This is a genomic window from Carboxylicivirga longa (genome assembly GCF_050589825.1).
Lineage (GTDB): Bacteria > Bacteroidota > Bacteroidia > Bacteroidales > Marinilabiliaceae > Carboxylicivirga > Carboxylicivirga longa.
In genome coordinates this window covers 57,672-173,014 of record NZ_JBNGOZ010000006.1, presented here as the reverse complement: position 1 = coordinate 173,014, position 115,343 = coordinate 57,672, and the positions used below count along the sequence as shown (strand labels likewise).

At 45.2% G+C, this 115,343-nt stretch carries 78 protein-coding genes and 4 tRNA genes (2 of these 82 cut by a window edge); 38 read left to right on the top strand and 44 right to left on the bottom strand.

Annotated elements, in window-relative coordinates; translation table 11 throughout:
* The 3 genes from ACRD7A_RS07300 to ACRD7A_RS07290 all read left to right on the top strand — a co-directional run.
* Positions 1–2,713 carry the 3' portion of an efflux RND transporter permease subunit gene (locus ACRD7A_RS07300; RefSeq protein WP_430810477.1) on the top strand. The gene continues 539 nt to the left of window position 1, outside the view, so the window shows 2,713 of its 3,252 coding nt (coding positions 540–3,252); its start codon lies off the left edge, out of view; the stop codon is at positions 2,711–2,713.
* 82 nt (positions 2,714–2,795) lie between these two features.
* Complete coding sequence (locus ACRD7A_RS07295) at positions 2,796–3,098, top strand: hypothetical protein (protein WP_430810476.1); 303 nt, start codon at positions 2,796–2,798, stop codon at positions 3,096–3,098.
* A 113-nt stretch (positions 3,099–3,211) separates the two neighbouring features.
* Positions 3,212–3,397 carry a YgaP family membrane protein gene (locus ACRD7A_RS07290; protein ID WP_430810475.1) on the top strand — a complete coding sequence of 62 codons (186 nt, stop codon included), beginning with the start codon at positions 3,212–3,214 and terminating at the stop codon, positions 3,395–3,397.
* A gap of 124 nt (positions 3,398–3,521) precedes the next feature.
* Here the strand turns inward: ACRD7A_RS07290 and ACRD7A_RS07285 are convergent, their stop codons facing one another.
* A complete protein-coding gene (locus ACRD7A_RS07285; RefSeq protein WP_430810474.1) occupies positions 3,522–3,650 on the bottom strand; it encodes a hypothetical protein in 129 nt (42 codons plus the stop codon).
* A 190-nt stretch (positions 3,651–3,840) separates the two neighbouring features.
* Here ACRD7A_RS07285 and ACRD7A_RS07280 point away from each other — a divergent pair, with 190 nt between their 5' ends.
* Positions 3,841–4,440, top strand: coding sequence for a MarC family protein (locus ACRD7A_RS07280; protein WP_430810473.1), 600 nt, complete (start codon positions 3,841–3,843; stop codon positions 4,438–4,440).
* A 4-nt stretch (positions 4,441–4,444) separates the two neighbouring features.
* Entirely contained in the window at positions 4,445–5,575 is a 1,131-nt protein-coding gene (locus ACRD7A_RS07275) for a M14 family metallopeptidase (protein WP_430810472.1), read from the top strand.
* A 143-nt stretch (positions 5,576–5,718) separates the two neighbouring features.
* Here ACRD7A_RS07275 and ACRD7A_RS07270 read toward each other — a convergent pair whose 3' ends face one another.
* The 3 genes from ACRD7A_RS07270 to ACRD7A_RS07260 form a co-directional block, all read right to left on the bottom strand.
* The gene (locus tag ACRD7A_RS07270) at positions 5,719–7,002 is read right to left on the bottom strand and encodes an L-cysteine desulfidase family protein (protein WP_430810471.1); all 1,284 of its coding nucleotides are present in this window, start codon (positions 7,000–7,002) and stop codon (positions 5,719–5,721) included.
* Between the two features lie 190 nt (positions 7,003–7,192).
* Positions 7,193–8,020, bottom strand: coding sequence for a nitroreductase family protein (locus ACRD7A_RS07265; protein ID WP_430810470.1), 828 nt, complete (start codon positions 8,018–8,020; stop codon positions 7,193–7,195).
* 53 nt (positions 8,021–8,073) lie between these two features.
* The gene (locus tag ACRD7A_RS07260) at positions 8,074–9,024 is read right to left on the bottom strand and encodes an aldo/keto reductase (RefSeq protein WP_430810469.1); all 951 of its coding nucleotides are present in this window, start codon (positions 9,022–9,024) and stop codon (positions 8,074–8,076) included.
* Positions 9,025–9,156: 132 nt separating this feature from the next.
* Between ACRD7A_RS07260 and ACRD7A_RS07255 the strand changes: the two genes are divergently transcribed.
* Entirely contained in the window at positions 9,157–10,302 is a 1,146-nt protein-coding gene (locus ACRD7A_RS07255) for a universal stress protein (RefSeq protein ID WP_430810468.1), read from the top strand.
* Between the two features lie 152 nt (positions 10,303–10,454).
* On the opposite strand, the gene ACRD7A_RS07250 is transcribed toward ACRD7A_RS07255, so the two are convergent.
* From ACRD7A_RS07250 to ACRD7A_RS07230, 5 genes are all read right to left on the bottom strand, one after another.
* Complete coding sequence (locus ACRD7A_RS07250; protein WP_430810467.1) at positions 10,455–14,783, bottom strand: C25 family cysteine peptidase; 4,329 nt, start codon at positions 14,781–14,783, stop codon at positions 10,455–10,457.
* Positions 14,784–14,938: 155 nt separating this feature from the next.
* Complete coding sequence (locus tag ACRD7A_RS07245; protein WP_430810466.1) at positions 14,939–16,450, bottom strand: RagB/SusD family nutrient uptake outer membrane protein; 1,512 nt, start codon at positions 16,448–16,450, stop codon at positions 14,939–14,941.
* An 11-nt stretch (positions 16,451–16,461) separates the two neighbouring features.
* Entirely contained in the window at positions 16,462–19,941 is a 3,480-nt protein-coding gene (locus ACRD7A_RS07240; protein WP_430817938.1) for a SusC/RagA family TonB-linked outer membrane protein, read from the bottom strand.
* A 102-nt stretch (positions 19,942–20,043) separates the two neighbouring features.
* Positions 20,044–21,021 (bottom strand): FecR family protein, encoded by a 978-nt coding sequence (locus ACRD7A_RS07235; RefSeq protein WP_430810464.1) that lies wholly within the window; start codon positions 21,019–21,021, stop codon positions 20,044–20,046.
* Positions 21,022–21,079: 58 nt separating this feature from the next.
* Positions 21,080–21,679 carry an RNA polymerase sigma-70 factor gene (locus ACRD7A_RS07230; protein ID WP_430810463.1) on the bottom strand — a complete coding sequence of 200 codons (600 nt, stop codon included), beginning with the start codon at positions 21,677–21,679 and terminating at the stop codon, positions 21,080–21,082.
* Between the two features lie 323 nt (positions 21,680–22,002).
* Between ACRD7A_RS07230 and ACRD7A_RS07225 the strand changes: the two genes are divergently transcribed.
* On the top strand, positions 22,003–22,467 hold the full coding sequence (locus tag ACRD7A_RS07225) for a UPF0158 family protein (protein WP_430810462.1): 465 nt from the start codon (positions 22,003–22,005) through the stop codon (positions 22,465–22,467).
* 9 nt (positions 22,468–22,476) lie between these two features.
* Here ACRD7A_RS07225 and ACRD7A_RS07220 read toward each other — a convergent pair whose 3' ends face one another.
* Entirely contained in the window at positions 22,477–23,325 is an 849-nt protein-coding gene (locus ACRD7A_RS07220; protein ID WP_430810461.1) for a fructosamine kinase family protein, read from the bottom strand.
* The gene (locus ACRD7A_RS07215; protein WP_430810460.1) at positions 23,306–23,797 is read right to left on the bottom strand and encodes a low molecular weight protein-tyrosine-phosphatase; all 492 of its coding nucleotides are present in this window, start codon (positions 23,795–23,797) and stop codon (positions 23,306–23,308) included. Before ACRD7A_RS07215 ends, ACRD7A_RS07220 begins: the two co-directional genes overlap by 20 nt.
* A 166-nt stretch (positions 23,798–23,963) precedes the next feature.
* On the opposite strand from ACRD7A_RS07215, the gene ACRD7A_RS07210 reads away from it, so the two are divergent.
* Entirely contained in the window at positions 23,964–25,136 is a 1,173-nt protein-coding gene (locus tag ACRD7A_RS07210) for an alkaline phosphatase (protein WP_430810459.1), read from the top strand.
* Between the two features lie 103 nt (positions 25,137–25,239).
* A complete protein-coding gene (locus ACRD7A_RS07205; RefSeq protein ID WP_430810458.1) occupies positions 25,240–25,635 on the top strand; it encodes an acyl-CoA thioesterase in 396 nt (131 codons plus the stop codon).
* 203 nt (positions 25,636–25,838) lie between these two features.
* Here ACRD7A_RS07205 and ACRD7A_RS07200 read toward each other — a convergent pair whose 3' ends face one another.
* The 8 genes from ACRD7A_RS07200 to ACRD7A_RS07165 all read right to left on the bottom strand — a co-directional run bounded on the left by ACRD7A_RS07200 (position 25,839) and on the right by ACRD7A_RS07165 (position 34,099).
* Positions 25,839–26,600 (bottom strand): exodeoxyribonuclease III, encoded by a 762-nt coding sequence (locus tag ACRD7A_RS07200; protein WP_430810457.1) that lies wholly within the window; start codon positions 26,598–26,600, stop codon positions 25,839–25,841.
* Positions 26,575–26,706 (bottom strand): hypothetical protein, encoded by a 132-nt coding sequence (locus ACRD7A_RS07195; RefSeq protein WP_430810456.1) that lies wholly within the window; start codon positions 26,704–26,706, stop codon positions 26,575–26,577. Before ACRD7A_RS07195 ends, ACRD7A_RS07200 begins: the two co-directional genes overlap by 26 nt.
* A gap of 10 nt (positions 26,707–26,716) precedes the next feature.
* Complete coding sequence (trhO, locus tag ACRD7A_RS07190; RefSeq protein WP_430810455.1) at positions 26,717–27,757, bottom strand: oxygen-dependent tRNA uridine(34) hydroxylase TrhO; 1,041 nt, start codon at positions 27,755–27,757, stop codon at positions 26,717–26,719.
* Between the two features lie 146 nt (positions 27,758–27,903).
* A complete protein-coding gene (locus ACRD7A_RS07185) occupies positions 27,904–29,223 on the bottom strand; it encodes a TldD/PmbA family protein (protein ID WP_430810454.1) in 1,320 nt (439 codons plus the stop codon).
* 27 nt (positions 29,224–29,250) lie between these two features.
* On the bottom strand, positions 29,251–30,843 hold the full coding sequence (locus tag ACRD7A_RS07180) for a metallopeptidase TldD-related protein (protein WP_430810453.1): 1,593 nt from the start codon (positions 30,841–30,843) through the stop codon (positions 29,251–29,253).
* A 157-nt stretch (positions 30,844–31,000) separates the two neighbouring features.
* On the bottom strand, positions 31,001–31,879 hold the full coding sequence (locus ACRD7A_RS07175) for an alpha/beta hydrolase (protein WP_430810452.1): 879 nt from the start codon (positions 31,877–31,879) through the stop codon (positions 31,001–31,003).
* Positions 31,880–32,149: 270 nt separating this feature from the next.
* On the bottom strand, positions 32,150–33,046 hold the full coding sequence (locus ACRD7A_RS07170) for a nucleotidyltransferase family protein (RefSeq protein ID WP_430810451.1): 897 nt from the start codon (positions 33,044–33,046) through the stop codon (positions 32,150–32,152).
* A gap of 57 nt (positions 33,047–33,103) precedes the next feature.
* Positions 33,104–34,099: an N-acetylmuramoyl-L-alanine amidase family protein gene (locus ACRD7A_RS07165; RefSeq protein WP_430810450.1), complete on the bottom strand. Its 996-nt coding sequence runs from the start codon at positions 34,097–34,099 to the stop codon at positions 33,104–33,106.
* A gap of 159 nt (positions 34,100–34,258) precedes the next feature.
* On the opposite strand from ACRD7A_RS07165, the gene ACRD7A_RS07160 reads away from it, so the two are divergent.
* The 3 genes from ACRD7A_RS07160 to ACRD7A_RS07150 all read left to right on the top strand — a co-directional run bounded on the left by ACRD7A_RS07160 (position 34,259) and on the right by ACRD7A_RS07150 (position 38,054).
* Complete coding sequence (locus ACRD7A_RS07160) at positions 34,259–34,894, top strand: class II aldolase/adducin family protein (RefSeq protein ID WP_430810449.1); 636 nt, start codon at positions 34,259–34,261, stop codon at positions 34,892–34,894.
* A 113-nt stretch (positions 34,895–35,007) separates the two neighbouring features.
* Positions 35,008–35,379, top strand: a complete 372-nt coding sequence (locus ACRD7A_RS07155) for a BlaI/MecI/CopY family transcriptional regulator (RefSeq protein ID WP_430810448.1) — start codon at positions 35,008–35,010, stop codon at positions 35,377–35,379.
* On the top strand, positions 35,379–38,054 hold the full coding sequence (locus tag ACRD7A_RS07150) for a TonB family protein (RefSeq protein ID WP_430810447.1): 2,676 nt from the start codon (positions 35,379–35,381) through the stop codon (positions 38,052–38,054). Before ACRD7A_RS07155 ends, ACRD7A_RS07150 begins: the two co-directional genes overlap by 1 nt.
* A 210-nt stretch (positions 38,055–38,264) precedes the next feature.
* Here the strand turns inward: ACRD7A_RS07150 and ACRD7A_RS07145 are convergent, their stop codons facing one another.
* The gene (locus ACRD7A_RS07145; protein ID WP_430810446.1) at positions 38,265–38,678 is read right to left on the bottom strand and encodes a threonyl-tRNA synthetase editing domain-containing protein; all 414 of its coding nucleotides are present in this window, start codon (positions 38,676–38,678) and stop codon (positions 38,265–38,267) included.
* Positions 38,679–38,848: 170 nt separating this feature from the next.
* On the opposite strand from ACRD7A_RS07145, the gene ACRD7A_RS07140 reads away from it, so the two are divergent.
* The 14 genes from ACRD7A_RS07140 to ACRD7A_RS07075 all read left to right on the top strand — a co-directional run bounded on the left by ACRD7A_RS07140 (position 38,849) and on the right by ACRD7A_RS07075 (position 65,456).
* Positions 38,849–39,988, top strand: coding sequence for an efflux RND transporter periplasmic adaptor subunit (locus tag ACRD7A_RS07140; RefSeq protein ID WP_430810445.1), 1,140 nt, complete (start codon positions 38,849–38,851; stop codon positions 39,986–39,988).
* A 4-nt stretch (positions 39,989–39,992) separates the two neighbouring features.
* Entirely contained in the window at positions 39,993–43,103 is a 3,111-nt protein-coding gene (locus ACRD7A_RS07135; RefSeq protein ID WP_430810444.1) for an efflux RND transporter permease subunit, read from the top strand.
* A complete protein-coding gene (locus tag ACRD7A_RS07130) occupies positions 43,103–44,512 on the top strand; it encodes an efflux transporter outer membrane subunit (protein WP_430810443.1) in 1,410 nt (469 codons plus the stop codon). Before ACRD7A_RS07135 ends, ACRD7A_RS07130 begins: the two co-directional genes overlap by 1 nt.
* A gap of 154 nt (positions 44,513–44,666) precedes the next feature.
* The gene (locus ACRD7A_RS07125) at positions 44,667–45,821 is read left to right on the top strand and encodes a BamA/TamA family outer membrane protein (RefSeq protein ID WP_430810442.1); all 1,155 of its coding nucleotides are present in this window, start codon (positions 44,667–44,669) and stop codon (positions 45,819–45,821) included.
* A gap of 223 nt (positions 45,822–46,044) precedes the next feature.
* Positions 46,045–48,945 carry a helix-turn-helix and ligand-binding sensor domain-containing protein gene (locus tag ACRD7A_RS07120; RefSeq protein ID WP_430810441.1) on the top strand — a complete coding sequence of 967 codons (2,901 nt, stop codon included), beginning with the start codon at positions 46,045–46,047 and terminating at the stop codon, positions 48,943–48,945.
* 287 nt (positions 48,946–49,232) lie between these two features.
* Positions 49,233–52,367, top strand: a complete 3,135-nt coding sequence (locus ACRD7A_RS07115) for a SusC/RagA family TonB-linked outer membrane protein (RefSeq protein ID WP_430810440.1) — start codon at positions 49,233–49,235, stop codon at positions 52,365–52,367.
* 19 nt (positions 52,368–52,386) lie between these two features.
* Positions 52,387–53,901 carry a RagB/SusD family nutrient uptake outer membrane protein gene (locus tag ACRD7A_RS07110; RefSeq protein ID WP_430810439.1) on the top strand — a complete coding sequence of 505 codons (1,515 nt, stop codon included), beginning with the start codon at positions 52,387–52,389 and terminating at the stop codon, positions 53,899–53,901.
* A gap of 26 nt (positions 53,902–53,927) precedes the next feature.
* Positions 53,928–55,394: a PKD domain-containing protein gene (locus tag ACRD7A_RS07105; protein WP_430817937.1), complete on the top strand. Its 1,467-nt coding sequence runs from the start codon at positions 53,928–53,930 to the stop codon at positions 55,392–55,394.
* A gap of 78 nt (positions 55,395–55,472) precedes the next feature.
* Complete coding sequence (locus tag ACRD7A_RS07100; RefSeq protein ID WP_430810437.1) at positions 55,473–56,561, top strand: family 16 glycosylhydrolase; 1,089 nt, start codon at positions 55,473–55,475, stop codon at positions 56,559–56,561.
* 10 nt (positions 56,562–56,571) lie between these two features.
* Complete coding sequence (bglX, locus tag ACRD7A_RS07095; protein ID WP_430810436.1) at positions 56,572–58,836, top strand: beta-glucosidase BglX; 2,265 nt, start codon at positions 56,572–56,574, stop codon at positions 58,834–58,836.
* 168 nt (positions 58,837–59,004) lie between these two features.
* Positions 59,005–61,440 carry a glycoside hydrolase family 2 TIM barrel-domain containing protein gene (locus ACRD7A_RS07090; protein ID WP_430810435.1) on the top strand — a complete coding sequence of 812 codons (2,436 nt, stop codon included), beginning with the start codon at positions 59,005–59,007 and terminating at the stop codon, positions 61,438–61,440.
* Between the two features lie 195 nt (positions 61,441–61,635).
* Positions 61,636–63,198 (top strand): cellulase family glycosylhydrolase, encoded by a 1,563-nt coding sequence (locus tag ACRD7A_RS07085; protein WP_430810434.1) that lies wholly within the window; start codon positions 61,636–61,638, stop codon positions 63,196–63,198.
* A gap of 377 nt (positions 63,199–63,575) precedes the next feature.
* On the top strand, positions 63,576–64,559 hold the full coding sequence (gene pfkA, locus ACRD7A_RS07080; RefSeq protein ID WP_430810433.1) for a 6-phosphofructokinase: 984 nt from the start codon (positions 63,576–63,578) through the stop codon (positions 64,557–64,559).
* Positions 64,560–64,610: 51 nt separating this feature from the next.
* Entirely contained in the window at positions 64,611–65,456 is an 846-nt protein-coding gene (locus ACRD7A_RS07075; RefSeq protein WP_430810432.1) for a LytR/AlgR family response regulator transcription factor, read from the top strand.
* A 1,153-nt stretch (positions 65,457–66,609) separates the two neighbouring features.
* On the opposite strand, the gene ACRD7A_RS07070 is transcribed toward ACRD7A_RS07075, so the two are convergent.
* From ACRD7A_RS07070 to ACRD7A_RS07055, 4 genes are all read right to left on the bottom strand, one after another.
* Positions 66,610–66,682 (bottom strand) — tRNA-Lys (locus ACRD7A_RS07070).
* Between the two features lie 56 nt (positions 66,683–66,738).
* Positions 66,739–66,814: transfer RNA gene (locus ACRD7A_RS07065), tRNA-Lys, on the bottom strand.
* Between the two features lie 56 nt (positions 66,815–66,870).
* Positions 66,871–66,946 (bottom strand) — tRNA-Lys (locus ACRD7A_RS07060).
* Positions 66,947–67,006: 60 nt separating this feature from the next.
* A tRNA-Lys gene (locus ACRD7A_RS07055) sits at positions 67,007–67,079 on the bottom strand.
* Positions 67,080–67,301: 222 nt separating this feature from the next.
* Here ACRD7A_RS07055 and amrB point away from each other — a divergent pair.
* Entirely contained in the window at positions 67,302–68,690 is a 1,389-nt protein-coding gene (gene amrB, locus ACRD7A_RS07050) for an AmmeMemoRadiSam system protein B (protein ID WP_430810431.1), read from the top strand.
* Positions 68,691–68,706: 16 nt separating this feature from the next.
* Positions 68,707–69,687 (top strand): AmmeMemoRadiSam system radical SAM enzyme, encoded by a 981-nt coding sequence (amrS, locus tag ACRD7A_RS07045; RefSeq protein ID WP_430810430.1) that lies wholly within the window; start codon positions 68,707–68,709, stop codon positions 69,685–69,687.
* A gap of 13 nt (positions 69,688–69,700) precedes the next feature.
* Here amrS and ACRD7A_RS07040 read toward each other — a convergent pair whose 3' ends face one another.
* A complete protein-coding gene (locus ACRD7A_RS07040; protein ID WP_430810429.1) occupies positions 69,701–70,546 on the bottom strand; it encodes an SDR family NAD(P)-dependent oxidoreductase in 846 nt (281 codons plus the stop codon).
* A 425-nt stretch (positions 70,547–70,971) separates the two neighbouring features.
* On the opposite strand from ACRD7A_RS07040, the gene ACRD7A_RS07035 reads away from it, so the two are divergent.
* Both ACRD7A_RS07035 and ACRD7A_RS07030 read left to right on the top strand, forming a co-directional pair.
* Positions 70,972–72,066, top strand: a complete 1,095-nt coding sequence (locus ACRD7A_RS07035; protein ID WP_430810428.1) for an FAS1-like dehydratase domain-containing protein — start codon at positions 70,972–70,974, stop codon at positions 72,064–72,066.
* Positions 72,067–73,762: 1,696 nt separating this feature from the next.
* Positions 73,763–82,042, top strand: a complete 8,280-nt coding sequence (locus tag ACRD7A_RS07030; RefSeq protein WP_430810427.1) for a DUF8693 domain-containing protein — start codon at positions 73,763–73,765, stop codon at positions 82,040–82,042.
* A 246-nt stretch (positions 82,043–82,288) separates the two neighbouring features.
* Here the strand turns inward: ACRD7A_RS07030 and ACRD7A_RS07025 are convergent, their stop codons facing one another.
* Together ACRD7A_RS07025 and ACRD7A_RS07020 are read right to left on the bottom strand one after the other, a co-directional pair.
* Positions 82,289–82,645 carry a response regulator gene (locus ACRD7A_RS07025; RefSeq protein ID WP_430810426.1) on the bottom strand — a complete coding sequence of 119 codons (357 nt, stop codon included), beginning with the start codon at positions 82,643–82,645 and terminating at the stop codon, positions 82,289–82,291.
* Between the two features lie 193 nt (positions 82,646–82,838).
* The gene (locus ACRD7A_RS07020) at positions 82,839–83,285 is read right to left on the bottom strand and encodes a nucleoside deaminase (RefSeq protein ID WP_430810425.1); all 447 of its coding nucleotides are present in this window, start codon (positions 83,283–83,285) and stop codon (positions 82,839–82,841) included.
* A gap of 189 nt (positions 83,286–83,474) precedes the next feature.
* On the opposite strand from ACRD7A_RS07020, the gene aspS reads away from it, so the two are divergent.
* Positions 83,475–85,238 carry an aspartate--tRNA ligase gene (gene aspS / locus ACRD7A_RS07015; protein ID WP_430810424.1) on the top strand — a complete coding sequence of 588 codons (1,764 nt, stop codon included), beginning with the start codon at positions 83,475–83,477 and terminating at the stop codon, positions 85,236–85,238.
* A 183-nt stretch (positions 85,239–85,421) separates the two neighbouring features.
* Here the strand turns inward: aspS and ACRD7A_RS07010 are convergent, their stop codons facing one another.
* Positions 85,422–87,020 carry a hypothetical protein gene (locus ACRD7A_RS07010; protein ID WP_430810423.1) on the bottom strand — a complete coding sequence of 533 codons (1,599 nt, stop codon included), beginning with the start codon at positions 87,018–87,020 and terminating at the stop codon, positions 85,422–85,424.
* Between the two features lie 576 nt (positions 87,021–87,596).
* On the opposite strand from ACRD7A_RS07010, the gene ACRD7A_RS07005 reads away from it, so the two are divergent.
* Genes ACRD7A_RS07005 through ACRD7A_RS06995 form a run of 3 tightly spaced genes read left to right on the top strand, consistent with a single transcriptional unit; the run spans position 87,597 to position 91,562 of the window.
* Positions 87,597–90,578, top strand: a complete 2,982-nt coding sequence (locus ACRD7A_RS07005) for an AsmA family protein (RefSeq protein ID WP_430810422.1) — start codon at positions 87,597–87,599, stop codon at positions 90,576–90,578.
* A 3-nt stretch (positions 90,579–90,581) separates the two neighbouring features.
* Complete coding sequence (locus ACRD7A_RS07000) at positions 90,582–91,208, top strand: thioredoxin domain-containing protein (RefSeq protein WP_430810421.1); 627 nt, start codon at positions 90,582–90,584, stop codon at positions 91,206–91,208.
* 27 nt (positions 91,209–91,235) lie between these two features.
* On the top strand, positions 91,236–91,562 hold the full coding sequence (locus ACRD7A_RS06995) for a hypothetical protein (RefSeq protein ID WP_430810420.1): 327 nt from the start codon (positions 91,236–91,238) through the stop codon (positions 91,560–91,562).
* Positions 91,563–91,659: 97 nt separating this feature from the next.
* Here the strand turns inward: ACRD7A_RS06995 and ACRD7A_RS06990 are convergent, their stop codons facing one another.
* The 9 genes from ACRD7A_RS06990 to ACRD7A_RS06950 form a co-directional block, all read right to left on the bottom strand.
* Complete coding sequence (locus ACRD7A_RS06990; protein ID WP_430810419.1) at positions 91,660–92,190, bottom strand: peroxiredoxin family protein; 531 nt, start codon at positions 92,188–92,190, stop codon at positions 91,660–91,662.
* Between the two features lie 253 nt (positions 92,191–92,443).
* Positions 92,444–93,490 carry a tRNA 2-thiouridine(34) synthase MnmA gene (gene mnmA / locus ACRD7A_RS06985; protein WP_430810418.1) on the bottom strand — a complete coding sequence of 349 codons (1,047 nt, stop codon included), beginning with the start codon at positions 93,488–93,490 and terminating at the stop codon, positions 92,444–92,446.
* A 101-nt stretch (positions 93,491–93,591) separates the two neighbouring features.
* Positions 93,592–94,368, bottom strand: coding sequence for a prephenate dehydrogenase/arogenate dehydrogenase family protein (locus ACRD7A_RS06980; RefSeq protein WP_430810417.1), 777 nt, complete (start codon positions 94,366–94,368; stop codon positions 93,592–93,594).
* An 83-nt stretch (positions 94,369–94,451) separates the two neighbouring features.
* Positions 94,452–95,549 carry a chorismate mutase gene (locus ACRD7A_RS06975; protein ID WP_430810416.1) on the bottom strand — a complete coding sequence of 366 codons (1,098 nt, stop codon included), beginning with the start codon at positions 95,547–95,549 and terminating at the stop codon, positions 94,452–94,454.
* Between the two features lie 2 nt (positions 95,550–95,551).
* Positions 95,552–96,730, bottom strand: a complete 1,179-nt coding sequence (locus ACRD7A_RS06970; RefSeq protein ID WP_430810415.1) for a pyridoxal phosphate-dependent aminotransferase — start codon at positions 96,728–96,730, stop codon at positions 95,552–95,554.
* 2 nt (positions 96,731–96,732) lie between these two features.
* Entirely contained in the window at positions 96,733–97,632 is a 900-nt protein-coding gene (locus ACRD7A_RS06965; RefSeq protein WP_430810414.1) for a prephenate dehydratase, read from the bottom strand.
* A gap of 307 nt (positions 97,633–97,939) precedes the next feature.
* Positions 97,940–100,012, bottom strand: a complete 2,073-nt coding sequence (locus ACRD7A_RS06960; protein ID WP_430810413.1) for an ATP-binding protein — start codon at positions 100,010–100,012, stop codon at positions 97,940–97,942.
* Positions 100,013–100,110: 98 nt separating this feature from the next.
* Positions 100,111–101,979: an ABC-F family ATP-binding cassette domain-containing protein gene (locus ACRD7A_RS06955; protein WP_430810412.1), complete on the bottom strand. Its 1,869-nt coding sequence runs from the start codon at positions 101,977–101,979 to the stop codon at positions 100,111–100,113.
* A 146-nt stretch (positions 101,980–102,125) separates the two neighbouring features.
* On the bottom strand, positions 102,126–103,268 hold the full coding sequence (locus tag ACRD7A_RS06950) for a 1-acyl-sn-glycerol-3-phosphate acyltransferase (protein ID WP_430810411.1): 1,143 nt from the start codon (positions 103,266–103,268) through the stop codon (positions 102,126–102,128).
* 223 nt (positions 103,269–103,491) lie between these two features.
* Between ACRD7A_RS06950 and ACRD7A_RS06945 the strand changes: the two genes are divergently transcribed.
* Positions 103,492–103,836, top strand: coding sequence for an STAS domain-containing protein (locus ACRD7A_RS06945; protein WP_430817936.1), 345 nt, complete (start codon positions 103,492–103,494; stop codon positions 103,834–103,836).
* A gap of 22 nt (positions 103,837–103,858) precedes the next feature.
* Here the strand turns inward: ACRD7A_RS06945 and ACRD7A_RS06940 are convergent, their stop codons facing one another.
* Positions 103,859–104,206: a carboxymuconolactone decarboxylase family protein gene (locus ACRD7A_RS06940; protein ID WP_430810409.1), complete on the bottom strand. Its 348-nt coding sequence runs from the start codon at positions 104,204–104,206 to the stop codon at positions 103,859–103,861.
* A 54-nt stretch (positions 104,207–104,260) separates the two neighbouring features.
* A complete protein-coding gene (miaB, locus tag ACRD7A_RS06935) occupies positions 104,261–105,625 on the bottom strand; it encodes a tRNA (N6-isopentenyl adenosine(37)-C2)-methylthiotransferase MiaB (RefSeq protein WP_430810408.1) in 1,365 nt (454 codons plus the stop codon).
* Positions 105,626–105,841: 216 nt separating this feature from the next.
* Between miaB and ACRD7A_RS06930 the strand changes: the two genes are divergently transcribed.
* The 3 genes from ACRD7A_RS06930 to ACRD7A_RS06920 all read left to right on the top strand — a co-directional run bounded on the left by ACRD7A_RS06930 (position 105,842) and on the right by ACRD7A_RS06920 (position 109,233).
* Positions 105,842–106,684 carry a universal stress protein gene (locus ACRD7A_RS06930; protein WP_430810407.1) on the top strand — a complete coding sequence of 281 codons (843 nt, stop codon included), beginning with the start codon at positions 105,842–105,844 and terminating at the stop codon, positions 106,682–106,684.
* 85 nt (positions 106,685–106,769) lie between these two features.
* Positions 106,770–107,213: an SPOR domain-containing protein gene (locus ACRD7A_RS06925; protein WP_430810406.1), complete on the top strand. Its 444-nt coding sequence runs from the start codon at positions 106,770–106,772 to the stop codon at positions 107,211–107,213.
* A gap of 118 nt (positions 107,214–107,331) precedes the next feature.
* Positions 107,332–109,233 carry an amidophosphoribosyltransferase gene (locus ACRD7A_RS06920; RefSeq protein ID WP_430810405.1) on the top strand — a complete coding sequence of 634 codons (1,902 nt, stop codon included), beginning with the start codon at positions 107,332–107,334 and terminating at the stop codon, positions 109,231–109,233.
* A gap of 362 nt (positions 109,234–109,595) precedes the next feature.
* On the opposite strand, the gene ACRD7A_RS06915 is transcribed toward ACRD7A_RS06920, so the two are convergent.
* From ACRD7A_RS06915 to ACRD7A_RS06895, 5 genes are all read right to left on the bottom strand, one after another.
* Entirely contained in the window at positions 109,596–110,780 is a 1,185-nt protein-coding gene (locus ACRD7A_RS06915) for an acetyl-CoA C-acetyltransferase (protein WP_430810404.1), read from the bottom strand.
* Positions 110,781–110,846: 66 nt separating this feature from the next.
* A complete protein-coding gene (kamE, locus tag ACRD7A_RS06910) occupies positions 110,847–111,614 on the bottom strand; it encodes a lysine 5,6-aminomutase subunit beta (protein WP_430810403.1) in 768 nt (255 codons plus the stop codon).
* A complete protein-coding gene (kamD, locus tag ACRD7A_RS06905; protein WP_430810402.1) occupies positions 111,611–113,179 on the bottom strand; it encodes a lysine 5,6-aminomutase subunit alpha in 1,569 nt (522 codons plus the stop codon). The genes kamE and kamD overlap by 4 nt, the downstream gene beginning before the upstream one ends.
* Positions 113,180–113,188: 9 nt before the next feature.
* Positions 113,189–114,772, bottom strand: coding sequence for a lysine 5,6-aminomutase reactivase ATPase KamC (kamC, locus tag ACRD7A_RS06900; RefSeq protein WP_430810401.1), 1,584 nt, complete (start codon positions 114,770–114,772; stop codon positions 113,189–113,191).
* A protein-coding gene (locus ACRD7A_RS06895) for a hypothetical protein (protein ID WP_430810400.1) crosses the window boundary here: on the bottom strand, positions 114,759–115,343 show its 3' portion. It continues 279 nt past the right edge of the window; only the last 585 of its 864 coding nucleotides appear in the window; its start codon lies off the right edge, out of view; it ends in the stop codon at positions 114,759–114,761. The genes kamC and ACRD7A_RS06895 overlap by 14 nt, the downstream gene beginning before the upstream one ends.

Here is a 115,343-nt window from a genome sequence, read left to right as displayed (position 1 = left end):
AATAGGGGGTCGTAATCGAGAAATAAAAGTAGCGCTTGATCGTGATAAGATGGCGGCTTTTGCCCTCGATCCCTTGCTGATTACGCAGCAGTTGCAGGCCGCTAACCAGCAGGTATCAGCGGGTAGTTTCAGTAGCAATAACGAGGAGTATGCTGTGCGAACCGGTTCGTTTTTTCAGTCGGCTCCCGAAGTGGAAAATCTGGTGGTGGGCGTCTATCAGCAGTCACCCGTTTACCTGCATCAGGTAGCCGCCGTGCAAGATGGTCCGGCCTTACCCAGCGCTTATGTGGCTTTTGGATACGGACAAGCCAGCGAGCAGCAGCAAGTTAATGCCGGCGAATACCCGGCGGTAACGATTTCCATTGCCAAGCGACGGGGGGCTGATGCCATGCGTTTGGCCGAGCAGATTAATAAGAAAGTGGAGGTGCTGCGCGAAGAGCTTTTGCCTGCCGATATTAATGTGGAGGTAACCCGTAACTATGGCGAGACAGCCTCGGATAAGGTAGGAGAGTTACTGATGCACCTACTGGGTGCCATTGTGGCTGTTACCTTTGTGGTGATGCTGGCCATGGGATGGCGCGGTGGTCTGGTGGTTTTTATCTCTGTGCCCATCACCTTTGCCCTTACCATGTTTAGCTATTATTTCCTGGATTATACCCTGAACCGTATTACCCTATTTGCCCTGGTATTTGTAACGGGTATTGTGGTGGACGATTCGATTATTATTGCGGAAAATATGCACCGCCACTTTAAAATGAAGCAATTGCCTTTCTGGCAGGCGGCGCTGCGTTCCATCGATGAGGTGGGTAATCCAACCATACTGGCTACCTTTACAGTGATTGCCGCTGTGATACCCATGGTATTTGTGTCGGGTATGATGGGACCTTACATGAGTCCGATGCCCATTGGTGCCTCCATTGCCATGATCTTCTCCTTACTGGTGGCCCTGATGATCACTCCGTGGCTGGCTTATCGACTGCTGAAGCACGATGATGGTGACGATGATAAAAAGGACTATTCACTTGAGAAGACGCTGATCTACCGCTTGTATGATAAAACCATGCGCCCCATGATTGAGAGCCCGATGAAACGCTGGGTGTTCATCGGAGGGGTTACGGTGCTTCTGTTTGCCTCCGCCAGTCTGTTTTTATTTAAGGTCGTTACCGTTAAGATTCTGCCATTCGATAATAAGAATGAGTTTCAGGTGGTGATTGATATGCCAGAGGGTACTACCCTTGAGCAAACTGCCAATGTAACTAAGGAGTTAGCCGCTTACCTTCGTCAACACGACCTGGTAACTAACTATCAGACCTATGTAGGTACTTCGGCGCCCATTAATTTCAATGGTTTAGTGCGTCACTACGACCTGCGTCGTGGTTCCAATGTTGCTGATATTCAGGTGAACCTGGTATCAAAGAAAGAACGTGACTTGCAGTCGCATGACATTGCCAAGGCTTTGCGGTCAGGATTGCAGGATATCGGGCGTAAGTTTAATGCCAATGTAAAAGTAGTGGAGGTACCCCCGGGACCCCCGGTGATGTCAACCCTGGTAGCTGAGATTTACGGTCCCGATTACGCAGCACAGCGTGAGGTGGCGCAGCAGGTGAAACGATTGTTTGCCGATACCGAGAGTGTGGTGGATATAGACTGGATGATGGAAGATGAGCAGCTTGAATACACTTTTGATGTGGATAAGGAAAAAGCCATGTTGAGTGGTATTGCTCCTCAGCAGATTATACAGGCCATGAATATGGCTTTACGGGGAGCCCGCGTATCGGCGCTCTATGCCGAAAACGACCATCAGCAAGTGGGTATTACCTTACGCCTGGACGAGGCTGATCGAACCAGCCTCGATGATCTGAAGAAGGTAAGTCTTAGGTCGCAGCAGGGCGATATGGTGGTGATCGGTGATCTGGTAAATATCCGTGAGGCTCCTAAGGCAAAAAGTATCTATCGTAAAAATCAAAAGCAGGTAGTGTATGTAACGGCCGATGTGGCCGGTGAGCTGGAGAGTCCAGTTTATGCCATCCTGGATATGAGTAAGCGCATGGATGAGATTAAGTTGCCCGAAGGATACAGCATAGAGGAGTTTTATAATGGTCAGCCTTTTGTAGAAAATAACTTCGGCCTGAAATGGGATGGCGAATGGCAGATTACCTATGAGGTATTTCGCGATTTGGGTACCGCTTTTGCCGTGGTGCTGGTCATTATTTATATGCTGATAGTGGGTTGGTTTCAGAACCTGAAAGTTCCTTTTGTAATGATGGTGGCCATACCCCTGTCGCTGGTGGGTATCGTGTTGGGACACCTGATGCTCGATGCTTTCTTTACTGCCACATCAATGATTGGAATGATTGCGCTGGCCGGTATTATGGTGCGTAACTCCATTCTGCTTATCGATTTTGTGAATATCCGCCTTAATGAAGGTGTGGCATTGCGTGAAGCCGTGATCGAAGCCGGTGCTGTGCGAACAACCCCCATCTTACTTACAGCCGGAACCGTGGTAATTGGTGCCGTAGTGATCTTGTTTGATCCTATCTTTCAGGGACTGGCCATCTCGTTGATGGGCGGAACTATTGCCTCCACCGTATTAACACTGTTGATTGTGCCGCTTATTTATTTTATGACTGAGCGGAAAAAATACGAGGGTGATGCAATGAAGACGCTTACCGAAGGTAGCAAAGAAGAAGGCTCATCAGATGAGCTGAATTAAAATTAAGTTTAACCGGCGCGGGCACTGTGCCAATTACACACATCGATAATCAGCAGTGCCCCTGCGCTTAATCCTGTTGAATATGAAATTATTGATAGCCATTGCTGTTGTTGAATACCGAGAGCGCCTGCAGGAGTTCTTTAGTGAACATCAGGTGCCTTCGTACAACGAGATAGAAATGAAAGGAATGCGTAAACTGGAGCGGCAGCACCGACTCGGAAACTGGTTTGGGCAAGTCTCAAAGGGGACGGATAATATTGCCTTTATCGCTTTTGTGGACAATGAACAAGCCGACAGTTTGCTGGAAAATTTGTTGAAATGTAAAGCAGAGATGCCGCAATGTAATATTAATGCCTATGTTATTGATGTTGAACAAGGAGTATAAAGTATTAGGGTAAGTAGCTTAAAATACAGTTATTGAAAGCTGTTATTTATCTGATAAAAAAATAGTAACGCGCTAAAGCTGATGAACACAGTTGAAGCACAAAAACATGAAATATGCAAGAAAGAATTGTGAGAGCAATAGCTGGTACCTTGGTGCTAATAAGCATTTTATTGGGTGCCTTTGTAAATATAAACTGGCTTTTCTTAGCCGGATTTGTCGCCCTTAATCTCATTCAGTCATCCATTACACGATGGTGCCTGATGAATGATATCTTAACCAAGTTGGGCGTGCCTAAATAGGCTATAAGGTATTAACCAGCCCGAAAGATGATGATGATTGCCTTTATTTTTTGTTTGTGAATGACAAAGGCCCCGGCTATGCGAAGTGCACCGGGGCCTTTGGTAATTTATGTAACATTTAATCTTACTCTTCCAGTTTGAAGTAGTTGATGAGATTTTTTAACAGCTTCGACTGTGAATCCAGTTCTTCGGCATTGGCTGCGCTTAATTTTTTATAGCGACTTGTAAAATTAAGTACACCCTTACTTCGCATTATTTTTACCTATTCACCCAGCGTTCTAATATCTTCTGCTAAGAGGACATGTTGTATTCGTTTTTTATAAATAAATAAAATTAAAGTAGGTAAGGTATTGAGCTATGTGTGTCAAAAAACATGTTTTCTTCTTATAGGCTAAGCCGTAATAGTTACTGTTAACTGCTTATCTTTGTTAAAAACTCACACCATGGATATACACTACTTGGAAATTATTTCAGCCTTTATCGTATTATTTGCAGTGATTGACATATTGGGTTCTCTGCCCATTATTCTTGATTTGCAGAAGAAAAGCGGGCCCATTAAAGCATTTCAGGCTACCTCGGTAGCCTTTACCATTATGATTGTTTTCCTGTTTGTGGGGGAGGCACTCTTGGGTTTGTTTGGTGTTGATATCTCGTCTTTTGCCATTGCCGGCTCCTTTGTACTACTTATCATGGCTTTTGAAATGATTTTGGGCGTGGAGATATTCAAACACGATTCACCATCCGGCGCCTCCATTGTACCCATTGCTTTTCCTTTGATTGCCGGTGCCGGCTCTTTCACTACTTTGCTGTCGTTGCGGGCCGAGTTTGCCACTATTAATATCATTATTGCTTTGTTCCTGAATATTGTGGTGGTTTTTGGCGTGTTAAAGGCCACAAAGGTTGTGGAACGAGTGATTGGTCAGGGCGGTATTTATGTGTTGAAAAAGTTTTTTGGAATTATTTTGTTGGCGATGGCCATTAAGTTATTTATGACCAACTTTGGAAATATTGTGATGGACTTTATTGAGAACATAAACATTTAGCAATATGTCAATTTTCATTTCTTCTACTTTTGATGCCGGTAATATTGAGCTAATCAGTGCCGATAATCCCAACGATATTCAATTAAAAATTCGAAAAGATACGCATTCCGATTTTTTGCAGTGGTTCTATTTTCGTGTTCAAGGTGCTAAGGATAAGGATTGTACTTTTAAACTGATAAATGCCGGAGAGGCTGCCTATCCCGAGGGTTGGGATAATTATCAGGCACGCGTGTCCTACGATCGTGAAACCTGGTTTCAGGCCCCCACCCGTTTCGATGGTCATACCTTGTATATTGAGTTTACGCCGGAGTGCGATACGGTTTACATCGCCTATTTTGCCCCGTTCTCGTATGAGCAGCATCTCGACCTGATAAATGATGCCCAGCAATATGCCAACTGCCGGCTATCCTGTATTGGCCAAACGATACAGGGGCGACCCATTGATCTATTGCGCATTGGCGATGATGATCCTGCGAAGAAGAAGCTTTGGGTAATTGCTCGTCAGCACCCGGGCGAGGCCATGGCCGAATGGTTTATGCTGGGGCTTATCGATCGTTTGCTGGATGAGGAAGATGCCGTCACTCAACGATTACTGCAGAAAGCCAATTTTTATCTGGTGCCCAATATGAATGTGGATGGTAGTATATTGGGTAACCTGCGGGTGAATGCCAAGGGTGTTAATCTGAATCGTGAGTGGGCGACGCCAAGTGTGGAGAAAAGTCCGGAGGTATACTACGTGAAGGAGAAGATGCTGGCCACCGGAGTGGACTTTGTGCTGGATGTGCACGGCGACGAAGGATTACCCTATAATTTTATCTCAGGTATAGAGGGCATTCCGTCTTTTGATGCCCGGCTGCAAAAGCTGAGTGATGACTTTATCAGCAATTGGATGGCCATTAATCCGGATATGCAGAAGGAATATGGTTATCCAAAGAATGAGCCGGGGCAGGCCAATCTGATGGTTGGCTCCAAGAATCTGGGAGAGACTTTCGGCTGTTTATCCCAAACATTGGAAATGCCCTTCAAGCAAAATGATGATCTGCCCGATGAGCTGCTGGGTTGGTCACCGCAGCGATCCATTAAATTGGGCGAGTCCCTGGTACCTGTGTTGTTGCGTATGGTCGATGATTTTTAGTAATTACTTTTATACTACCTTAAAGCCCATGCTCGCATAGAACATGGGCTTTAAGGTGATTTAATTTATATGCACAACAGCAGATAAGGTCATTATTGGCTATCGGTGCAGCATGTTGACTTTCGTCTTAGGCCGTTTATGTGTTATTCGCCCAGCATCATGCGTATAATTTCCTTGTCTGTTTCGCGCATACCCACACTTCCCAAGCGTCCTATGTTTTTAATAGTGTTTTCAACACCTTTTACTACCAGACCATCTCCACCATAGAATTGCTGGCCATTTTTGTACATGTGGTAGCCCAAAATACCGGCTTCCACGGCCGATGCTATTTTACCGGCACACGAAGGTTTAGCACCATCACACACAATGCCCGACACAATGGCCAATGCATTAACAATGGTATGAGCCACTTCTTTGTAGCGACCACCATACAAATAGGTGATACCAGCACCCGCACCTACACCGGCCGATACAGCGCCACAGAAGGCTGACAAGCGTCCGATACTCGTTTTCTGATGTATGGTTACCAGGTTGGCCACCAGCAGGGCACGTAGCAATGTATCCTCATCTTTGTTGAGCGCTTTGGCATATTCAATAACAGGCACCGAGGCAGCCAGTCCTTGATTACCACTGCCCGATACAATCATTACAGGCAGCTCACATCCACTCATCCGGGCATCGGAGCCTGCTGCTGCCATGGCTTTTGCACGTATTTTAATATCCTTATCACCCCAGGTTTGGAGCAGAACAGAACCCACATTAGCACCCCAGTTACCTTTAATGCCTTCTTGGGCAATGGCCATGTTGTGTTCTTTTTGAAGAAGAAGTACGTCCTTCACATCATTAACGTCAACGGCATCGGCAAAGGCCACGATATCTTCCACACTCATTATGGAACGATCCGTCTTGTGCTTGGTGTTTAAATCATCACAATGGTGGTTATATAGTGTGGTTTCACCATCTTTAGTAATGCGCACAATATTGGTGTGATAATGCGATATTTGCACTGCCGCACACGATTCGCCGGCATAAACGTTTACAACCAGGTCGAAGATAATATCGTTTTTGGAAGCAGTTACCCTTACTTCTTTCTGCTGAAGAAAATCAGCCATGTTTTGGCGTTGTTCATCAGTAACGGTAGCAATTACCTGCAGCACTTTATCGGCATCTCCGGCAATGATTCCTGCCACCACAGCTGCCTCTATGCCTTTAAGATTTCCGGTGTTGGGCACCACCACGCTCTTCACATTCTTAATAATGTTATCGCTGGCTTCCACGACCACACGGTCCGGCACACAGCCCAATATTTTACGTGCCATGGCACCCGCATAAGCAATGGCAATGGGCTCGGTGCATCCCATTGCAGGCATTAGCTCTTCGTGTAAAATGCTAACGTAATCGGTATATCTTTTGTCCGTTTTTTTCATGTGATTATATTTTCTTTCAATGGCCACATGGAACTTGCCAGAAAACAACATCCATTTGCGTGAATATAGATATTAGTGGCTCATTTCATCATTTCCATCGCCTTGAATTAGCACTGCTAAAATAGTTGTTGCGATAGGTGTATAAAATGATTAAACGCACGCATGAAGGAAATCATAATTATAATCAGCATTACAGCTTTATGCGGTTCAAATTAAGCCCCTCGGACTGTATGCCTCGGGCATATTTAACGCCGGGATACCCCAATACCATTACATAACCAATGGCATGCTCTGCAGGGATGCCCAATTGATTTTTTAGTTCAGGTGCAATATCGGTCATTATCATTTTTACAAAGCCATTCCACAATGTACCAATACCCATGGCGTTGGCCTGTAATTCAAGGTAGCTGAGGGCTATTACACTATCAGATTGTCCATTACTATTGCTTTCTGGTGCCGATGCAAAAATGATATGCGGTGCATCGCGGAAGATTACATCAATACCCTTATCGTGCCAAATGGCCTGAAAACGGTTAAATATGGCCTGATCCGGCTTTATTGAGCCCGCATCACTTGCCTTTTTCAAGGCGCTGTATATCAGTTCACGTACTTTATTTCGTTCTTCCTGTGTGTAGGTTACAGACAGCAATACCTCATTTTTATTATGACCGGTAGGCGCATAAGCAGCGGCTTCCAGTAATTGTTCTATACAAGTAGAGTCAAGCGTCTCCTTTTTAAATTTTCTTATCGATCGTCGTGTTTTTATTAGCCGGGACAGCTCTTCTGCATCAGGCATAGGGTCGGATGTTTTGACACTGTTCTTGGCTTCTTTGCCGAAAATAGACAAGGCGCCGCTAGGACATACGGCTAAGCAGTGTTGACAGCGGATACAGTTCTTTTCCTTTCCCACCTTGATTTCAGGAATACCTTTTTTGCCATCGATAATCAACATGGGGCATTCCTTAGCGCACAGACCACACTGTGTGCAGCTTGCTTCATTAATTTTAAAGTTGAGCATGTATTAAATCATTTTTGTTCCGGGCTGCGAAAGTAATGATTTTAGCTCACAGATTACTCATCCCACAGGTTTTCGAGTGTATAGGGCCCCTCAGGTACTACCCAGAATTTGCCGTCAACATAGCGACGGTTTTTGTCAATCATCTTCAATACTTCCATGTCGGCCGGTTTAAGCTTTACTTGCAGAGCGTCCAGGTTTTGCTGTAGGCGTGCGGTATTCACCGATTTGGGAATAACAGAGATGCCCCGGTGCAGGTTCCAGGCAAGTATGACCTGCGCAGGCGTTGCATTCACTTTATCCGCTAACTTGGCAATGATGGGATCTTCAAGTAATACGGGTTCATCAGCTGCCTTGAAGCTTTTCGGGCGATCGGCAGAACCCAGAGGTGAGTAGGCCATTACCTGAATATTGTTGTTGTGGCAATAGTTAACCAGTTCATCCTGCTGAAAATAGGGGTGCACCTCTACCTGATTGAGGCTAGGTTTAATGCGTGCGACGGTCATCAGGTCTTTAAGCTTTTTTACACTGAAGTTACTTACACCTATGGTTTTTGTCAGACCTTGCTCCACTGCTTGCTCCATGCCTTCCCAAGTGTTGGCGATGGGCTGTTCCTGCAGCGATAAAAAATGCGAGGCACGCGTGGCGGCTACAAACATTTTCTTCTGAGCTATGGGCCAGTGTATAAGATATAAGTCCAGATACTCGAGCTGCAGGTCATTAAGAGTTTTCTGCAGGGCGGGTACCACATTCTCGTTACCATGCATATTATTCCACAGTTTGGAAGTAATCCAAAGCTCATCGCGTTTAACCAAGCCTGCTTTGATGCATTCGTTGATGGCTTTGCCAACTTCTTTTTCATTGCCGTAGATGGCAGCACAATCAATGTGGCGGTAACCGATTTCTATAGCTGCTTTAACAGCCTCATAGACTTCGCCCGGAGTACTTTTCCAGGTGCCAAGTCCTAATATTGGTAGTGCGTAGCCATTCAGGTTAAGTGTTTGCATGGTTCAAAGGTTTATGTGTTTAAAATAGTATTTCAAAATACAAAAAAATAATACAATCGACTTAATAATCTTCAAATCTCAATGCCTAAACAAAAGTATTTGCCTTAATGTTTAGATAATAAAATAGAGCCTATGAAGCTGCTGGATAAGATATTAGTACCGATACAGGTCAGTGAACCTGCCAATAATCAGTTGACCCTGGCAATGGAGTTGGCCAAAAAATTCGGATCCCGTTTATTGCTGTTGCATGTATTGCCTACTGAAGCCCGTTCGCAGAAGGTGAAAGAGATATTAAGTCGCTATGTTGATAAAGATTTTGAAAAGGTGATTACCGAAGTTAAGGAGCAGCACCTGGAAGCTGAAAAGCACATTGCCTACGGTAATATTTTTGAGCAAATCATATCAGCGGCTGAAAGGGAAAGTGCAAACCTGATATTGATTCCCAATAATTTTCATATTGTTGAAAACCATCAAACCATAGATTACCTGGCAGAAAAATTGATTCGTAAATCGGAAAAGCCCGTATGGGTTGTTCAAGAAGCAACGCAGGGTACACCCAAAACGATTTTGTGTCCTGTTGATTATTCCGAAGCCTCGCGTCGAGCCTTAATCAATGCCATTAAAATTGCCCGTATTTTTCAGTCTAAACTATATGTTGTGAATGTGTTTGAGCCATTGGATGAACTTTACTCAATACGATATTCGGTAGATTATGAAGAGGAGAATAAGGAATTGGAGCGGGAGAATAGTGATAGTTTTGCAGCCTTTTTGGAGACTTTTAGTTTTGTTGATGTTGAATATGAGTGCTTGATCCTACGCGGTAAACCGCATCAGAAAATTATTGATTTTGCGACTGAAAAAAAGGTTGATGTGCTGTTTATGGGAGCCACCGGAAAAACTTTTTTTCAGCGTTTATTGTTGGGTAGTGTCACCGAGTTGGTTATTCGTGATTTGCCCTGTTCAGTAGTTGTTACCAAGTCGGAAAATATTCTGAATCTTAAGATGGAGAAAGATATTTCGGATATTGAGCGGCTGCTGGCTAATGCCAAAAAGCTTGAAGCTGCTGGCTTTTACGATGACAGTATTGAACAATTGAAAACCTGCCTAACAGTTAATGATTTGCACCTTCCAGCGATTTACTCGCTGGTGCAGCTATACCGTAAAACCGGCAATGAGGAAATGGCTGTTACTTATCAGCAAAAAGCCGATGAGATAGTGAAGCGATTGTGGGATAAAAATGTTGAATTAGAGATTCGCAAAGGATTAAAGTTAGATTAGCTACCATTGATAGCTTAACGTTACCATAGGATAATCATAAGAATCGCATACAATTTATGCTGCTTAAGATAAATGCCGGAGATTAAATGGCTAATCTCCGGCATTTTATTGAAAAAACGTCCGATCAATAATTGACATAAAGATAGTTCATGCTAACGTTTTAGTATCAGCTTTTGGAAAATCTGTTTGTCTGCTGTACGCACTTTTATAATGTACATACCTGCTGCAATATGCCCCACGTGAAGTTCTGTTGTTGCGGCAGCATCTGCCTGAATCTGTTTGCTATATTCGAGTTGCCCCTTTAGGTTAAATATTTCAATAGTGAGCTGTTCATGCCCCGAGGACTTCATGTTATTTACGAACAGTTGTTTAGCAAAGGGGTTAGGATAAATACTTATGTGGTTTTCTAATTGATCGTGGATGGCAGTGGGGCCCAGTACCTGTATTTCAAAGGGCAGTTGCAGTGTATGGTCATCGAGGCTTACGCTTAGAGTCAATCGTGAAACCCCCACATCTTTATAGCTCAGCAGAAGTTGCCCATTGCTCAGCGTGGCATCGGCCACCGTGGGCATGGATGCCTGGCCAAGGTTGAATTGCAATGTGGCATTGGCTGGCGATGTTACAAAATATTCCCGGAGAGCAACAGTGCTGTCTTTGGGGAAATTGGTGGTTTGAATAGGTGTTAACGACCTGCGAAGTGCCAAATTACCATCTATAATTTTTAGCTCGAGAGATTGCTGGTGCTTTAATTGATCAAAGCCATTATCGTTGCATTCAATGTCTAGATTTATGCTTGCTGCTTCATAGTCTGTCAGCGATTGGATGCTGATGAGCGAATCCTTGCGTATGGTAAAATAATCGCGGGCAGGCATGTTCAAAAGCGAATAGCTATGCACATCGTCCGCATCTTTATCGCTGGCACTTAGCAAACCTAGGCATTGTCCGGGCGCAATAGATCTGAGCGTGCTGTCGCAACTAAGTTGTATGGCTGTGGGTGCATAGTTCTGAAATTCATAGGCTCCAATGTCAATGCCTCCGTGGCGTATGCGCTCACCTCCCTGCAAATCGGTGTCAGGGAAAGTGTACTGAGCAATGTCGGAGGTGCCGGCATCCTTGGCTACTGATGTAGTACCAATTCGATATGGCATTGCAGACTCCTTTATCAGCTGAGGATTGTCAATGCGGCAATCGTGCAGTGAACCGTTAAAGCTCAAGTCTTTATATACCCTAATGTGTGACTCTCCGCCTTTGATGATGCAGTTGCTAAACATCGGCTCACAATCTTCGTAGGTATATATTTCACTGCCGCCCGAAAAAGCTACATTATCCCACAAAACTGTGTTATACACCCGGGTATTGCTTTCGTTCTTAAAGCGCAGTCCGGCTCCGTAATTCGACAGGTTCATGGTGAGTGTGTTATTGATCAGCTGACCGCCGCTATTGTCGCGTAAGTAAATGGCGCCGGCAAAAGGTGCATAATTGTTATAGAAGAGGCAACCCTCGATAAGGGGATTGGAAGCTGAGCAGTATATGGCACCCGCCGAACCCCCATAAGTGATGCTATGGTTGGTATGAAAAATGGTGTTATGGATGCTGAGTCCTGCATCGTCCAAATAGAGGGCGCCTCCCTTATCGGCTTTATTGTTGGTAAAGGAGCATTGTTTGATGAGTGCTGAGGTATTGGTTGCGTATATGGCGCCTCCTTTATCGCCCGTATTGTTGCTAAAGTAACAGTTGTGAAACACCACATCACGGTAATTATTAATGAGTACGGCTCCACCTTCACTTGTTGTGTGACCTGCACTTACAAAATAGCAATGCTCAAAGTGGCAGCTTTGTGTTGTGTTGCTCAATAAACGCAGGCCACTCCAGTTGATTTGTCCCGCGGGGGCAAAGTAAATGGGTTCCGATTCTGTGCCCTGAGCTTCCAATGCCCCGTACACGGTTAATGATGCGTTGTTTGCAAAAAGTATTTCAACACCGGCTTCGATAACCAGGGACCTGCCGGTTTCTACTGTAATGTTTCGATTGAAATAATAGGGCGATTGTGCCTTTGACAGTAGGCCTTCAAGAGTAGTCTCCTTGGGCACTGTGGCCACCAGATAATGTACAGGCAAGGAATATTTTTTCAGATTTGTTTCTATAAATAGGGTGTCGCGGTATTGACCAGATGCTGTGTTGTGGATGATGAAGTCAAACGACCAGGATTCATTTTCCTCAATCACCTTGTTGGCCGGCACATCAAAGCCAATGGTGGTATTGTTGGCCGTAATGGTGTTTACCTGTGTGCTGCCCAGACCCGTATTTAATAAGCTTACTTTATGATTATAAGGCAGTTGATCAATATTTAGGGGCGATAATTCAATTTTTTTGGCAAGCTGCAAGTGAGGCCGGCTGTACTTAATCCATTTGATAAAGGGCTTGTGCCCATCGGCTGTGATTACGATCTGTAGCGAGTCGGCTGTGATGCCTTCCAGGTTAGGCGACAGGGTATTGCCACTAATGGCCTGCGAAAAGATGAGTTTATCATCGGGTTGGGATATGCTGCAGTAGCCATCGGTATTCTCGGGCAGTTGTATGTTGAAGAGGCTTGTTGAGGCGTTAAACCAATCGTCGCACTGCACTTCCAGGGGCGTTGGTTTTGATAAGGGTAATAACATGGCAGGATCGCCCAGTAGGTGAAAGAGCTCAAAAATATGCTGATGGGTATCGGCATTGCCCGACCACTGAGTGAGTGATTGCAATTTGCCATAGTTCAAAATGTGACCCAGTGACAGCATCTGTGGGTTGTCATCGTCGTACCCCGGGTTATTGGGACCATAATCTGATACGATGCCGGGAGTGTTCCATGAGGCATTGACCATGCCAATGAACATGGCATCGTTATAGCCGCTAAAACTGGTGTTGGACGCGCAGAATACTGCTATGGCACCGCCACGGTCGTGAAAAAGCATTTTCTCTCCAAAACTTTTTGGGATATTAAATTTTCCTGAATGGCAATTGATGCTGTATAAAAATGTGGGCGTTTCGGTATTGTTTAAATCATCGATGTGCTCGGTGGTAAAATTAGGGTGTGACCAACCTAGTCCTGATGTGAGGCCGTGATCGCGGTGAAAACTAAAGAAACAGCCCTCGTTGATGGCAGCGATTATTTGATTGGCATTGCCATCCCACTGAAACCCATTGGCAGGTAGCAGCTCATCGGGCAGGGCTTCACCTGATGAATATTTGCCGTCGTTGTAGTATTGAGGTTTCACCCCTTCTTCGGCAAAATACACGCGCTGGTAATTGTAGCCTTTCGATTTTAAATAGTCGCCCACCTCTTCGCTGGTTTGCGTAAACCGGCGGTCGGCATATCCATCCTCATCTTCATCCTGAAACTGAGCGCAGCCTAATACATTTTTATAGTAGTTGTCGCTGGTCGGTGGGTGTTGCTCATAATTTATGATTTTATCCACCAGGCGGAGGGCTTCCTTGGGCGAGGCAGCCGGTAATCGGCCGTAGGCCATGTCGGGAAGATAGTCGTCGGCTCCATCCAGGCAAGCGTAATAAAGGTCGGTGACGTAAAGCTTCATTTCGCCATCGTCCTCCCGGTATTTCGATTCGGCGGGCATTTGTTCATGGTCACCAAGTAACAAGAGGTAATCAGGTGCTTTCCCGTTAGTAATATCATAATCTTTTATGGCTGCTTTAATGCTTTCCGGTGTCCAGCTGGCTGCTGTCGTAACGGTGCTGGTGTACCCGCATTTACTGCGCCAGTTAGCCAGCTTTTGAGCTGCCGCCTCAAAGGTCAGAGGGCTTAACACTAGGTAATCAGAACCAGGGCCACTGCCACCAAGCTTTTTTTTTAAGCTATTGGCTTCTAGTTTAAAATGCAGCGATTGAGCAACGAGTATCTGCCTGGTAACCGGGTTGAAACGGATGGGATGTATCTGTATAATGGCCAGATGTTGGTCGCGAAATTTCTGTACGTCGATTACCTCAACCCATTTCTCGGGGTAGAAAGTATTTTTTTGGTATTGTTCATCCAGGGTTAAGTCGCTTATGTTGTTGAATAGATCCACATCGGGCGGCGTGTTGGGGGCAATGTTAAAGTCCTCCATCATTAGGGTATCGATATGAGTAATGGAGATACCCGGTAGTTCATTGTTATCTGTTTTTATTATCATATTTTTGGCCGGAAGGGCAGGTAAGCCGGTATTACCAAAGGGAGATAAGCCATCGATATAAAGTTGATGAAACTGTTCGCCTGCTGCCTTTACAGGATAGGCCAGAGCACCAAAAAAGCGCAGTTGATATTCATTCTTGTCAGGGAGTGCCTTGCTGATCGTGTAATTGAATTTGTCATTTGCAGTGGCCGCCTTAAGTTTTTGGCCATGCTCAAAGGCAATATATTGCCTTGGGTGTTGTGCAATACTTAATTGTAATGTACACAGTAGGGCTGATATTGTTAGGCTTAACCTGTTTAATCGTCTTCTCATAATATGCATCTTTCATTTTAGTACTAATAACGGAACGGTTAAGGCAATTTCAAAGGGTATTGAGAAATGCCGTCGAAGCTTTGTATAGTAAGCTTCAACGGCATTCGTCCTATCACAAAAAATACACAACTAAACCTTTCATTTAATGGTGTTGCTTATTGATCCGTATAGGGATCATAGCCGGGGTTTTGCTGTCCCCTTATATTTTTATTCGCTTCCATTTCATTCTGTGGAATTGGATATACAACTTGTGGCTGGGTGTAATCTATCTCAGCCACCTCGCTATTCACATTGCCTTCTTCCTCGCGTTCGAACGGTATGGCACGTCTGAAGTAATCCCAGAAAGTATGACCTTCCAGCACCAGCTCTTTGCGGCGTTCCAGTAAGATATCTTCAATTAATTGCTCTTTGGTTGCAGGCAGTTCGTATTCGCTATCGGTTCGTGCTTTATATACCTCATTGAGGTAGCCGGCAGCCATCGATAAGTCGCTGTTACTTTCAGCCTCCGCTTCGGCAAGGGTCAGAAGCACCTCGGGCAGTCGCACAATGGGTATGTTGTGTACATTGTGGGCGCCATTTACGCCAATATATTTGCGGATGCCTCGCTTGCGTCCTGTCTCGTTATCGCAAATCAGGTAGCTGCGTAAGTCCGATGGCACAGCATTCAGAATAGCTTGTAATGATTTGCTGCCACCATAACCGGCATAGCCGATGCCATCATCCAGTACATCGCCATCATCGGGATGTCCGGGGATGTCAACGGTGGGGTTGCGTACCAATGAATTTAGTGAGTTGGAACCCAGATGATCGGTTTCTGAATAGCCCAATTCCCAAATGTTCTCATTATTGAAAGGTTTAAAATAAGTAGAGGTATAGATGCCATAGGCAATCATATCTCCGGCATCTTTGGCCTTGGTGCAGGCTTCAATGGCTTTGTCCCATTCGCCCAGGTAAAGATGTACGCGTCCCAGCAGGGCGTTGGCTGCCTCGTAGGATATTTTACCTCGCATGATGTCAGATTCTTGCAGATCCAGGATTGCCGCATCAAAATCTGCAACAATCTGATCATAACAGACGGATGCATCTTCGCGGCCTGGAGGGTTGATCAATGCATCCAGATGTTCTTGCTTAGTCAGCAGCAGCGGAACCCCCATTTTGTATTTTTCAGCATAGTGCTCGCCACCGGGCACTGAGAAGATGGGTGGGTAGGCAAATAAACGCATCAGATCGAAATAGGCCAGGGCTCTGATGGCAGTTGCTTCACCCCGGATGCGAGTTACCTCAGCTTCTTCTCCCTGTATGGACTTGATGCCTTCCAGAAGGCTGTTGCAGGCAAAGATGACATCGTAGATCTTATCCCAGGCGTCGCCGGCGTAACCTCCGCTTGTGGAACTCTCGCGGTAAGCATTTTCCCTTTCAAAACGATTGCCAGTATCTTCCACCCAAAAATCGGGTCCCTTTGAAGCTTCAAAGGCATATATTAGGCGGCCATAGTAATCCTCTCCGGTAAGGGCATTGTAAATACCTTCCAATGCCACTTGTGCCCCCTCGGCACTCATAAACACATCTTCTTCCGGCATGGAGGTATAGGGTTTTTTGTCCAGCACATCATCGCAGGCCGAAAGAAATGCGATCATCATTAAAAATATAATTGATATCTTCTTCATTGTAATCACTTTTAAAAATTAACTTTTAATCCGAATGTGTAGGTTGTGGCGGTGGGGTATTGATCCGGGTCGCGGAATCCGCTTAATGAAATTTCCGGATCGAAACCATCCAGTTCAGTGGTTACCCACAGGTTTTCTGCCTGGGCAAAAATTGTGGCAGCGCCTACATTGATGCGGTTAGTAAGTACCTTGGGAATGGAATACTGTAGTTTAATATTTTTCAGCTTCAGATAATCGCCTTTGTACAGATAGCGTGATGAACGATAGCGATCCCAGGTGCTGCTTGAGTTCACACGAATGGGGTTGATGCCTGTTCTGTTATCCGGTGTCCAGCGGTTAAGCTGACTGCGCTCGATGCCCCGGTAGTCGCGGTAACCATCATTTTTGGTGGCGGTACGTCCGGTGTAATCCATCACGTGATGACCTAAACCATAGGTGAAAAGCGCCGACAAATCAAAGCCTTTCCATGATACCGAGGTGGCGATACTACCGCTAATATCAGGCAGCGCCTTTCCCAGAACACGTTTTTCAGCATCATCAAAATCTTTAGTGATGCCATTATTACCGTTTTCATCGGTGTAATACCACTGTTGTTCACCTGTCGATTGATCAATACCAGCCCACTCGGGCATAAACCAGGTGTAGTAACTTTCTCCGTTTCGTTTAATCTGTGTGGAGCCGATGATATCGCTCTCCAGACCCGAGAATTCATTTTTAAGAGTGGCCAGGCTCAGGTCTAAATTCCAGCGAATATCAGTAGTACGCAGCAAGTCAGCCCCCACATTTATTTCAAGACCCTTGTTGCTGAGGCTGGCTGCTGAGTTCTCCAGAATGGAAGTGTAGCCGGATGTGGAGCTTACGGGTAAATCCTGTAACAGATTTTCGGTTTTCCGGTTGTAGTATTCTACGCCCAGGTTCACACGATTGAACAGACGGCCTTCCAGCGCGATGTTGAATACCTTGTTCTCTTCCCAGGTCAGCTCTTCATTGGCTTTGAAGGAAGGTGATCCGGCCGGGTTATTCATGTAGGCACCGCCCACTGAATACAGCGATTGCCATGCATAGATGGCAGAAGGCAAGGTGCCATTGGTTCCGTAGCTGCCTTTGAGCTTCAGGTTATCAATAAAGTCTGCATTGTCCATAAAGGCCTCACCGGAGATGCGCCAGGCTCCTGATATTGACCAGAAGGTGCCGCGTCGGTAATCTTCAGCAAAGCGCGATGACTCATCGCTACGCAGGTTGGCTGATAAATAGTACCTATCGAGATATGAGTAATTAATAGCCGACAGCATGGATGTCATGCTGTACTCTTCGCGCGATCCGCTTACTGAGGATGGGGTAGCAGCCGCACTTAAGTAGTTGGTTTCGTTAGAAGGGAAGTTAACACCATAGGCTGTAACATATTCGTAGTTCAAATCTTCCACCTCAAAGCCCAGGTAACCATTGATGTTATGGTCGTTGTTAAAAGTTTTGTTGAATTGTACCAGGGTGGTGTTCATAAGCTTGCGGCGCCGGGCATCGCGCTCATACAGCGAACCGTTGTTTTTCAGTCCGTCGCCAAAGTCTTTGTTATACCAGTTACGACGCCGGGCATGCGTGTAATCCAAGCTGGTTCGGTTATTAATGTTGATCCAGTCGGTTAGGTTAAGCTGTAAAAATCCTGTGGTTAATATTTTTGTTTGTGGTCTTTTGTATTCGTTATTTTCAGCCACCGCCACCGGGTTTTGGTTGCCATTCACATTTTTAGGCAACGATAGGTTATAGCTGCCATCTTCCAGGTAAACAGGGGCTACCGGAGCAACGGCCAAAGCCGTGTATTGGGGCATGGCATAGCCGTAAGCGTTGGCGCGGGGGCCTTCCTGGTCGCTGTAGGATACCATATTATTAATACCCCAGTGAAGTAGTTGTCCTTTGGGCTTTGATGTTAGATTCATGCGTAGTGAATAACGCTCCAGCGCACTGCCAATCAGTATTCCTTGCTGATTGAAATATTCCATTGAGGCATAGTAGGATACATTATTGCTGCCGCCTTGTGTTGATAGGTTGTACTTTTGGAAAGGGGCAGATTGGGTTACTTCATCGTACCAATTGGTGTCGGCCAGCTTATCAAAGTCAGGACCTTGCTCGCCATCCACAAAAAATTCATCGTAGTAGCCGCCATCGGGGTTGGCAATTCTAAAGTGACTGTTAAACTGACGCTGCGCATACTCATACCAATCATGATAGTTGCGTCCTGATACTTCGTAGCCTTCTTTGTCGGCGTAGATATTTTGTATCTCGGTAAAGAAATCGTCGTAACCCGTTTTACGACGTATCTGATAGTGCATCTCGCCTTCGAGCCATAGCTCCATAAACTCATCTTTGTTTACAAGGTCGGGCTTACTTCCTGAAAATATTTGGGCTACACCTACTTGTACATCAAGGCTATACTTTGGTTTATCCATTTTACGCCCCTGCTTTGTGGTGATTACAATTACCCCGTTGGCACCGCGTGAGCCATACAAAGAAGCCGAGGCAGCATCCTTTAGTACTGTCATTGACTGGATGTCGGAAGGATTGATTGAGTTGAGTGGGTTGGTGGCGTAGTCAGAATTACCCGACATATTCGCCACATCCATAATCACACCGTCAATAACATAGAGGGGAGCATTGGAGGCATTCATAGAGCTGATACCCCGCAGTCGGATACTGTTCATTACACCGGGCTGTCCGGTACCGGTAACGAGTGTGCCCGGCGAGTTACCGCGCAGCACATCCTGAAAGCTCGCCACCGGGCGGTCTTCAATCTTTCTGGCTGAAACCACCGAGGCCGAACCTGTATATGCTTCTTTGGCCACCTGACCATAGCCCGTTACGACTACTTCTTCGATGTCAACCTGTTCTTCCAGCAGGGTAATGTTGATTTGCGATCGCCCTGCAACCTGTACATCTTGTGAAACAAAACCGATGAATGAAAAGGTAAGTATTGCATTGGTATTGTCTACCGTGATGGTATAGCTACCATCAATACCCGTGATAACGCCGTTTTGGGGTTGTGCTTTTGAGTACACATTCACGCCGGGCAAGGGGTCTCCGTTCACGTCAATTACCTTGCCGTTGATGGTAAGCTGTTGTTGCGTCGCTGCTACAGCTTGCTTTGGTATAGCAGTAATCACCACATTGTTTTCAATGATGGTAAAGTGGTATTGGGTGTCTTGCAACAAGGCGTCGAGCACATTATGTACTTCTTCATCTTCAGCAGTTATTGAATAGGTTTGTCGCTGATCAATCTGATCATTTTTGTACAAAAAACCCAGCTCAGTAGCTGATTCAATCTCTTTAAAGATATCGAGCAAGGTGGCATTTTTAACTGTTAGTGTTACTTTTTTAGTTTGACTTATGCTTGCTGCCGATACCGTTAAGCCACACACGACCATAAGAAGGAAGGTGATTTTCATGATGCGTAAAATTTTCCCAATGCCGGAATAAGCCCGGCAGGGTCTGGTTTGCATTTTTTTCATAAATTTGTACTGTTACAATTAAACATTGTGAAACTGTTGACGCAGTTTCTTAAATTCTAAGCAGTAGTCGCTTCCACCTGACTGCTGCTTTTTTTATTGGATCATAATCTCTGTGCCATTAGGTGTTTGTTTGGTATGATATTTAATGTCGGATGAATAGCTAAGGATGTCCAGCACTTTTTCAAGCGGCGTGCTTTTCTGTATCACGCCCGTGAAACGCTCCTTTTCCAGTTCTTTGTTTTTAAAGGTGATGCTTACCCCGTACCAGTTTTCAAGATCGCGGGCAATTTCCCTCAGGGTTTTGTCAATAAATTCAAATTTCGCTTCTTTCCATCTGCCAACAGTGCTTGTATCCACCGTGTTGAGGGTGTATTGCTTGTCTTTAAGTGAGTAAATAAGCTGTTGTCCAGGTGACAATATCTCGCGCAGACTAGATTGAGGCTCACTAACTTCAATTTCGCCTTCTATAAGGGTGGCCGTTACCTGTTGATCTTCTGCGTAGCTTCTGATGTTAAAGCGGGTTCCCAGATCTTCAATTTTTAGTTGTTGGGTATGCACAATAAAGCGTCGATTTTCATTATGCACAACTTCAAACAGGGCTTCACCACTTAAATCCATTTCCAGTAAGTGCTCATTTTGTTTGACCAGGCTAATGTGCGAGTTGGCATTGAGCCATATCACCGAACCATCGGCTAGCAGAACCTTATTAATGCTGCCTTTGCCCGATTCAAAATGGCTGAAATGTATTTGACTATCATCGTGTAGCTTGAATTGCTGCCACACAAGAAGGGAGGATAAAAGGATGATGGCAACAGCTGCATAGCGGCTAAAATAGAGCCATTTTGTTGGTGGTGGTAATAATTTGCGGTAGTGTAGTTTGAACTCCTTTAGCTTTTGCTCTATTCCATCATTGTCTATCAGTTGCTGCCCTTCGGTGAGCGACCACTGTGCCTTTAGTTTTTTATAGGCGGCCAGGTCTTCAGGCGAACGCATAATTTGCGCCCATGTTTCCTGCGCCTCCTTAGGTGAAAGCTGATTTGTAATTAATTTCCAAGTTTTTACTGTGTCCATGGTTTTTTCTCTTCTTCTTACTATAAGACAGAAGTAGAGAAGAATACCCTATACGGTATTAAAAAAAATTAGAGAAAACACCCAATAAGCAGCAGACATCAATATAGTCTTTCAGCTGCACACGAAGTAATTTGAGGGCGCGTGTTATATTCGCCTCCACTGCTTTTACCGATATGTTAAGTTGCTTTGCTATGGCCTTATTTCTTAGTCCCTGAAAGCGACTGAGTTCAAAAACTTTTCGGCATTGAGAAGGCATCTGTTCCAGGCTTTTCTTTAGCAGGTGCTGAATTTCATCGAAGGCAACATCTGATAAGTCAAGCTGATCCAATACTTCGATGTGTATCTGATTTTGCCGAATCTGGTACTCAGTGTAATGCCTTTTCGTATTCTCTCTTTCAAGGTGATTAATGCATTTATTTTTCAGGCTTGTGTATAGCCATGATTTGATACTTGCTGTATTTACACATGACAGATTTTCTTTGTTGGTCCACAACGCCAAAAATGTTTCCTGCACCAGGTTTTCAGCCTCGGCGTCGCTGTTAACATACTGAATGGCGAAAAAAAACAGGGCATTGAAAGAAGCTTTATAGAGAACCTCAAAAGCTTGCTCGTCCCCTGACTTTAAACGGTCAATATCAATGGTTTGTAGTACGAGCATTTCTCGTATGGTTTTGTTTTGGGTAATGTATTTTGGTTAAAAGAAGTTTAAATTAATAAAAATCATTAAAAATACTGATCACATTATTTATCTTTTTTCAATTATCCATGTTTTTTGGTCGAAATATAGGCAATGAGGCACGGGGTAAATCTGTTGGTATCCCTGCATTAATGGATGGTTATTTCCTTCTATCCTTTTGGCTTGTTCAGGTGGGGGGAAAGTACTAATTTAGTAACGCATAGTTGTATGGTGTAATTCCCCTTTAGATAACTTTTAAGAATATGCTATGCACCGTGTAATGTGGAATGTTAAATGATAGATTTATGAGAAATACATCAGAACTTATAGAGCGCGTGATGGCGTTGATGGCAGATGAATTTATGGTTTACATTCAACGCTCAAACAGTCGGATAGTAGCACTTCCATCAGGTTTGGAAACGACTGATTTTATGGATTTAACCGATGATTATGATTTGCTCATGGAAGAGGTAGAGCAAAATCCCAACGACTACTATCAGGTGGAACCACTTTCATCGCGTGAGATTTATAACCTGATGATGGATTTTTCTTTAGAGCAGGAACGGGTTGATAGTCTTTGTCTGGTAAAAGCGCTGCGCACCAAAGAACCTCTTAATAATTTCAAGGTGGCATTGAAAACACTTGGGCCGGTTATGGAGTCGTCGTGGCAAACTTATTACAGCGATCGCTTGCGGCGCATTCTCCGGAGTCGTTTTTGTAAGGAGCACATACACGTAATGAACGAAAACTGCAATGAGGATAATGTTTGATGTTAATTCCTATAAGTAGCTATTCATGAGTGAGATGGCTTCTGCTTTATAGCCTGTCCCAAACAGGTTAAGATGGTTTAAGATATGATATAGGCGATAGATGTTCTCCCGGTATTCATACCCGTCGGGTAGTGGATAAAAGTCTTGATAACTTTTGTAAAAAGTAGCCTCAAAGCCGCCAAAAAGTCGTGTCATGGCCAGGTCGGCTTCACGGTGACCATAATACACGGCCGGATCGATGAGTACTGGTTCACCCCAGACATCCACCAGGTAATTACCGCCCCATAAATCGCCGTGTAAAAGGCAAGGGGGCTCTTGGCTGCCTTCAAGAATGGTTGAAAGGCGCTTTTCAATATTATTAAAAGCCTTTTTAAGGGGTTCGTCAGCGTAGCCATTTTGCTCTGCCAAACGGTATTGGTAAAGCAATCGATGTGTGAAGTAAAAATCTGTCCAGCTGTTGGAAGGAGTATTGATTTGTGGTGTGGCCCCAATGTAATTGTCTTCATAGAAACCAAAATGACTGCCTTGCTGCTTGTGGAGTTGTGCGAAATGGCGGCCGAAAGTGGCGAAAAAATCAGCCTTCTTAGGGCCTGTTTCAATGGGTTCCAGCAAGAGGAAATCATCATGTTCCAGCAACACCTTCGGTACCCTTATTGCCCCTGCTTTGCTGAGTTCTTTCAGGCCGTTGGCCTCTTTTATAAAGGCTTTGTGCGGGCCACCTTCCTTTAAAAAGAAACGGCGCCCATCATCGGCAGTTAGAAGGCTTGATTGCGCAATGCAGCCACCCCCCACCGCTTGCTGATGGGTGATGCTGCATTGTAGCGCGGCTTCAATGTGCTTAATGCTTTTGTTGCTCATTACGCTGTATATGATTTAACAAGCCTTCGCAGGCGTCTTCCAGCAAATCCAGTACGAGCTCGAACCCGGCCGCCCCGCCGTAATAGGGATCAGGTACTGAATCATGCGTGTGCTGTTTACAGAAGTTAGTCATCTTATGTATTTTGGCAGCGTTTGTCTCATCCGGGCATCGCAGAAGGAGGTCGTCCATATTCTGATCATCCATACCAATGATGTAATCAAAATGCCTGAAATCGTCAGGGCTTTTTACAGGGCGGCTGATACTACTTAGTGTAATTCCCCGGTTGACCGCATGCCGCTGCATACGCTGATCGGCCGGTTCGCCGGCATGGTAAGCGGTGATGCCCGCCGAGTCTATTTCATACTGATCACTCAGTCCCTGCTGCTCAAGGATGGACTTCATTACCGCTTCGGCACTGGGGCTTCGGCAGATATTACCCAGGCATACAAATAATATTTTTGTTTTATCCATGCTGTGCATCTTTTAATTGAAGGCCTGAAATTGGCTTAATTTTTATAAACAAACCAGCCTACGTGTTGTTTTTCTTATTGAATTTTATTTGTTTAGATGACTTTTTTCTAAATAGTGGAAAAAATGGTAACCGAAGGGCTGCCTTAATAATAAACTTTACATGACGATGAGAAAAATAGCAAGTATAACTTTAGGCTTAATAATTAGCTGCTCTTTTGGAGCGGTGGCGCAGGAAGATTATAAAGATCTTCATGAAAAATATGAATATACTGCCGAAGCCAAACATGAGGTACTGAGTATTGACTATGATGATATACGCTTTAAGAAACGACCCAAGAATATTATATTCTTTATTGGTGATGGTATGGGGGTAGCTCAGGTATTTTCCGGAATAACGGTTAACGGGAGCCTTAATCTGGAGCAAATGCCATACATCGGATTTAGTAAGACCCAAAGTGCCAATCGATATGTAACCGATTCGGCAGCTGGAGGAACGGCTCTTTCAACGGGGAAGAGAACCTATAATGGAGCCATTGGAGTGGATGAGGATGGTAATAAACTAACTACCATATTGGAGTATGCCGAGCGCAATGGCAAAGCCACCGGATTAGTTTCTACCTCGGCCATTACGCATGCCACGCCCGCTTCTTTTATAGCTCATCAGCCCAAGCGGAGCATGTATGAAGAGATAGCTGCTGACTTTTTGAATACTGATATTGATGTGTTTATTGGTGGAGGTGCCGATTTTTTCACCAAACGGGCGGATGGTCGTAATCTGGTACTCGAACTGAATGAGAAAGGTTATCAGGTGGGCTATGATATTGATGAGGTAGATGAGGTGCGCGAAGGCAAGCTAGCCGTGCTAACGGCTGTTGGTCACAATCCCGGCTACCGCGATCGTGGCGAAATGCTCACCAAGTCAACTTCCAAGGCCATTGAGGTATTGAGCAATGCCGATAGCAAAGGTTTTTTTCTGATGGTAGAAGGCAGTCAGATTGATTGGGGCGGCCACCAGAATGATGCTTCCTATGTAACAGGTGAAGTGCTGGATATGGACAAAGCACTGGCCAAGGCATTGGCCTTTGCCGCCAAAGATCGACGCACGCTCGTGGTGGTAACTGCCGACCACGAGACCGGCGGTATGACCATCAATGATGGGAATCCTGCCGAGGGCTATGTGAAGTCGGCCTTTACCACGGGGCATCACACGGCCGTGATGGTTCCTGTATTTGCTTTTGGTGCCGGTGCTGAGGAGTTTATTGGCACCTACAATAATACGGAGGTGTTCGAAAAAATGTATCAGCTGTTTAAGTTTAAGCAAAAAGATAAGGATAACTAAGGTGACTGATTGTGCATAGTCACTGCTCATAAGAATTGTTTCAAGGGTGTTCGTTTCGGATGCCCTTTTTTATTTCTATTTTCGCAACTAAAAGAACAAAGCTATGCAGCCAACATATAAACACGAACTGGAATTTAAAGTGCGCGATTACGAATGTGATTTACAGGGCATTGTGAATAATTCGGTATATCAGAATTACCTTGAGCATGCCCGCCATGAGTTCCTTAATTCCGTGGGGGTTAATTTTAAAGACCTTTACGACCGTGGTATTGTGGCGGTGGTGGCTCGCATTGATCTGGCCTATAAAACGCCGCTTAAGAGCAACGATGGCTTTGTGGTGCGCACACGTGTGGAGCACAAAGGCATTAAATATATGTTTTATCAGGATATCTATCGTCTTCCCGATGAGAAGCTGTGCCTGAAAGGAACGGTAACCACTACTACACTTGTTGATGGTAAACTGGCGGTGTGCGATGAGTTAGCAAAGGCTTTAAGGTAATTATGGGTTCGATAAAAGAATGCTCATAAAATTGTTTCATCTAAAAAACGCAAAGCACTGTGCCAAGTTCGCATATAGCATTAATTTGCATGTCTATATTTTTTGCATGCCTGGCGCATTTAATCTTTGCGTGCTTAGCAAGAACTCTTATTGTTTTTGATTGTCAGTGTTTTTGTTGTTTATAAACTTAATATACCTGTACACTATAGCTCAACGCCAACCGGACAGTGATCGGAGCCCATGATATCTTGCAGTATGAAAGCGTCTTTCAAATGGGGCAGCAGGCTTTCGCTGGCCAGGAAATAGTCGATTCTCCAACCTACATTCTTGCCGCGGGCACCGGCACGATAGCTCCACCATGAGTACTGATTGGTAGCGGTGGGATGGAAGTGTCGGAAGGTATCTTTGAAGCCACCCTGTGTGAAACGATCCATGCCATCAATCTCCTCCTGCATAAAGCCAGCCGATTTGTTATAGTTGGGCTTGGGGCGAGCCAGGTCAATATCGGTATGTGCCACGTTAAAATCGCCACAGACCAATACCGGTTTCTTCTCTTCCAGTTGTTTCAGGTAGTCAAAAAAGTCTTTGTCCCAGCTTTGGCGATAACTCAGGCGCTTTAGCTCACTGCCTGAGTTGGGCACATATACCGTTACCAGGTAGAAATTATCGTACTCGGCACACAGCACACGGCCTTCTTGGTCGTGCTCCTCAATGCCCATATCTTTCGTCACGCTCAGTGGCTTTTGTTTGCTGATGATGGCGGTTCCGGAATAGCCTTTTTTAACAGCAGAATTAGACACGATATGATACTCGCTAAAATCGGCTAATGCCTCTGCTACCTGTTCGTCTTGTGCTTTAGTTTCCTGAAGGCAAACAATGTCGGCATCCATCTGCTTGAATGAGTCCGCAAATTTTTTTTTCATAACGGCGCGTATGCCATTAACGTTCCATGATATTATCTTCATAAGTAGTTACGTGTTGTGAAGCGGCAAAATAATCATTCTGCCCGGTGCTGCCAAACAAAATGTAAGTGCTGCTAAAACTGTATTTTTTCAGCTGATGGTTTTTCATGCAAGGCAATTTATGTCCTTGCTGTTTTTGAATGTGTATGAAAACGTTTACCGCCTTTGAAGCTTAATTGCTGGTCGAGTAGTTTTCTTTGATCTGCATCGGCAAGCAGATAACTTTGGCAATCGTTGCCGCAACAGGCATTGTATTTCTCGCGGCAGCTGCTGCATTGGATAAAAAGCAGGTTGCAGCGTGCATTGGCACAGTTGGTATGTGTGTCGCACACCGCCCCGCACTGATGGCAGTGGCTGATAATGTGATTACTGATGCGCTCGCCCAGGCGCTTGTCGAACACAAAGTTCTTGCCCACAAACTTATTCTCCAGCTTATCTGTTTCCACCTGACGGGAGTAATCGATGATGCCGCCCAGTAGCTGATTGACATCGGTAAAGCCGTGATGTTTCAGGTAGGCGCTTGTTTTTTCGCAGCGCACCCCGCCCGTGCAGTACAGTAGTATCTTTTTATCTTTCTGATCTTTCAGTCTCTCAATCACTTCGGGTAGCTCTTCTTTAAAAGTGTCGGACTGAGGTAGAACGGCACCTGCAAAATGACCAATCTCACTCTCGTAGTGGTTGCGCATATCCACCACCACAGCACCCTCTTCCATGGCGCGGTTCCATTGTTGAGCCGTTAGATGTTGTCCCACATTGCTCACGTCATACTCTTTGGGCGAGAGGCCGTCAGCCACAATCTGCCGGCGCACTTTTACCTGTAGCTTCAGAAAGGACTGTCCATTATCTTCCACTGCAATTTTAAAGGGTACGTCTTTGAATTCGGGTAGGGCATAGAGTGCTTCTTTAAAGTCGTGCCAGTGATGATCAGGCACACTCATTTGTGCATTGATGCCCTCTTTGGCCAGGTAGATGCGCCCATAGCATCCAAGGCGATCCCACTGATAGTAGAGCTGATCGCGCATAGCGGCAGGATCATCAATGAGCACGTAACGGTAAAAGGAGACCGTGGTACGTGAAAATGTCTCATTGGCCAAACGCTCTTTTAATTGTTGGGGACTCAGTCGGTTAATCAGGTGTTTCTTGCTGCTGTTGGGATCCATAATTCTATGATTAGGTTGCAAAAATATAAAAATACCTTAATATCTGAAATTAGGATTAGATGCAAAAAATAAGCTGCCAAAATTGACAGCCTATTCCTTATGTCATAGAAGTCATAACTCATTTATCGCTACTGACCTCTTTTTTTTTACAAACCGCTAAAGTCAATATCCTTAAAAAGAAGCGTTGGACTCAGCACGCTTGAATAAGCGTAGGGATCGTTGCCCAACTCACTCAGCTGTTGCCAGAAGCTATTTGCGTTACCCGAGATATTCATCTCATTCACAGGTTTCACCACTTTCCCGTCTTCAATGAGGAAGCCGGACACGCCATAGGAAAAATCCCCGGTGGTTGCGTTGGCATTGCCTCCATTAAAGGCCGTTACAAAAATACCTGACTTCACCTCTTTAACCATCTCATTAAACCCTCTGTTGCCCAACTGGAAGCGGATGTTAGAGGTAGAGCCGCCATTGGGTGTCATGCCCAGCTTACGGCCATAATAATTATCGATGTAATAATCTTTTAGAACACCTTTTTCAATCATCACACGTTCTCTGGCGGCAATACCCTGACCATCGTAGAGGCGTGATGCAAAACCTCCTGGAATGAAGGGGTCATCGATAAGGGTGAGGGCGGGCGAGGCGATTTGCTGCCCCAGCTTACCCTCCAGATAGGAGCTTTTTTGCTGTAAGGCGCGGGCCGACATGGGACCCATAAACATATAAAGCAAACGCCCTGCTGTACGGTTTTCAATGAGCATATCGTATTTGCCCGATGCTATTTTTGTCTGGCCTATTTTGCGGAGTGCCATCTCTGCAGCTTGTTGTCCAATGGATTCCACGGAAGGGATGTCTTTGAAGAAGCGGCCGCCGGCCCAATCACCGCCACTGGGGCGTGCATCACCATCTTTAACGGTTACTGAGCCCGATGCTCCAAAGAAGGTGGATGTTTTTTCCGCCATCAGACCGTTGCTGTGCACCAGCACCTGCTCGGATTGACTGTCCCAATATCCACCGGTGGCCGAAATAATCTTGTCGCTCTGTGCCAGGGCGCTTTGCTCAATGGTTTTGGCTATCTCAATTTTTTGCTCCGGTGTAACCTTTTCAAAGCCCGGATCTAGCATCTGTAGATCTCGGCTTAAGTCAGTGGGATATAGTGCGGCATCGGGCAAGGCACGGTATTCATCGGCACTTAGGTATTGAGTAGAGGCAACGGCCTCGCTAATGAATCGTTCCAGCTCTTTTTTATCCAGGTTATTGGTGGAGTGATTGGAATATTTACGATCGCGATATATGCTGAGTGACAGTCCGTTGGTGGTTGATTCTTTGATGACTTCGATTTTTTGTTCCCTTACTTCCACCTCCGATTCGCGTGCTTTACTGATGGATGCTGCCACCTGGCTGGCGCCTTTCTTTTGGGCGTATTCTACCGCCCACAATGCCAGTTCTTGTCGTTCTTTATTGTTCATTTTTAATTGTTTTTCGGGTTAGACAGATTAAGCATTCACACCGCCAACGGTTATTTTCGATACCTTAACGGTGGGTAAGCCCTGCGATACGGGTACGCCTTGTCCGTTTTTACCGCAGGTCCAGCCACCCTCGGCCATCTTCAGGTCATCGGCCACCATTTCAATGTCAGCCAGCACTTTGGGGCCATTACCAATGATGTTGATGTCTTTGATGGGGCGGGTAAGCTTACCGTCTTCAATGAGATAGCCCGACTTTACGTAGAAAGTAAAATCGCCGGCGCCGATCATCACCTGTCCGTTGGAGAACGACTCGGCATACACTCCATACTTCACACTTTCAATAATCTCATCTTTTTTATGGGGACCATTTTCCATGTAGGTATTGCGCATACGGGGCATGGGCATGTGGCGGAACGATTCGCGGCGTCCGTTGCCGGTGGGTTTCACCCCATAGTGTTTGGCGCTGATGCGGTCGTGCAGGTACGAGGCCATGGTGCCGCCTTCTACCAGGTAGGTTTTTTGCGTGTCGTTGCCCTCATCATCCACATTGATAGAACCACGGATGTTGGGGTTGGTGCCATCATCCACAATGCTCACAAAATCTTTGGCCACCTGCTTACCCATCTTATCGCTAAAGATGGAAGTGCCTTTGCGGTTAAAATCAGCCTCCATGCCATGCCCAATGGCTTCGTGGAGCAGGATGCCCGAGCTACCGGCTGCCAACACTACGGGTAACTCACCGGCTTTGGGTTTCACGGCATCGAAGAGCGATACAGTACGTTTTACCGCTTCGGTGGCCAGCGTGTTTATGGCTTCGGGAGTAAAGAACTCAATGCCGCGGCGTCCTGAGTAATCGAAGTAATTTTGTTCTTTTTGGCCATTCTGCTCAGCGGTAACACTCACCGACAGTTGTGCCATGGGCTGATAATCACAGGTGAGGCGTCCCTCGGAGTTGGCAAAGAGCACATACGAGGTCTCATCGTTAAACCACACATTAGATTTGATGACACGTCCATCCAAGGAAAATACTTTTTCGTTGACCTGTTGGAGGTAGGGAATTTTTTCGTTGATGGAAACCTTTTCCCAGGGCGTATTTATTTTGTAGTAACTGGGTAGTTTGGGTGTTGTAAAGGCCACGGTTGCTTTTGTAGTGCCACTGTTGGCAATACTGGCTGCCGTGCGTGCTGCCGATTTCATGGCTTCCGCACTTACCTCCTCGCTGAAGGAATAGCCTGTTTGGTCACCTTTTAGGACCCGGATGCCCACACCAAAGCTAACATCGGAATAGGCACGGTTAACAGCATTGTCCTCAAGGCCAATGTAGTTGGCGATGCTGTGCTGAAAAAACACATCGCAGTAATCACCGCCCTTGGCAAGTCCTTCGGCAATAATTTGTTGAATCAAAGCTTCGCTAACTCCAAAATGTTCTAAATAGTCGTGAATTGTCATGTTGCTTCCAATTTTAGCCGGTGTGGTGCTGCAAGCAGTGAGAGCATGCGGCAGTACGGCAGCTCCAATGGCTGTTACTGTACCGGCTTTCAAGAAATCTCGTCGGTTAATATTTGTTTTCATTTTCAAAGATTGCTGGGCGGGGTAATCGCTGTCAATCGATTGTCCCATCCAAGGGTTTGTAGATAATGAGGTTATTGTCATCCAGGATAAGCTAGGCTGCTGCTGCTTTGCCCTGAAGAGCAGAAAGCTAATAAATGGGGACATGTAGCTTACTGAGCAATAAAGATATTCTTTATCCTTGTGAAAAACAAAGGGTAAGCGCAGACTATCTGCGGTGAAACACATTGCCAACAAAGTGGAGGCCGTGAATGATATTGTTGCGCCAATAGCTCCAGTTGTGGGCGCCATCGCGGATGCGGTACTCGTGCTGAATGCCTAAATTGCGCATCGTTACATGAAGGGCTGCATTGCCCCGGTACAGAAAGTCATCATCACCACAGTCGATATAATACTGAACGGTTTTAATTTTTTCCAGTTCTCCATTTTTTAGTAGGTTCAGCACGTTATTATCCAGCCAGTGCCGGGGTAGCTCGCCCTTATCATTTAAGGAACCATAAATGGGGGCAAACCACTCTTTGTAACCATCGCTCAGGTGTTCTTTCATTTCTGCATCGGTGTAAACGGCGGCACTGAAGACAGCACAGGCTCCCAACACATCGGGGTGCTTAATGGCATATAGCAAGGCACCGTGGCCTCCCATGGAAAGCCCAGCAATAGCTCTGAACTGGCGATTTTGTCGAATGCGATAGCGTCCTTCAATCTGGGGAATGAACTCTTGAAAGAACATATCTTCATAAGGATCGGTACCGTCAAATTTGTTAACATACCAGCTTACCTTGGCATCGGGCATCACAATAATCATGGGTGGAATCTGTCCTTCCTCTATGGCTTTATCGGCAATTCGGTTCACCTCCCCAAACTGTACCCATGCCGTTTCATTGTCGCTATAGCCATGCAGGAGGTAGAGAACGGGGTAGGCGCGTTCCGATGTGTCGTAGCAAGGTGGCAGATAGATGGAGTAATGAACATCGTAGCCCGTTATTTTACTGGCCAGGTTATGGCCTTCAATAACTTTTCCGCGGGGTGTTTGAGCAGCTACTGTATAGGCAATGAGTAGAAAGGTGAAGGATAGGAGTTTTTTCATTTTTATGATACAATTTATGTTTTTTTTCTGATTATTTCAGCAAAATTTTATGGCTTATGCGAGGCGATTGAATTCAAGGATTGAATCTTTTCGGTATAGAAAATCATTGTCACTATAGTTGATGCAGAACCGTAGGTCTTTTGTTTGAGAAGCTCTAAATTGCAAAGTGGAAACAAAAAACCCGCACAGTAAAAAAAACGCCAAGTACACAAAGGATTGTTCTTGCGTACTTGGCGAATATCTTAGCGATCTTAGCGTGAGGCTACTTATCTACCAAAGTTTTTCAGGGTAGATGCCATCGGCAATCAGCTTGTTAAGCTTGTCTTGCACCATGGGCTTATCTTCTTTATAGGTAACGCCAAACCATTTGGCATCGGTGCGTATCACTTTGGTGGTGGCTTCGCCTTTTTGAATCATAGCATCGGCTACCGAGTTAAAGTAAAACTCCGATTTCATTTCCTGACCTTTTTCCTTCAGAAAATCCACAAAAGCACTTTCCAGATGCTGGAAATATTCAGGTTTAAAGGCCCAGAAGTTCATCGATACAGCTTCGTTACCTGTTAGTTCTGTTTTCTCATCACCTTCGTAGAAAAATATTTTATCACCTTCACAGCCTATCTTAGTGCGTTCCACCACCTTGCGTAGCAAGTCATCGGCGTTGGTTTCGCATACGCCGCGCGACACGGTACCATGTTCCGAAAGGGTGTTTTTCAGGGCGTAACCCACCATGGCATATTCACTGGCACTCTTGCTTGTATTCATGAAGTCAACCACTTGCTTGTAGGCTTCGCGTCCGTAGAAGTCATCTGCGTTGATGATGGCAAAAGGTTCTTTAATCGCATCTTTGGCCATTAGGATGGCGTGCCCCGTACCCCAGGGTTTCTCGCGACCCTCTGGCACGTTAAAGCCCGCGGGTAGCTTGTTCAAATCCTGATAAACGTACTCGGTTTTAATTTTACCGGCCAGGCGGGGTTCAAAACGCGCTTTAAAAGCTTCTGCAAAGTCCTCGCGAATCACGAAAACAACTTTTTCAAAGCCAGCCTCAATGGCATCATACACCGAGTAGTCAATAATTGATTCTCCATGCGGACCCAGCTCATCCATCTGTTTCAGTCCGCCGTAACGACTTCCCATGCCTGCTGCTAAAATCAAAAGTGTTGGTTTCATCTGTTTTGTATTTGTACGTTAGTGATCGTATAATAAAATGAAAGGCAAAAATAAGGATTATTTCTTACTGTTCCTTTCAAAATCTTTCTTTATTCCATCGTAAAGCCAATTGGCCAGTGCCTGTCGGTTGTCAGCCTTTACAAAGCGCTGCTGATCGCGGTAGTTTTGGATATTACCCAGCTCTATAAATACCGATACCGGTGTAGTGTTGCGCAAAAGGTACAGGTTGCGGTCGCTTACCGTGCCGGAGAAGCCGCGCGAAGGCTGATGTTCATTGTATTTGCTGTCGAAGGTGCTACGCAGTTCATGCGCCAGCTTTCTGCCACTTCTGCTTTTTTTATGATGATAGAAGAATACGTCGATCTGCTTGCGCTTACTGCGGCTGTCGAGATGGATAATCAGGCATCGTCTGTAGGCTTCGCTATCTTGCCGATAGCATTTGTTAACCTCGCGTGTTCGTTGCTGTAAACGGTCGATTTGCTCCAGGGGTATGGTCTGCTTTCCGCAGGTTTCATGATTATCGTAGCGCAATATTTGACCATCGCGTATGCCATCATCTTCATCTTTGATAATCAAATGCACCTTAGCGCCGTTTTCCATCAGTTTCTTGGCTAGTCGTAGCGTTATGTCGTAGGCGTATTCATCCTCGTGCAGTGCATGCTCTCCATACTGTCCGATGGCACCGGGGTCGGGACCGCCATGGCCGGCCACAAGGTAGAATGCAGCTCCCTTAAGAGAGCTTGACTCCAGGGGAAAGCGTTCGCGCTCTTTGCCAAATAAAGGTTCGTAAAGTTCTGTGTTTACAGTAGGTAGTAGGTAGCTGTGATGCGCCAGTAGTGCATCGTTTTTGCCAAATTTACCTTCGTTTAACTCAATAAAGACTTGTCGATGCTCTTTGGGTGATAGGTTATGACGAACCAAAAAGCTATACATGCCTTCACCGGCCTTGGGTTTAGCCATTTTCAGGGCGCTGTTGTCCTGTGCTGCCACGCAAAAAGGTAGCAACCATAGCAGCGCAGAAATGAGATATGTGCGTGCAGTTTTATTAGTCATGGCTTACAAAAATATATTTTTTCCCTGCTTATCCTTCAATAAAAGAATCTTAAGTCTGTATTATTTACGAAATTGCATCAGCCTGTGTCGGTTAATCCTTTTTCGATGATTATTTCTGGCATAGCAGCATGTATCAATATTCAATCAAAACAAATTTCCATGCACAAAGAAGCGTATATAAAGTGTAAAAAAGAAGTAGCCGCCTGGATGCGTCGCTTGTATAAGAAAGGGCTGACTACTACTTTGGGCGGTAATATAAGTTTGCGTATCGATGAATCGTTAATTGCCATAACAGCTTCGGCGAGCGATAAGGGCCGAATAAAAGCTGCCCATGTTGCCATTGTGGGGGCGGACGGGCAGTGTAAAGATGAAGGGCTAACCGTTAGTATGGAAACAGGTATGCACCTTGCCGTGTACCGTGCCCGCCCCGATGTGAAAGCCATAGTACACGCCCATGCCCCGATGGGAAGCTTGTTTGCTGTTATTGAGCAGTCGCTTAATACGAATTTGCTCGCAGAAGCCCATGTCATTTTAGGGGTGCCATGTAAGGCGGCTTATGCTGCTCCCGGCTCAGAACAATTGGCGGCTAATGTGGCGGATGCAAGTAAGGCGGCTAATGTCATTATTATGGCCAATCATGGTGTTTTGGCGGTTGGCAGCAATTTGATGGAGGCTTTTGACCGCATTGAAGTATTGGAGAATGCCGCTAAAATGACGGTGTTAACAACTTTACTGAAAGATAAATGTGAATTATCGATCAATCAGTTGGCAGAGTTGAAAGCCTTGTTGGGCTAATGAACTTTGAAATACAGAACGAGTCTTTGTATTCCTAAAACTAAAAATCTCGTTTATTAACGAAAAAAATAGTTGATAAAACGAAATAGATAGTTATTATTAATGCAATAACGATGATTACAAAACGATTAACCAAGCGCGAAGAAGATGTGATGAAGATATTGTGGGAGGCCGGTAAGGGCTTTGTAAAGGATTTGCTAAAGAAGCATCCGGAGCCAAAACCGCACTATAATACTTTTAGCACCATCATTCGCGGACTGGAGGAAAAGGGCTATGTCGCCCATAATTCCTATGGTAATTCGCACGAGTATTACCCGGCGGTTACTAAAGAAGAATATCGTAAATTGTTTATCAAAAATGTGGTGTCCGATTATTTTGAGTCATCCTACAAAAATGTGGTTTCCTTCTTTGTTAATGAAGACAAGCTGAATGTGGAGGATTTAAAAGAGTTGATTGACATTATTGAAAAGAAAAAGCAGGACTGATGGACACATTTATCGAACTACAACTGAAAACAGGCGGAATCATCGCTGTTTCGGTTTTGCTGTTTGCAGGCATACTGGCAAAAGACCACTTTTTTAATCGCAACAGGGCATGGCTGCTGGCCACCCTAATTGTACCATGGATAGTGCCACTAATGGCGATGCCGGTGTGGTTAAAAAGTGTGTTTTATAAGCCTGAAGTGGCGGCTCAGCCCTTGGTGTTGACCATGGATGTGCCGATTACTTATGGTGAAGCGGTAGTAGTGCCCGAACCAATTAACTGGATGCAGATAGGTTTGAGCATTTATGCAGTTGTTAGTTTGTTAATGGTAGTTCGTTTGATTTGGGGATATGCCTTTATCCATCGATTAAAAAAGAGTGGGCAACATCAGTATTATAAAGGTTATGATGTGGTGTTGCTGAATGATAAGGGAGTGAATCCATTTTCTTTTTTCCGAACCATTTATCTGCCGCATCATTTGAATAGAGATGCGAATAGGCAGATGATTCTTGAACACGAGCGCAATCACTGTGCTCAGTTACATTCAATTGACATTTCGCTGGCCGAGTGGCTGCTGATTATCCAATGGTGGAATCCCTTTGTGTGGTGGCTTCGTAAGCTAATTGCCCAAAACCATGAATATTGTGTTGACAACGCGATGGTGCATACCACTTGTGAACCCATGGAGTATCAGTATTCTTTATTGAGTTTGTTGCAAGGTCACAGGCAAATGCAGTTGGTGAATGACTTCAACCAAAGTTTAACTAAAAAAAGACTCGTAATGATGAATAAAAAACATACCAACACCATAACAGGATGGGTCAAAGGTGTCCTCGTATTGCCGCTTGTGGTAGCAACGATGTTGGCTTTTACCAATCCTGATAAAACGCTTGTTAAGCCTGTTGATAGGCTTGAAATAAGCGATGCACTGAGTTTAAGAAGATATTTTGCCATGAATATAAAATATCCTGTTAAAGCTCAGGAAGCAGGCACTCAAGGTATCGTTACTGTTAATTTTAAAGTAGATAAAAAAGGTAAAGTGAGTGATGTATCAATTGGCTCAAATACTGCTGCTACCCAACTGGATAAAGTGGTTGTGGTGGGCTATGCTGCCACCGAAGGACAAAAGCAAATGGGAGATCGGTCAAAAGATGAACATTTACAGCTTCTTAAAAATGAAGTTAAGCGGGTTGTGGAAGCTATGCCTGAAGTAACAGATGTGGCCTTAAAGGGTAAGTTGTTGCAAGTGGATTTTGAGTTTATGCTCCAGAAGTGTAGTAAAGGGCAAAACGAGGAGGTTTCTTCTATGTGGGAAGGACGAAAGACGCAATTGGTAAATTCTAAAGGTGAAGCGTTTACCTTATTGGCAAGTGGTGGTCATATTGAATTGGATGGCCCTGCTACGAATCGGCCTGAGTTTGTTTTAGATGGAAAGTTATCGACTTGGGAAGAAATTGCGGCGCTTGACTTAAGTGATGTTGGAGCCATTGGTAAAAGTCCGGCCGGATTACATGTGAAAACACTTGATGTGACGACAGAAAACGGCGCTTTTATTATTCATACGAAGCGTTTTATTGAAACCTTAAAGCGCTCATCCGTAATTGGTTCTAAAAATCCAAAGCCATCGCTATATATTGTTGATGGTAAGGCATATTCCGGAGCTATAAATGATATTTCACCAAGCGATATAGCGAAGGTAAATGTTTTAAAAGGAGATGCTGCTACGAAAAAATATGGTGAGAAAGCCAAAGATGGAGCATTTGAAATAACTACTAAATCAGGTCTTAAGGAAGACACTGGTCATTCCGCTTTAATTGAACCGGAAGTGACAGCCCTATATGGTGATGTGTTGAAGAATAGTACCGAATTATTAACCTCAAAAGGTAATGAGGAGAAAGTGATATTCCAATCTTCAGGTAAGTCTCAGGTAAGTATTTCTGATTTAAGCATAACTGACTCCAATGGCGAATCACCCTTGTTTATTGTTGATGGTCGTAAGCAAAAAGAAGCCAATGTTAATGCGGAAAATATAGATAAAGTAAGTGTCATTAAAGGAGAGATGGCGCTTGATAAGTATGGTGAAGAGGGTAAAAATGGTGTTGTTTTGATTGAGACGAAAGCGGCAAAAAAGGCCGAGGAGTTGGTTGTTCTAGGTTATGGAACAATGAATAAACCGGCAATAAGTAAACAGAACTCGCACAGTGATCAGACGCTTGATAATGTATTGATTAAAGGAGCTTCCGCTGACAAAAAACCTCGGATTATTTTGGATGGAAAGGAATTTCATGGCAATATCAATGAGATCAACTCCGATGAGATAAGTAGCGTTTATGTGATGAAGGGAGAGGCCGCCATTGACCAAAATGGAGAGAAGGCACCCAATGGTGTTATTATGGTTACTACTAAGGCCGGTGCATATTCTGCCGCTATGGCTGCCGCAAAGCCCTTGTTTCAATCAACGGGTAAGGTGAAGATGACAGAATTGAATTTAACCATTGAGGATGAGAGTGGTGAATCGCCCTTGTACATTGTCAATGGCAAGAAGCAGGACGGACTTCACCTTGATCGAGAGGACATTAAGTCCATCTCCATTCTAAAACGTGAAAAGGCCATTCAAATCTATGGAGAGGAAGGGAAGAATGGCGTTGTACTTATCAGCACGAAAGACGAGCAGTAGTCGTAGTAAGAAAATGAAAAGGCTGAATTGAGCAAGCTAATTACTTATCGGATGAGTATTGCATTAAACCAAGACTCATCCGATAAGTTGCTTCTTTTGATACGATAAATAGGTAAACCCTCAATGCATAAAGTTTTTTACGAGAAGATTAACATTTTGTAAATCAATCTCACCACTCATTACACACCTCTCACCCCTTATAAACGCAAGCTACAAGTCGCCCCAAATGCGTGCCAGCGAGAAGCCCGGGGCATCAATCTTCAGATCCAAAAAATAGCCGAAAGGCGTTTGGGCAATCTCGTAATCCGCATTCTCAAGCCTTGCTTGTGCAGCATCAAACACCTCTTTGGTGAATTGGGCAGTGGCCTTGGAGTCCGACAGATGGGCAAAGGAGTGAAGTACAATCTTTTCCGTGTTATTTTTTCTAGCTGCCCATTTTAGGTGGTTGGCTAGCTTTTTCTCACGACTTCTCAAGCCTTTCTCTTCATCCTGTGCTTCCACTTGTATACAGGCCAGCAGGCAGTTGTTGAACGACTGTGGCAGACCGGGGTTGGGTGCCTCATCCAGGTTTTTGGCAGCCGGTGTATAGGCAAAGTTGCTTGTGTAAAAAATTAATACTTTCATTTGATAATATTTTCTTTTAACTGCTGTGTGAAATTCGTCGTGAGATAATCAGTATCATGGGTTTCTTCAGACTTTAATCTATCAAAATATTTGATAAAGAGGAAAAAACATGACGCTTTAATCCACAAAATGTTATTTTTATAAGCTGAACCCTTGATACCCTGAATGTAATGATGCTAAGAAAATTCTTGTTGCTATTGTTCGGCTTGGTGAGTTTGCTAGCCTGTAAAAAAGAGAGAACCCCTGATTATGCGGCTGTTGTTGTGGAGCCGGCGATTCAAGAAGATGTAAAACTGTACGGAGAGTATGTTGGGCGTATACGTGCCTATCGCTATGTAGAGGTGCGTGCCCGTGTGGAAGGTTATCTTCAGAAAATGATGTTTGAGGAAGGCAAGCGAGTGGGCCAGGATGAGGTCTTGTTCCTGATTGATCAGTCGCAGTATAAGGCGCGGCTGGATAAGGCCGAGGCACAGCTTAAGCGCGACATAGCTGCCTTTAACAAGGCACAGCGTGACTTGGAACGCTTGCAGCCCTTGTATGAACAAAATGCAGCCAGCCGCCTCGATCTGGACAATGCCGTGGCCGCCTACGAAAGTGCTGAAGCCAATGTGGCTATGAGCAAAGCTGACAGGGCGCAATACCAATTGGAGTTTGATTTTACACGGGTGCGCTCGCCCCTCGACGGCATTATCAGCGAGCGTTATGTGGATATAGGAGCCCTCGTGAGCCCGGGCAATAGTTCCCTGCTTGCCACAGTGGTGCAGAGCGATACTGTGCTGGTGGATTTTAAGATGACGGCACTGGACTATCTGCGTAGCCGCGAGCGCAATGTAAACATAGGGCAGACGGACAGTACGCGTTCATGGCAGCCTACCGTGCGGGTAACACTGGCCGATAATAGTGTATATCCGAAGGAAGGCATTGTTGATTTTGCCGACCCGCAGGTGGATCCTAAAACCGGAACTTTTGGTGTGCGAGCCGAGCTGGCCAATCCCGACCAGGTGTTGTTGCCCGGTCAGTTTACCAAGGTCAAGTTTCTGTTGGATGTGTTGGAAAAAGCCATTGTGGTGCCCCGCAAATCATTGATTATTGAAAAGGGCGGCAGCTTTGTGTATGTGATGCGCCGCGATAGTGTAGCAGAGAAGCGCTTTGTGGAGACGGGTCCCGAGCGCGATAATGAGATTGTTATTGAACGGGGCTTAGGAGCAAACGAGCAGGTGATTACCGAGGGACAGCACAAACTGAGTCCGGGCATCCGTGTTAAATCCGTAGCGGCTTCCGAACTTAATGTTAACCCAGGTAAACAATAGACCTATGAAGCCAGGATTTTTTATTGAAAGACCGGTTTTTTCATCGGTTATATCCATACTGATTGTGCTGCTTGGATTTATTGGTTTGTTATTCTTGCCCATCGATCAATATCCGAAGATCACACCGCCGGTAGTAAAAATCAGTGGTTCCTATCCCGGAGCCAGCGCTACCACTGTGTCGCAAGCCGTTGCCACGCCCATCGAGCAGGAGCTGAATGGTACACCGGGCATGCTTTACATGGAGTCGAGCAGTTCTAACTCGGGGGGTGTAAATATCAATGTTACTTTCGATGTGGGGGTTGATCCTGATTTGGCCGCGGTGGAGATACAAAACCGTGTGAAACTGGCCGAGTCACGCTTGCCGGCCGAGGTGGTGCAAAACGGTATGTCGGTCGAAAAGCAATCGGCCAGTCAGTTAATGACGATTTGTCTGGTGTCGGATGATCCCAAATTCGATGAGATCTACCTGAGTAACTTTGCCACCATTAATGTGTTGGATGTACTTCGGCGCATTCCGGGTGTGGGGCGTGTATCCAACCGGGGAAGCCGTTATTATGGCATGCGTATCTGGGTGATGCCCGATCGTTTGGCCAGCTTCGGACTTACTGTAAAGGACTTGCAGGATGCTTTGAAGGATCAGAACCGTGAGTCGGCAGCCGGAGAGCTGGGTTTGCAGCCCATGGAGGCCATTGATGTTACCCTGCCCATTTCCACCAAAGGACGCCTGGAAACCGTAGCTGAGTTTGAGCAGGTTGTGATAAGGGCCAATAGCGATGGTACGCTTATTCGTATGCGCGATGTGGCACGCGTATCGCTGGAGTCGTCTTCTTACACACAGGAGAGTGCCATCAATGGCGGTAACGCGGCTATGCTGGCCATCTACCTCTTGCCGGGTGCCAATGCTGTGGAGGTGGCCGATAATGTGAAGGCCGCCCTGCTGGAGATCAGCCATAATTTTCCGGAAGGCCTCGATTACCTCATTCCCTATGATATGACGGATTATATCCGGGCATCCATCAAAGAGGTGTATGTCACACTTTTTCAGGCGCTTCTGCTAGTGGTGATTGTGGTATTTCTGTCCTTGCAAAATTGGCGTGCCACCGTTATTCCGGTTATCGCTGTGCCCATTTCCCTCATAGGTACCTTTGGGTTTATGCTTGCCATGGGTTTCTCACTTAATATGTTAACATTACTGGGGCTTATCCTGGCCATTGGTATTGTGGTGGACGATGCCATTGTAGTGGTTGAAAATGTAGAGCGCATTATGGCGGATGAGCAGCTGGATGCCCGTGATGCCACCCACAAAGCCATGAAGGACTTGTCGGGGGCACTCATTGCCACGTCTTTGGTATTGGCTGCGGTTTTTGTACCCGTTAGCTTCCTCTCGGGCATAACGGGTGAGCTCTATCGACAATTTTCGGTAACCATAGTAGTGTCTGTGTTGATTTCAACCGTAGTAGCGCTTACGCTCAGTCCGGCATTATGTGCACTCATCTTAAAGCCTTCATCCGGAAAGAATAATGGGGTGTTTCGTTTCATTAATAAATGGCTCAATATCAGCAATGAGAAGTATCAGGGTGTGCTGGGCTTGGCCTGTGGCAATCCGCGGCGGGTGTTGGCAGCTTTTGGCATGGCCTTGGTCTTTATTTTTGTGTTGGCCCGTGTTGTACCCACTTCTTTTATCCCGGAAGAAGATCAGGGCTTTTTTACCGTTGAGATTGAGTTGAACGAAGGCGCTACCCTTGAGCGTACCCGTGTGATTACTGATCTGGTGGTTGATTATTTCAGGCAGCAGGAGGCCGTGGCTTATGTGCAAAGCATTGCGGGTACTAGTCCGCGTGTGGGTACCAATCAGGGAAGGGCAGAGTTGGCGGTTACCCTCAAGCCCTGGGACGAGCGGAAGGATAAAGAGCTAAGTCTGCAGCACCTGATCGATCAGGCACGGCGTGAGTTGTACGATATTCCGGAGGCTCGCTTTTATTTTAACAAGCCTCCTGTGATACCCGGTTTGGGTAGCTCCGGTGGTTTTGAGTTACAACTGCAAGCCAAGGGTGATGCCACCTGGGAAAACCTGGTGGCTGCCACCGATACATTATTGTTTTATGCAACACAGCGAAAAGAGCTGAACAATATTTCATCGGCTTTGCAGGCCGATATTCCGCAGCTTTATTTTGATGTGAACCGCGACCGCGTGAAGCTGCTGGGCATCCCTTTGGCCGATGTTTTTTCAACCATGAAGGCTTTTCTGGGTTCGGTTTATGTGAATGACTTTAACATGTTTAACCGCATTTATAAAGTGTATATTCAGGCCGAGGCGCCTTATCGCAGTAATCAAAATGCACTGGGCTTGTTTTTTGTAAAGGGTGATGATGGTGCAATGATTCCGCTGACTGCTTTGGGAAATGCTTCCTACTCAACGGGCCCCGGAAATATTAAGCGTTTTAATATGTTTTCATCAGCCATTATAAGGGGAACGCCGGCCGGAGGTTACAGCTCAGGACAGGCTATGGCGGTGATGGAAGAGATTGTGAGGCAGAAGCTACCCGATAATATTGGACTGGACTGGAGTGGTTTATCCTACCAGGAAAAGCAGGCAGGTGGGCAGACTGGTGTTATTATGGCATTGGTATTTCTGTTTGTCTTTTTGTTTCTGGCAGCTCAATACGAAAGCTGGCTCGTGCCCATCGCGGTGTTATTGTCTTTGCCTATTGCTGCACTGGGTGCCTTTGCAGGTATTTGGTTCACTGGTCTCGACAATGATATTTATTTTCAGGTTGGCCTGGTGACGCTCATTGGTCTGGCGGCCAAAAATGCCATTCTTATTGTTGAGTTTGCCAAGCTGGAAGTGGATAAAGGCAAGGATGTGGTGCAGGCGGCATTGCTGGCCGGTAAGCAGCGTTTTCGCCCCATCGTAATGACTTCACTGGCTTTTGTGTTGGGTATGTTGCCCATGGTGCTGGCCACAGGGCCGGGATCGGCCGGACGTCATTCCATTGGTACGGGAGTGTTTTTTGGTATGCTGGTGGCCATTACCATTGGCATTGTGTTAGTTCCATTCTTTTTTGTGCTTACCTACAAGGTAAAGGCGCGTTTCACAAGTTCTAAACAGCAGTAATGAAGAAGAATATTAATGATATAAGAATATTGGATACGTCTTGGCGTATGATATGCCTTGGGGGCATGCTGCTTATTGTAATGGGTTCGTGTAAAGTAGGGAAGAAATATGTGCCACCCGAGTTGAATCTGCCGGATAAGCTGGAGGTCATGAGCATTGATTCGCTTACCATCGATGATGTGAAATGGTGGGATGTATATACGGATACGGTGTTGCATACTTATATCCGTAAGGCGCTTGAGAACAATAAAGATATTCGCATTGCAGGAACGCGCCTGAAGCAGTATATGGCAGCCAAGCGAATTGCCACCGCAGATCTGTTGCCAAACCTGGGTGCTGATTTTAAGGCCGAGCGGGAGATGGAGAATTTTGGGGGCGATAATGTGGATGGCACCACAGAGATGGAGGTGCGGGCTACCTTAAGCTGGGAGATTGACTTATGGGGCAAATTACGATGGGGGCGTGAGGCAGCCATTGCTGATTACCTGGCCACCAAAGAGGCGCAACGTGCCTTGCAGATGAGTATCGTGGCTGAGGTAGCCGAATCGTATTTCAAACTAACCGCTCTGCACGATGAGTTGGCCATTGTAAAGCAAACATTGGTGGCGCGTTGTGAAGGGGTTCGCATCGCCGGTTTACGTTTCCGGGGGGGGCTCACTTCCGAAACATCCCTGCAACAGGCCGAGGTGGAGCTGGCTAAGACCATGACCCTACTGCCCGTTCTGGAACGTAAGATACGGGTGGCGCAAAATGGACTGGCGCTTTTGCTGGGCACCTACAAAAGCAACCTGGTAAGAGGAAAAGGATTGGATGAGCAAGATTTACCGGAATACTTGCCGGCCGGACTGCCCTCCGCCTTACTGGTTCGCCGACCCGATGTGCGCCAGGCCGAGCAGAAGCTGATAGCCGCTAACGCCATGGTGGGAGTGGCTACTACTGATCGTTTTCCAAGCCTGTCGTTAACAGGCCGCTTAGGGCGCTCCAACGATGACCTGGGTGAGTTACTGAAGTCGCCTTACTGGTTTATTGCAGGCGATGTGCTGGCTCCCCTCTTTCAGGGCGGTAAGCTCAAAGCAAGGCAGCGGCAGGCTGAAGCACGCTACGAAGAGGAAATTTACACCTATCAGCGGGCTGTGCTGCAAGCTTTTCAGGAAGCCAACACGGCCATTATGACTTTTCGGAAAGCCGGAGAGGTGTATCGGGCGCAGGCTAATTTTGAGGCTGCTACGCGAAAGTACTTAGAGCTCGCCGAGTTACAATATTTGAATGGCGTAATCTCTTATCTCGATCTGCTGGATGCACAGCGTAGTCTTCTGGATGCTGAGATACAGCGTAATAATGCGCGGCGCGATGAGCTGCTGTCCATGGTCTATCTTTATAAAGCGCTTGGTGGCGGATGGCATAATTAAGTGTTTATTTGCTGTATATGGATTATAGATTATTGGCAATGAATTAATTATAGTGAGATGTGTGCGTTTTTATTGCCGCATTGCGGCGAATGTTATTTGGCTTTTTTAACATAGGGGTGGTGATGAACTTAACAGGGTTTATTATTTTTGTTGGATGAAGAAAAATGTATTGTTCATAATTGCGGTGACTATTTGTGCTTTGGGGCATGCTGCTAATCGTGACTCTATAAGGCAGTCACGGAATTTACGGTTTAGTATTTTAGGCGGCCCCGGATACACGCCCGATTATGGCTTGCTCATTGGTGGTAGTGGTTTGTTTACCTTTTCAACCAACCCTGCCGATAGTACTTTAAAACGTTCGGTGTTGCCCATTGCCTTTGCCTACATGACCAATGGGGGCGGCAGCATGACCTGTCGTCCGCAGCTTTTCTTCAATGAAGATCGTTTTCGCATCTTCGGACAAATGTATTTCTTCAATACACTAAATCATTATTACGGGGTTGGATACGATACTAATACAGCCACCGAGCGGGATGAAGAAACGACCCAGTATCGCGGGGTTGATTTTCAGTTGAATCCTGTATTTTTATTTCGTTACCGCGACACCGATTTATTTTTAGGCGCTGCCCTCGATGTAGGGCATAATAATATGAAAGATCCCAGCTTTGGTGTTGCTGGCGATCCCGATTATATTGCCCAGGGAGGCGATGCTGATGGTTTGCGCATGACCAAGGTGGGTGTGGGGTTCAAATTCAGTTACGACACGCGCGATGTACCCGCCAATGCTTATTCGGGCTTGTTTGTTGAAGCTTCTGCCAATTACTATGCCAAGGCCTTTGGGAGTTCCTATAGCTATGGGGTTTATATGCTCGACTACCGCCAGTTTAAGTCTTTGAAGAAGTTAGGAGAACGCCGCCTGTTGGCCTGGATGGTCAATGGCCGTTTTACTTCAGGTGATGTGCCCATTACGGAGCTCTCCATGGTGGGTTCGCCCTTCGATCTTAGAGGATATTACAAGGGTCATTATCGCGATAGAAATGCTGTGATGGCCGTTGCCGAATATCGACACATGCTTAACCTGGGTGAGGAAACGCGTTTCAGGCGCCTGTTGTCCAAGTTCGGCTTTGTGGCCTGGGGCGGTGTGGGCTCTGTTAGTAAGTCATTTATCGATACCCAAAACCTTTTGCCCAACTTCGGTGCCGGTTTGCGCATTGAGTTGCAACCGCGCATGAACTTTAGACTGGACATAGGTCATGATCCGGTGAATAATCAAAACCTTTTTTATTTCAACATGACTGAGGCCTTTTAAGGGTCTGAAAGTAAAGTAGCTACTCATAAGTCTTATAGTTGGTAGGGCGTTCACGATGCTTTATGGAACGGTTCTCTATCGCAAGGAGCTATTAAAGAACCGTTCCGTCAATAGGCAATTAATATGTAATTTTCAAAACTTAATCTTAGTTGATTTAAGGCATTGCCGTCGGTGTCTGACGATATTTTTATAAATTCGTAGAAACCCAAGAGAAAAATTCGCTATGAGAACCTCGATGCGTGTTCGGCTTATTACGGTTATGATTCTGCTCCCTATGCTTATGCTAGGAAGTGTCAATAAGCTGGGTATTCCTGATTTACAGAATTTTAATCGTCGTCAGTACCGGGCGGGTACGCAGAACTGGGGCTTGAGCCAAAGTCATAGCGATTTGCTTTACTTCGCCAATAATGATGGTTTGCTGGAATATGATGGGGAACGTTGGCACTTGCATAAAGTAATGGGCGAAGCTCCTGTGCGCAGCGTCAATTGCGTTAATGATAAAATATATGTCGGTAGTTTTAATGAGTTTGGGTTCTTTCAATATGATTCCTTACTTCATCTTCAATATCATTCGCTGGCCGATACTTTCAAAGTTAATGAGCCTAGTGATATTTGGGATATACATACCTGGGGGAAATACATCGTTTTTAGGGCTGAGAAAGCCTTGTATGTATTTGAAGAGGATCACCTGAGGTACGTTATACCAGCTGTTGGGCGTTTTATTAGTTCGTTTTTGGTAAATGAGATGCTGCTGGTGCAGGATGAAGCACAGGGTTTGTTGGAGGTGCGCGGTGACCAGGTTTTTCCTGTTGCCGGGGGGCAGATATTTAAAGGCAAAATAGTGGCCTCAGCTATGGCTTTATCGTCTCGTCAAATTGTGCTGGGAACGATGAAAAATGGACTTTTTAGCTGGAACATGGAGACCATTGTTCCCTGGAACGTGCAGGCCAACCAACATCTTATGCAGGCCAATATTTTTTGTGGTCATACCTGTGGAGACCGTTATTTAGCCTTTGGTACCATACAGGATGGTTTAGTGGTAACCGATAAGCAGGGGCATTTGGTAGCGCAGCTGGATAAGGACAAAGGCCTGCTAAATAATACGGTTTTAAGTTTACTGGAAGATAAAGAAGGTAATATATGGTGTGGGCTGGATAATGGTATCAGCCGCGTAAATCTTCAGTCGGGTATATCCTTTTTAAGTGGATACTATAACCTGGGCACCGGTTATGTGATGGAGCGATTTCATGGCCAATATTACTTCGGTACTAATCAGGCTCTTTTTACCATTAGCGATGGGCCTTTTCATGATCCTCTGAAAGATCGCGACGATTTCCAAAAGGTGGCCGGTACGGAAGGGCAGGTATGGTCGCTTTTTAGCGATGGTGATGAGGTACTATGTGGTCACGATCAGGGTGTTTTACGCATTGTTGATAATAGGTCAGAGCTTATTACACCGGTATCAGTCAATGGTGTGTGGAAGTTTATAAGTATTCCGGAGCAACCGAATCTCATGCTGGCCGGAACCTATAAAGGTTTTATTTTGCTGCATAAAAAGAGCGGGCGGTGGCTTTATTCACAGCGCGTTGAGGGCTTTGGTGAATCGTCGCGTTTTGCGCAATGGGATGAACAGGGCTGTCTATGGGTATCGCATGGAAATAAAGGGATCTATCAGGTTACTTTTAGTGCGGATTATAAAGAGGTTGTGAAAAGCCGTAAGTTTGACTTCTCACATTTCCCGGATAATAAAACAGGCCTTGTGTGCAGACTTAAGGGGCAGCTGTTCTTTGTTGGCACCGATTGTATTTACCTTATTGAGCGGGACGGGCGGATACGTCAGACTACTGAGTTTGATCGCTTTTTCAGCAAAGGACAGTATCCACGACGCATGTTTGAAGATCAGTATCGAAATATTTGGTTTTTTACAAACAGCAAGGTTGGCGTTCTTCGTTATCTCGAAGATGCCAGCTATACAAAGATTGAATATCCTTTTCTTCCTTTGGAGCAGAAGATGGTGTCTGCCTTCGAATCTGTTTTCGTACTCAACGATGAAAACGTGTTTTTTGGAGTGGAAGATGGTTTTGTCCATTATCATTTAAGTGGTAACGCTGGTTTTCGCATGCCTTTTAAAGTGCACCTGCGGTCTTTCAAAGGCACTACCGACAGTATTCCATATATGTTGCATCAGCAGGAGGACGATGGTTTTACTCAGTACAGAGTACCGGAATATCCTTTTAAGAACAATGCCTTTGAGATTCATTATGCAGCTAGCTTTTATCAGGATGAAGGAGTGGAATATGCCACTTTTCTTTCCGGTGTGGACAAAGAGCCTACAGCATGGAGCAGTGTTACCTTTCGACAGTTCACTAAGCTGAGGGAGGGGGAATATACATTTACTGTGTATGCCAAAAATCGTTATAATGTTGAGGCAAGACCCGTGCATTTTAGTTTTATTGTGAAGCCGCCCTGGTATCGCCAAATCCCGGCTAAAATAGCCTATTTTATTGCTGCTCTTCTTCTGGTAATAACAATGGTGTATTTCTTTAATCGACGCATTGAACTAAGTCGGAAACGCGAAAAGCTAAAGCAAAGGGAGCGGTACAAAGCCCGTGAGGAGCAACTGACCAATGAGGCATTGCGGACAGAAAAGGAGATGGTAAAGTTGCGTAATGAGAAGTTACGCGACGAAATGCTGTTTAAGGAAAAGGAGCTGGCTAACTCGACCATGAATATTATTCAGAAAAATGAATTTTTACTAAGTGTTAAAGATGTACTGAGTCGTATTAAAAAACTGAATGATGCAGGTCAAATGGCTGCTAAACTAGAGGGTGTAATTAAAAAAATTAACAAAGATATTGACAGTGATAGCCATTGGGAGGTGTTTGAATTGCATTTGGAGCAGATACACGCTGATTTTATCAATCGACTTAAGATAAAGCACCCCGATTTAACAGGACGAGAGCAAAAGTTATGTGCTTACATTCGTATGAATATGACCTCTAAAGAGATTGCCACCCTCATGAACGTTTCTTACCGGGCTATTGAAAACAACCGCTACCGGCTACGCCAAAAGCTGGGTCTTGCCTCTGGCGATAATCTATCAAAGTATATTAACGATTTGTAGAGCGGACCGTATCTGAAACTATCCGTCCAATCTTATCCATTTTAAATGTTAATTTATGGCAATTTACTCCCTGCTTATTTATAGAAGGGTGTGAGTGGGTATTTTAGTAGATATAGAGGTGTAATTACACTTTAATGACCTAAATAACAATGTTTTGTATTTTTATGTGTGAGTTAATAGTGAGTTTTAATTTTATCAAAAATGAGGTTGTAGTGAACTCTAATATTAGTATTTATTAACAAAAGAGGCCTAGGTTTGCAGTGTTAAATCATTAAATCCATTTTATCATGAAACATGTATTAGGGATATTCCTCTTTTTACTGGCACTCACTGGTCAGGCCCAAAATCTAACCGTTAGCGGTACCGTAAACGGAACTGATGGCTTACCAGTGCCCGGTGTAAGTGTTGTAGTGAAAGGAACATCGATTGGAACAGTAACAAATATTGACGGGATTTTTACCCTTGAGGCCGGACAAGGTGATGTGCTGGTATTTTCTTTTATCGGCATGCGCAGTCAGGAAGTGCCCGTAACATCTTCTACTATTAACATTATAATGGAAGAAGAGCTGACCGACCTTGATGAGGTGGTTGTTATTGGTTATGGTGTTCAAAAGAAAAGCGTGGTTACTGCCGCCATTAGTAGTGTGTCGGCTGAGTCCTTAGAAGCGGCTACGCCTTCACGCATCGAAGATGTATTGAAAGGCCGTGTGTCGGGGGTGCAGATTACCCAAAGCTCGGGCCAGCCCGGTTCCGATTCAAAAGTGAGGATTCGGGGTATTGGTACTATTAATAATAGTGAACCGCTTTACATCGTGGACGGTATGGCTGTAGATGGCGGTATTAACTACCTGAATCCATCCGATATTGAATCTATTGAGGTGTTGAAAGATGCTGCTTCGGCTGCAATCTACGGAGCCCGTGCTGCCAACGGTGTTATTTTGGTTAGTACCAAGTCGGGTAAATCCGGTAAGATGCGCATCAGTTATGATTTCTCTTACGGATGGCAAAACCCATGGACTAAGAAAGCCGTTTTGGATGCCACTGAGTATATGGTACTGATGAATGAGACCAACCTGAATGATGGTTTGTCACCGATCTATTCATCCGACGAAATTGCAGCCGCAGGCAAAGGCACCGACTGGCAGGATGAGACTTTTAATTATGATGCGCCTATTCAAAATCATCAGGTGAGTTTGAGTGGCGGCAGCGATAATGTGAACTACTTTGTATCCTTTGGTTATTTCGATCAGGATGGTATTGTAGGTGGTAACTATGGACGTTCCAACTACGAGCGTTATAGCGTTCGCTCCAATACTACTTATGATGTATTTAAGCAGGAGCGTGCTCTGTTGAGCAGTCTGAAAGTAGGTGTTAACGCTGCTTATTCGCGCATTACCAGTATGGGCATTGATACCAACTCAGAGTTTGGATCAGTGCTGGGTAGTGCCCTGGCCATGAGTCCGCTGGTGCCGGTGTATGCTACCGATCCGGATGCTGTATTGGCAGATTATCCCAACGCTGTAAAAGATGCTGACGGACGTGTATTTTCATTGCCGCCTTCGGGCTTTCAGGAGATTGCCAATCCGGTGGCCATGCTCAATGCACCTACCTATAGTCAGGGCAATTCCGATAAATTTGTATCAACCTTTTGGGGCGAGGTGGATGTTTATAAAGGCATCCGCTTTAAAACCAGTTATGGAGCCGATCTGGCTTTCTGGGGTGATGATGGGTATACTTATCCCCATTATCTGTCATCACAAGGTAAAAATATCGTGCGCAGTAATGTTTCAGCAAGCATGAATCGGGGTTATACCTGGCAAATAGAGAATACTTTGTCCTATGCTAATACCATTGACGATAAACATAATTTCTCGGTTTTACTGGGACAATCGGCGCGTGAGTATAAGATGAAAAATCTGGGTGGAGTGGATTATGATCTGCTTGAGTATATTCCCCATAAATCAGTGATTGACTACGCTATTGGCGATCCGGATGATGAGCGTGTTAATGGAGGTACTGATGGTGTTACCTCGCGCACTCTTGCCTCTTACTTTGGGCGTGTGGATTATAACTTCGATGAGCGCTATATGTTTCAGGCCAGTATCCGCCGCGATGGTTCCTCACGTTTTGGCGCCAACAATAAGTGGGCAACCTTCCCATCGGCCTCGGTAGGCTGGAACCTTACCAACGAAAGCTTTATGGAGGGACGCCCACATTGGTTTGACTATTTGAAGATAAGAGCCAGCTGGGGACGTAATGGTAATGAGCAGATTGGCGATTTTGCCTATACCAGTTTAATGGACGGTAATCAAAACTATTACTTTGGCATTGGCGATAATGAAAACTTGCAGTACGGTACCAGTCCACAGCGCATTCCTAACCCCGATGTTATTTGGGAGGAATCAGAGCAGATTGATATTGGTTTTGATTTGCGACTGTTGAAAAGCCGTTTAGCCGTGGGTTTCGATTACTTTAGAAAAGACACTGAAGGTATGCTGATGGAGCAGCCCATACCGAACTATGTGGGTACCGGAAAACCTATCGCCAACGTGGGCGACATGCGTAACTCAGGTGTGGAGATTGAGTTGTCGTGGAAAGACAATGTGGGCGGCTTTACTTATGGAATATCGGCTAATGCCTCTTATCTGAAGAATGAGCTGATTAACCTGGGTAACGAATCGGGCGAGATATTCCTGGAGAATGCCTTTGGCATCGGAGATTTTGTGCGTGGACAGAATGGTAGCTTCTTTCCCCATTTTTATGGTTATAAAACCAATGGTGTCATTCAAAATCAGGAGCAGCTCGATGCCTATCTGCCTGCTTACAGCATTGCCGGCGACAAAGACAAGATTGGCGTGGGTGATGTGCGCTTTGCCGATACCAACGGTGATGGTGTGATTGATGAAGACGATCGCACACTCATTGGAAAAGGAACGCCTGACTGGACCTACGGTATTAATATTGATGCTGCTTATAAGAATTTCGATTTAACGATTTTCTTGCAGGGTGCCATTGGGGGTGAGATATTTGATTACTCAACACGGAATGATATACCCCGTATGAACCAGCCCGCTTATATGCTTGATCGCTGGCACGGAGAAGGCACATCCAATCATCTGCCTAAGCTATCCACTAAATCATATGGTTATAACTGGAAAGCCTCAGACCTTTATGTGAAGAGTGGTAATTACATCCGCATGAAAAATATTCAGCTGGGCTACACGCTACCAAAAAACATTTTAAGCACGAATTATATTGAACGCTTCAGGGTGTTTGTAGCAGCCGAGAACTTACTGACCATTGCTGCTTACGAAGGTTTTGATCCGGAAATTGCCTCCGGTGAATATACCAGCATTGGGGTCGATCGGGGTATCTATCCCCAGTCGCGCACCATTTCAGTGGGAGCTAACATTACATTCTAATCTGTAAGAAATTATTATCATGAAAAATTATATTAAAGGAATATTCTTCGCGATGCTGATGGGTCTAACGGCCTGTGGCGATGATTTTCTCACCGTTCAGCCCACTTCTAATCAAGAAGCCGGCGGACCGGCTACTGAAGGGGCAATAATGGCCAATATAGGTGCTTGCTATCAAATATTGCTATTCGATAGCTATGCTGACTTTAACTATAACAGTGTGGTGTTTATGTCGGATATTATGTCAGACGATATTTTTAAAGGCGGTGGTAGTGCCGGCGATCAGGCCGTTCTATATAGTATTTCGCAGTACAGTGCATCGGCTACTGAAACACCGGCCGGTCTGTGGAACATCTATTTCAATGGGCTTAATCGTTGTAACAATGCCATAGCAGCTTGCGAAAATGCGGTGGACGTAGATGCTGATCGTCTCGCACAATTAAAGGGCGAAGCCCTGTTTTTACGTGCCTATTATGTGCATTGGCTCTGGAAATTCTGGGGTAATATTCCCTATTTCGAGGAAGAGCTTGAGGCGCCCTATATGGCACCGCAATATACCGCTGATCAGATCTATGCAGAGATAGTCGATGATTTGGATTTTGTGATCAATGAAAGTGGCTTGCCCATGCGCACCGATGTGAACAATCATGGTCGCGTTACCTTGTCAGCAGCTATGATGCTAAAGGCACGTGTGGTAATGTATCAAAATGATTCAGCACGTTTTAGTGAGGTGATGACCGATATGCAACGCATCTATTCTGAGGCTGGCTTTTCCCTGGCCGATTATTCATCGATCTGGGATCGCGAAGGGGAATTTGGTAGTGGCTCCATCTTTGAAGTGAATCACCTGCCGGAAGGCAAGGATTGGGGTGAGGCGTGGGCCGGCTATGGTACCAACCTGCCTGAGTTTATCTCGCCCAATGAGCTGACCGGTGCTGACCTTCTGTCAGGTAGTGATGAATATAAGGGAGGATGGGGCTTTGGTCCTGTGCGTCACGAAACGGTAGCCATCTTTGAAGAGGGCGATCCCCGACTGGCCGCTTCCGTTAATCAGTTTGCCGCCGGTACTTATGTTGAGCGCTTCCAGAATACCAACTATTTTATGGCCAAATATGCCGCCCGTAAGGAATATAACGATGCTCCATACGGCGAGTCGCTCAACTACGAAAATAATGTGCGTGTCTTTCGTTTTGCCGAAACGCTGCTGAATATTGCAGAGTTGGAGATAGTGCATGGGGTGGCTAATACCGGTTTATCGGCACAGGATGCCATGGATATGGTGCGCAACCGTGTGGGCATCGCCAGCATACCGGCTACCACAGAGAATATTAAGTTGGAGCGTCGTCGCGAGTTTTTGGGTGAAGGAATGCGTTACTGGGATCTGGTTCGCTGGGGCGATACGGATTTACTCAACGAGTCTATTCCGGAATTCTCATCGGAGCGCACCTGGTCGGTGAATAAGAAACACCTGCCCATACCATTGGGCGAGATTAACCGCACCGAAGGTGATTTTAAACTTGTGCAAAACCCCTATTAATCCGGTTTGTGTTAAATCCTCTAAAAATGAAGACAATGAAAATGAAAATAATATCGGGCATCAGCTTTTTAATGGCAGCCTTGCTGCTGATAAGCTGCGATCCCAATGAATTTGATAAGTCGGGACTGGGCTTGAATTCAGCCCCTTCCGATGATTCCATGGCTTTTACTATTACGCCTAAAGCCGATGATCCATTTCGTTTTATCCTTACCAATACAACGCCTACCGAGGGCACTGTATTAATCACCTGGAAACTGGGCAATGGCACCGTGTTGCAAGGGCAGCAGGTAGAGGCCTATTATCCACTGCCGGGAACCTATGATCTTACCTTAACCATTACGGCCAATAACGGGCAGTCAGCAGCTAAGGTAGAACAAGTGACGCAAACCGAAACAGATTACTCCTTCCTGGATAGTCCCGTGCTTAACTTCCTGTCGGGCGGTTCTGATGCGGTGGATGGAAAAACCTGGGTGGTCGACAGCCTTTATCGCGGACACTTTGGTATTGGCCCTGCAGGTGGTGACTGGCCCGAGTGGTGGGCGGCTAACCCCTTGCAAAAAACAGGATCCGGTGCCTACGACGATGAGTTTACCTTTAAGCTGGTTGAGTTTGTTTTCGACTACAAGAATAATGGAGATTCGTATGTTAAAGATTATCAAAAGGATTTACCTTATTACTCCAATCCGGTGGAGGTGGACGGCGTTGATTGCCGTGTGAATTATACGCCTAGGCCTGCTACCTGGACAGTGACAGAGCGGGATGGGGTAAACTATCTTAGTTTCAGCTCAGAAACACCTGTTTTTCTTGGCTTTGATTATGGCGGAAGCTATGAATATCGCATCGATATGATCAATGAGAATGAGGTGCATCTGAGTACCATTGGGGGTGGCCCCGGAGATCGTTGGTACAATATCTTAATCCGCAAAGGGTATGAGCGTCCGGTGATTGAAAAACCCATCGAGGCACGCGACCTGATGGATGATTTTGAGGGCAATGGAAATATCGATTGGTTTATCGCTGAAGTAGAGCAGTTTGGTGCCATCAGTAATTTTGCCCCCGTACCCATTAATGAATCGCCCAACATTGGTATCTACAAGAAGGGTGCTTTCGAGTGGACCAACGTGGCTGTTACACTGGATTACCGTCTTGATCTGTCAGAGCGCAATGTGTTTAGCATGAAAGTGTTTATGCCGGGCTTTAATGATTATGTGACGGAGTGTAACCCCGGTACAGATTGGCTGCCAACACACAATCTGATGCCTCAGATTGATGTGAAGCTACATGATAGTAAGCTCGGCGGCGACGCCTGGACAACTCAGCAGGTACGTGGACATATACTCAGCGAAGATCAGCTGGGCAAATGGGTTGAGTTGGAGTTTGACTTTAGTGATGTGGCAGACCGCACTGACTTTGATAAAATTGTAGTTCAGTTTGGAATGGAGGGGCATTGTAATCCCGGCATCTTCTATATGGACGACTTTATGCTGAAGTAAGAGCAGGAATAGATAAAAGGAGGATTTTTATCGATAATAATTATCCTCCTTTATTTTTTACCCGAAACCGAAAAATCGATGAAACAGATACCTGCAACAATGTTACTTACGCTTCTCATGCCTTTAACCTTGCTGGCATGCAGTAGTAAGGAGGATGCGCCTTCTTATGAGCCTGATTTTTCCTACGAAAAAGATACGGATAATGCCAATTATGTGGTGTTCACTAATCAATCTCAAGGCGATTATCTTTATGTGGAGTGGGACTTTGGCAATGGTGCTACCAGCGGAAAGTCAACCGATAAGGACAAAGTACACACCATTTACTATCCGCTTAAAGGGAGTTATGAGGTTGAACTCAGGCTCTGGGGTTCAAAGAACACCTCGAGCGACACTAAAACAGTGCGACAAACCGTGGTAATTGATGCCGATGATCCGGATTATGTGAATCCTGAAGACCTCCTTTGGTCAGATGAGTTTAATGGCTCAACGATAAATTTTGCCAACTGGACTTTTGAAACCGGCGATCATGGCTGGGGTAATCAGGAGTTGCAGAATTATACCAATGGCGATAATGCCCATATAGAAGAGGGTAAGTTGATCATCACGGCCCAAAAGGTGAATGATGATAAGACACAGGGTTCCTACACCTCGTCTCGCATCATAAGCAAGGGGAAACAGGCATTTACCTATGGACGTATCGAGGTGCGGGCTAAGTTGCCGCATGGCACAGGCGTGTGGCCGGCGATATGGCTCTTGGGTGCCAACTTCGATCAGGTTGGATGGCCGGCCTGTGGCGAGATTGATATGATGGAGTACGTGGGGTTCGAACCGAATGTTATTCATAGTTCGCTTCACAATAATGCCAGTTATGGTGCCACAGTAAACACAGCTTCGCTGGTGGTAGATAATTGCGAGGAGGACTTTAATGTTTATGGTATGCTGTGGACCGAGAATAGCATTAGCTTTTATGTGAACGACCGGGCAAATCCCTTTTACACCTACGCGCCCGAATCGAAAAATGCTGATAACTGGCCCTTTAATAAGCCACATTTCATCATCCTGAATGTTGCAGTAGGTGGTACCTGGGGCGGTGCACAGGGTATCGATAACAGCATCTTTCCGCAGACCATGGAGATAGACTATGTGCGGGTATTTAAACACAAATAATGTTAACAATATGATACTGAAGACGAATGTACTATTGCTGATGGCCTTTCTGCTGCTGGCATGCAGTGAGCAAGGGCCTCCGAAAGTTTTTACCGATGATGCCAATGTGGCCGCCCAAGTGGAAGATTTACTGGCACAGATGACCCTGGAGGAAAAAGTGGGACAGATGAATCAGTACAATGGTTTTTATGATGTTACAGGGCCGGCACCCTCAGAGGGCGATGCCAAAAATAAATATGAGCATCTTAAAAAGGGTTGGGTAGGCTCTATGCTTAATGTGAGTGGGGCAGCTCAGGTGCGCGAGATGCAGCGCATCGCCGTGGAAGAGACCCGATTAGGGATTCCACTCATTTTTGGGCTGGATGTGATTCATGGACATAAGACCTTGGCACCCATACCGCTGGCAGAGTCGGCCAGCTGGGATCTGGAAGCCATAGAGAAGTCAGCTCGTGTAGCCGCTATAGAAGCATCAGCGCGCGGTATCAATTGGACCTTCGCACCCATGGTGGACATATCGCGCGATGCCCGCTGGGGACGTGTAATGGAAGGTGCCGGAGAAGATCCTTACCTGGGGGCACAGATCGGAGTGGCCCGTATCAAAGGTTTTCAGGGCGATGACCTGTCGGCACATAACACCATTGCTGCCTGTGCCAAACATTTTGCAGGCTATGGTTTTGCCGAGGCCGGTCGCGACTACAATACCGTAGATGTGGGTACATCAACCCTTTATAATGTTATTTTTCCGCCTTTTAAAGCGGCTGTTGAGCATGATGTAAAAACGGTGATGAACGCCTTTAACATCCTCAATGGCATACCGGCCACTGCCAATGCCTGGCTTCAACGCGATATACTGAAGCAGAAATGGGGCTTTAAGGGTTATGTCATTTCCGACTGGGGCAGTGGTTTCGAGATGATCGCTCATGGCTATGCCAAAGATCTGGAGCAAGTGGCTGAATTGTCGGCTAATGCCGGATCGGATATGGATATGGAGTCTTATGCTTATGTGAAGCACCTGGCTGATCTGGTGCGTGCCGGTAAGGTAGAGGAGGCAAAAATTGATGAGGCCGTACGCCGCATCCTGACGGTAAAATTTGAGTTGGGTTTGTTTGACGATCCTTACAGGTATTGCGATGCGCAGCGCGAGAAAGAGCTTATTTATCACGATGACCATAAGGCGGCCGTGCTGGATATGGCACGTAAATCCATTGTGTTATTGAAAAATGAAGGAGAACTCCTGCCTTTGTCAAAATCACAAAAGCGCATAGCGCTGATCGGTGCCCTTGCCGATGACAATAATAGTCCTTTAGGTAGCTGGCGCATAGGCTCAGACGATAATACTGCGGTTTCGGTGCGCGATGGGCTTAAGGCCTACTCAGCACAGGTTGAGTATGCCAAGGGAGCGGATGTGGTAACCGGCGAAACGGCTTTTGCAGTGCCTCTTAATATCAACAATAACGACCGTAGTGGTTTTGCCGAAGCAGTGCGCCTGGCACGGAAATCCGAAGTAGTGGTGATGGTGCTGGGGGAGCATGGTTTTCACAGTGGCGAAGGAAGAAGCCGGGTGAATATAGGACTACCGGGTGTTCAGCAGGACTTGCTTGAAGCGGTTTATAAGGTGAATAAAAATATTGTGCTGGTGTTGATGAATGGTCGTCCCCTGGCTTTGCCCTGGGCAGATAAGCACATACCGGCCATTGTGGAGGCCTGGCAGCTGGGAACCATGACGGGTCACGCCGTAGCCGATGTGCTGTTTGGTGCCTATAATCCTTCGGGTAAGCTCACCATGTCATTTCCACGTCATGTGGGACAGTGTCCTATCTACTATAACCATTATAATACCGGACGTCCAACAGGGGGCAATGGTGTTTTCTGGTCGCACTATACCGACGAGTCCAACGATCCGCTCTATCCCTTCGGTTATGGTTTGAGTTACACGACTTTTAGCTACGATAAGCTGCAAGTGCAGGTGGAGCCGGGCAACAAGGTGACGGTATCGGTGGAGGTTACCAATAGCGGTGAGCGTGCCGGCGAAGAGGTGACACAATTGTATCTTCACGATAAAGTGGCCTCAGTGGCACGTCCGGTGAAGGAGCTGAAAGGCTTTAAAAAATATAGATTAGAACCTGGGGAAACCAAGACACTCACTTTCGAACTTACCCCGACTGAATTGGGTTTTTATGATAATGAAGGTGAGTTCATCGTGGAGCCGGGAGCCTTCTCGCTAATGGTGGGTACCAACTCACAAGAAGGTCTGTGGGCCGATTTCAACTGGTGATAATCATCGGGGTAATCATAATTAAGTACTACGAGGGCTGCCATTGGGTAGCCCTCGTGTTTTAAGGGTAGTGGCTCAAAATATAAATTTTATCTTTGTCAGTTAGGTAATGGACGGTTTGAATTTCGCGTCCAGTCTGTATTTCAAGGTATTTTTATAATTAATAGCATGAGTCATCGTAATCATTTTTTTATCATTATTTTTTGTATCTGTTCCATCCTGTCTTGCCAGCAGCCACAGGAATCGCCACGCAGCCGTACGTCACTCGATTTTGATTGGAAGTTTATTCAGGCCGATGTAAAGGGAGCCGAGCAGCCGGGCTTTAACGATTCAGCCTGGCGCAGCCTTAACGTGCCCCACGACTGGAGTATCGAAGGGGCGTATGATGAGGATAATCCCGCCGGCATAGCGGGTGCTTTTCTGCCCACGGGCATTGGCTGGTACCGAAAGCAGCTGCATTTTGATAACCTGAATGCGGATGATAAGTATTTTGTTGAGTTTGACGGAGTGTATATGAACAGCGAGGTATGGATCAACGGTCATCATTTGGGCAAGCGACCCTACGGATACATTAGTTTTAGCTACGACTTAACACCCTACCTCCAAGCGGGTAATAATGTGCTGGCCGTGCGTGTCGATCATTCTAAAGCACCCAGTGGACGGTGGTACACTGGCTCTGGCATCTACCGCCATGTGTGGCTCACAAAAACAAGTAAGTTATACATACCACAGTGGGGCACTTCGGTTACTACACCATCGGTAAGTGAAAAGGAAGCTTTGGTACAACTCAGTATTGAGCTGAAGAATGAAAGCGGAAACGAGCAGGAGGTGCAGTTGATAAGCAGTATCCTGAATACGGCTGGAGATAGGGTGGCTGTGGCAAGTACTGCACTTACGCTGCACGATACTGCCACTCACATGCAACAGTTTAAGGTGAGGGAGCCACAATTGTGGTCGCCCGCGCATCCCCATATGTACACCATTAATACGCAGTTGTTGATCGATGGACGTTGTGTGGATGAGTACGAAACGCCATTGGGCATTCGTTCAATAGAGTTAAGGGGCAGTAAGGGATTCTTCCTGAATGGTGAATCCATCAAGTTTAAAGGACTCAGTAATCACCACGATGCCGGGCCGGTGGGGGCTGCGGTACCCGACGATGTGTTGTACAAGCGTTTGAAAATGCTCAAGGATATGGGCTGTAATGCCTTGCGTACAACCCACAATCCCTTTTCGCCTACTTTTTATCAGATGTGTGATACCATGGGATTTTTGGTCATGAACGAGGCTTTCGATGGCTGGTGGCGCCCCAAAGCGAAACATGATTATGGCCATTATTTTAAAGCGTGGTGGCAGCGCGATTTAACGGATTTCATCAGGCGCGACCGTAACCATCCTTCCGTGGTAATCTGGAGCATTGGCAACGAAGTGCATGGCTTTACAGCCGACGAACAAAAAACGCTGGTTGATTTTGTGCGTCAGTTGGATGCTACGCGACCCATCACGCAGGGACGCGGATACAGCGCTCCTCATATTGATATTGCCGGCTTTAATGGACATGGGGAATACAGAGGTAGCCTGGAATCCTATCATCAGGCACATCCCGATCAAAGCATCATTGGAACCGAGATAACCCACACACTACAAACCCGCGGTGTGTACCGTACACAAACCTGGTATCGCACCAAGGATAATCCGGCACCCTGGGAGCGTCCCGAGGATTTTAAGCGGATGGAAGACAGAGTATATAAAATTGACGATTTGAGCCAAAGCGAAGTTTTTACCGGTATAACGCCTAAATATCAGTCGTCGTACGATAATTCCATTGTGAGGGTGGGCGTGCGAGATGATTGGAATCGTGTGGAAGCTAAGGATTATTATCTGGGTAACTTCAGATGGACAGGCTTTGATTATCTGGGTGAGTCTTTTGGCTGGCCTGCACGAACAGCTAACTTTGGCATCATCGACCTGGCCGGCTTCCCCAAAGATCATTACTATTTGTACCAGAGCCTATGGAGCGATGAGCCCATGGTGCACCTGCTGCCTCACTGGACACACCCCGGCAAAGATGGAGTAGAGATTCCTGTAGTAGTTTATACCAATTGTGAGTCGGCTGAATTATTCCTCAATGGCAGCTCACTGGGCGAAAGGCAGATGTCGCATGAGCGACAGCTTGTATGGCAGGTGCCCTACCGGCCAGGCGAATTGCGTGTGGTAGCCAAAAACAATGGCAGTGTAGTAGCGGAGAAAAGCTATCGGACAGCCGGAAAGGCGGCTCGCTTGAAAATAGAAACAGACAGGCAATCCATTCGTCCCAACCAGGCCGATGTGATTCATTGTGAAGTGAGCGTATGCGACAGTGCCGGCGTGATGCTGCCCCATGCCAATCATTTAATCCGCTTCGATGTGCAAGGTCCCGCCCGTATCATCGGTGTGGAAAATGGCGACATCCTGGATTTAAGCCCGGCCAAAAGCAACACACGCAAGGCTTTTATGGGTAAATGCCTCCTGCTCGTTCAGGTAACTGATCAGCCCGGGCCTATCCAAATCACCGCCTCATCCGAAGAGCTGGAGCCGATACGTGTTGAGGTTGTAGCGAAATAGATGCGTGATGCAAAGGTTGATTTATGGTGATGGGTAGGGAGAATATTATCCCAAATAGCGATATTTTAAACCAAAATGTATTGTAAGTTATTGACCCTGTTTATTTCAGAATAAGTTTGTGCTTCATGAAACCGTATCCAGGGCGTGGTGCTGTTTCATTAACAAAAAGTATTGAACGAATTATAAGAAGACGACATGAAGAAAATTATGCTGGTATTTTTAAGCTGTTGCCTTTTGGTGGCATGCAGTACTGACGACTCCTTAACGATGCCTGGAAATATTACTGTGCAGGGCGATAAATTTGTGGATGACCATGGCCGTGAGGTCATCCTCCATGGGATTAACGTAGTGAACAAAAATCCGGATGAAGGCTATATTTATAATGGTGGCCCCGAGTTTTATAAATTATTGAAGCAGCAGGGTTTTAACAGCATCCGCTTTATTATTATCTGGGATGGGCTGGAGCCTGAGCCCGGTGTGTACAACGAAGCCTATTTGCAGGAAATTGATAAACGGATAGAGTGGGCTGCTGCCAATGGCCTGTTTGTTATTTTGGATATGCATCAGGATTTGTTTAGTGTTAAATATGCAGATGGTGCCCCTGAATGGGCAACTATCACCGAAGGAAAAGAGCATACAACCGGGGCTATCTGGAGCGATGCTTACATGATGAGTGAGGCTGTGCAAACCGCTTTTGATAATTTCTGGAATAATACACCGGCAACCGATGGTGTGGGTGTTCAGGATCATTATGCCCAGGTGTGGCAACATGTGGCGAAACGCTATGCCACCAACCCGGCTGTAATTGGTTATGATATTATGAATGAACCCTTTCCCGGATCGGGTGCACAGCAGGCGATGCCTGCCATGTTAAAGGCTTATGGTGAGTTGGTGTATAAAATAAAGGGCGAAATAATGAGTGAAGAAGAGTTATTGATGACCTGGGCCGATGAGAGTAGACGAACGAAGGCACTGGAATTTTTATCAACCGAAGAAAACTATTCTTACGTAATCGATGCCTTGTACCCCTTTAACAAAGCTTTTGAAACAAAGCATCTGCAGAGCATGTATCAAAGGGTGGCAAATGCTATTCGTGAAGTGGATCAGCAATCGATCTTATTTTTGGAGCACAGCTATTTCAGTAACATGGGGGTGCCCAGTAGTATTGAACGTGTGACACTTAAAAATGGTCAGCCCGACCCACTGGTGGCCTATGCACCCCATGGCTACGATCTGGTAACCGATACACAGGATGCGGCCGCCGCTAAATCAGAGCGGGTAAAGTTTATTTATCAGCGCATTAAAGAAACGGGTGAACGAATGAGTATGCCCGTGTGGTTGGGCGAGTGGGGGGCCTATTATAGTTTTGGTGAGGAGATAACACCCGTTGCGCAATTTGCCATGAGCCTCATTGAAAAGCATAATTTTGGTCAGGCCTACTGGTCGTACACACCGGGGACAGAAGATAAACACTATTTTAAAAATGCACTTTTACGGCCTTACCCGGCCTATATCAATGGAGAGCTAATTGCTTATGCCTATGACAGGACTGATGGTGTTTTTGAAATGACATGGAATGAAGATGAAGCCAATAAGGCTGAAACACTTGTGTTTATTCCGGCTATAGCGCGTGTTAGTCAAGCGGAGTTACCGGCCGGCACCCTCATTCGTCCGCTAGCTGAAACGGAGCACGGGTGGTTAGTCATTCCGCCCAATGCTAACAAGCGACAAAGAACACTCAGGTTGAAGCTTAAATAAACTGCAGATTATGCGGTTGAAATGTAGTTAAATAGCTATTTGCGAAATTGGATATGTAATTTTCTAAGTTCGTTAAGTAGATGAAGCGCAAAGAATACAAGTTTGAAAAATCATTCAACAACTTGTACTCTTTGCGTTTTTATTACGTGGTCATACTATGAGACTCGAATTTTGCTATTCTCTTTTCTGAAAGCATGGCGTTCCATGTTAGGCATATCGTCTGCCATGTCTTCATCGGTATATGATCAATGATATTTGTCCTTATTTCATATTTAAAACCAAACAATCCTTGTATTTTTGAAGGTACAATTTTAAACCTGCTATATTCGTAAAATTCATGAATTTTTCAGGGAAAAGATATTAAAGGCAAATTATATATGAGACAGCTAAAAAAAGTAGGCATCCTTACTTCGGGAGGTGATGCGCCCGGTATGAATGCGGCCATACGCGCCGTTGTGAGAGCCGGTATATGCAATAATATGGAAGTCATGGGTATTATGCAGGGCTATCAGGGAATGATCAATAATATTATGGAACCCATGACCTCTAAGTCTGTGAGTAATATCATAAGCAAGGGAGGAACGATCTTGAAGTCGGCCAGGAGTAAGGAGTTCAGAACAGTTGAAGGTCGTCAGAAAGCCTATGATAATCTGAAGAAAAATGGTATCGATTGTCTGGTAGTTATCGGTGGCGATGGTACCTTCAACGGGGCGCGCGTTTTTAGTAGTGAGCATGATATACCAATCGTGGGAGTTCCCGGAACCATTGATAATGATCTGTTTGGCACCGATTATACCTTGGGTTATGACACGGCTCTGAACACAGTGGTAGAAGCGGTGGATAAAATTCGCGATACAGCGAGTGCCCACGATCGCATATTTTTTGTTGAGGTGATGGGGCGCGATGCCGGTTTCCTGGCTTTGCGCAGCGGTATAGCCTCGGGTGCAGAGGCAATATTGGTGCCTGAGATTGATATGGACTTTAAGCAGCTGTATAACTACCTTGAAAATGGCCATAACAAGGATAAGAGCAGCAGTATAGTAATTGTTGCCGAGGGTGAGAAAATAAACGGGGGCGCTATTATGCTGGCTGATAAAATTAAAAAAGAATATCCTCATTTCGATCCACGGGTTACTATTCTGGGACATATCCAACGAGGTGGTTCACCCTCGGCCTTCGACAGGGTTACCGCTAGTCGCATGGGGGTGTCAGCCATTGAAGCACTCGTGGATGGGCAACGCAATGTAATGCTTGGACTGGTAAACAGGAGCATTACCCTGGTGCCCTTCAATCAGGCACTCAAGCATAAAAAACAGCTCAACCCCGGTTTGCTTGAACTTACCGAGGTGCTGTCTATCTAAATATTTAACCCCCGGAGTTGCTATCCGGGGGTTAGTACAAATTCTGCCCCAATGAAGCTAAAGCATATTCTGGAAACCCCTTTTGATCTGTTGGATTCTTTTAAGAGCAGACTATTTTTTGTCTTGTTCATAACGAATTATATTATTTTGTTTTTGTTAATATACCGACCGTATAATCTGGAGCAGTGGTATATTTTTTCGGATGGAAACAAAACATTGTCCTTCTTGGTCTTAGGCCTTATTGGAGGTGCTTTTTATGCCTTGTCTCAACTGCTTATCAGAAGCTTCCTTAATTTTAAGCAGTTTACGCTTAAGCATTTTGCTTTATGGACAATTGTAGAAATACTTATACTTACAGCTATTCTAACAATTATTTATGATGCTTTTAATGGTTTATTGAATAGTTTGTTAGAGTTTTTCTCGAACCTTAGATATATATTTATTACCCTTGTGTTGCCCTACAGTTTTTCTTTGGTTATCCTTTCATTGTTTAAATCCAGAACTGAAATTATTGAGCTGCGACGTGCGAACCAGTCCTCAAGTCATTCTTCAAATACGCTTATCAGGTTTCCCGATGAAAATGGCAATGTGAAGGTTTCTATTTTGTCTGATGATGTGCTTTATCTCGTGTCGACTGATAATTACATTAATATATACTATTTAAATGACGAACAGGTGCGTACAGAGTTGATTCGTAATTCGCTTAAAAATCTTGAAGCTTATCTCGACGTTTATCCGATCGAAAGATGTCATCGGTCCTATATGATTAATGTTGATAAGATTTCAATGATCAAAAAAAGCGGATCGAAGCTAAAGGCCAAATTAAACAATGCAGAGGTCATGATACCTATTTCCAAGACCTATCGTCATCTGTTTGACTGCTATCTTTTAAATTAGTAGTCAGGGGCGCAGTGTAACTGCATATTGATAATGGAAGATGGGATCCTGAAAATATCGTAACGGTTCCTTATGTGCATCTTGCTTCTAGGGAACCGTTCCTGATATTCAACCCACTCCGGGGTTGGTGAATAATGTACGATGAATACCACAGGTTGTCACCTGCGGCTATAGATATTTGAACCCTTCGGGTTCAGAATTAAAATCTACTGACGCATACCCAAGGTCCTCATTCATTGATGTTTGACCCGTTCCTTATTCACTTTTAAGTCCTTCGAGGTCTAAGAAAAGTATTTACTTTATAAGTGCCGTGTACATTCTTCCCTTTGCCCTTGAAGGCAAGGGGAAGTACGCTGCCAAAGGCAGTGGGATGGGGATCATTAACACCGGATCGCAGCGTTTATTTGCATAATGTAAATCAGATGCGATCCTTAAAATAACGGAACCGTTCCTGATATTCAACCCACTCCGGGTTTGGTGAATAATGTACGATGAATACCACAGGTTGTCACCTGCGGCTATAGATATTTGAACCCTTCGGGTTCAGAATTAAAATCTACTGACGCATACTCAAGGTTCTCATCCATCGATATAAGAGCCGTTCCTTATTCCTTTTTAAGGCCTTCTGGGTATAAGAAAAGCATTTACTTCATAAGCGCCGTGCACATTCTTCCCTTTGCCATTGAAGGCAAGGGGAAGTACGCTGCCATAGGCAGTGGGATGGGGATCACAACGGTCTTTCGCAGCAATGGATCGCAGCTTTATCTGTATAATGTAAATCAAATGCGATCCTTAAAATAACGGAGCGGTTCCTTATGCACATCTTGCTTCTAGGGAACTATTCCTGATATTCAACCCACTCCGGGCTTGGTGAATAATGTACGATGAATACCACAGGTTGTCACCTGTGGCTATAGATATTTGAACCCTTCGGGTTCAGAATTAAAATCTACTGACGCATACTCGAGGTTCTCATTCATATATGAACCGTTCCTTATTCACTTTTAAGCCATTTGAGGTCTAAGAAAGCACTTGCTTCATAAGCGCCGTGCACAATTAATCTGCATAACGGAAATCAAATGCGATCCTGAAATCCACGATCATCGCGATGTTTTAAAACAAAAAAGCCCCTTAGAAAGGAGCTTTAGATAGGTGACTCAGCAGGGATTCGAACCCTGGACCCACGCCTTAAAAGGGCGTTGCTCTACCAGCTGAGCTACTGAGTCATCATTACCCGTTGTTGGGCTTCAAAAAAAAGACCTTTCGTACAAAGGTCTGTAAGTGGTGACTCAGCAGGGATTCGAACCCTGGACCCACGCCTTAAAAGGGCGTTGCTCTACCAGCTGAGCTACTGAGTCATCATTACCCGTTGTTGGGCTTCAAAAAAAAGACCTTTCGTATAAAGGTCTGTAAGTGGTGACTCAGCAGGGATTCGAACCCTGGACCCACGCCTTAAAAGGGCGTTGCTCTACCAGCTGAGCTACTGAGTCATCATTATCCGGATGTTCCGGTGCTGAGAAAAAATCTTTCGTTTAAAGATTTGTAAGTAGTGACTCAGCAGGGATTCGAACCCTGGACCCACGCCTTAAAAGGGCGTTGCTCTACCAGCTGAGCTACTGAGTCGTACTTGTTTTTCTCAATTGCGGTGCAAAGATAGATGCTTTTATTTTTATTGCAAATTTTGAAGGAGAAAAAGATGAAAAAATATTTGCGATAAAAGCGCTCAAAGCCGCACCGAAGAGCTCTTTCTAATTGATTTTAAGTTGACGCAAAAGATTCGTAACTTTATTAGAATCTGATATTTTTTTTCGCCTTTCATTGGGTCAAAATCTAAAATAGTGACAAATGAAACGAGCAGCAGCGGTAGCGGGAATATTTTATGAGGGCAGTGCTGGAGACTTGATGCATCAGGTAGATGCTTTGTTGCACAAACATGCCCATGAGGAACCTCTGTCACATCCACGTGCCTTGATCGTTCCACATGCGGGCTATGTCTATTCAGGTAATGTGGCCGCCGCAGCCTATCATCATATTAACAAGGCTTCTTACAACACGGTCTTTCTGGTGGGTGCGGCCCATAAAACCCAATGCGAAGGCGCTACCCTTCCGGCTGCCTCACACTTTGAAACCCCGTTGGGATTGGTGCCGGTAAATACTGCGGTAGTGGATGCTTTGCAGGAGGCGAGTAATGTTTTTAGCGTATCGGATGCACCGCATTGTTATGAGCACTCTCTGGAGGTACAACTGCCTTTTTTACAGCGTTTGTTATCGCATTTTACCATTGTGCCTGTTTTGTTGGGAGGTGTTGATGATACTGTCGTTGAGCAGGTGAGTGCAGCTTTTAAACCCTATTTTAATGACTCGAATCTTTTTGTGGTGAGTACCGACCTGTCGCATTATCCAACTGCCAAGGATGCAGAGCGAGAGGATGCTGGTACAGTGGCGGCAATATGCAGGAATGATCCGCAGGCATTGCTGCAGCACCTGCAGAGGCAGTATGAGCGTGCCGTACCGGCTCTGGTGACAGGCTTATGTGGCCATAGTGCTGTAATGAGTCTGCTTTATCTTACTGCGGGTAAGCGCTTTGTTTATCATCCCGTGCTTTATGAGCACTCCGGCATGAAAGAGGCCTTAATTAAGTCCCGCGTGGTAGGTTATCAGGCGGTTGTGGTGACCGATAAACAAGTATTGTTTAATCTGACGGCCGATCAGAAGAAACATATCCTTGGTATGGCTCGTGGTGCTATTGTTAATTATATTGAAGGAAGAAAGGAGGCTTTTTCAGTCTTGGATATTGAGGTTTCAGGTGTTTTTGTTTCAGTCTATTATTACGAGGAGCTGCGGGGATGTTTGGGGCAGCTGGAGTGCTGTCAGTCACTCAATCGACTCATCCCCAAGCTGGCTGTTGACGCCGCCTTTTACGATACGCGCTTTCCGGCCATCGAAGACGATGAGTTGGATGGCCTGCGCATTGAGATCTCCTTACTGACACCTTTGAAAAAGATTAATGATAGTAGCGCCATTGTTATGGGGCGTCATGGCATCCTTGTGAAAAAAGGCATGCGGCAGGGTACATTTTTGCCTCAAGTGGGAGCCCGCCATAATTGGGATGTGGAGGAGTATCTAGGGCATTGCTCGCGTGATAAGGCAGGTTTGGGTTGGGAGGGCTGGCGCAATGCCGAGCTTTTTACCTACGAAGCCTTGATACTAAAGGAAGGGGAAGAGGATGCATAGGGCTAGTTATTATCGGATGGAGAAGGGATGTGTAGTTTGTGAGCTATGCCCCCATGGTTGTCGTTTGCAGCCGGGTCAAACGGGTATCTGTCGTACACGCACACATAACGACGGGCAGCTGATAAGCACGGCTTACGGAAAGGCGTGTGCCTTGCATGTGGATCCGGTGGAGAAGAAGCCGCTCTATCACTTTTTGCCCGGTACACAATGCCTGTCCATAGCCATGGCGGGCTGTAACCTGCGCTGCTTAAATTGTCAGAATCATGAAATATCGCAGCATGCCCCTTCTGATATTGATAGTATTCCTTTGGCTCCGGCCGCAGCGGTTGAGCAAGCGCTCAGCAAGTCTTGTGCTTCCATTGCCTATACTTATACCGATCCGGTAGCCTACTATGATTATATGTTGGACACGGCACGACTGGCTCGTCAGGCAGGACTGAAGAATTTACTGGTCTCAGCTGCCTATATCAATCCCAAGCCACTGGCTGCACTGATCCCTTTTCTAGATGCTGCCAACATTGATATTAAGAGTTTTGATGAAGGAGTCTGTCGGCGCTTATCGGGCATAAGGCTGCAGCCCGTATTAAATAATTTATTACGTTTAATGATGTCCGATGTTTGGCTGGAGATAACTTATCTGCTGATACCCGGTTACAGTGATGCTGAGGAATCCCTGCAGAAATTCTTTGCCTGGCTGGTCAAAAATGGTTTTTCACAGGTACCTTTACACCTGAACCGTTTTGTGCCCAACCATCGTCTTATGGGCATTGCCTCAACGCCTTTAGAACAACTGCTTGGCACTGCTGAGGCGGCGCTTACAGCGGGTATGCACTATGTATATGTGGGCAATATAGGCAGTAGTAAGTATTCACACAGTTATTGTCGCCACTGTAAGGCTGTGTTGATACAGCGGCAGGCTTACCGCATCACTTCAAAACTTGAGAATGGTCTATGTTCCCAGTGTGGTAGGGCGCCGGAGGGGGTTTATAAGTATTGATCAAAGTTTGAATTTATGATGTGGTGGCTGCCTCGTGATCCACAACAGCTTTATTGTGTTTGGTTAAGGGTTTCAGGCGGTGTCCCACCATTTTACGCATCAACAGCGCTATTACCTTATTCTTATTGATGTGGTACAATGTCTTATTAATGATGCCGGGGATGCATATCACGCGCCGTCCTTTCAGGTTGATTAGCGAGGCTTTTACAACTTCCTCCGGCGATATCCATAACCATTTAGGGATATCCTGCATATACTCGCTGCGACGCGGTATGGAAGCATGGAAATCGGTGCGTGTGAAACCGGGACTCAGGGCCTGAACGCGTATATTGTAGTACTGTAGCTCTGTCTGTAGTGTCTGCGAGAAACGAATCATGGCAGCCTTGGTGGTAGCATACATCACATTGCCTGGAAGTACCATAAAAGCGCTAAGCGAGGCCACATTGATGATGGCACCCCTGCGTTGTTTTTTCATGGCGGGCAGCACAGCGTAGGTAAAGCGCAGAGTACTTGAGATATGTACATTAACCATGTTCATCTGCTCTTGTAAGGGTATTTCGCCAAAATGTCCGGCTACGCCAAAGCCTGCGTTATTGATGAGTAGGTCAACGGAGGGTAATTGCGATAGCTCCTTCTCAACCATGGCGATGGAAGCCTCTTCCGCCAGATCGGCACGTAGGTAGGATGCTTTCGTATTGTAGTGCTGCTCTACGTAACGGCACAGTTCACTCAGTTTATCTTCGCGACGGGCAATCAGCAGCAGACGGTATCCTTTTTTTGCCAGATGGAGGGCAAAGCTACGGCCGATACCACTGGTAGGGCCCGTGATAATCGCTGTTTTTTCAGTTAGGCTTGTCATATCTTAATAAGAATATTTGTTTTTTTAACTGATTCGAGTTAGGGTGTAATACTTCATGTAATTAACAAATATAGTATTTAGTGTGTTTGATTCCTGCTTTTGTGCTTAAAACTACTTATTTGGAGTATAAAGCCGTGCATTCAATATTCTGCCTGGTTTTTATTGTTATTTTCTTCATAGTATCGAGCCATTTTGTTATATAAATCATCAAAAGGGGTGTCCATCAGTGTTTAAGATGCATTGCTTTTTGGTTAGGGTACTTAGCATCTTAAAGGTTGTTGGCGTTAGTGTTTAAAAATTGAAAGCGATGAGAGGATTATGTTGGGGGATTGAAAGCAAAATGTACTTTTATGGCGCTATGCCTTGTCTGACGTGCCCTTTGTTCAATTAAAAGCTGTATTTTTGAAGGTCATAAACATTAAACCATGCAAGGATATCTTAAGCCAAACAAAACAGTTAATTATGGTCTGGACATTAATCGGGTAGCGATAGGCCAGGAAATCATCAGTCATTTTAACATCACCGCCGACGAGTCGGTACATAGTTTGTGGAGTGGATTGATGCCCACTTCTTCCTATCCTGAGAATAGTCGTGAATTTGCCGGCATACTGGGTTTCCATGAGATGTTTCTGCCCTATGGTTTTTTAATGAATCTGACACTGAGCCTGGGGGTGGAGAACTTTGCACACTCCAGCCTCCTGCATCTCGAGATACGCAATGCGCTTTATCTCAATCCTGCTTTTGCAGGTGATACCTTCTCTTGTGCTATACGCATAAAAGATGTACGAGCCACATCCAATGGTAATTATAGTATTGTGGAGTCGGAACATCTGCTGTCCAATCAGCGGGGCGAGGCGGTCTTTACGCTGGAGCGTATCACCTTGTTTCCGCCCATCAATGTTATTGAATCATCGGGTATGCCCTGGGAAGGAAGTCTTAAGAATCATCATTTTAAAGAGAAGATACTGGCGCGCGTAAGGGGCATCAATATTGAAAATAAGATCAAAGATTTTAAGAGTGGCGACTTGATATTACATCCTTTTGTGCGCCCTGTTGGGAAGAGTGAGAATCTTTTCTGGGCCACTTATTTCAAGAATACGCACCCCATACATTTCAATTATCAACGCTATAAGCCTGGTGAGATTATTATATCGGGAGGTATGGTGGTAGCCATGGTGCTGGGTATGGCAAGTCGAGAGTTCAGGCAGTTGTTGCTCCCACAAGTCGATCGGGCTTTTCATGTGGTGCCGGTGGTGGCTGAAGATCGTTTAGGTGCCTTTAGTTATGTTAAGAGCAATCGGCAGATCATGCCCGGCTTTGAAGAATTAGAGGTGCGTACCTTCGGATTGCGTAACGTGGATACAGAGCCCGAGCTGCGCGATGCTGACTTTCCACTTGAGCTGTTTAATGGACTGGACAGACCTGCTGAAGTAGAAAAGATATTGGAGCAAAAATGCCCTGCCCTGAAAGGTAAGATATGCTGTGTGACCGACTGGAAGGCACTGCGTAAGGTTGAGTAAGCGTAAGTTTTTAGCTCTTAGCTCTTAGGTGTTAGTTCCTAGTATCTAACACCAACCAGCTAACCCCTAACCCCGAAGGGGTTGACAGTGAATAACCACGGGTTAAAACCCGTGTGATAAGTCAGGTACATAGAACAACCCCAAAGCTGGTTGAATAAAAAGTTAACCGCAGATTAATATAGATAGCTTCCCTTCGAGAAGCTGTGCTTCTTACTTTAAAATCGATTGTATCAATAAAAAAGAACTTGTCCACCTTTGAAAAGGGGGACCAGTTACCCGCTTGTTGCAAGCTAAATGTTTCAGGGGGATTGAATAGTGAATTGATTTATGGAACGGTTCTGTCCGCGGATTACGCAGATTAATAAAGATAGCTTCCCTTCGTGAAGCTGTGCTTCTTACTTTAATATCGACTGTATCAATAAAACAAGATCTTGTCCACCTTTGAAAAGGGGGACCGGTTACCCGCTTGTTACAAGCTAAGTGTTTTAGGGGGATTGAATAGTGAATTGATTTATGGAACGGTTCTGTCCGCGGATTACGCAGATTAATATAGATAGCTTCCCTTCGAGAAGCTGTGCTTCTTACTTTAAAATCGATTGTATCAATAAAAAAGATCTTGTCCACCTTTGAAAAGGGGGACCGGTTATCCGCTTGTTACAAGCTAAATGTTTCAGGGGGATTGAATAGTGAATTGATTTATGGAACGGTTCTGTCCGCAGATTACGCAGATTAATATAGATAGCTTCCCTTCGAGAAGCTGTGCTTCTTACCTTAAAATCGATTGTATCAATAAAAAAGATCTTGTCCACCTTTGAAAAGGGGGACCAGTTATCCGCTTGTTGCAGGCTAAATGTTTCAGGGGGATTGAAAGGAACGGTTCTCCACTGCAAGATGCTTAAAGAACTGTTCCCTTTGTGCATACAAGCGAAGTCTTTAGCTTCTAATTAATCGTTTAAAACCGCGAAAGGGGTTGACAGTGAATAACCATGAGTTTTAACCCGTGGGATAAGTCAAGTACATAAAACAACCCCAGGGCGGGTTGAATAAAAAGTTAACCGCAGATTACGCAAATTACCGCAGATTGTGCCCCTTCGTGAAGCTGTACCTATTACTTTAATATCGACTGTATCACTAAAACAATATCTTGTCCACCTTTGAAAAGGGGGACCGGTTACCCGCTTGTTACAAGCTAAGTGTTTCAGGGGGATTGAAAGGAACGGTTCTCCTCTGCAAGATGCTTATAAAGAACTGTTCCTTAGATACTCGTAAACGCCAGTTTCTATCCTCTAACACCTAATCCCTACCAGCTAACAACTACCTTCAAAAACAATCCAACGCACTTACTTGTTAGGAAAGCGTTATTTTTTTGGCAGGACTTACAAGCAATTTTGGAAGAGCCAGGTGCACATAAACGACTACTTGATATTTTGTGGCATGTGGAGCTTAGGTTTTTCGAATTTTTTAGTGGAAAATTTCGCACAAATCGTCAAAAAATGTTGGGGATTAAACAGGGGCTGTATTTCTTTGTGCGCGCTGAATAGGCGGTTATTGAAGGTATTTTGGCAGGTGTAAAATTTCCTAATAACTTGGTTTCAAGTGCGTAGATAACGTAACCTATTACAGAAGGTGCGTATAAGGTCTTTGGTAAAAAGAAAAAAGTGCCGTTGGGGAACAATGAATAAGAAAATTTGAATTGATGAAACATACTTACTTCTTCTTAGTATTAAGTTTATTATTAACTATTTCAGGGCTTGCACAGGCTCAGGATACCTGGTACACATTGGCAAGTGGAGATTGGGATAACCCGGATATATGGACCAAGGATCCCGCCGGAGCCATCCCGGTAGGCAGTGCTGTGCCTTCGGCCGGTGATAACGTGGTGATTAAAACCGGTAAGGTGGTGGCGGTGCAGGTAACTGACCCGGCTATAACTTTGGATTTAGGTACTTTAACCATTGATGGAGGTAGCCTTAAGTTGGGTGCCACTACAGGGCATAAAATCAATACTCTTCGTGGAAGCGGTAAGATTTATATCCAGGGAAATAACTTTCCAACGGTGACAGATGCATCGCATTTTATAAGTAAAGGTAAGGGGGAAGGAACCGTGGTGTTCGAAGGCAACTCATTTACCTATGGCTCGGGTGGTACTGATACCTTCTATAATCTTGAGGTAAATACCAATGCCAATCAAACCGTAACTTTGTTAAATAACCTAGAGCTTAACGGTAAGCTAACGATCTTGCAAGGAACATTGCAAATTAACGATAATAGCAGCACCACAGCTTTAACCCTGGATGTGACCGATGACATCACTGTAAATGCTGCGGGTAAAATATCTGTAGGTACCGGAAATGCTATTCATCGTATTAATGCTTCGGGTGATTTTAAAAACTTCGGAAGCGTTGTGCTCTCTAACGCTAACCAGTATGCTGCGGCCACTACGGGTGCTGTGAATGTTAATTTCACTGGTAACTCCGATAATGACTTAGTATGTAACGGTGTGACTACGCTTTATCGCATGTTCCTCAATAAGGGAAGCGACCGGACTTACACACTGATAGTGAATGCCAATAATGCCAACAATTTTAAGCTCTTTGGTTCCATCAGTGGTACAGCAGGTATTGAAGGTTCTGATGGCTTGGCAGGTTGGGAGCGTCTGGCTTTGGTGCTGAATTCCGGTACTTTAAAATTAGAATCCAATATTAATATCCCTCAGTTGGGAGCTAACCGAGATGGGGCTGCGCCCAATGAGTTTCACATCCCATCTACAGCACAGTTGTGGATTAATGGCGCCACGGTAGCCACGCACGAGTCGGGTGGTGGCTGGCGTGGCATCACCGTTTCCGGAAAACTTAAAGTGTCGGCAGGTTCATTTACTGTACCGGAGGGCACAGGTGGTATTACCTATTTTAGTAATGCCGATAACCCCGGAACGCTGGAATTAACCGGTGGAGATGTATATGCCACCCAGTTGAAGCAAGGAGATGCCAGCGGTAAATTTAGCTATATTCAGTCAGGCGGAACTATGCACCTCAATGCCTTGGCAGATGGACGTGGCATTTCTGCCATATTTGCCTTGCCGGGCAGTGATGACTATTTTGCAATGAGTGGCGGACAGATTATCATCGATGCTGTAAATACGGCCACCACCAATGGCATTGACATTGGCTCGACATTGGGTAACTACAATGTGACTGGCGGTACCATTGAAATTCAAACACCTACTTTGGGAGCAGGAGCTGAGTTTCATATCAACTCTACTGCACCCTTTAATAATCTTAAGCTAACAAACTCGACTATTGGAGGTTCGCAGGAAGTTATTCTGCAAAGCAAACTGACCATATTAAACGATCTTACCATCGAAGCCAGTACCACCTTGAATGCAGCTGACAAAACGCTGGAAATTGGAGGTGCTTTTACCAATGATGGTAACTATACAACGGGTACCAATACAACGCGTTTTATAGGGGCTAACCCCTCTCTTGTGAATGGTGATGTTAATTTTAGCACCCTCGAATTAAACAAAGAGTCAGAAGCGCAAACGGTTACTCTGGGTGAGCGAGTGATAACAATAAGTGGAAATTTAACGATAACTAAAGGAAATTTAGATCTTAACGATAAGGCCATTTCTGTTGGCGGTAATATTTCGGTGGATAAAGGAAATATAACTACTAATACGATTACCGCTGGGAAACTGGTTTTATCTGGGGGTGGAGGACATGTTCTGAGCAGTACCTCTGAGAATTATACCATGGGTCACGTTGAATTGAATGATGCTGACGGAGCCTCTTTGTCAAGTAATGTGGCATTTGATTATTTTACTCTTACTTCCGGTATTATGGACATTGGTAAATACCGGATGACGGTAAACGAACCCATTGCCGGAAGCGGGTTTGGAAATAGCAAGATGATAAAAACCAGAGGCCAGGTATCCGATAAAGGTCTTAACTACAAGTTTTCATTGAGCCCTACTGGCTCTGTTCTTTATCCTGTCGGTGTGTATGAGAGTGGTAATAAATATACACCAGCTACCTTTCAGATTAATAATGCAAAGAATGTTTTGGGCACCTTTGCTGTAGCACCTGTGAAAGGAGCGCATCCTGCATCTAATCCTGATTTTCTATATGGTGTTTTGGATTTTTATTGGCGAACCTTTAAAACAGGTTTTGAAAATATAATTGATGGTGATGTTTCTTTGTTTTTTGATTATTACAAAGAAGTGGACGCGGGACCTTGGAGAAAATTTTATTTTTATCGGCAAAACAAAGGGGAATGGTTTGAACATGCTCGGGGAAATCGAAAAATCAGTCGTCTCGAGTTTGCTAATGCAGGTGGTTATATTGGGGGTGAATTTACAGCTGCTGTAGAAGGTAATTCTACTGGTTATAATCCATTTGTCAATGTCAGGAGTTTTTATAGTGTTAATACTGGTAACTGGGATTCAAATAGTACATGGTCGCATGATGCAACGCCCGGAATAAATGATATTGTCATTATAGAAAGTGGTCATAAGGTATCGACAAATGTAGATGGACGAAGTGCCGCGCAAATTGAAATTAAAGCAGGAGGAACTTTAGATATTGGCACTACTACCGGGCATAATTTTATAATCATTAAAGGAGATGGCACTTTCCGAACTGCAACCGGAACTATCCCGGATGCGGACTATGGTAATTTTGTTTCTTCAGGAACGGCTATTTTTGAATATTATGGTTCTACTGACATTACTACTCTACCATCAAGTCAGGAGGTTTACCCCAACCTCCACATCACAGGTACAGGAACAAAGACCACCGGAGATATTGACTTAACAATTAATGGCAACCTCTTTGTCGATGATGCCACCTTTAATATTAGTGGAGATGCCAATGGTGACGTATCGATTAGTGGTGATGTTGACATCAATACCGGAACCTTAACCTTACCAACCGGTAAGTCACGGATAATGGATATTGATGGCAACCTTACTTTTAGTGGAACAGGTACCTTTAACGTGGCAGCAGGCACAACGGTTGAGCATCATGTAAACTTAAATGGCAATATTGTGCAGGGAACAGGCTCTATTCAATTGGCAGAAGCAGATGCTGGTGCCATTGTGCACTTTAATGGTTTACAATCGGCAATTTTTGATAAGGCTGGTGCAACCAATGAAAAAAGTGAATTCTATAAAATTGAAATCAATAAACCGCTTGGTCAAAATGTGCTTTTTCAAAAAGGTTTTACGCTTCCGGAAGATGCCAGTGATCCGGTAAAAAACTTAATTTTGACATCCGGTGAATGTCACTTGCAAAGCAGTAATATCAACATCAACTTAACCACCGGTGGTAACGATTTCCTTATTCCCTCCGGAACTACCCTAAAGGTGGATGGTGCCACGGTAAAAGTGGGTGGTGATGCCTCCAATACCGGTATCTGGTTAGATGGATCGTTGATTGTTGATAATAATGGAACTGTCAATTGTAACCAGGGATCCAATAGTTTCACCGATAACTACATCGAGTATTCATCGTCGGGCGATGCCTCCATTTGGATTGGTAATAATTCTCAACTCTATGTGGGCTCACAAATACGCCGTTCATTAAAAACCGATGTGGGCTTGTTAAGCTTTAGTCAAAATGCAGCAAGCGATACAGTGATTGTTGGGATGAACGAAGCCGGGAATACTTCTCGCGGTTTATTCGAAATTATGGGTGCCGGTAGTTCCTTTACCCAGGCAGCCGGTGCAAAAATAACTATCGCTCGCGGCCATGGTGCTGGTTACCGCAGTCTTTGCTTCGATCCGGGAACAGCGACCTTGGGCACCGGCAGTGGTTTCGTGATTGGCAGCGATACGAATACGCCGGCCAATCAGGAAGTAGGGATCTATGCCGCGAAGCCTTTTAATAATTTAGTGATCAATGCGCACAATGCTCCCAAGGCAACGCTTATGGTGGTGCCGCTTAGCTTGCAGGAGAGTCTGACCATTGGAGCTGGTGCTGAGCTGGATGCAGCGGGATTGGATGTGAGCATAAAGGGTGACTTTACCAATGCCGGAACCTATACTGCAAATAACAATACCACTTATTTTGATGGTACCAACGATCAAACCATTACGGGTATAACCACTTTTTACAATCTTGTAAAACGGACTACAGCCAACACCCTTAATTTGGCCTCTACCATTGATGTGGCTAATAGTTTAAGTCTCTTGTCAGGCACTTTAAGCACTGGTGCAAACAACCTGAACGTGCAGGGTAATGTTGTGAATAACGCTACTACTTTAAGTAGTGATGCCAGCTGGGGTATCGTGATGAATGGTACCGCCGATATTCAGGAACTATCGGGTACAGGGATGTTTGGTCGATTGACTATTGACAATAACAAAGGCGTGGTGTTGCCCACACAATCTAGGGAAATTGGATTTACCGATAAGCTGGTAATGGTGGATGGTGTTTTTGATATTGGATGCAATCTGTTGGTTTTTGGTGAAAATGCCATTATTGAGGCGGTTAACCCCTTTTCTAATTCCAATATGATTCAGACAAACTTATCATTTACTGATAATGGAATTAAAAAGGTTTTTCCAAAAGTGTCCGGAAGTACTTACAACTTTATTTATCCCATTGGCTCATTAGGAAAGTATACCCCCGTCACTGCTAATGTGTATAATAATGGAAATAATACAGGTTCGATCCTGGTGAAAGCAGCCGATGAGCCGGTATCAGCCATTGTGAATCGTCCCGTAACAGCCTTTAATGATGTTGAAAATGTTCTGCAGTATAACTGGACGCTTGATGCAGAGGGGATTAATGAGTTTGAAGCGGATTTTGTGATGCAGGGCTATGCCACAGATGTTTGGGTATCGGATGGAAACAGGCCCGGTGATTATATAACCGCCCGTATTTTGCTGGGTGAGGTTGAATGGAACAAGTTTGAAGATGCAGATTATTTTGATGAATCAACGACTGAATTGACCTTTGTGTTTGGGAAAAATGGCGCAAGAGTTGATGATAACGAAATAGATGGGGATTATACCGCCGGAGTGGCTGGCGATGATCAAAGTAGTGATGAGGATGATGCCATTCCCGATCAGTTAGCAGCTTATATTACTGTGACTGATAATGGTCATTGGGACGAAAAAACTACCTGGAAACCATACAATCCAGCCACCGGTGATATTGATATGCAAGGCGAGGGACCGAATGGTGGCCCCAGAGGCAGCCTGGCATATATCGACAGGCCTGTGGTCATGAATGCTAATTTTATGGCTGCCTACAGAACAGATATAGCAGCAAACGGGATAATAATTACAGGAAACACTTTTGGTCACCGACTGGGAGCCGTCTCTGGAACAGGGACCATCAAGGTTCAATCCGGTGATATTCCTGCCGGTGTTTATGATGAGTTTTTCTCAGCTAGCGGCGGAACACTGGAATTTGCCGGAACGAATACGGATTATGAGATATTGGGTGAAATTACGGCGGTGAATAATCTGGTGTTTAGTGGAAGTGGAACACGAAGGTTCGCGCAACAGGATTTGCAACTACTGGGTGATTGGACACTGAATGGTCCCGCTGTAATTAACGAACATAATAAAGCCCTTTACGTCTCCGGAGATATAAGCTTCAGTGGAGGTAGTTACAATGGGCGCAGTGGTTTGCTGATATTGAATGGTGCTTCACATCAAACAGTAAGTGGAACAGTTGATTTTACAACGGCAGGCGGAGGAGCTCTGTATGATCTTACCATCAAGAATTCAACCGGTGTTACTTTGTTGAATAATATGGAGGTGTCGAATGTGTTGAATTTAGATAATGGGGTATTAAGCACCAAATCCGGTGGTAGCTTAACCATTACTAATACATCAACTTCTGCCGTTATTGGAGGTGGGGCCACAAGTTACGTGGAAGGTCCGTTGAGGAAATGGATTAATAATGATCAAAGTTTTGTTTTCCCTGTTGGTGATGCAGCTCGCTGTGCCCGGACGGAGCTGAGTGTGGATGCTAATTCAGGCGGAGTTTGGGGCGTGCGTTACCGAAATGCCAACCCTTTGGCTGATGGTAAAGATCCTGATATCAAAACTTCACCCCTTGAATTTGTTAGTCATAACGAATACTGGCAGGTAATTGCACCCAATACAGGTAGCGCCGCAAATATGACGCTGCGTTGGGATGATGCAAGTGGAGTAACGCCCGATGCTAACTTTAGGGTGGTTAACTGGAATAACAGTTGGGAACAAATAGACCGGCCACTTAACCCCTATTCAATTAATACAACGGACAAAAATGTAAGCTTTACCAATGCCTTGAGTTTTTCCGGCGGTACAAGCAGGTACCTGACTTTTGGCACGATTAGCATTCCTTTAGCCACATGGACAGGCGGTGCTGATGGCGACTGGTTTAATGCCTCTAATTGGAGCGATAATAAAGTGCCGGATGCCAGTTCGATTGTGACTATTGCACAGAGTGGTACAGCACCGTATATAAAAAATACGACTCAGGTGGCACAGGTGAATGAATTAACGATTAATCATAGCGACAGCCTTAAAATTTACCCGGGTGGGCAATTAACGGTTAACGGAAAACTGACCACATATGGATATATGCTCGTGTTAAATACCAACAAACAGCCGGCTTCCTTAATTACCAAGGCAAACGTTGATGCTGTTCCGGCAAATGCCAATGTGGTTGGTGATATCACTTTTAAGTGGACTTACGACAATATCCGCTGGTGGTTCATCGGTCATGGGATTACCAATCCTTTGATGAGCAGTTATGAAAAGATTCGTGACCCACAGAATAACGACTACGTGCTCTATGATCTGCTGGATGACAAAACATTCCGCAAAATATCCAATGAGGTAGCGAGCTATCCTTTGGAGGATCAAAATGAGTTAAAGGGTTATCTTTTTAAGGTGCGCGATCCAAAGGCTGAGGTGGTGCATACGGGTAAGCTTAATAATGAAGCTGGGTATTCACGTCCTTTGCAGGAAAGTGCCACTTACGACTGGCAGATTATGGCCAATCCGTACCCGGCATACTATTCCTTAAAGGATGCGGATCCTGCTGATTTTGTAAACACTGCCGGTACGGTTTATGTCACTGAGTCAACCCGCAACAGCGATAAGTTTTTCCATACCTATAATGTGGATAGTAAAATTGCATCGCCCAAGAACAATTTTAATGGCATACTGGCCCCCAACCAGGCTTTCTATATTCAAACAGAAGCAGGAAAAGGCGGAGAGCCGGTTTACATGAAAGCAGCTAACCGTATGCACGATCCCAACAAGTCATCGCTCAAGTCCGCATCGGCAGGTGAGCAGAACGTGTTGCGTTTGCAGCTGCGCAATGAGAGCGGCGAGGCCGACGAGGCGGTGATTGCCCTGCGTCCCGATGGTGATGTGGCTTTTACGCGCTTGGATTCAAAGCAGCGTTTTGAAAACAACCCAATGAGCTACCTTTATTCTTTGGTGGATGATGAGCGGGCGGTGATTAATGTGCTGCCTGAGCTAAGCGGTGAGTTCAGTCAGCCACTGGGTATCTGGAGCAAGGCTGGAGAGCATCATTTATACATTAAAGGTCTTGAGACTTTGACCGAAGATTATGAGCTGGTGCTGGAAGACCGTCACACTGGTGTGATGACCACCATGAAAGCAGAGACTGTTTATACCTTTAATACTGAGAAGGGAACGTACGAGGATCGCTTCGTGCTGCATTTTAAAACTGCCGAGGTGGAAGTGCCCACCGATATTGAGGATCATGATGATGCATCGTCTGTGGCGGTGTATGTGGAGGAAGGCGCTAAGCTGGTGGTGAACTGTGGATGGGATAGCCCCGAGAAGCAGGTAAGTGTTTACACCGTATCGGGTGCCCTGGTAATGAGTGAAGCCTTTAGGGGTGATGTCTTTACCCAACCATTGAACCTTAAGCCGGCTATCTACATTGTAAAAGTTAACAGCGACACAGATAGTTATCAGCAGAAGGTGATGATACAATAACATTGAGATGCGATGAATAAAAAATCCCGGCTATAACAGTCGGGATTTTTTATTGATGCAAATGTTATCGAAGCGCGATGCACAGCCTCGTAGGCCTGCTATCTATTAATACAATCAATATTAAAGCTTCACGCAGGGAAGCAATCTATATAGTCTGTGGTTTATGGGTGTTAGGCGTTAGTTCCTAATAACTAGCAGCTAATACCAAAGAGCTAGTAGCTAACAGCTAACACCTAGCAACAACCTCTATAGTGGTAAAACCTTAATGGCTTCTTTGAACTCCTCCAGCACCAGTGGCTTTTTTAGAAATGCTTTGGCACCAAAGTACTCACAGGCGTTGATGGTTTCGTCCTCGGTATCGCCCGATACCACCACCACAGGGATGCCCATCCATTCTTCCTCCAGGTCCTCCAGTATAGAAAAGCCATCTTTATGGGGCATGTGCAGATCCAGCAATATGAGATCGGGTTGCTCGGCGACAATCTTCTTCCATCCCTCAATGCCGTCGTTGGCCTCACATACCTCCACATCATAGTTTTTTAACATTCCTTTTAAAATTAAACGGCTGTCTGCTGCATCGTCTACAATCAATATTTTTTTCATTATTATACGTTTGAAAGGTTTCCAACGTAAAGATACGGAATAAACCCCTTGGCTAATAATGTAATGAATTGATATATAGGTGGATGGCGGATTTTTTTTAATCCTCAAAAACGTTGAGTTTATCCTGAGAAATCAATTATTAGTCATAATTATCGGCCATAATAGGCTTTGTGCTTGACTTTTTGATGATAGTTCATCTTTTTTGCCGGAAAAAATCCTTAATGATGGCCTGACACTCGTCCTTCATTATACCTGATGACACTTCCGTGCGGGGATGCAGCAGTGGTGGTTCGCAGCGTGCAAAGCCACGTTTTTCATCCGGTGCACCATAGACAATACGACTTATCTGCGACCAGTTAAGCGCCCCGGCACACATTACACAGGGCTCCAGGGTGACATACAGGGTGCATTCGTTCAGGTATTTTCCGCCTAAGTGCTCAGCAGCAGACGTGATGGCCAGCATCTCGGCATGGGCCGTTACATCGTTGAGCGTTTCGGTGAGGTTATGAGCCCGTGCGATAATCTGATTCCGGCACACTACCACAGCACCTACCGGCACTTCGTTTTTCTCTTCGGCCTTTTGTGCTTCGGTGTAGGCCTGCTTCATAAAATACTGGTCAGAAAAATTTATTTCACCCATGCTTATTATTTAAGTAGTTGCTGATTTAGTTGACAAAAATCACGGTGGATTAAGGGGTATTAAAATGCAAATTTCTAAGCATTACACACCTTTTTTAAATACTTTTCTTACTATTTTCGCAAAGATAATTTTAAACGTCAATATCGTTGCATACATTTGCCAACTGGCAACGATAAATAGCTAATTACAATGTATAGGACACATACGTGCGGAGAATTAAGAAGTGAGCATATCAGTCAGAGCGTTACGCTGAGTGGCTGGGTGCAAAAAATAAGAAACCTGGGAGGCATGACCTTCATCGACCTGAGAGACCGATATGGAATCACCCAGCTGGTATTTAACGAAGAAACACATAAGGCACTTTGCGAACAAACTGCTGAGCTGGGCCGCGAGTATGTGATACAGGTAAAAGGGCAGGTTGCCGAACGCAGCAACAAGAATAGTAAGATGCCAACGGGTGATATTGAAATACTCGTAGATGAGCTGTCTATTTTAAATGCATCGGAGTTGCCGCCGTTTACCATTGAGGATGAGACGGATGGTGGAGATGAGCTGCGCATGAAATATCGTTACCTCGACTTGCGTCGTAACCCGGTGCGCGAGAATCTGATACTGCGTCATAAGATTGGCTTTGAGGTGCGTAACTATCTGAATAATGAGGATTTTATTGAGACAGAGACGCCTGTATTAATTAAGTCTACGCCCGAAGGAGCCCGCGACTTTATTGTGCCCTCGCGTATGAACCCAGGGCAATTCTATGCATTGCCGCAGTCGCCTCAAGTGTTTAAGCAACTGTTGATGGTCAGTGGATTTGATCGTTATTTTCAGATTGTGAAATGCTTCCGCGATGAGGATTTGCGTGCCGATCGTCAGCCTGAATTTACACAGATAGACTGCGAGATGTCATTTGTGGAGCAGGAAGATATCCTTAATACTTTTGAGGGCATGACCAAGCATCTTTTCAAAACCATCAAGAAGGTGGATATTAAGGGTGAATTCCCGCGCTTGTCATACGCCGATGCCATGAAATACTACGGATCGGATAAGCCCGATACGCGTTTTGATATGAAGTTTGTGGATATTACCAACACGGTTAAAGACTCGTCTTTTAAGCTGTTTAGCGAAGCTGAGTATGTTGGGGGTATCTGTGCTGAAGGATGTGCGTCTTACACGCGTAAGCAGCTGGATAAGCTAACTGATTTTGTTAAAAAGCCGCAGATTGGGGCCGGTGGTCTTATCTATATTAAATACAATGCCGATGGCTCTGTTAAGTCATCCATCGATAAGTTTTTCTCGCCTGAGGAACTGAAGACGCTGGGTGAGCAATTCAATGCCAAGGATGGGGATTTGGTACTGATATTGGCCGGTGCCCTTAATAAAACACTGAACGCACTGTGCGAGCTGCGTTTGGAGATGGGTAGTCAAATGGGCTTGCGCGATAAGAATAAATTCTCGCCCCTTTGGGTGGTTGATTTCCCCTTATTGGAGTGGGATGAGGATACAGAACGTTTCTACGCCATGCATCATCCGTTTACGTCGCCCAAGCAAGAGGACATGGACAAGTTGGATACGGCACCTGGAGAGGTACGTGCCAATGCTTATGACCTGGTAATTAACGGTGTTGAGATTGGTGGTGGATCAGTGCGTATCTTTAACGATGAGCTACAGCAGAAGATGTTTAAATTACTGGGCTTCACCGAGGAAGAGGCAGAGAGTCAGTTTGGTTTCCTAATGAATGCCTTTAAATACGGAGCGCCTCCCCACGGTGGTGTGGCCTTTGGTTTCGACCGATTGGTATCTTTATTTGCCGGTTTGGACTCCATCCGCGATGTGATTGCTTTCCCAAAGAATAATTCGGGACGCGACGTGATGATTGATTCGCCATCGCCGGTGGCAGTGGAGCAGCTCGATGATCTGCAAATCGCATTGAATATGAAAGAGAAAGAACAATAAATATATATTCTCAAAGGAAATGGGGCATCTGTTCAGGTGCCCCATTTCTATTAAAAACAAGGATCGCATCTTTATAAGCAATACGCTTTAAAGATGCGATCCTTGTTTATTTTTCATTAAGAAATGACGATCACATGCTTTGTAAGTAATGTGTCAATATAGATGCAATCCTATTATAGTTTTCTAAAAATTATAATACAAGCTTTTTAGCGAGGTTCGCACCCCAAAATACAGGTGTTGAGTATCCACCGCCTCTTTATCATTCTTGAGCTTACGAATGCGCGCGCCCGCCACTATATTAAACATGTTACGTGGGTTGATAAGGAAAGACACGTTTACATCGGCATTGTACACATTTGTTTTAAGGCCCTGCCCAATGGTATGACCATAGTCGTAGGGGCGCTGTGTGTTGGGCATGGTTACATCTTTACCCCAGCTAATGCCATCGCCTTTGTCTTTTCCATATTGAGTGGCCATCAGTTCAGCTTTAAAAAGCCAACGATTTTTGCGGTACTTAAAAATGGCTAAGCCTTCGCGGAAGTTAGCGCCAAGCACGTGTGCCATAGGTTGATTCAAGTGGCTGTATGAATAAATGCTTGTGTAGTGGGAGTAGGTGTAGGGGCGTACCTGATTATATTCGAGCTGTACATCTAATTTGTTTATGCCAAACAGGTTGAAGGTGCGGGCGCCCAGCTGAAAACCATGCTTATTGGCCCACCATTTATTACCGCTGAATACTTCATCAAACTTAAACTCACCCAATACAAACTGTCCGTATAGCGTAAGGTCTTTGGATAATATGTAACGGGCGTTAAGTCCCATGGTCACGTTATCGGGCGAGCCCAGGTTGTACTCCACGGGGCGGAAGAAGGTAACCGGGTTAAGGTAGTGTATGTCAAAGCCGCGATGCCCGCTTGTGTCCTGCTCGGCATATACCACATTGGCATAAAAACCCATGCTGAAACGTTTTGTGAAGTTCCAGTCCAGATACTGAAATACGCCATAGCGCCCATCGAAGCGGTAGTCCTGATTGGCTTTGTCCTGGTCGTATTCCAGCATCTTGTTCCACATAATCATGTACTTGATATTCCAAAAGTCGGCCGTGAATTTTATGTAAGGATAGGAAAAGGCGCCATCAGACAGGAGGAGTGATCGGTGTCCGTCGCCGATAAAATGTTTGCCGTTACCCAGCTGAAAATTGAAATATTTAGCAAAGTTAAAGCTGATGTATCCGGTGGCCTGTGCATAATCATGGCCATTGCTGCCAAAGTCTTTGCGTTGCCCCTGTCCGGGCATCATATTGCTTTCTTCGGCAAAGTGTCGGATGTAGTTGGGTGCCACGGCTTGGCTCTCAACAAAATCAGTGTAAAAATGCAGGTGCCTGCCAATGTTCCCCTTGATGAAAAGTCCGCGTGAGTTGGTCCAGGTAGTGATGCCCTCACTATTCTCGCGACCCGCTTCAAAGTTAAAAATGGGGTTGACAACAATGGTAACATCATCTTTATCCAGTTTCAGTAGGTCATCATGAAAGATGCGCTTCCAGAAGTTTAGTTTGCCCTGTGGTATGCGCAGTCCATTGTAAAGAACGGAGTCGGTGTTAACCAGTTTATTAAGCTGATCCATGCGATACTGACGTATGGCCGTATGAAAATTAGTGCCGGGCTGGTACACATATCTTTCGAACGGCGAGTAGTAAGGGTCTTCGTAATGACTATAGGATTGTCCCACTAAATAATGACCACCGAGGAGCAGGGCGATCATGGCGATATACTTTTTAAGCATGGATGATGATTCTTTTTTAACGAATATACAATTTACTCGCCTTTATTACGCTAAGGGCTCAGCAAAGTTTCGTAATCATAGGTGAATGGAGATTGGTATACCCGGTTTTTATAGAAGGATGATTCGTATCTGCCATCACTGCAAAAAAGTAGGCCTGCAGGAAATGACCGGGGATTGTATAAAAGAAAGGGCACAAAAAAAGAGCTAAAAGCCGCTTCATCTCTCGTTATCCTTTAGTGGCAAAACTTTCGCCAGGATCCTCGTAACCTTATTATAGCGAGGTGTCACAGCTTTTGGCTCCATAACTGAATTCGAAATCCCATCCCTGAGATAAACTCAAGATACTACTTGTTCAGAGCAGTGTCAAGCAAAAGTTCTAATATTTTATCGCTTTGGTGGTCGTTATGATTGGCTTTACGATAAGTTTTCTGGTTTAAGGAGCTGTTGTGCACCCTTATCGTAGTTTAGTCATTTATTTTTTAAGGTTTTTTGGATAGAAAATGAAGTATAGGATGCTAAATTTGTGAATTGTAATTCATTATTAACCGCATGCACAGCAAAACTCTTCTTACAATTATGAAGCGCTTTTCACATTATTTTTTTGGCTTGCTTGTCGCCCTTTTACTGTCGCTCGTTCTTGTGGCTGAACTGGCTGAGAACAAAGTAACACAGATGGCACTTATCCGTGTTAATGAGGCGATTGATGCACACATCACTGTGGGAGAAGTCGATTTTTCACTTGTTAAAAAGTTTCCCGACGCCATGGTGGAGCTAAGCCATGTAGCGATAAGTAATGATGAAGATACACTGGCGGTGGTAGACCGTGTATTTGTGTCGGCCGCCATGCTTCCGCTCATCAAGGGCGAGTTTAGTATTACACAGGTCGCTGTGGAAGGCGGCAATGCCTATTACATGGTAGACAGTGCCGGGCGCAGTAATTTTGATGTTTTCATGAGTGAGGAAATAGTCGAACCTGTGGCTGATACGAGTGAGACAGTCTTGAGCATGTCAATGGAAAATGTGGAGCTGAATAATCTTTTCTGCACTTATTGGGATGAGCAACAAGCCATGGGAGCCTGTTTGTATGTCGATAAGGGCATCATCAGCCTGTTGCTGGATGCAGAAAATACCAAGGCCGGCTTCACAGGGCGGGTAAGAGCCAATAACTGTCGTTATCCGCAAACCACGCTGCACCTGATGGAGGAAACCGTGGTGGAAGCTGATGTGCACTATGAAAATGGTTTGCTTAATCTGCACCATGTTCAGCTGCAGTCCGATGGTATTGCCATGTCGCTTCAGGGGAAGCTGAAGAGCGATAGTGCTTTGTGGGCCGATGTGCAGTTAGAGGCCGCTCAAATAGACATGGGCATCCTGCAAAAATATGTGCCCGGTGAAATGTTGCGGGAATATGGCCTGCAATCGCTAGGAGGCGTAGGTGCTTTGGTTCTCAATGTAAAAGGTTTGTATACAGATAGTGTCATGCCGCATATTGAGGCGCGATTTAAGCTAAAAGATGGACAACTGACAGCAGCCAAACTGCCCGTGCTGAACACTGTGCAGCTGACCGGCACCTATTCCAACGGCGATAAGCAGAATAACAGCACTACGCAGATTAAGATTGACACTTTGTATCTGGCATCAGGAAATAGCTCGCTTAGTGCAAGCGGGCAGTTAAGCAATCTGGATCATATCAGCTATGCGCTGCAGACCGAAGGTTTGCTTGACCTGAGTTTGGTAGCGCCGATGGTGCCCGACTCAATAGTCAATAATATGAGTGGGCAAGTGAGAATGCAGCTGGCTACTACTGGTGTAATGCCCGATAGCTTTGGTATTGACTTTGCCGATTATGTGCTGTCGCGCACTTACGCTCAATTGCAGCTCAATAATGTGTCCGTAATGACGGATTCTCTTGTAAACCTGTTGAAGCTGAATGGCGAGATAAGTTATCAGCCCCAAAGGTTGAAGGTCGATGATCTAAGGTTCAGCCTGCCTGACTATAAGTGGGAGCTGAAAAAGGCCGACTTACTTGTCAAATTCAGCGGTCAGCTGTGCAATATGAGCTCACTGGGACTGGATGTGGAAGGGCTGGATGTGCAAAGCAACAAAAGTAGTCTGAAGGGGCAGTTACACTTCAATAACCCCAATCACCCGTCTTATGACATTGATGCTGCTGCTACCATTGATCTGGCCGAGATGAAGCCTTTTGCGCCCGACTCACTTATCAGTGATATGAGTGGTGTTATTCATGCAGGACTGCGCTCGGCAGGTAGTCTACATCTTGATTCTCTTGCTGATGATTTGATGGAGCTTCTGTTTACGTCCAGTCGTATGACAGGCGATTTTGATGATGTGCATATTGACACCCACGATGAGCTGATGCAGCTGCATGGGCTGAGCGGCAACATTACTCTGGCCAATGACTCCATTGAAATTAATCAGGTAGAGGGCGAGCTGGCCGGCATGACCTTTGATGCTGATTCAAGTCTTATTCGTAATTTTTACAAGGCTTATTGGCTTAATCAGCCCGATACAGTGAAGGCGGATGTGTATTTTAATTTTGGTGATATTGACTATGTGGCACTGGCGCCGCTGGTGGCTGGCGAAACCGCTGTAGAAGAGGATACAGATGAACAGGAAGCAGTTGCTGTGCCCACCAATTATCGCTTCGCCGCCAAAGGAAAGGTAAGAGCCAAAAGTTTTTGGTACGACAATGCCTTATTGGAAAATATGAGTGCCCTGTTTAATGTGTCCGACAGTCTTTATGTATTGGATCAGGTGAAATTTGATGCTTTTAAGGGAACTATGAATAGCTCGGTGAAAGTAGAAATGCTGCCCAATGACGAGATGAAGATTAACCTGAAAAATACTACCCACGGACTGGATGTGAATCAACTATTGTATGACTTTGATGATTTTATGGATTATAGCGATGAAGTTTATATCAGTAATGAGCAGTTGAGTGGAATATTAAGTACTGATAGTTTACATGCACAAGTCATTTTTGTTGGCGATTCTCTTGATTTGAATCAATTCAAACTAACGGCAAAGATAAAACTTGAAGATGGTCGCATTAAAGATTATCCGATGACTTCAGAAATGGCGGATGACTATAATTTCCCTGAATTGAAAGATTTGCAGTTTAAAACATTGGATACAAAGATATTTACCCATGATGGAGCAGTCTATGTGCCATTGACTGACATAAAGACAAATGCCTTTGATATTGCTATTTTGGGCAGGCAAGAGTTTAATATGGATTGTCAATATCACTTAAGGTTTTACCTGAAGGAAATTTTGAGAAGGGGCAAAACAGACCGTATTGAAAAGAAGCAAGCATCTGAAGATACGAAACGAGGAGGAGGAGTGAAAGGCCTGGCATCGATGTTTGCTATTTATAAAGTGAAAGATGGTAAAACGGAGAAGAGTTTTCTTGAAGGTAAGGATTCTGATGCCAAGAAGAAGCTGAGAAGCCAGATTTACCTTAAGGAAGCAATGGCTAAACTGGAGTTTCACCCATTGATTGTGACCTATGAAACTGATGTGAACGACAAAAAATAATTGATGAAGTATTTTCGCAGATATATTGCTATAACTCTTTCCGCCTTTATTGCCTTGCTTGCAATATGGCAGGGCTATAAGTTTTATCAGTCGCAAGCAATTCTGAAGGACATAAAAAAAGAATTGTTATCGGATATTGTGCTTGGTAACCCTACGGCGAAAAATAATGTCATCGTGTTCTTTGACTATAATTGTACATATTGTCAGCAGTTTATAAAGGAAGTTTATCCCGAATTGCAAAGGGGTGTGTTTGAAAAATATGATTTAAAGATAACTTTGCGATTGGTTTGTCGTAGCACTGATGTAAAGGCAACGGCAGCCTACCAAACTGCTATTTGTTTATATCAGGCAGGAGGAGACTATATGAAGTTACATCAGTTGTTGATGCATGAACCGGCAATTATCTATTCTGATTATTTTACCCAAATACGTGAGGATTATATTCATAGCAATGAGTTGTTGGCGGAGTGCATTTTGAATAAAGAAAATGAGGATGTAAAACGCAATATTTTCCAGTTTCAACACTTAGAAACCAGGGGTACCCCAACTTTTATTGTTGGTAATAATGTGATTAAGGGTTTTAAAAACAAGCAGGTATTTGAAAGTATTGTAGCGTCTGAATTTAATTGATAATTTTAATAAAAAAATAGGAGTGTGATGAAGAAGAATATGAAACGAGTTGGATTTTTGTCGCTGGGTTTATTGCTAACAGCACTAGTTGCTTGCAGCGAAGACACGAAAGAATCGTGTGACAGATTTGATCGGGATGTGGCAAGCTGTTCTGCCGATGATATCACGGCTTGTTGCGATGACGGTGGCTCATGTTACTACGTTTATAAAGGAAAAGAATACAGCGATGTGAATGACTTGGCTGCGGTTTGTCAAAGTGGTAGTGCAATGCATATTGAGGATATTGCCCTTCAGTTGGATAATTTTACACTTCAGCTAATTGAAGAAGCCCGCACAGCAGCACTTTGTAACTAAAAAAGCATTTAATAAAAACACGGATCGCATCTTTATGTGCTTTATGCTCAACAGATGCGATCCATGTTTTTGCTAGTAGCTAACAGCTATAAGCTTTTTACTCCCAGAAACGGTACCAGGCACTGCGATTCAGACGGCGCAGTTTCTTATGCAAATCATCGTTGCGCAGGTTAATGGCAAGTATCACACCATTCTCATCTATCAGGTAACTGGCAGGCACACTGCGGATGCCATATTGCTTCCCCAGGGCATTGCGCCAGCCCTTTAAGTCGCTGAGGTGGTAGGGCCAGATCAGCCCGTCCTCGGCAATGGCCTGTTGCCATGCCTCCTTCTTTACATCCAGCGAAACACTGATGATGGTAAAGCCTTGCGCACTGCCAAAGGATTCATTTTTATATTGATGATAGGCCTCTACAAGATGCGGGTTTTCGCGGCGGCAAGGGGCGCACCACGAGGCCCAAAAATCGATTAACACCAGTTGTCCCCTGAAGTCCGATAGGCTTACGGTTTCACCGTTGAGGGCGATTTGCGTAAAATCCGGCGCTGTATCGCCTACTTCCAAATCCTGAGCATCGATTAGGGTGTTGATTCCAAATAGAATAAGTATAGCTAGTAAAGTTTCTTTCATATTTGCATGTTTTCGCCTACGAAGATAAATAATATGGAGAACATCCAATTGATGTTCTGTTGGTCAATCAGGCAAACACTTTTAACCATTTCATCCTCCTTTCTACTATGTGGTAGAGGTTGTCTCAAAAGGTGCTATGATTTCTTTACATCTTACGAATTATGATCATGAACCCTACACTTCTTCCCTTTTGCGCCTGAGAGTGAGGGGGCGTACGCCACCAAAAACGGTGGGGTGGGGATTGTCAAGGGGCTTAATAGATGCCGCCCCCTATAATGCAATCGTTGGTGTAAAGCACGATGGACTGTCCCGGGGTGATGGCCCACACTTCTTCATCAAACATTATGGATAGATATTGATCCGTGGGCTTAATTGTGCCCCAATAGCCGGGCACACTGTCCAGGCCGCGTATGCGGATAAAAATGCGCTGGTCTTTCCATAGTGATTGATCCTGTGTCAGATGGAAGTCAGTAAGCTTTACTTGTCGGCTGTTGAGGCGCTCTCGATCACCCGCTATGAGTTGTTTTTTATCGGCATTGATCGCAATTACGCATTTACCCTTGGCTATTCCTTCAATGCCACGCCGCTGACCAAGGGTATAAAAGGGGTAGCCCTCGTGATGGCCCAGCACTTGGTTGTTTTCGTCCACTACTTCACCGCTGCTCAGTGCCGGATGTCCTTCGCCCAGCAGGTCGCTAAGGTAATGGCGGTAGTCGGTGCCCGATAAAAAGCATACACCCATACTCTCTTTCTTGTCAGCTATCTCGTTATACCCTAATTTGCGGGCCAGCTCACGCACTTCTTCCTTATGAAGACCTCCCAAAGGAAACAAGGCTTTGCTAATGATCGCTTGCGATAAGTTCCACAGAAAATAAGACTGGTCTTTGGTTGGGTCAAGTCCTTTTTTGATGTAGTGCCGGCCGTTTAGCATGGCTTTTTGCACATAGTGACCGGTGGCAATATGCTGGCAATTAAGTTTATCGGCTTGTTCTAGCAGTAGCTTCCATTTGATGGTTTCGTTGCATTTGATGCAGGGGTTGGGCGTGCGTCCCTTCAGGTATTCATCGGCAAAATACTTAATCACCGTTGTTCTGAATTGCTCACGGCAGTCAATCAAGTGATGTTCTATCCCTCTTTCAGCGGCCAGATGTTGGGCGGCAAGTATGGCAGCATCCTGTTCATCGGTATGGGTCAGTAGGGTGCTGCCAATCACTTCATAACCTTGCTGTTGTAATATTACAGCCGACATGGAGCTGTCCATGCCACCGCTCATCCCCAGTAAAACCCGTTTTTTCACCATAGTTGAATTGCTTGGCGCGAAAATAGTAAATTTAGATGATGCAGAAAGGAGTGGGGTGAGTAAAAGCCATCAGCTAAAAGTTATCAGCTGATAGCTTTTAATTATTCTTCAATATTCTTTCTTACCTCATTCAGAAAGTTTTGCATGCCTTTGGCGTCTTTTTTGTCAATCAGCTTCAGCAGGTGTTTAAGCTGAAAGCGTATGTTCTCAACCTGTTGATAAGTAAAGGGATTGAACAGGATTTCGGTAAGCAAATGGTCTTCCTCGGACAGCAAGCCTTTGGCAATGTTCATGTGTTTTGTAAAGGTAGTACCCGGTGCTTTTTGGTGCTTCATGCAGGCCGCAAAAACAAGTGATGAGGAGAAGGGTATCGACAGCGAGTAAGCGATGGTCTCGTCGTGGGCATCAAAAGTATATTCATGAATATTAAGACCCAGTGAGGAATAGAAATCCTTGAAGAAGGCTTTGCCCAGATGGTCGCTCTGTGTGATGATGATGGCATGGTGCATGCTCAGATCTTTCAGGTTGGCAAAGGTGGGGCCAAACATGGGGTGGGTGGATACATAGCGCATGCCGCTCTTCTCGTAGAAATCCTGAAGACCTGTTTTAACCGAGGCAATATCAGATAGGATACAGTCTTTGGGTAAGTAGGGCAGTATCTCCTGAAACGAGGCCAGTGTATATTTTAGGCTCACCGCATTGATAAGCAGCTCAGGGGCGAACTCTGTTATCTCATCCAGCGTGGTGAGGCGTTGCGTATTAAACACATAGCGAAGCCGGGCTATGTCTTTGTCAAAAATAGCTACATCGTGCTGTAAGCAAAGGGCGTCGGTAAGCCAGGTACCCATTTTTCCGGCTCCCAAAATACATATTTTCATAATTGATCGTATCGAGTAGTGGGAAATGAGAAGAGAGAGGTGAGTCACTTTTTCTCTCACCTCCCGTCTCACACCTCTTATTTTTATTTCTTTGCTAATTCTTTATTCATCACCTGGTTTTGGCGATTGATTGATTCCTCGTGGATGTGCTCATACACCTTCACCACAAACTCAGGATTTAATCCCACCTCACCGGCTTGGCTGCGTCGGTTATTCATCACCTCGTCGTAACGGCGCGTTTGCAGGATGGTAATGTTATTTTCGTATTTGTATTTACCAATGGCTTCCGAAATTTTCATTCGCGAGCTAAGCATTTCAAGCAGCTGCTTATCCAGGTTATCGATCTTGTGACGCAGTTCATCCAGGGTAACGCGTGGAGTATCACCAATGGCCGAGCGGCGCAATACCAGCTTGCTGCATATCTCGCTTAGCTGCTCGGGTGTTACCTGCTGGCGGGCATCGCTCCAGGCTTTTTCCGGACAGATATGCGACTCAATCAGCAGGCCGTCGAAGTTAAGATCCATGGCTTCCTGCGACAGGCTGGCTATCATCTCACTCTTGCCGGTAATATGGCTGGGGTCGGTAATGATGGGAAGCTCAGGAATACGTCGGCGCAACTCAATTGGAATCTGCCACTCCGGATTATTGCGGTACTGACTTTTATCGTAGGTGCTGAAGCCGCGGTGAATGGCACCAATCATTTTTACGCCCGCGCGGTTGATGCGCTCGATGGCACCAATCCATAGTTCCAGGTCGGGGTTTACGGGGTTCTTCACCAGCACTGGCTTGTCAACACCTTGCAGAGCATCGGCCACTTCCTGCACGGCAAATGGGTTGGCCGTAGTACGGGCACCAATCCACAGCATGTCAACACCATATTTAAGTGCTTCGTACACGTGGTGGGCATTGGCTACTTCTACAGCTACAAACATGCCGGTTTCTTCTTTTACTTTTTTCAACCAGGGCAAGCCAACCGTGCCTACACCTTCGAAGGCGCCTGGTCGTGTTCGAGGCTTCCAAATACCGGCTCTGAATATTTTCACGCCCTGTGCCGCCAGCTGACGAGCCGTTTCCAGTGTTTGTTCTTCAGTTTCGGCGCTGCAAGGGCCGGCAATGATAATCGGACGTTTTAATTCCATGCCCGGCAGGGCAAGTGCTTGTAGATCTAATTTCTGTTCCATGTTTAATTCTTTTTTAATGTTTTTATGCGTTGTTTTGCTTCTTGTAAGGTTGATTCGTTGGTACACAGACTGATGCGTATATAGCGCTTGCCTTTGTCGCCAAAGATAAAGCCGGGTGTTATAAACACATCGCAGCCATAGAGTATTTCATCCGATAGCTCTGCACTGTCGGCATAATGTTCGGGTATACGTGCCCACACAAACATGCCGGTTTGGCTGGCATCGTAGTGGCAGTTTAACAGATCCATTATTTCCTGTACCAACACGCGACGTTTCCTATAGACCTTGTTTACATTGTTGTACCAGGTGTCATCCAGCTTAAGCGCTTGTGCGGCGGCCAGCTGCAGGGGTTTAAACATGCCCGAGTCCATATTGCTCTTCACCCTTAAAATATACTGGATAAAGGTTGGATTGGCAATGGCCATGCCCACGCGCCATCCGGCCATGTTGTGTGATTTACTCAGGGAGTTAAGCTCAATGGCTATATCACGGGCTCCTTCAACTGACATGATGCTTTGGGGTGTATCATTTAGGATAAAGCTGTAGGGATTGTCGTTGACAATCACAATATTGTGCTTCTTACCAAAAGCAATTACCTGCTCAAAGAAATCTTTACTGGCATTGGCTCCTGTGGGCATATTCGGGTAGTTGATCCACATCAGCTTTACCTTGCTTAAGTCTTTTTGCTCAAGGGCTTTCAGGTCGGGTAGCCAATGATTTGACTCCTCCAGATCGTAATGTATCATCTCGGCTTCTGTCAGCTTGCTCACAGCGGCGTAAGTGGGGTAACTGGGGTTGGGCACTAGCACGCCATCGCCCGGATTTACAAAGGCCATGGTGATGTGCATAATGCCTTCCTTGGAACCCATCAAGGGAAGCACCTCATTGGCAGCGTTAATGCTAACGCTGTAATATTTTTTGTACCAGTCGCTCATGGCTTCGCGCAGCTGGGGAATGCCCACATAGCTCTGGTAGCCATGGTTGTCCTCTGCAGCACTCTGTCTGTTTAGCTCGGCTAGTACGGCAGGAGCCGGTGGCAAGTCGGGGTTGCCAATACCCATGTTGATAATGTCTTTGCCTGACTGGCGCAGCTGCTCCAGTTCTTTGAGTTTAATGGAGAAGTAGTATTCTTCTACGGTGCCTATGCGATTGGCCGGCGATATGGTGGTTTGTGTTTGCATTTTTATTGTGCTTGTTCAATTTCTAAATGACCATTGTTGATGGGGTAGGATTGTCGTCCTGCTTCGTACTCGCCCAGCGACTTAAGCTTACTGGTAAGGGGCCTGATGGCATCGAGTGATTGCAGGTAACGTTTGTAGTCGTTAAAAGTGAGATCGACATAAAAAAGGTATTCCCATTCCTGACCCACGATGGGCAGCGACTGTATTTTAGTCAGGTTGATGTTATAAAAAGCGAGTATGGTTAAAATTTTAGAAAGGCTTCCTTCTTCGTGCGGCAGCGCAAATACCAGCGATGATTTATTGACTCTGTTCTGATCCAGCAGTTCATCTACCTCTGTTTTACCCCGGTCTGAGATTATTAAAAAGCGGGTGTAATTTCTCTTGTTGGTCTCTATGTTGTGCGCCAGGGTGTCAAGCTGATACATCTCAGCGGCCAGCTCTGAGGCAATGGCACCCACGCCAGGTTGTTGATTGTCGGCTATGCGTTTGGCACTTAAAGCAGTATCTTCTGATTCAATAAGTTTAATGTGCGGGTATTGCTTAAAGAAGGCTTCACACTGGGCAATGGCCATGGGGTGCGAATAAACTTCGTGAATATCGCTGATATGCTGTCCGGGTAGTGCCAGTAGCTGATGCTTAATGCGCAGCTTGTATTCACCAATAATTACCAGGTCACTATCTTTTAGCATGGTGTAGTTGGGTAGCAGGCTTCCTACCAGGGTGTTTTCAATGGCGATAATACCATAGCACTGGCGGTTGTTTTTTAGGGTCTCAAACAAATCGGGGAAAGTGAGGCAGGGGATTACCTCGATATCGTCCGCCTCAAAAAAGGCTTTGGCTGCAATTTCGTGGTTAGCGCCCGGCCATCCTTGTATAGCTATTTGTTTCTTAGTTTTTGTCATGCTTTTGAATTGTGGTCATAAAAAAACCCGCCTGTATGAGGCGGGTTTTAAAATATATTATGTCGTTTCGTTTATATCATAGGAAGCCCACCTCTTTAACTGTTGCTAAAAAAGAAATAATAATAGTTATAAAAGAAAATGTGAGCCATCATTGCTTTGTTTAATTGGCTACAAATGTAGAAATATATTTGCAAATGAAAAATTGTGAGCAAATATTTTCTGAAAAAAATAAATTGACGATAAAATGCAGGATGTAGTTATAGCTTGTAAGCATCGTGCTTTTGTCCGGTGATAAAATAGTAGTGCATTATTTTAGAAGTGGAGCCACAGGTATTTTATGGAGAGTCTTATTATCGGTATGTTGAGTACGGCGAAGCGGGTGATGAAGGTAGAAAGTACTGCCATACCCGGGGGTTGATTCCAGTGTGATGTGTCCCCCCAGCTGTTTGCTTAAATCATTGGCTATGGTAAGGCCCAATCCTGAGCCTGAAGCTTTTCGCATTTGGTTGTTGCTTACTTGCGAGAAACGCTTAAATACCTCCTCCTGCTGGTTGTGGGGGATGCCAATGCCTGTATCTTTAACAAAGATGATGAGTGTATTTTTCCGGCGAGAAGCACCCAGTGTAATACTGCCTTCATCGGTAAATTTAATAGCGTTAGTAAGCAGGTTAAAAATCACTTGCTTAAGCCTAACTATATCGGTATCCATTTCAAGCGTTTTTTCTATCTCCGCGAGTAAGTGGATGGTGAGACGTTTATTAAGTTTGCTTACCTCACTCTCAAATTGCTGATAGATACTTTCGAGGAAGTCCATAATCTTGATAGTGCTGTATTGCAGCTCAATATGACCTGATTCGATTTGTGAGAAAATAAGTATGTCGGAGATGAGTTTGAGTAGTTGATTGCCGTTGGACTGGATGATGTTGAGGTAACTTTTTCTTTCTGCGCTGGTGAGGCTGTCATCGTCCAATAACTCCGAGAAGCCGATGATGGCATTCATGGGTGTGCGTATCTCGTGCGACATATTGGCGAGAAAAGCCGATTTTAGATAATCTGACTGTTCTGCTTTCTCCTTGGCAGCCACCAGCTCTTCTTCGTGTTTCTTTTTATCGGTGATGTCTGATAGAATCTCTACAAAGCCAATGGGATTTTGGTCGGCATCATAGACCGGGTGGGTTTTATGAGTGAATATTTTACCCGATGTGTTACTGATGTGTTCCCTTACCTCAGTCCTGTTAGTTTTTAGGCAATTATCATATTGGCAGAAATTACAAGGGGTATTACGATTGAAATAGGCAGCATAGCATTTTTTACCCACCAGTTTTTCAAAGGGCACGTCATGGCTCTTTTTAAAGGCATCGTTGGCCCACACAAGGTTGTAGTCGTTGTCAATAAATATCACCTGCTCCTCCAGGCTGTTTAGAATCAATGCCTTTTCGTGCTCAATCTGCCGGATGGCTTTGGCCCGTTGTTTTCCAATTTTCTCGGCTTCGTGCAGACGGTTGGTGCGTTTCTTTACCAGATTACGCTGGAAGAAAAGGATGATGGACAAGATAATGGTCAACACCAACAAGGTGTAGAGTGAATTATAAATCCATTGTGGGCCCGTTTTTGCTTCTTTGCTCAGCCATTGGTTAATGGTGTTTTGGTAGAAGGCTGGATGCGTTGTTTTAAGGTGTAGCAGCGCCTGATCCAAATCGTTTAGCAGTGGTCTGGAGAGTGGGCCTCCGGCAATGTGAATATTTACGGGGTTAAAAATAATGGGTGTCGCTCTTAGTTGTTGATCAAGGTTTTGCTGATAACCAAATATTTTATTGACAGCCCCAGCATCTACTTCGTTGTTGCGCAACTTTTTAAATATGGTGTTTATGTTATCGCACCATACAATATTTGCCTTCACATTAAAATCCTTGAGTAAGAGGGTGAGTGCCCGTGCATGTATGTCACTCTTCTCCAGCGCCAGTACTTTGCCTTCCAGATCGGTGATGCTCTCGATGCTGACCGATTTAGTGCTGTATACGATGCCCCAGTTGGTGAAGATGGACTCGCTATTGAAATATACAGTCTTTTCGCGCTCTTTAGTCCTTGCCACGGTGGTAAGCAGGTCGACTTTACCATATTGTATGGCTTTTATTCCTTCGGCAAAACTCAAGGGCACATATTGCACCTTCCAGCGATTAATAGCGGCTACCTCGTTAATGATATCGATAAAAATTCCTTGTGCCTGCTTTGAAGAGTCTATGCTGCAGAGGGGTGGATTATTGTGGACACCCACTTTTATGGTTTGCCCCGGCATTGCCAGAGCTTGCCTGGTCAATACTAGGGCGAGTAAGGTTATTAGTATGCGTATTTTTCTCAGCATAATTAGGTAAACTATCACAAATATAGCATTTTACCTTATCTGGACGGGCTAAATCCAAACATTCTTATTTAAAGAGCCCTGGCTCGACCCATCCAGGTGAGTACTAGCCATGCGTTCTAATTTTCTTCTTTTTCCTTCAGTTCCAGCCAACGCATCTCCTTTTCTTCCAGCGACTCCATGATTTCTGATAATATCTTTGAATTTTTAACCAGCTCATCGGCTTCCAGGGTGCCTGAGTTGAGCGCATTCTGGAGTTCTTCTTTTTGGCTTTCCAGCTTTTCCAGATCAGCTTCAATTTGTTCCAGCTCGCGTTTTTCTTTATAGCTCAGTTTTTTAGTTGAGGATGATGGTTTGCTTTTGGGTGTTGCCTTTTCTTTTTTGACCGCTTTTACTTGCTGTTTTTCCTCAGTTTTCTTTTGCTTATTATAGTCCGAGTAGCTGCCCACAAAATCTTTAATGCGGCAGTTGCCTTCAAAGGCAAAAAGATGATCGGTTACCTTATCGAGGAAATAGCGATCGTGCGATACCACAATTACGCACCCCTTGAAGTTACTCAGATACTCTTCCAATACATTAAGGGTGAAGATATCCAGGTCGTTGGTGGGCTCATCCAGAATAAGGAAATTGGGATTCTTGATCAGCACGGTCATCAGCAGCAGGCGTTTTTTCTCTCCGCCACTCAGTTTATTTACTTGCACATAGTGCATTTCGTTGGGGAAGAGGAAGTAGCGCAGGAATTGGGCAGCCGACATGCGTTTGCCTTCGCCCAAGGCAATGTCATCGGCAATGTCAGAAATTACCTCTATCACCTTTTTATTATCATCAATGGTAATTCCCTCCTGTCGATAATAGCCAAACACCACTGTTTCGCCGATCTCTATCTCGCCGGCATCAGTTTGCAAGGCGCCGGTGAGTATATTCAGAAACGTAGATTTACCTGTTCCATTCTTTCCTACGATACCCACTTTTTCGTAGGGGGCAAACTTATAGGAGAAATCTTTGATAAGGGACACCTGATCGAAGCCTTTACTGACGTTGTGCAGGTTCACTACTTTTTTACCCAGGCGTGCCTGAGCAATGCCCAATTCAAGGTTTTGTTCATTCAGGTTTTGATGGGCCTTATCTTTCAGTTCATGAAAGGCATCGATGCGGTATTTGGCTTTGGTGGCGCGAGCCTGGGGCATGCGATTCATCCAGTCCTGCTCGGTTTTGAGCAGATTACGCGCTTTCTCCACCTCGGCCTTTTTATTGGCCAGACGCTCTTGCCTCTTTCGTAAGAAATAGGAGTAGTTGCCCTGATAGCGATAGATGGTTTCGTCGGCCAGTTCAATAATTTCGTTACACACCCGATCGAGAAAGTAGCGGTCGTGCGTCACCATTAGCAGCGTGGCTTTTGATTTGGAGAGGTACTGCTCCAGCCAGTCTACCATCTCAAGGTCCAGGTGGTTGGTGGGCTCATCGAGTATCAACAGGTCGGGTTCGCTGATTAATATGCTGGCGAGGGCAACTCTCTTCTGCTGGCCTCCCGAAAGTTCAGAAACAGGCTGATCGAAACGTGTTATTTTTAGCTGCGATAGAATTTGCTTAATGCGTTGCTCATAGTCCCATGCTTGCAGGGCATCCATTTTTTCAATGAGTGTGCCCAGTGCCGACTGATTGTTTTGTGCCAGTGCTTGCTCGTAGGCCTTAATGGTCTGTACGGCCTCGTTTTCTGCATTAAAAACCTCTTCAATTACTGTATGTGCCTTATTGAGGTATGGATCCTGAGGGAGATAGCCCAGGGTAATGCCTGAGCGAAGGGTGATACGTCCTTCGTTGGCCGGTATTTTACCGCCTAAAATATTTAGTAAGGTTGTTTTTCCCGCGCCATTGCGGGCAATCAAAGCCACTTTCTGTCCTTCGTTAAGGCCAAAGGAGATGTCGTTAAAAAGGCGTACGTCGCCCCAATGTTGCGTAAGGTTTTCGGCAGACAAGTAATTAATCATAAGCAAAAGTATCGGGCTGTATTACTCTTTTACAGCTATATTGGCTTCAAGTTAAACAGTAAACAATAGCATTGGTTTTCGACCTTGTGGGGTTGAAAGGCCACTGGTCGCAGCAGAAAAAAGGCGGAAATAAATCCGCCCTTCAACTATTGATCATCGTTGGTATAAAAATTTTTCACCGGGTTGGCGTACATCTCCAGCAGGCTGTTGTGCAGAAAACCCTTATCGCCATCGATGCGCGAAAGGTGCTCATCCAGATAAGCCAAAAATGTACTTTTGTCCTCGTCGGAATATTTGTTCTTGTGGCGTTGATCGTTGGAGATCAGATCGGCCGCAATGAAGTTGCCCGGGTGGAACTTGTAGTTTTTGTGTATTTGCTTGTCTATAAGTTCGGCAAGTCCCTGCAGCTGGTCATTCTTATTGCAATCTTTAAGCGTTTGAAGCTCACTATTTATGGGTGTTCCAAAACCAAAGTGAACGCGTCCCTTGCGGCCACGCAAACCGGCGCCCATGTGTTTCAGGTCATCCGCTTCCGACTTTTTATAATCCGGATTATCACGTTTCATCTGAAATTCCAGTGCTTTCAGGTAATCACAAGGATCATATTCATATGAAATGGATAGTGGAACGATGTTTATTTCGCTAAAGTTCTGAATGAAATCCCCATCACCACTGATGTTTAGCATCTTTAGCAGGCTTACCTGGGTGCGGTCATCCCCATCTTTGGAACGACCTTCGCGCTGGGCAATCCAAATGCTTTGCCCCCTTTGGGTAAGCGTTTGGCGTATGTAGGCCGAAAGGCGCTTTGTACTCTCCATCATCTGGCGCACAGGCAGGTTGCGCTGCACAATAAAAGATTTGTTGAGTTTTACCAAATCGGTAATCCACGGATAGATCAGCAGGTTGTCGCCAATGGCTATCTCCGTGGTGTTAAAATCATTCTCCACCATCAGTATGTTCAGTATGGCCGAGTCGAGCACAATGTCGCGGTGGTTCGAAATGAACAGGTAGTGACCATTGGGATCCAGTTTATCGAGTCCCGAGTGGGTAATACCTTTGGTGGTGGTTCGTAATACTTCTTTCACATACGGATAAATAATTTCCGTTTGAAATTCTTGTATCGATTTAATGCTAAGTAGCTTGTTCAGGAAGTTTTCGGTAGAAAAGTTCGGGTAGAGAAAGTTGATCAGCCCTAAAAAGTCGGCCTCATTTATCAAGCGCTCAAATACCTCATGAATCTCTTCGTCTTTGTATGGACGAATCGAATCAAAGTCTAATTCTTTAACCATTTCTATATTGTAATGTTTGTGCACAAAATTACAGCAAAGAATCGTGTTTATGAAATTAATTATTGGCGAAGTAGGTTTATTTACTGGATGAATTCCAGTATTTGGAATAACTTCCTTCGTGTGGAGTTGGTTAGGGCTCAAATTTTTCCTAATCCCTAATAATCAATAAAATAGAAAATGTGGCACATTGCTTGTTTCGATTAAAAGCAAAACACCCAAAGCTATGATACGAGTTAAAGTTTTTAAAAATACCACGTTAATGTCATTCGAACGAAAGGAGTCACTGGATCTTACTACATCGTATGATTTAAAAAATCAGATGATGGCGATTTTAAAGAAACCGTTCTCAAATTTGTTTATTGATCTGGAAAAAGTGGAGCAGGTGGATGCCGAAGGGCTTAACACCTTAATAGCGGGCCAGCGTTTGTCGGAGATGAACCAAAGCCAGCTGAGCTTATTTAACGTGAAGGAGGATGTGCTTCAGGCAATGAAGCAGTACGGACTCGATTCCTATTTTTTCTTTTGTGACCGTCCAAAGCCCTTTTCTGATGACCTGTTAATGGTTTAATTGGTTAAGGATACCAGGAGGCTTAGTCCTCCTGGTTTAATAATTCCCAATATTCCATGGCCCGGCGTGTGTGCGGAATCACAATGGTGCCTCCCACCAGATTGGCTACGGAAAAAATTTCCATCATTTCATCGGTAGAAATGCCTTGCTCGTGGCATTTTTCCAGGTGGTACTTAATGCAATCATCGCAGCGCAGTACCATTGAGCTAACCAGGCCAAGCATTTCTTTAACACGTGTTGAAAGGGCACCCTCCATGTAGGTGTTGGTGTCCAGGTTAAAAATGCGTTTCATCACCTTGTTATCGGCATTCAGAATCTTTTCATTCATCTGTGCACGATAGTCGCGAAATTCCTTCACTTTTTCATTCATGATCTTAAAGGCTTATAGCTATTGGCTAAGAGCCAATAGCCGGGTGGTTTTATATTATGAACATGCTTCACCTTTTAGAGTGGCTTGCGTGGCTTCTTTTATGATTACTTTAACCAGGTCGCCGGTCTGGTAGTTCATTTTCGGAAAAACCACTACCTTGTTTTGAGAGGTGCGCCCATAAAGTTCATCCTTTGATTTTTTTGAAGTACCCTCTACCAATACCTCATAAATCTGACCAATATCACGTTGGTTACTCTCAAACGAGAGTTTGTTTTGCAGTTCAATAATTTCCTGTAGGCGACGTCCTTTCACTTCTTCGGGTACATCATCCTTAAGTTTTTCGGCTGCGTAGGTGCCGGGGCGCTCCGAGTATTTAAACATAAAGGCCGAGTCGTATCCCGCCCACTTCATCAGGCTTAAGGTCTCCTTGTGGTCGACCTCTGTCTCGCTGTGGAAGCCGCAGAATACATCGGTTGATAAGCCGCAGCCTGGTAATATACGGCGGATGGCTTCGATGCGTCCCATGTACCATTCGCGGTCGTACTTGCGGTTCATCAACTTTAATATACGGGAGCTGCCCGATTGCAGTGGCAAGTGTATATATTTACATATATTATCATGCTTTGCCATCACCTTCAGGGTGTCGTCGCACATGTCTTTGGGATGCGAGGTGGTAAAGCGAATGCGCAGTTGGGGGAAGTTTTCGGCAACAAACTGCAAGAGGCCGGGGAAGGTCATGGTTATACCGTCAGCAGCCTCATAACAATACGAGTTCACATTCTGTCCCAGCAAAGTTACCTCTTTAAAGCCCTTGTCGCACAAGTCCTGTATTTCTTTTTTGATGCTTTCAGGCTGTCGGCTGCGCTCGCGACCTCGTGTATAAGGTACAATGCAATAGGAGCAAAAGTTGTTACAACCCCGCATAATGGAAACAAAACCCGATATTTTATTTTTACTCAGGCGCGAGGGAATCACGTCGGCATAGGTTTCGCTGCTTGATAATTCCACATTAATGGCCTTGTCGCCGCGCTCGGCCATGCCAATCAGGTTAGGTAAGTCCATATAAGCATCGGGTCCTACCACGATGTTAGCGCCTTGTTCAAATAATTTTTCTTTTACCCGCTCGGCCATGCAACCAATGATACCAATTATAAGGTTGGGCTGTTGCTTGCGCATGGCCGTAAGCTGTTGCAGTCGTCCCAATACGCGTTGCTCTGCGTTGTCGCGTATGGAGCAGGTGTTGATAAAGATGGCGTCGGCATTATTGATATCGTAAGTAACGCCGTATCCGTCCATTTCCATTACCGATGCCACTACTTCACTATCCGCTACATTCATCTGGCATCCGTAGGTTTCAATAAAAAGTTTTTTGCCACTTTTTGCGCCAACTAAAGGCTTCACATCACTAAACTGCATCATTGCGTTCGGAATAAATTATTTGTATTGATTGTCATTTTTTTAGGCGCTGCAAAGTTAATGCTTGTGGGCTTACTGGCAAGTATAATGGTACTTAATTACACGGTGCCGCGCCGTATCTTCCAAATATTGGAAATTGGTCTTGGGGTTTCATTATTAGTGTGTTCTAAAGTTATTTTATAACTTTAGAACACAGGTTAAACTTTAATCGCCATACCCATGAAAGAAATACTTGTACCCGTTGATTTCTCGGAAGAGTCAATGATTGCGCTGGAATATGCCATAGCGCTGGCCAATCATTTAAAGGCAAACGTGCGGATAATACATGTGAAAACCGACGCACTTATTGTGCCTTTTTTTTCGAAGGATAAGGCTGACGATCGCCTTAGTCAGGATGTGCAAGCATGGTGCGAAACCCTTTATGATCGATACATCAAACAATATAATGTGCATTGCGGGGTGTTTGATTATAAGATAAGGGAGGGTGTTGTGGTGAAAGAAATAAGTAATCAAGCGCGTTATGGCGACTCCACCATAATGGTATTGGGTGCGCATAAAGTTGAAAGCAATGGTCCAAAATGGCTGGGTAGTCCCGCTTATCGTCTTGTGGCTCATTCGCCCTGTCCGGTGATTGTGCTGAATAGGGGCATGGCACTCCATTACGAAATTAAGAATATTGCCCTGCCGGTAGACTATAGTGTGGCCAGCAGAAAAAAGGTGCCCGCCATTGCGGGGTTGGCCAAGTTATTTAAGGCCAAGGTACATGTGGTGGGATTGCTTTCCTCGGATCTGCCCTGGATGAATGCACAGATGCGGGCTTATGTGAAGTTGGTAAGTGACTTTTTAATGACCAAGGCAGGTGTGGAGGTGGTGCAGGAGCAATTGACCGGCCGTGAATATGCTGCAAATCTGATGCATTATGCCGATACGCATAACATTGATTTATTAACAGCTCATGTTCATCATACCAACAATCCTTTTGTTCGTTTGTATCAGTCATTCACCAATGAGTTAATTAATCACTCAGTAAAACCTGTCTTAATCATTCCTACTAAAGATTGATACGAATGATTATCTTTGTGGCGCAGTTCCACTTGAAAAAGGATGCTGTTTGGTGTTTATTTGCCAGAATATTAAGAGATAGTAAATGAAGAAAGCAATTGTATTTTTACTCCTGTTATGTCCGCTACTTGTTATCGCTCAAGAGGATAGGAGTTTGAGTGGAAGTCTTCAGCAAAGCGTTGAGGGGCAGGGGGCAATTACCATTTATGATATGAATGGGGTGGAAGAGCTGCTGACCATTCAGAAAGAGGTGAATCAGCGCATGGATGGCGTGGATGGTTTTCGCATACAACTATTTTCTGGTTTGGGGCCAACGGGAAAGCGAAATGCCTTGCGGGTAAAAAGTAAGTTTTTGAGTAGGTTTCCTGATTATGACGTTGATGTGTCTTTTACATCGCCCAATTGGCGGGTGCGTGTGGGTAATTATCGACACAGGCACGAAGCACTACCGCTATTGAATGATTTGCGTGAGCTGTTTCCAAACTGTTATATAGTGAAGGATGGCAGTGTTGATATGAATAAATTATAAACAGATAAGTGATGTGCAAAGCCGGAATTATTCCGGCTTTTTCTTTTTATGACGTCGGGTTGGGCGAATTAAAAAAATAGAAATAAATTTGCGCTTTATTTTTTTAGACGGAAAAATCATGAGTGATCAGATTAAGCATGAATGTGGGATTGTTCTTATCCGACTGCTAAAACCATTGGAGTACTATCAGAAGAAGTACGGGACTTGGCGCTATGGCCTGAATAAATTGTACCTGCTGATGGAAAAGCAGCATAATCGCGGACAAGATGGTGCCGGGGCTGTTAACCTAAAGATTGATCAGCCGGCCGGTCAGAAGTATTTTTCACGCCATCGGTCCAATCGGGCAAATCCTATAAAGGATGTGTTTGAGAAGATCAATGAACCTTTTATCAAGCAGCAGGAGAAGGATCCCGACTTGCTGAATGATGCTACTTATGCTAAAGAGCACCTGCCCTTTGCCGGAGAGTTGTACCTGGGGCATTTGCGCTATGGTACCTTTGGTAACCACAGTATCGATTATGTGCATCCTGTAATGCGAGAAAATAACTGGCGCTCACGTAACCTAACGCTGGCCGGTAATTTTAATCTGACCAATGTAGATGAGATATTTCAGTCGTTGACCGAACTGGGGCAGCACCCTAAGGATTATACCGATACAGTAACGATTCTTGAGAATGTGGGACATTTCCTGGATGAGGAGAATCAGCTGCTGTTCAGAAAGTATAAGAATGAAGGTCGCTCTAACCTTGAGATTTCCCGTTGTATCGAAGAGGAGTTGAATCTTCGTGAGATACTGGAGCGTTCGAGCCGACGCTGGGATGGTGGTTATGCCATTGCCGGTGTGGTAGGGCATGGCGATGCCTTTGTAACCCGCGACCCTTGGGGTATTCGTCCTGCATGCTATTATGCCGATGACGAAATAGTGGTGGTGGCCTCGGAGCGTCCTGTGATACAAACGGCCATGAATGTGCGTGCCCAGCAGGTGAAAGAGCTGAAGCCCGGACATGCTTTAATCATTAAGAAGAATGGTAACGTAACAGAAGAGCTGGTGCGGGTGCCCCAAACACGTCGCTCGTGTTCCTTCGAGCGTATCTATTTCTCACGCGGCAGCGACCGTAAGATCTATGAAGAGCGTAAGCAATTGGGGCGTTTGTTGTCCAAGAGTATCCTGGAGAAAGTCGATTACGATATTGATAATACTGTTTTCTCCTATATACCCAATACGGCCGAAACGGCTTTTTACGGCATGATGGATGGAGTGCGTAGGGAGATGGATGAGGTGAAGAAACGCCAAATATTGGATTTGGGTACCGAAATAAGCGCCGAGAAGCTGGATGCCATCTTAAGCCGTGAACCGCGTGTTGAGAAGATTGCCATTAAGGATGTGAAGATGCGTACTTTTATTGCTGACGATGATAGTCGTGATGATATGGTGGCGCACGTGTATGATGTTACTTATGGGATAGTGAAAAACCAGGTGGATACGCTCGTTATCATTGATGATTCTATTGTGCGGGGTACTACCCTGAAGCGCAGTATTCTGCGTATTCTGGATCGTTTGCATCCCAAAAAGATTATTGTGGTTTCATCGGCGCCGCAAATTCGCTATCCCGATTGCTACGGCATCGATATGGCAAGGCTGAAAGATTTTTGTGCTTTCTCGGCGGCCATTGAGCTGTTGAATGAGTCGGGACAGACGGATCTGATCGATGAGGTATATAAAAAGTGTAAGGAGCAGCAATTTTTGCCCAAGGAGGAGATTGTTAACCATGTAAAAGACATTTACCGTCCCTTCACCGACGAGCAAATATCAGCAAAGATTGCAGAGATGCTGCGTCCTGAGGATATCGAAGCCGAAGTGGAGATTGTATATCAATCGGTGGAGAACCTGCATGTAGCCTGCCCCGATGATAATGGCGACTGGTACTTTACCGGCGATTATCCAACACCGGGTGGTAACAAGGTGGTTAATACTTCCTTTATCAATTTTGTAGAGGGAAATACCGGCAGAGCTTATTAAATATTCTACTTGTATAGTTTGCAAGTTTAGCGCATAACTTTTAGACCCGCTATGGTGAACAAATTACACCTTAGCGGGTTTTTACTTATAAGAAACATCTAAAGAGTTAGATATTTACATCTGTTTGCGATTATTAGTTTTTAGTAACAAAATTGTGGATGTTTTTGGCACGACACTTGCAATGTTCTTAGTAGATTTTTTTCATAGATTTTGGGTTAGGTTAGTAAATGGGATTTCAAGCAACGGTTTGAGTCCCATTTTTTTATGTACTGCACTTTCTCAGATAAAAAGAGCCGAACTTTAAGAATAAAGCCGGCTCCTTCATCATGTTAAGGGTTTCAATTAATAAATAGGACGTATTTTTACTGCATTCCTTCTACACAGAGGGCAATGCCCATGCCCCCGCCTATGCATAGTGTGGCCAGCCCTTTTTGTACTTTGCGCTTTTTCATTTCATGAACCAAAGTGGTTAACACGCGGGCACCACTGGCACCAATGGGATGACCCAAGGCGATAGCACCGCCGTTTACATTGGTGATATCCGGGTTGAGCTGAAGCTCTTTCATAACAGCCAGGCTCTGGGCGGCAAAGGCTTCGTTGGCCTCAATCAGCTCCAGTTCTTCTTTTTTCCAGTGGGCTTTGTTCAGCGCCTTGCGCACTGCTTCCACCGGGCCAATTCCCATTACGGCCGGGTCGGTACCATGCCAGGCATAGGATACGATGCGTGCCATGGGTATTAAGTCGTATTTCTCAACCGCTTCTTTACTGGCTATCAGCACGGCGGCAGCCCCATCGTTTATGCCCGAAGCATTGGCGGCTGTTACGGTGCCTTCTTTGGCAAAGGCCGGACGTAGCTTGGCGAGCGCTTCAGCGCTTACGCCAAAGCGCACAAACTCATCCTGCTTAAAGCAGATGGGGTCTTTCCTGCGCTGCGGTATTTCAAGGGGTACAATTTCTGTTTCAAAGCGGCCTTCCCTAATGGCTTTCTCTGCCTTGTTTTGTGAGGTGGCTGCAAAGGCATCCTGTTCCTCACGTGTTAGTTTGTATTCACGCGCCAGGTTTTCAGCCGTAGTGCCCATGTGGTAGTTATTAAAAATATCACTTAGGCCATCGGCAATCATGGAGTCTACTAATGTGCCATCGCCCATGCGGTAGCCCGTGCGTGCCTTAGGCAGCAGATAAGGCGCTTGCGACATATTTTCGGCACCTCCCGCAATTACAAGGTCAGCATCACCGGATTTAATGGATTGAGCGGCCATGGCTACAGTGCGCAGACCCGAGCCACACACCATGTTAATGGTCATGGCGGTTTTTTCCTTGGGTATACCTGCCTGCATCGCAATCTGCCGGGCTACATTCTGGCCGTGGCCTGCCTGTAGTACGCTGCCCATAAGAACTTCATCTACTTCATTACCTGCGAGCTTGTTGCGCTCTAAAAGGGTTTTTACCACCGTGGCGCCCATTTGAGCCGGCGATATGCTGGCCAGTGTTCCACCAAAGTTTCCGATGGCTGTTCGCGCTGCATCAATAATATAGACTTCTTTCATGATTAAATATTTTAGTTTAGGATCCGAAGTCCGGAGTCCAAAGTTTGATTATTTTTTATTTGAGCTTCATGTAAATAGCTGTTGGTTTGTAGTCAGTAGCAATTGGCTTTTTCGCTCCACCATTTTTTCAACAATAAAGGAGGCCACATTTTCGGGAAAAGTACCACGGCCAAAGCCTGCGTCGTAGCCCAGCTCCAGTGCCAGTTTATTGCTGATGCGGGGTCCGCCGGCACACACAATCAGTTTGGAGCGCAGGCCCTCGGCCTCCAGTAGTTCCACCAGATCCGTCATGTTTTGTATGTGTACCTCTTTTTGTGTTACTACCTGCGACACCAGTATTGCATCGGCATTCAGTTCAATGGCTTTTCTGATGAGCTCTTCGTTGGCTACCTGTGCTCCCAGGTTGTGGGCTTCCATCATGGGGTAGCGCTCTAAGCCATAGTGCTGGTCAAAGCCTTTCATGTTCATAATGGCGTCTATGCCTACGGTGTGCGCATCGGTGCCGGTGCAGGCGCCTACCACTACTACCTTGCGTTTGATATGCTCTTTGATGTAGTTGTTCACTTCATAAAAATCCATGGACTTTTCCACAGCCTCCACTTCTATCTTGTCATAATCCAGCTGATGCTGTGATTTGCCATACACCACAAAAAAGGAGAAGTCAGCCGACAAGGGATTGGAATGCACTACTTCCACTTCTGCAAATCCCAGTTTGTGAGCGTATTGCCGGGCTGCCTCATCGGCTTTGGCAGAGTGGGGCACCGGCAGGGTGAATGAGAGTTGTACAGCACCATCGTTCAGGGTATCGCCATAGGGACGTATCATATTGTTCATATCTTATTTTTTAGGCCTAGTTCAACTTCTAAATAATCGTAAACAGGGTTGTAGTAATCGGGTGCTTTTTCTTTTACACCTTCAAATCCTTTACCGCCATGCTTAGGGCGACTCACCTCTGCAAATAATTTGTCTTCAATGGAATCGAATAATCCTTTTTCATTGATTTGCTCCAGGAAGGCAATAGTCTCGTTCAGTACCTGTTGTGCCCGTTTTTGCATGATGCCATCTTTTTTAAATTCTATATCACTGGCAAAGTCACGGGTGTTATTGATTATGTAACGGGCATTTTCCACCGCCAGAAAGCGATCCTGCATAAAGGGCGTATGAATGGCTTCGGTTAGCATGCCCAGCAAAAGGATACCCTGGTTGGTGGTTTTCGCGATGAAGTTAAAGAGGACATTCATGATATAGCCTTTAAAGATATCGCCCGTCATGTATTTGGTAGGGGGCATGTATTTTAGCGGTGCTTCGGGGAAGAGTTCGCGTGCCATCTGAGCCTGTGCCATCTCGTAAAGGAAGCCGTTCTCTAATTCAGGGTTCATCTCAAAGGCATGTCCCAGCCCCATCAGTTTGGCCGGTAAGCCTGAGTCGTAGGCAAACTGCTCGTTGATAAACTGTGAGGCTGTTACGGTGTAGGCTTTTTCATAGGCATCGGAGGTGGTCAGGTAATTGTCCTCGCCCGAGTTAATAACGATGCCGGCAAAGGCGTTTATCATGCGCGAGAATTTCTGATCCACGAAGGTGCGGTACATGTTGATATCGCGAAACAGTACGCCGTACATGGAATCATTCAGCATCATATCCAGGCGCTCGATGGCACCCATGGCGGCAATCTCGGGCATGCAAAGGCCTGAGCAATAGTTGACCAGTCGGATGTATTTACCAATGTCGTTGCCTACCTCGTCCAGGGCTTTGCGCATGATCTTAAAGTTTTCCTGTGTGGCGTAAGTGCCTCCAAATCCTTCGGTGGTGGGGCCGTAAGGCACAAAGTCGAGGAGGCTTTGGCCGGTGGTGCGTATTACCGCAATGATATCGGCACCCTGACGGGCAGCTGCTTGAGCCTGTTTTACATCTTCATAGATGTTGCCTGTGGCCACGATGAGGTAGAGCAGGGGTGCATTTTCTTTTTCTTTACAGGCTGTGATGCGGTCGTTGCGATAGTTTACATTTTCCTTCACACGGTGGGCGAAATCTGTCACCAGCTCAGTGGCTTTGTTTTCTATTAGTGCCATGTCAGTGAGGGTTAGGGTGGTGATGTCCAGGCCGTCGGCAATGGCTTCGTTAAGCTGTTCAATACTCATGTTTTTGCGTAGCAGGGCATTGATGTAATATTTAGAGGCGCCATATTGCAGTTTGTCGCCCAAAGCGTTGACAATAACGTTGGGCACCGGTACTTCATCGGCCGTAACGCCATCAGCACCCAACATGCGCAGGGTAGCCCGTTCAATGGCTACGGTGGTATGCTGTGCAATATAATTGTTCACGGGACGGGTAATCAGCTTCGACAGCTCCCGCGCCAGGTCGATTTTTTGGGTATCCAGATTTAGTTTAGATTGTGTCATAGTATCTTTTTATTTTCGTTCCAGGTAGTCGTTGGCATCATTAATGATTTCGGCTTGTAGTCCAAGTAGTTGGGCAATGGCGATGGCATCTTTTGAGCGTTCACCTGTTTTGTCTTCTATCACCTCATACTCCATAAAGGCGTTGATCAGGCGTATGCGTTCCTCCATATCATAGGTTTTGGTCATACAGTAATTTCCCAAGTCTTTGTGATTAAGTCCTTTCATGCGATATTTGCCCACTCCTTTAATCTTTGGCATATTGATAAAGTGCGTGGAGAAAAAACCGCTGATTAGTGGCTTGCTCACCACATACTTTAATGCGGCATACAGTATGGCTTTTGCTTCGGTGGCATTGGTAGTTTTCGCCAGTTCATCTACCAGTAGCAAGGGCGACTGCCCGGCCCTCAGGGCGGTGGACAGCTGATGAACCTCCTGCCCAAAAGAGCTGAGGCCTTCAATGTTACGGTTATTGGGCGTGCCCAAAATATGAATACCGGAGAAGAGGCGGGTGTGATAGGCCTCGGCTGGAGTGCGAAAGCCCAATTGTGTAAGTAGTTGCAGGAAGGCCACGGTTTTAAATAGCACGGTTTTACCACCCATGTTTGAGCCTGATAGTAGGTTGGCGTTGCTCTTGAAATTGGCATTCAGTGGAGTGTAATCCAATCCTTTGTCCCGGCATTTTTCGTAAAGCGGATAGTAGACACCATTTTTGATGCTGATACTGCTATGTGTAAAGTCGGGCTTACTTAGTTTATAGCGGATGGCAAGGCGTGCTTTGGCCAGGCTTGTATCCAGCTGTTGAATGGCTGAAATACCACTTTTCAGGCGATGCTTCACCTTATGAATATGGATGGAGAGGTGCTTGAGAATGGCTTTTTCAATTTGTGCCTCCTTAATGAGGAGTTCCTCTTTTTTTATCAGTATCTCCAGATAATCCTTGCCGTAAACAGGGAGTATCTTCATTCGTTGTGTATCGTAAAATTCACAGCTTAGCAGCCTGGCATCCAGTAGTTCCTGCCGGGATCTATCCACCAGTATAAAGTCGCGCCCATTCAGTTCAAGGCTGTATTGTTTGTTTATCTGCTGATGAACATTCCGTTGTATGGCAGTTAAGGCAGCTTCTGTGGCAATTAGCTCTGTTCTTGCGCTTTTTAACTCATCGTTGAAAGCTGATGAGAGATGGAAGGATTCGCTATTATCCTTATCGGGCGATAGTAAATTCAAGGTCTCCGATAAATCAAACACAAGTCTGCAATGTTTCTTAGTATCTTCATCCAGTAGGGCGTCGATGGCCTTAAAGTGAATCAGAAATTTCTTAATCAGATGTAGGTCAACGCAGTCATATGTCTCCTTATCAAATGGATTTAGTCTGTCGATGCGACTGAGATGATGTTCCATTTTCAAGACTTGCATTTCCTTTTTGCCAATAAAATCAATTAGCTTATCTGTAAGATGATGAATCTCGTCCAGCTCCATGGCTCGGGTGTAGAAAGGCATCATTTCCTTATGTGCATGGCCATAGGGTGTTAATGGCTTATACTTGTTGTAGAAGCTCATGAAATCGGTAAATGCTATGACTTTACGAATGCACATAAGGGTTGTGGATTAAGGGTGTGTTAATGCCTTTGCTGCGATAAAGCTGTTCAAATTCTGCTTCTGTAATGTCTTTGAGGATGATTACAAAAGCACGCAGTTCAAGTGGATGTCGTACGCGCAGTATGGTATTTGAAGTGAGGCTCTGAAGTTGTGCATAGCTCAAAAAGAGCGATGTAAGATTATTTACTTCAATAGCTTTACATCCGGATGGCAAGGTATGCAGGCGGGCGGCGGTTAAGGCACCCTCTATGCTATGCACTTCCTCTCCGGCTGTTGCGGTTTTCAGTGCTGCACCAAAGGCCAACAGTTGCATCAGTTCTAAGGCTTTCTTCAGGTTGCGCCGGTCGATGTTAAGCACGTAGCAGAAGCCACTGTCGGACAGTGCCCCAACCGGCGTTAAACGACTGGCAGCTCCATCAATCACTAGGGATGAATAACCCAGTTCATGTTTAAGAAAACCAGTGATGAGCGGCAGCTGATCGTTGTGTTCGGGGCCCACCAGCTCAAGTGTACCCGCCCTTAGGGTTGTGGCGGCAACAAGTTGGCCGAGGGGTGTTTTAATAGGAAA

What these genes read in the sequence shown, in the direction of transcription:
- ACRD7A_RS07250 (WP_430810467.1), bottom strand. Translation starts at nt 14,783, where the DNA reads ATGAGAAGACGATTAAACAGGTTAAGCCTAACAATATCAGCCCTACTG.
- ACRD7A_RS07265 (WP_430810470.1), bottom strand. Translation starts at nt 8,020, where the DNA reads ATGCTCAACTTTAAAATTAATGAAGCAAGCTGCACACAGTGTGGTCTG.
- ACRD7A_RS07270 (WP_430810471.1), bottom strand. Translation starts at nt 7,002, where the DNA reads ATGAAAAAAACGGACAAAAGATATACCGATTACGTTAGCATTTTACAC.
- ACRD7A_RS07110 (WP_430810439.1), top strand. Translation starts at nt 52,387, where the DNA reads ATGAAAAATTATATTAAAGGAATATTCTTCGCGATGCTGATGGGTCTA.
- ACRD7A_RS07175 (WP_430810452.1), bottom strand. Translation starts at nt 31,879, where the DNA reads ATGAAAAAACTCCTATCCTTCACCTTTCTACTCATTGCCTATACAGTA.
- amrB (WP_430810431.1), top strand. Translation starts at nt 67,302, where the DNA reads ATGAAACGAGCAGCAGCGGTAGCGGGAATATTTTATGAGGGCAGTGCT.
- ACRD7A_RS06915 (WP_430810404.1), bottom strand. Translation starts at nt 110,780, where the DNA reads ATGAAAGAAGTCTATATTATTGATGCAGCGCGAACAGCCATCGGAAAC.
- ACRD7A_RS07035 (WP_430810428.1), top strand. Translation starts at nt 70,972, where the DNA reads ATGCAAGGATATCTTAAGCCAAACAAAACAGTTAATTATGGTCTGGAC.
- ACRD7A_RS06945 (WP_430817936.1), top strand. Translation starts at nt 103,492, where the DNA reads ATGATACGAGTTAAAGTTTTTAAAAATACCACGTTAATGTCATTCGAA.
- ACRD7A_RS07280 (WP_430810473.1), top strand. Translation starts at nt 3,841, where the DNA reads ATGGATATACACTACTTGGAAATTATTTCAGCCTTTATCGTATTATTT.
- ACRD7A_RS07120 (WP_430810441.1), top strand. Translation starts at nt 46,045, where the DNA reads ATGAGAACCTCGATGCGTGTTCGGCTTATTACGGTTATGATTCTGCTC.
- ACRD7A_RS07295 (WP_430810476.1), top strand. Translation starts at nt 2,796, where the DNA reads ATGAAATTATTGATAGCCATTGCTGTTGTTGAATACCGAGAGCGCCTG.
- ACRD7A_RS06930 (WP_430810407.1), top strand. Translation starts at nt 105,842, where the DNA reads ATGAAAGAAATACTTGTACCCGTTGATTTCTCGGAAGAGTCAATGATT.
- trhO (WP_430810455.1), bottom strand. Translation starts at nt 27,757, where the DNA reads ATGGATCCCAACAGCAGCAAGAAACACCTGATTAACCGACTGAGTCCC.
- ACRD7A_RS07170 (WP_430810451.1), bottom strand. Translation starts at nt 33,046, where the DNA reads ATGAAACCAACACTTTTGATTTTAGCAGCAGGCATGGGAAGTCGTTAC.
- miaB (WP_430810408.1), bottom strand. Translation starts at nt 105,625, where the DNA reads ATGATGCAGTTTAGTGATGTGAAGCCTTTAGTTGGCGCAAAAAGTGGC.
- ACRD7A_RS06970 (WP_430810415.1), bottom strand. Translation starts at nt 96,730, where the DNA reads ATGCAAACACAAACCACCATATCGCCGGCCAATCGCATAGGCACCGTA.
- ACRD7A_RS07210 (WP_430810459.1), top strand. Translation starts at nt 23,964, where the DNA reads ATGAGAAAAATAGCAAGTATAACTTTAGGCTTAATAATTAGCTGCTCT.
- ACRD7A_RS07205 (WP_430810458.1), top strand. Translation starts at nt 25,240, where the DNA reads ATGCAGCCAACATATAAACACGAACTGGAATTTAAAGTGCGCGATTAC.
- ACRD7A_RS07185 (WP_430810454.1), bottom strand. Translation starts at nt 29,223, where the DNA reads ATGAACAATAAAGAACGACAAGAACTGGCATTGTGGGCGGTAGAATAC.
- ACRD7A_RS07160 (WP_430810449.1), top strand. Translation starts at nt 34,259, where the DNA reads ATGCACAAAGAAGCGTATATAAAGTGTAAAAAAGAAGTAGCCGCCTGG.
- ACRD7A_RS07135 (WP_430810444.1), top strand. Translation starts at nt 39,993, where the DNA reads ATGAAGCCAGGATTTTTTATTGAAAGACCGGTTTTTTCATCGGTTATA.
- ACRD7A_RS07000 (WP_430810421.1), top strand. Translation starts at nt 90,582, where the DNA reads ATGAAGTATTTTCGCAGATATATTGCTATAACTCTTTCCGCCTTTATT.
- ACRD7A_RS07040 (WP_430810429.1), bottom strand. Translation starts at nt 70,546, where the DNA reads ATGACAAGCCTAACTGAAAAAACAGCGATTATCACGGGCCCTACCAGT.
- ACRD7A_RS06990 (WP_430810419.1), bottom strand. Translation starts at nt 92,190, where the DNA reads ATGAAAGAAACTTTACTAGCTATACTTATTCTATTTGGAATCAACACC.
- bglX (WP_430810436.1), top strand. Translation starts at nt 56,572, where the DNA reads ATGATACTGAAGACGAATGTACTATTGCTGATGGCCTTTCTGCTGCTG.
- ACRD7A_RS07215 (WP_430810460.1), bottom strand. Translation starts at nt 23,797, where the DNA reads ATGGATAAAACAAAAATATTATTTGTATGCCTGGGTAATATCTGCCGA.
- ACRD7A_RS06980 (WP_430810417.1), bottom strand. Translation starts at nt 94,368, where the DNA reads ATGAAAATATGTATTTTGGGAGCCGGAAAAATGGGTACCTGGCTTACC.
- ACRD7A_RS07235 (WP_430810464.1), bottom strand. Translation starts at nt 21,021, where the DNA reads ATGGACACAGTAAAAACTTGGAAATTAATTACAAATCAGCTTTCACCT.
- ACRD7A_RS07105 (WP_430817937.1), top strand. Translation starts at nt 53,928, where the DNA reads ATGAAGACAATGAAAATGAAAATAATATCGGGCATCAGCTTTTTAATG.
- ACRD7A_RS07255 (WP_430810468.1), top strand. Translation starts at nt 9,157, where the DNA reads ATGAAGCTGCTGGATAAGATATTAGTACCGATACAGGTCAGTGAACCT.
- ACRD7A_RS07140 (WP_430810445.1), top strand. Translation starts at nt 38,849, where the DNA reads ATGATGCTAAGAAAATTCTTGTTGCTATTGTTCGGCTTGGTGAGTTTG.
- ACRD7A_RS06940 (WP_430810409.1), bottom strand. Translation starts at nt 104,206, where the DNA reads ATGAATGAAAAAGTGAAGGAATTTCGCGACTATCGTGCACAGATGAAT.
- ACRD7A_RS07260 (WP_430810469.1), bottom strand. Translation starts at nt 9,024, where the DNA reads ATGCAAACACTTAACCTGAATGGCTACGCACTACCAATATTAGGACTT.
- amrS (WP_430810430.1), top strand. Translation starts at nt 68,707, where the DNA reads ATGGAGAAGGGATGTGTAGTTTGTGAGCTATGCCCCCATGGTTGTCGT.
- ACRD7A_RS06955 (WP_430810412.1), bottom strand. Translation starts at nt 101,979, where the DNA reads ATGATTAATTACTTGTCTGCCGAAAACCTTACGCAACATTGGGGCGAC.
- ACRD7A_RS07125 (WP_430810442.1), top strand. Translation starts at nt 44,667, where the DNA reads ATGAAGAAAAATGTATTGTTCATAATTGCGGTGACTATTTGTGCTTTG.
- kamD (WP_430810402.1), bottom strand. Translation starts at nt 113,179, where the DNA reads ATGACACAATCTAAACTAAATCTGGATACCCAAAAAATCGACCTGGCG.
- ACRD7A_RS07090 (WP_430810435.1), top strand. Translation starts at nt 59,005, where the DNA reads ATGAGTCATCGTAATCATTTTTTTATCATTATTTTTTGTATCTGTTCC.
- ACRD7A_RS07020 (WP_430810425.1), bottom strand. Translation starts at nt 83,285, where the DNA reads ATGGGTGAAATAAATTTTTCTGACCAGTATTTTATGAAGCAGGCCTAC.
- pfkA (WP_430810433.1), top strand. Translation starts at nt 63,576, where the DNA reads ATGAGACAGCTAAAAAAAGTAGGCATCCTTACTTCGGGAGGTGATGCG.
- ACRD7A_RS06975 (WP_430810416.1), bottom strand. Translation starts at nt 95,549, where the DNA reads ATGGAACAGAAATTAGATCTACAAGCACTTGCCCTGCCGGGCATGGAA.
- ACRD7A_RS07025 (WP_430810426.1), bottom strand. Translation starts at nt 82,645, where the DNA reads ATGAAAAAAATATTGATTGTAGACGATGCAGCAGACAGCCGTTTAATT.
- kamE (WP_430810403.1), bottom strand. Translation starts at nt 111,614, where the DNA reads ATGAACAATATGATACGTCCCTATGGCGATACCCTGAACGATGGTGCT.
- ACRD7A_RS07100 (WP_430810437.1), top strand. Translation starts at nt 55,473, where the DNA reads ATGAAACAGATACCTGCAACAATGTTACTTACGCTTCTCATGCCTTTA.
- ACRD7A_RS07230 (WP_430810463.1), bottom strand. Translation starts at nt 21,679, where the DNA reads ATGCTCGTACTACAAACCATTGATATTGACCGTTTAAAGTCAGGGGAC.
- aspS (WP_430810424.1), top strand. Translation starts at nt 83,475, where the DNA reads ATGTATAGGACACATACGTGCGGAGAATTAAGAAGTGAGCATATCAGT.
- ACRD7A_RS07225 (WP_430810462.1), top strand. Translation starts at nt 22,003, where the DNA reads ATGAGAAATACATCAGAACTTATAGAGCGCGTGATGGCGTTGATGGCA.
- ACRD7A_RS07115 (WP_430810440.1), top strand. Translation starts at nt 49,233, where the DNA reads ATGAAACATGTATTAGGGATATTCCTCTTTTTACTGGCACTCACTGGT.
- ACRD7A_RS07285 (WP_430810474.1), bottom strand. Translation starts at nt 3,650, where the DNA reads ATGCGAAGTAAGGGTGTACTTAATTTTACAAGTCGCTATAAAAAATTA.
- ACRD7A_RS07150 (WP_430810447.1), top strand. Translation starts at nt 35,379, where the DNA reads ATGGACACATTTATCGAACTACAACTGAAAACAGGCGGAATCATCGCT.
- ACRD7A_RS06920 (WP_430810405.1), top strand. Translation starts at nt 107,332, where the DNA reads ATGAGTGATCAGATTAAGCATGAATGTGGGATTGTTCTTATCCGACTG.
- ACRD7A_RS06965 (WP_430810414.1), bottom strand. Translation starts at nt 97,632, where the DNA reads ATGACAAAAACTAAGAAACAAATAGCTATACAAGGATGGCCGGGCGCT.
- mnmA (WP_430810418.1), bottom strand. Translation starts at nt 93,490, where the DNA reads ATGGTGAAAAAACGGGTTTTACTGGGGATGAGCGGTGGCATGGACAGC.
- ACRD7A_RS06925 (WP_430810406.1), top strand. Translation starts at nt 106,770, where the DNA reads ATGAAGAAAGCAATTGTATTTTTACTCCTGTTATGTCCGCTACTTGTT.
- ACRD7A_RS07075 (WP_430810432.1), top strand. Translation starts at nt 64,611, where the DNA reads ATGAAGCTAAAGCATATTCTGGAAACCCCTTTTGATCTGTTGGATTCT.
- ACRD7A_RS07165 (WP_430810450.1), bottom strand. Translation starts at nt 34,099, where the DNA reads ATGACTAATAAAACTGCACGCACATATCTCATTTCTGCGCTGCTATGG.
- ACRD7A_RS07220 (WP_430810461.1), bottom strand. Translation starts at nt 23,325, where the DNA reads ATGAGCAACAAAAGCATTAAGCACATTGAAGCCGCGCTACAATGCAGC.
- ACRD7A_RS07245 (WP_430810466.1), bottom strand. Translation starts at nt 16,450, where the DNA reads ATGAAGAAGATATCAATTATATTTTTAATGATGATCGCATTTCTTTCG.
- ACRD7A_RS06950 (WP_430810411.1), bottom strand. Translation starts at nt 103,268, where the DNA reads ATGGTTAAAGAATTAGACTTTGATTCGATTCGTCCATACAAAGACGAA.
- ACRD7A_RS07085 (WP_430810434.1), top strand. Translation starts at nt 61,636, where the DNA reads ATGAAGAAAATTATGCTGGTATTTTTAAGCTGTTGCCTTTTGGTGGCA.
- ACRD7A_RS07155 (WP_430810448.1), top strand. Translation starts at nt 35,008, where the DNA reads ATGATTACAAAACGATTAACCAAGCGCGAAGAAGATGTGATGAAGATA.
- ACRD7A_RS07195 (WP_430810456.1), bottom strand. Translation starts at nt 26,706, where the DNA reads ATGAAAAACCATCAGCTGAAAAAATACAGTTTTAGCAGCACTTACATT.
- ACRD7A_RS07200 (WP_430810457.1), bottom strand. Translation starts at nt 26,600, where the DNA reads ATGAAGATAATATCATGGAACGTTAATGGCATACGCGCCGTTATGAAA.
- ACRD7A_RS07240 (WP_430817938.1), bottom strand. Translation starts at nt 19,941, where the DNA reads ATGCAAACCAGACCCTGCCGGGCTTATTCCGGCATTGGGAAAATTTTA.
- kamC (WP_430810401.1), bottom strand. Translation starts at nt 114,772, where the DNA reads ATGTGCATTCGTAAAGTCATAGCATTTACCGATTTCATGAGCTTCTAC.
- ACRD7A_RS06995 (WP_430810420.1), top strand. Translation starts at nt 91,236, where the DNA reads ATGAAGAAGAATATGAAACGAGTTGGATTTTTGTCGCTGGGTTTATTG.
- ACRD7A_RS07030 (WP_430810427.1), top strand. Translation starts at nt 73,763, where the DNA reads ATGAAACATACTTACTTCTTCTTAGTATTAAGTTTATTATTAACTATT.
- ACRD7A_RS07130 (WP_430810443.1), top strand. Translation starts at nt 43,103, where the DNA reads ATGAAGAAGAATATTAATGATATAAGAATATTGGATACGTCTTGGCGT.
- ACRD7A_RS07010 (WP_430810423.1), bottom strand. Translation starts at nt 87,020, where the DNA reads ATGCTTAAAAAGTATATCGCCATGATCGCCCTGCTCCTCGGTGGTCAT.
- ACRD7A_RS07180 (WP_430810453.1), bottom strand. Translation starts at nt 30,843, where the DNA reads ATGGGACAATCGATTGACAGCGATTACCCCGCCCAGCAATCTTTGAAA.
- ACRD7A_RS07005 (WP_430810422.1), top strand. Translation starts at nt 87,597, where the DNA reads ATGAAGCGCTTTTCACATTATTTTTTTGGCTTGCTTGTCGCCCTTTTA.
- ACRD7A_RS07290 (WP_430810475.1), top strand. Translation starts at nt 3,212, where the DNA reads ATGCAAGAAAGAATTGTGAGAGCAATAGCTGGTACCTTGGTGCTAATA.
- ACRD7A_RS07145 (WP_430810446.1), bottom strand. Translation starts at nt 38,678, where the DNA reads ATGAAAGTATTAATTTTTTACACAAGCAACTTTGCCTATACACCGGCT.
- ACRD7A_RS07275 (WP_430810472.1), top strand. Translation starts at nt 4,445, where the DNA reads ATGTCAATTTTCATTTCTTCTACTTTTGATGCCGGTAATATTGAGCTA.